The sequence below is a fragment of the Burkholderia sp. AU32262 genome (genome assembly GCF_020419985.1).
GTDB lineage: Bacteria > Pseudomonadota > Gammaproteobacteria > Burkholderiales > Burkholderiaceae > Burkholderia > Burkholderia semiarida.
Map to the genome: position 1 here is coordinate 1 of NZ_JAIZRS010000006.1, position 114,584 is coordinate 114,584.

Genomic DNA, 114,584 nt, shown 5'->3' on the forward strand with positions numbered 1-114,584 from the left:
CGTTCAGGCGCCGACCTTCGACACTGCGTAACGGTCAAAACGAGGAAAAAGACACAGCAAAACCAACCTTAAAACCGGACATTTTTAAATAGCTGGAAGGTGGACATCTGAATCCGGGTATGACACAGGTTGTAGCGGCTAGATAGAAATGTCCGCTTTTGGCTACATAGAGATGTCCGCATTCGGGCCGCGTAAGCTGACGGGCCGCCGGTTGTCCGGCGCCGGAGGCTGCGATGGCTGCAACGGAACGGATCACGATGACGATGCGCGAGCTGGATCGATTCAAGGTCATTCAGGACGTAGCCGACGGCAAGCTCAAACCATGGCGTGCAGCGGAACGGCTGGAGTTGACGACCCGCCAGGTTCGCGGGTTGGTCGCCCGGCTGCGCGAGCACGGGCCGGCAGGTTTGGTGTCGGGACACCGATCGAAGCCCGGCAACCGTCGTCTCGACCCGGGAGCCGCTGATCGTGCGCTGTCGATCATCCGCGATCGCTACGCCGATTTCGGGCCGACGCTGGCCTGCGAGAAGCTGTACGAATGCCACGGCATTCGGCTGGCCAAGGAGACGGTCAGGAAGCTGATGACGGACGCTGGGCTCTGGATTCCGCGCCGGCAACGGCCGCCCAAGGTCTACCAGCCGCGAGCGCGCCGGGCCTGCGTGGGCGAACTGATCCAGATCGACGGTAGCGATCATCGATGGTTCGAGGAACGGGCGCCGCCCCGCACGCCCCCTCCCCGACTGCCTCCGTGCAGCCGACGCATCGCAATTCCAAGCGATTCCGCAGAGGACCTTTCCTGTGCAATGTCTTAATCGACGGCCGCACGATCTCCAATAATGGCCGCTCGATCCATCGGCCGTCAGGCCGCTCCAACACAACAACAAAAACACCTATGCATTCCTGCACAATGAACCCGCATGCCGGCGCGCGCATCGCGGGGACCGTCATTGCCGCCTGCCTGACCGGCTTCGTGCCGGATGTCGCGCTTGCCCAGAGCAGCGTGACGCTGTACGGCCTGATCGACACGTCGATCACCTACTCGAGCAACCAGCGCACGCGCGGCGCCGGCTCGCCCGGCGGCGGCAGCGTCGCGATGACGAGCGGCGCGCTGAACGCGTCGCGCTGGGGGCTGCACGGCCGCGAGGATCTCGGCGGCGGGATGGCCGCGGTCTTCACGCTCGAGAACGGCTTCTCCGGCACCACCGGCAAGCTGTCGCAGAAAGGCGTCGACCTGTTCGGCCGCCAGGCGTGGATCGGCGTGGGTTCGGAGACGGCCGGCACGCTGTCCTTCGGCCGCCAGTACGACCTGATCCTCGATTTCGTGACGCCGCTCGGCGCGGCCGGCCCCGGCTGGGGCGGCAACCTCGCGGTCCACCCGTACGACAACGACGATTCGAACCGCAACCTGCGCATCAACAACGCGGTGAAGTACACGAGCCCGACGGTTCGCGGGCTCAGGTTCGGCGCAATGATCGGTTTCTCGAACACGGCCGGCCAGTTCTCCAACAACGCGGTGTGGAGCACGGGCGTGTCGTATGCGAACGGGCCGCTGAAGTTCGGCGCCGGCTACCTGAAGATCAGCCGCGACCGCAACGCACCGAACGCTGACGGCGCACTGAGCACCGTCGACGGCTCGGCGACGGTCACGGGCGGCAACCAGCAGATCTGGGCGATGGCGGGCCGTTATGCGTTCGGGCCGCACTCGGTCGGCGTCGCGTGGTCGCATTCGGCCACCGACGGCGTGACGGGCGTGCTCCAGGGCGGCAACATCGCCCCGCTGAAAGGCGAATCGCTGGTGTTCGACAATTTTTCGATCGACGGACGCTACTTCGTCACGCGGGCGTTGACCGTCGCCGCCGCGTACACGTACACGATGGGCCGCTTCGATACGCGCACGGGCCAGACGCGCCCGAAATGGAATCAGGTCGTCGCGCAGGCCGACTATGCGCTGTCCAAGCGCACGGATGCGTATCTCGAAGGCACCTATCAGCGCGTGAGCGGCGGCAATGGCAACCCCGCGTTCAACGCGACGGTCTGGACCTTGACGCCTTCCGCGAACAGCAACCAGGCCGTCGTCGCGCTGGGGCTGCGGCACAAGTTTTGACGACGCGGCGCGCGCCGCCGCGTCACGCTGCCGACCGGCTTCATCGGGCCAGCGCTTCCCGCATCACCCGAGCGCCATGACCGGCACCGACGAGGCCGCGCCCCGTGCGCGGCATTTTTCGCTGTGGCAGGCGTTGCGTACCGCGCACCGCCGACGGAAGCAAGAATGCCTCCCGGCTGTCGCGTTTGCGCAAAAAATGCGAAGAAACTGGTCGCGTTGTGACATTTTTCCTAATCTGTTTGCAGCGACGCCGCGATCCGGCGTTCCGGTCGCAACATTCTTTCATCTGGCGCACCATCGGCTTACGAACCCGCGTCACGGCAACGAAGCCGGACATTTCGCGCCATGGCGGCCGGACGGCTGCGTGCGAATGGCACGCGCCCCGCTTTCATCGCAGTCAACCGCTGGAGAAGAACGATGAGCAAAATGAACCGAATTGCGGTCCTGGCAACTTTCGTCCTGCTGGCCGGTTGCCACCACGCGGCGAAAACGCCCGAGAATGCCGGCGTGGCGCCGACGCCCTCGAGCGAAGCCGTCGCGACGGTGACGGCCGACGATCTGAACAATCCGAACAGCCCGCTCGCCAAGCGCAGCATCTACTTCGATTTCGACCAGTACTCGGTGAAGCCCGAATTCCAGTCGCTGCTGCAGGCGCATGCCGACTATCTGCGCAGCCACCCGGCGCGGCGTGTGCTGATCCAGGGCAACACCGACGAGCGCGGCACGTCGGAATACAACCTCGCGCTCGGCCAGCGCCGCTCGCAGGCCGTGGCGAGCGCGCTCGAAACGCTCGGCGTGCCGGCGACGCAACTCGAGGCGGTCAGCCTCGGCAAGGAAAAACCGGTCGCGCTCGGCCACGACGAGGAAGCGTGGGCGCAGAATCGCCGCGCCGATCTCGTCTATCGTTGATCCAGGCGCCGCCGCCGCGGCGATACGCGAAAAGCATGGAATAAACGCTTCGCCGAAACGTCTTGTCATCGCGCAGGCGCGCGGTTCCCATGAGCCGCCTTTCCCGTGGCCTGCGCGCTGCAAGGAGATTGCAATGAAATCGGCAACGCTGGCTGCGACGCTGATCGCGGCGCTGGTGCTCGTGCTGTCGGCGGGCTGTACGTCGTCGGGCAGCGGCGTGTCGCAAGGACCGGGCATGAGCCGGTACGGCGGCTCGGGAGGCAGTGGAGGTAGTGGCGGAGGCGGCTACTGACGCGCCGCCGGACTGGCTTGAACGGGGCGTCACGCGCAAACGCGGCCGGCACTCGGCCGTGTCGCGCGCGACGCCCTGTTTCGTCGTCCGATTTATCGCCGCATCGCCTTCACGTCGGCCGGCGTGACGCTCGCGGGCCGGCCGCCCCACGTCGCACGCAGGTAGTTTGCGAGCTGCGCGAGTTCGTCGTCGCTCAGCGTGCGCGCGAAACCCGGCATCGGCTGCAGGTTCTCGAAGCCGGCGAACTTCTGCTCGTCGATGCCGTCGAGCATCGCGACCAGCAGGTTGCGCGGGTCGTCCTGGCGCACCGTCGAGTTGCCGTTCATCGGCACCGCCACGTGCGGCTTGCCTTCGCCGTTGAAGCCGTGACAGCCCGCACAGACCGCGAGATACGCCGAGCGGCCGGCGGCAAGCTGCGCGGCGTCGGCCGACACCGGCTTCACCGGTTGCGGCGCGGGCGGCGTATCGCCGAGCAGGTACACCGACAGCGCGCGCAGGTCGTCCTTCGTCAGGTACTGCGTGCTCAGGTGCACGACCGGATACATCTCGCCGAATGCCGAGCCCTGCGGCGCGATGCCGACGCCGAAGAACGTCTGCAGGTCGGCGCCCGTCCAGCCGCGCGCGGCGAGGCCGCCCGGCGTGATGTCGGGCGCGGCCACGCGGCCGAGCGCGGCCCCCGCGAACGGCTTCGCCCCGTCGAGCTGGCCCGTGAACGCGCGCGGCGTGTGGCATTCCGCGCAATGGCCGAGCGCGCCCGCGAGATAGCGGCCGCGCCGCCAGTCGGCGGATTGCCCGGCCGACGCATCCGGCAGGCTGTCCTTCAGGAACAGCATGTCCCAGAAGAGCATGCCGAAGCGCAGGTTGTACGGAAACTTCAGGTCGTGCGCGCGGTTTTCCTGCGCGACCGGCTTCACCGTCCTCAGGTACGCGTACATCGCATCGGCGTCGGCGCGCGTGAGCTGCCGGTACGACGTGTACGGCATCGACGGATACAGGCGCTTGCCCGGCGCCTTGCCGTCGTGCAGCGCGGCGTAGAAGTCGTCCGCGCTCCAGTTGCCGATTCCGTGTTCCTTGTCGGGCGTGATGTTCGAGCCGTAGAACGTGCCGAACGGCGATTCGAGCGCCGCGCCGCCGGCGAATGGCGCGCCGTCCTTCGCGGTGTGGCACGCCGCGCAGTCGGCAGCCTTGACGAGATAGCGGCCGCGCGCGACCGCATCGGCGCCGGGCGCGCCGGACGCCGCGCTCGACGCCGGCGCGTCGTGGCCGCCGCAGGCGGCGAGCAGCAGCGCGCACGCCGCGGCGAGCGCGGGCAGGCCCGCGGCCCGCGCGACACGATGAGCGAAAGTGCGTTTCATGCGGAGTCCTTCACGAGTCCCGGTGTCGTCAGCACCACGTCCTTGACGGCTTCGTAGTAGCGGACGTAGCCCGTGCAGCGGCAGAGGTGCGCATCGAGCGCGTCGGTGATCGTGCGTTCCACGTCGGCCTTCGCGACCGGCTCGCGCTTCAGGCGTTCGATCAGCACGGTCGCCGCGTTGACGAAGCCGGGCGTGCAATAGCCGCACTGGAAGCTGAAGTGCTCGAGGAACTTCTGCTGGATCGGCGACAGCTCGACGACCTCGCCCGCCTCGTTGCGCTTCGCGTGGCCTTCGATCGTGCGGATCGAACGGCCGTGGAAGAAGTGCGCGCCGGTGATGCAGGTACGCATTTCCTCGCTCGTGCCGTCCGGCTGGTCGACGATCACGACGCACGCGTGGCAGATGCCCTGCCCGCAGCCGAGCCGCGAACCGGTGAGGCCCACGTACTCGTGCAGGAACTCGATCATCATCAGCCCTTCCGGCACCTGCATCGGGCCGACGGCCTTGCCGTTGATCCTGACCGACAGCGGCTTCTGCTGGAACCGAACGAGCGGACGTTCGACGGCGGCCGGTGCCGGTGCAGCCGGCGTGGCGGGAACGGACGCCGGGGCGGCCGAAGCCGCCGCCGGTACGGACGCGCCAGTCGCAGCCGCGCTGGCGCTCGCGGCCGAAGCCGCGGTTTGGGCGGTCGTCATGCGAGCACCTCCTGAATCTTTTGCGGGGTCACCGGCAAGTCGGTGAAACGATGGCCGATCGCGTGCGCGATGCCGTTCACGATCGCGCCGACGACGGGGATCATCACCACTTCGGCGACACCCTTCGGCGGGTCGGTCTCGGACAGCGGCGGCAGCACGTCGCCCGTTTGCGTCCAGACGGCGACGTCGGACGCGCGCGGCAACCGGTAACGGTTGAAGTTCCACGTGCCGTTGCCGGGGCCGTCCTCGTAGAGCGGCAGGTACTCGTGCAGCGCATGGCCGATGCCCATCGCGAGACCGCCCTGCAACTGGCCCGACACGAGTTGCGGCGAAATCTGGTTGCCGCATTCCATGATCGAGTGGTGCGTGAGCAGTTCAACCTTGCCGGTCGCTTCGTGCACGGCCAGCTCGACGAGCGTGCCGACCGCCGTGTAGTACGTGACGGCCGCGTTGTTGCGGCTCGTCGGCGGGATGAACACGCGCTTGCGGTCCAGCACGCGGTAGCCGTTCGCGGTCGGCGGCAGCGTGCCGCGCAACGCGGTCGCGCCGGCCGGGGCGGCGGTGCCCGGGATCGGGCCGTCGTCGCCCGTCTTCGGCGCGCCGACACGCAGCGACAGCCCGTCGATCGGCAGACGCTCGACCGTGCCACCCACCTCGAACTCGGCGTCGGTCCACTGCCAGCGGTTGAACACGTGCACGACGGCGCCGGTCGGCAGGCCGAGCGCATGCGCCTGCTTCGCGAGCTGCTCGAACGTCAGCGGCTCGAGGCCGTCGGCGGTCAGCTTGCCGTCGACCCAGCGCGCATCCTCGATGCGGATCGTGTACGGCGCGGCCTGGCCGCCGCCGAGGCCGCGCGTCCAGATCGACATCGCGGCCGGCCACAGCCCGTAGCGGAACACGGCGCGCGCGGCTTCGCGCGTGCTGTGCGTGAAGTAATACGCCGAGTTCGTCGCGCTCGACGGCGATGCATAGCCCGGCGACCAGCGCGGGTTCGCGCTCAGGCGATCCTGGTCGGCCTGCGACATCAGATACGGATCGCCGCTCGTCTCGATCGGCAGGTCCGGCCATTCGGTCAGCGCCACGCGGACGTCGGTCGCCGGGCGGCCGAGCCATTTCGCGACCGCGACGGCCTGTGACGTCGACATCCCCGTGCCGATCTCGGCCGCCGTATGCTGCAGCGACACCTTGCCGTGCTCGTCGAATTCGACTTTCGCGAACGACGCTTCCGCGCCCGTGCCGAAATCCTTCTGCACGCACGCGAAGCCGACGCCGTAGCGCTTGCCCGGATGCGCGGCCTCGAATTCGACCTTGCGCGCGGCACGGCGCGTCCACAGCGGATGCTGCTTCGCCCGTTCGAGCACTTCGTCGACGCGCAGCGCACCGGCGGGAATCGCGCCCTGCGTGTTCTTCATCCCCGAACGCAGCGCGTTGCGCAGCCGGAAGTCGATCGGGTCGATGTTCAGTTGCGCGGCGATCTCGTCGATCGCCATCTCGGTCGCGGCCATGCTCTGCAGCGTGCCGTAGCCGCGTGCGGAACCGGCGTCGATCGCGCGCGACGCGATCGCGACGGCCGCGAGATCGCTCTTCGGGAAGTAGTAGATCGATTGCGCGGCCGTGGCGCCGACCATCGCGACCGACGGCGAGAAGTTCGAGCGCCCGCCGCCGTTCGCCTCGAAATCGCCCTTGAACGACTGCAGCAGGCCGGTGTTGCGATCGACCGCGATCCGGTAATGCATCTTGAACGCGTGACGCTTCAACGACGTTTGGAACTGCTCATAGCGATCGTTCGCGAAACGCACCGGGCGGCCGTCCGCGTACAGCGCGCAGACGAGGCCGTAGAACGGCACGTTGAAGTGATCCTTCGAGCCGTAGCCGACCGTGTAGCACGGATGCACGAACAGCTTCTTCACCGGGAAGCGGCATTTCGCGACCATCGCGGCCGCGTTCTCCGACACCTCGAGCGGCGACTGGGTCGGCACGACGAGGTGCAGCGCTTGCGTTGCAGCGTCGTACCAGCAGTTCGCGTTGTCCGGTTCGAGTGCGGCCGTATCGACCGACTGCGTGTTGTATTCGCGGTCGAACACGAGCCACTCGGCGGGCGGATGATCGAGTTCGGCACCGATCTGCCCGGCGAGGAACATGCCCTGCTCGTCGAGCTTGCCGTGCGCCTTGCCGTCCGGCCAGACCGGCAGGTGCTTGCGCATCATGCTCGGGAAGATCGGCGCGTCCTTCAGGCTCGAATAGACGTCGTCGTCATAGGCCGTCTTGCCGCCCACGCGCACATAGCGGAAGGTGCCCCACGGATCGCGTTCGAGCGGGCCCGTGACCGCGCCGTAGCGAATCACGTCGTCGCGAAACTTCAGCGCGTTCTTCGCGAAGCGGAAGCGCGCGAAGTCGTGATAGATCAGGATCGCGACCGCATGGCCGAGATACGCAGGCGTCTTGCCGGCCGGCAACAGCATGTCGTCGCCGTAGAACGCCGGGAACGCGACGCCGTCGCGCGCGAGATCGTCGGCCGTGACGACGCGGTCCGGTTTCAGGTCGTCGCCGAGCAGCGACAGGTCGAAGCCTTCGTATGTGCGGTCGGCCTGCGTGACGCGCAGGATCAGCGCGTGCGACTGCTGTTGCGGCCAGTGCGGCATGTCGGCGGCGCGCACGTCACGGGCGAACACTTTCGAGCCCGTGACCTTCGCGATGCCGTCGATGCGAAATTGGGGGATGCCGGTGACGCTATCCCATTTGACGGGGGTGAGGCGTTTTTCTTCGAAGAGCGCCGCGAACGCGCGGCTGCCGATGGGCGCGACATACACAGCGACACCCGCCAGCACGCTGGCTTTCAGAAAACCCCGCCGTGACAGGCCGTGGTTTTTCATTTGGGGGGAACCTCCTGAGGCGGCTCGGACGGCGATCGGGTGTCGCGGCGTTCGGAGCGGCGCGCATTCTGGCATTGTTTTTGATATATCGCCTATAGTATTTCCCGCATGAAATACTTATTGAATTTCTTATAACGGGTTTCAGCCGGCCGCGGCCGGCAGTCGCGGGGGCGATTCGCATGCCGTTTGCGTGCGGCTCGATACCGTTGTGCCGGCCTCGCCAGTTTCCGCGTGGCAGCCGCACATCGTTCCGTTCGCAACGATGCCGCCTCCGCGCCGCCGAATCCGCCGGCCGCTCGCAACCGGGGTGGACGACTCGTGCACGCAGCGATGCGCCGGGGCTGCCGGCTGCCCCGCACCGCCGGTTTTTCATGGTAATGTCGTGCGCATCCGGCTAGGCCGGGCCTCCGCCACGTGCCGTGCGGGCGCCGCCAGCCATCGAGACATCGTGTCGAGGTCGACAACCATGGCAGTCAGGGCATCTCTCCTGAACTCCGTTCTCGCCACTCCCCCCTCCGGTAATCACCGCGTGACGGCCGCGCTGCGTCCGTCGATGCTCGTGACGCTGTTCGAGGACGTGCGCCCGATGGCGCTGTCCGGGCTCGCGAGCGGCTTCGTCGCGGCCGTTGCGCTGATCCGGGTGCAGCAGCTGTGGTGCCTCGCGTGGCTCGTCGTCGACGTCGGCCTGCTCATTGCGCGCCTGTCGATCGTACGGGCCTACACGGTGCGGCGCGACGCCGGCGACGATCGCACCGAATACTGGGCGAGTCGTTATGCGCCGGTGTCGCTCGTCGCGTGCTTCGTGCTCGGCCTCGGCGTGATGGGCTGCGTACAGGCCGCCGACGTCGAGCTCGGCACGCTGTCCGTGATGGTCGCGGGCGGCGTGTTCGGCGGCATCGCGTCGCGCAATTCGGCGCTGCCGCGGCTCGCGATGACGCAGGTCGTGCTCGGCGTGCTGCCGATCGGCGTCGGCGCGCTGCTGGCCCCGCGGCCGGGCGCGTGGCTGCTGGTGCCGCCGATCGCGATCTATCTCGCGGCGATGCGCACGGTCGTGCAGCGCCACTACCGCGTGCTCGTCGCGCTGATCGCCGCGCGCCAGCGCAACGCCGAACTCGTCGCGCGCTTCGACGCCGCCCTCACCTACATGCCGCACGGCCTGTGCATGATCGACGGCGACAGCCGCGTGATCGTGGTGAACCGGCGCACCGCGCAACTGTTCGGCTCGGCGCGCGAGGTCATGCTCGATACGCCGCTGCCGGCCGTCGTCGCCGCGCTCGGCGCGAACGCGGCGACCGATCCCGCCGGCGCCGGCCTCGCCGCGCAATGTGCCGCGTGGCTGAGCCGCGCCGAGCCCGTGCCGCTCGACATCGCGCTCGCCGACGGGCGCCAGCTTGAACTGACGCGCCACCGGGTACCTGACGGCAACGCGGTGATCATCGTCGAGGACGTCACCGCGCGCCGCCAGACCGAACAGCACATCCGCCACCTCGCGCGGCACGACGCGCTGACGGGGTTGCCGAATCGCCACGAACTGCATGCGGAGCTCAAGCGGATGCTCGCGCGCCGGCCGCGGCTGCCGAGCCCCGCGTTCGCCGTCATGTATCTCGACCTCGACGGCTTCAAGTCGATCAACGACCGCTTCGGCCACCAGGCCGGCGACGAAGTGCTCACGCAGGTCGCCGAGCGGCTCGGCAAGACGTTGCCGCGCGGCGAGCTCGCGGCGCGCATCGGCGGCGACGAGTTCGTCGTCGCGATCGACGACACGACGATGGACGCGTGCTCGATCCTTGCCGCGCGGATCATCCGGCAGATTTCGGCGCCGTACGTGCTGTCGATCGGCGAGACCGTCTGCATCGGCATCAGCATCGGCATCGCGCTCGACGACGGGCATGGCTCGCCCGACGAACTGATCCGGCAGGCCGACAGCGCGCTGTACGACGCGAAGTCGGCCGGCAAGGGCATCTACTGCTTCTATTCGAGCGGCAGCCGCCGCGTGGCGCCCGTCACCGCAAGCTGAGCCGATCGCGCGCCGCGCATTCCTTTTTCGTACCCGCCGCATCTTCCCGACGATTCAATGCCGAAACGCTTTGCCGGGTCGCGCGTGGCGCCGCGCGCTCGCATGTCACGTGACGTGTTCCGTAACATCGCCGTCGGGGACGCAGCACGATGACGGCAGAAGCCCGCACGATCGTGGCCGTGAGCGGCGTTTCGCGACTGGCACTCTTATTGCTCCTTGATACGGAAAGAACGTTTCAGGGAGCCCAACATGAATACCGTCGACGTCCTCGCACGAACCGAAATCATCGACGAACAGGCGGTGATCGACGGCGCATCGCTGATCCGCCGGCTCGTGTCCGACCGCCGGATGCCGGCCGCATACGAAGCCGCATGCGTCGACAATCCGCCGCTTACGCTGTACGGCGCGTTTCGCCAGGGCGTCGCCGATTACGCCGCGCGGCGCGCGAATCCGTATCGCGCCGGGAGCCGTTTCTGGGCGCTGTGGGAAGAAGGACGTCTCGAAGCTGAAACATCCGGCCGGTAAGCCGGTTGCACGCGCCGGCCCTGTCGCGACAAGGGCCCGGCGCGACATCCGGCGCATGAACCGGCCGGCTGGCGCGCCGGCATGCGTTCATCGCTGCAACATCGCGCGCGGTCGCGCGTATCGGCACCGCAACGCACGACAACGCGCCCGTCCGCCGTCACGCGCACCCGGTTGAGCCCACCCGCCGCGCGTTGCCGCTTTCCCCTATAAGATGGCAGATTCCGTTCATCGAACGATACCGCCATGACCGCCTCTTCCTCTTCCCGAAATCCCATTCACTGCGAAATCGACCTCGACGCGCAAGGCAAGCACGCGGGCTACCTGCGGCTGCCGCACTCCGTGCACCGCTCCGCGTACGGCTGGCTGCCGATCCCGATCGCGTCGATCCGCAATGGCGACGGCCCGGTCGCGCTCGTGATGGCCGGCAATCACGGCGACGAGTACGAAGGCCAGATCATCGTGTCGCAACTGATGCGCGAGATCGAGCCGGAGATGGTCAGCGGCCAGTTGATCCTGCTGCCGATGGCCAATTTCCCGGCGGCGGACGCGGGCCTGCGCGTGTCGCCGCTCGACGAGGGCAACCTGAACCGCAGCTTCCCCGGCGACCCGACCGGCACGCCGACGCAGATGATCGCCCACTACATCGAACACGCGCTGCTGTCGCGCGCGCAGTATCTGGTCGACCTGCATTCGGGCGGCAGCTCGCTGCTGTACCAGGGCGGCAACATGCTCGCGATCGATCCGCTCGACGCGGACGAAGCCGAGAAGCTCAACGGGCTGCTGGTCGCGTTCGGGTTGCAGAATGCGCTGCTGCACGCGCCGAATCCCGTGCATTCGGCGTCGGCCGCGCGTCGGCAAGGCGCGATCTCGATCGTGACCGAACTCGGCGGCGCCGGCATGGCCGATCCGTCGCTGATCCGGCTCGGCCGCCACGGGCTGCTGCATTACCTCGGCTATATCGGGCTGCTGCACGGCGCGCTCGTGCCCGACGCACCGCCCGCCGTCACGCGCTTCATGCGCGTCGACGGCGATCGTCATTTCGTCTATGCGTACGAGCGCGGGCTGTATGAGCCGCTCGTCGAACTCGGTGACCAGGTGAAGGCCGGACAGCCGGCCGCGTGGGTGCATTTCCCCGATACGCCGTTGCGGGAACCGGTGCTGCACCGGTTCAACGGCGACGGCGAAGTGGTGTGCAAGCGCGTGCCTGCGCAGGTGCGGCGCGGGGATTGCCTGTTTCAGTTGGCGGAGCTGTCGACGCCGCCGCGTGTCATCCGGTGATGAACCCGACCGACGCGTTCACGACCGTCGTACGCCGATGCCAGTACGTACACTCGGGCCGTCAGTCGGATGACACCGGCGTCTCGTTGCCCTGTGCAACGCCGCATTGATGGCAATGCGGGAAGAAGAAGAAATTCCGACCGCCGCATTCGCAGACATTGAAAAGTCTCAATCCGCAATGCACGCAAAACGTGGAGTCGTCGCCGCCGAGATTCCACTGTTTGTCGCATGACGGGCAACGCTTTTTCTGGAGCGACCGAACGGCTTTTTCGTATCCGATCGTACGCGCGCGTTCGCCCTGATCCTGCTGCAATTCGAGCCGCTTGCGTTCGGCATAGCGCTGAAAGGCCTTCATCATGTAAAGACCGGCGAATACCGTGAGCACGATGCCGACCAGGACCCGGACATAGCCGCCGAAATTCGGCAAGTACGGAACCAGCTCAATGAAAAACGCACTCAACGCAAACAGGCCGAAACCGTACACGAACGGCCAATAACGCGCCTTGCGGTAGCGGATGAACAGCCAGGTCGCGACCAGCAGGATCGGTAACGTCAGCGCGAGCCGCAGCCCGAACACCTGCATCTCGTAGCGCCGGGTCGCCTCGTCGAAGCGCCGTTCGGCTGCTGCGTCCGCTTCGGCGATTTGCGTGTCGACTTGCGTCAGTTGCGATGCCAATGCCCGTTGCTGATCACCGACCGCATCGATCTGATGCTGCCAGTTGACCACCCCTGCCTGGAGCGTATCCAGCTTGCGCGTCCTCGCCACAATGTCCGGGTCCGTCGCACCGTCTCCCGTCACCGCGCGGGTGGCCAGCCAGTTGCGGAAACTTTCCTTCTCGGCCGCGTACTCCTTCGCGGCGCGGCCGCGCGCCACTTCCATCGTGTCGACCTTCTCGGCAAGCGCGTCGCGCTGCGCCTGCAGTTGACGTCGCGCCGCGTCCAGCCGCGCTTTTACCGGCGCATCGGCGAATTGCTCGACGACCGGCGGCCCGCCGCTCGGCGCGAACGCCATGTCGCGGATCACGAGGCTGCCGAGCATGTTCAGAAAGACCGCGAAAACGATCGCAATCGCCCAGGAGGCGAGCCGCAGGAGCCGCGCCGGGCTGGTCAGGCCGTCGCCGGAAGTCATCATTGTTTTTACCCGCTTGTTGGAATGGCTTCCATTGTCGTCAATCTTGATGCAACCGTCGATCGTCTCTATTTCGATGGCGGACAGTCACCTCGACACGGGCATCGACGGTCCGCAACTGACCTGCAACTCTCCGCGTCAGCTAGAATGACGCGCTTTGCCCGTACGCCCATGTGGTTCAAGAACCTTCAGCTTCATCGTCTTCCGGCCCCTTGGGCCGTCACGCCCGACCAGATGGAAAAATGGCTGGCGCCTCACGCGTTCCAGCCCGGCAGCAGCGTCGAAATGCAGCGCGTCGGATGGGCATCGCCGCGTGACGACGGCGCGCTCGTCTATTCGATCAACCGGCAGATGCTGCTGGTGTTTCGTGCCGAAAAGAAGCTGCTCCCGGCGTCGGTCGTCAATCAGGTCACCAAGGCGCGTGCGCTCGAGGTCGAGGAGCAGCAGGGCTTCAAGGTAGGCCGCAAACAACTGCGCGAACTCAAGGAGCAGGTGACCGACGAACTGCTGCCGCGCGCGTTCAGCATTCGCCGCGATACCCGCGTGTGGATCGACACGGCGAACGGCTGGCTCGTCATCGATGCGGCGGCACAAGCGCTTGCCGACGACGTTCGCAGCCTGCTCGTCAAGTCGATCGATCAACTGCCACTCGCCAGCGTTCAGGTGGCGCGCTCCCCGGTCGCCGCGATGACGGACTGGCTGCTGTCCGGCGAGGCGCCGGGCGGATTCACCGTCGACCAGGACGCCGAGTTGCGTTCGACCGGCGAAGGCGGCGCCACGGTGCGATACGTCGGCCACGCGCTGGAAGCGAGCGACATGCGCCGGCACATCGAAGCCGGCAAACAGTGCATGCGCCTCGCGATGACCTGGGATGACCGAATCTCGTTCGTGCTGACACCGTCGCTGACGATCAAGCGTGTCACGCCGCTCGACGTGATCAAGGAGGCGGCGGATCCCACCGCGCAGAATGACGACGAGCGCTTCGACTCGGACTTCACGCTGATGACGGGTGAACTGGCGCGGATGCTGACCGGTCTCGTCGATATTCTGGGTGGCGAACAGCACGACGCGATTCAGCAGGCGGCAGCGGCCTGAACGCCGTCGTTGTCGAGAATCGTCACCCACGACGGCGGGGATTCGCGATGACGCGACCATTCGAGGGGGGGCCGTCGCCACGCTGGCGGCGGGCCGCGACCGGCTGCTCGCGACCCTGACGAGCCAGCCGCGAATCGGCATGGCCCGTCGGCCATCGAAATGACAACGCTCCCAATCCTCGGCGATCATCTACGTCGTACACACGTCGAACGGGCACCGCCCCCACCACGCCCGTTCGCCCACCCCACTCTCCCTGCAAGCCTTCTTCCACCGCTCGCGAAATCCTTATCGAAATTGCTTCGTTCGCCTTTCCCGGCCGCGCCGCTAACGTGTTCAAAACGGCGGCGGCGCGCCGAATGCCTCGCACGCAGCACGACAGCCGCCGCCATCACGACAACCGCGTCGCGATAACGGAACAGACCGGACGGGCCGCGTGCCCGCACCCCGCCGGGAACATCCGCATCGCGCGCCATTCGCGATGCCCATGGCCACGAACGACCGCATCATCGACACGACGCCGCTCGACGTCCGCGCGCAGCCGCTGATCGACGCGCTGATCGACGAATATTCGACCCGTTACGACGCGTACCGCCCCGATAGCCGCGCGTCGGCCCGCGACGAGCTCGCACGCTACCCGGCCGAACTGTTCGCGCCGCCCGAAGGCGCGTTCGTGCTCTTGCTGCGCGACGGCGAGACGATCGGCGGCGGCGCGTTCAAGCGCTACGACGCGCAAACCGCCGAACTGAAACGCATCTGGACGCGCACCGACCTGCGCCGCCAGGGCCTCGCGCGGCGCATCGTCGAAGCGCTCGAACTGCGCGCCGTGCAACAGGGCTATCGCCGCCTCTACCTGACCACCGGCTTTCGCCAGCCCGAAGCGTGGGCGCTGTACGACCGCACCGGCTATACGCGGCTGTTCGATTCGTCGATCGATCCCGAAGCGTATTTCCACCTGCGCTTCGGCAAGGATCTCGTCGATCCGTCGCGCACGTCGACGCTCACCGACTTGTGGGCGCCCGTGCCCGAAGCGGCGCTACCGCGCTGAGCGCACGGCGTCCCGCATTTCACCTCGCCCATTCCGCCTTCCACGCTTCCACGACAGGACGCTTTCATGCATCGAGCCGTATCGCTTTCCTCCCGTGCCGCGCGCACGCTGGCCGCCGCGCTGATCGGCCTGACAGCCTTCGCCGCCGCCACGGCCGCCGCCACCGCGACGTTCGACCTGAGCCCCGAGCAGCGCGGCCGGCCGCGTGGCACAGCCGATGCGGCAGTCGAGCGCGCGGTGCCCGCGTCGTTCAAGTTCGCCGAGCCCGGCACGCTGACGATCGGCATCGCGCCGAGCCTGCCGCCGATCAGCTCGTATGCGACCGACGCGCGCACGGTGGTCGGCTTCGACGCCGATATTGGCCAGCTCGTGTCCGACAGCCTCGGCCGCAAGCTGAAGATCGTCGCGCTCGCATGGGCCGACTGGCCGCTGGCGCTCGAATCGGGGAAAGTCGACGCGGTGATCTCGAACGTGACCGTCACCGAGGAGCGCAAGCAGAAGTTCGATTTCTCGACCTATCGCAAGGATCAGGTCGGCTTCTACGTGCGCAACGACAGCAAGATCCAGGCAATCCGCGAGCCGAAGGACGTCGCCGGGCTGCGCATCGTGACCGATGCCGGCACCAACCAGGAAAAGATTCTGCTCGCGTGGGATCGCGAGAACGTCGCGCACGGGCTGAAACCGGTGCAGATCCAGTACTACGACGACCAGGCGATGCGCATCGTCGCCGTGCAGTCGGGCCGCGCCGACGCGGTCTTCAGCGTGAATTCGGTGCTCGCGTATCAAAGCGCGCAGCAAGGCAAGACGCGGCTCGTCGGTGCGATCAGTGGCGGCTGGCCGCGCACGGCCGACATCGCGATCGCGACGCGCCGCGGCAGCGGCCTCGCCGATCCGCTGACCGTCGCGCTGAACGGGCTGATCAAAAGCGGCCGCTACCGGCAAGTGCTCGATCGCTGGAACCTCGCATCCGAAGCGATCGACCAGTCGCGCACGAATCCGCCCGGGCTGCCGAAGAGCTGAGCGCCGCGCGCCCGCAACCGTCCATCCACGCTCACGCAGGAACGTCGCTCACCATGTCTTATTCGCTTTCGCTGCTGGACAAGAGTCCGATTGCCGACGGCGCGACCGCCGCCGATGCGCTGCGCTTCACCACGACGCTCGCGCAACGCGCGGAACAGCTCGGCTACGCGCGCTTCTGGGTTGCCGAACATCACGGCACGCCGGGGTTCGCCAGCTCGGCGCCGGAGATCGTCGTCGCGCACCTGCTCGCGCACACGTCGCGCATCCGCATCGGCTCCGGCGGCGTGATGCTGCAGCATTACAGCCCGTTCAAGGTCGCCGAGACATTCAAGCTGCTGGCCGCGCTCGCGCCGGGCCGCGTCGATCTCGGCATCGGCAAGGCGCCCGGCGGGCTGCCGCTGACCACGCGCGCGCTGCAGTGGTTCCACGACAAGGCGCGCAAGCCCGATTTCGCGGGTCAGCTCGCGGAACTCGACGCGTTTCTCCGCTGGGGCGTGGCCGAAGATCATCCGCTCGCCGGCGCGGTGGCGATGCCGGCGCCGCCGCAGTTGCCCGAACGCATCCTGCTCGGCGGCTCGCCGGACAGCGGCGCGCTCGCCGCACGCAACGGCTGGCGCTTCTGCTACGCGGGCCATTTCAACGGCGACGACGCGAATCTCGAACGCTCGCTCGACGCATACCGCGGCGCGGGCGGCGAGAAGCCGCTCGTCGCGCTGTACGCGGTCGCCGCGCCGACGCGCGACGAGGCCGAGCAACTGATCGGGCCGCTGAAGATTTTCAAGCTGCAGTTCGCGGGCGGCCAGAGCTTCAACCTCGCCAGTGCACAAGCGGCCGCGGAATTCGCGCGGCAAAGTGGCGCGTCCGACTACCGGATCGACGAGTTGCGCCCGACGGTACTCGCCGATACGCCCGAGCGCATCCACCGCGCGCTCGACGCATTGAGCCGGCAGCTCGACGTCGATGCGTTCGTGATCGATTCGCCGGTCACCGACTACGCGGCGCGGCTCGCGTCGGTCGAATGGCTGGGCGGCGCGCTGTCCACCACCCCGTTGCAGGCGGCCCTCACGGCCGACCGCTCCCTCTCCCCCGACCAGAACGCATGACGCTCCCATCATGACGACCCGACGATCGATCCCCTTCGGCCTGATGCTGCAAGGCGCAGGCAGCCACATGAACGCATGGCGGCATCCGAGCAACCCGCCGGATGCCAGCATCAACCTCGACTTCGCGATCGGCGTCGCGCGCAAGGCGGAAGCCGCCGGCATCGCGTTCGCGTTCGTCGCGGACGGCCTCTACATCAACGAGAAGTCGATCCCGCACTTCCTGAACCGCTTCGAGCCGCTGACGGTGCTGTCGGCGCTCGCGGTCGCGACGAAGAAAATCGGGCTCGCGGGCACGATCTCGACGTCGTACAGCGAGCCGTTCACGGTCGCGCGCCAGCTCGCGTCGCTCGACGCGATCAGCGGCGGGCGCGCGGGCTGGAACGTCGTGACGACGCCGCTCGAAGGCACCGCGAAGAATTACGGCAAGGCGCATCCCGATCACGAACTGCGCTACGAGATCGCCGACGAATACCTCGAGGTCGTGCAGGGCCTGTGGGACAGTTGGGACGACGATGCTTTCGTGCGCGACCGCGCGACCGGCCGCTTCTTCGATCGCGACAAGCTGCATACGCTCGATCATCACGGGCGCTTCTTCCAGGTCGCGGGCCCGCTGAACATCCAGCGCTCGCCGCAGGGGCAGCCGGTGATCTTCCAGGCCGGCTCGTCCGATACCGGCATCGGCCTCGCGGGCAAATACGCGGATGCCGTGTTCACGCATTCGCCGTCGATCGAGGAAACGGCCGCGTTCACGCGGCGCGTGAAACAGAGCGCGATCGAGCACGGGCGGCAGGCCGACGACGTGAAGATCTTCCCCGGCGTCGGGCCGATTGTCGGCCGCACGGCCGCCGAAGCGGAGGACAAATACCAGGCGATCCGCGACCTGCTGACGATCGACGAGGCGCTCGCGTACCTCGGCCGCTATTTCGATCACCACGATTTCACGCAGTACGCGCTCGACGCGCCGTTCCCGGAACTCGGCGAGCTCGGCCGCAACAGCTTCCGCTCGACCACCGACCGGATCAAGGCCGATGCGAAGCGCAAGGGCCTGTCGCTGCGCGAGACGGCGCTCGCGGTCGCGACGCCGCGCCCGAACTTCATCGGCACGGCCGAGCACGTCGCCGACGAGCTGATCCGCTGGCACGACGCAGGCGCGGGCGACGGCTTCATCCTCGGCTTTCCGGTGCAGGCGCAGGGCGTCGACGATTTCATCGAGCTCGTGATCCCGGTGCTCGAGGCGCGCGGCCGCTACAGCCGCGACCTGCCCGGCGCCACGCTGCGCGACCACCTCGGCCTGCCGCGCAAGGCGAGCCGCTACGCGACGCCCGCCGCCGCCGCCCGGGAAACGGCCGCCGTAGCGCACGCCTGACGCGCCGCGCCGCCCGTGCGCGGCGCGCCCGCCGATCGACCGATTCGAGGATGCCAACGACATGAGCGACACGACCCACCTCGGCGGCGCGCTGCCGCCGCTCTCTTCCCCCGGCGCACGCGGGCCCGGCACGCGTTTGCGGATCGTGCCCGCGCGCCACCGGTCGCGCACGGCCGGCACCGTGCTCGCGCTCGCGCTGATCGCGATCACGCTGCATTCGATCCTCGGCAACCCGCAATGGGGCTGGCCGGTGTTCGCCGAATGGTTCCTGTCGCCGCCCGTGCTGTCGGGGCTCGCGCGCACGCTGGTGCTGACGCTGCTCGGCGCGGTGTTCGGCTTTGTACTCGGCGCGTTCGTCGCGCTGGCGCGGCTGTCGCGTTCGCGCCTGCTGTCCGCCAGCGCGTGGACCTTCGTGTGGCTGTTCCGCTCGATTCCGCTGATCGTGCTGCTGCTGATCCTGAACAACCTCGGCTACCTGTACGAGCACGTGCGGCTCGGTGTGCCGTTCACCGACATCGTGTGGTTCGACACGCCGACGACCGACCTGATCAGCCCGTTCCTCGCGGCCGTGCTCGGCCTCACGCTGAACCACGCGGCGTTTTCCGCGGAAGTGATCCGCGGCGGCATTCTCGCGGTCGATCAGGGGCAGCTCGAAGCCGCCGCCGCGCTCGGTCTGCCGCGCGGCCGCCAGACCTCGCGGATCGTGCTGCCGCAGGCGATGCGCGCGATCCTGCCGACCGCGTTCAACGACCTGATCACGCTCGCGAAAGGCACGTCGATGGTGTACGTGCTCGCGATGCCCGAGCTGTTCTACACGGTGCAGGTGATCTATCGCCGCAACCTCGAAGTGATTCCGCTGCTGATGGTCGCGACCGTCTGGTACCTGATCATCCTGACCGTGCTGTCCGCGATCCAGGTGCAGGTCGAGCGGCACTATGCACGCGGCGCGCTGCGCAATCCGCCGCCGTCGGTGGTCACGTTCGCGCTCGCGCGCCTCGGCCGGCTGTGGCGGCGTGTCGCGTCGCGCCGCGCGGTCTCGATCGCTCGTGCACACAGCAATGCCGGCACGCATGCCGATACCGCTGCGGCCGTCTCGCGCACCGGCGGCGAAGTGGCCGTGCATGGCGTGTCGAAGCAGTTCGGCATGCAGCGCGTGCTCGACAACGTGTCGTTCGTCGCGCCGCGCGGCAGCGTGACCGTGATCGTCGGGCCGTCGGGCTCCGGCAAATCGACGCTGCTGCGCACGATCAACCATCTCGAACGCGTCGACGACGGTTTCATCGACATCGACGGCGAACTGATCGGCTATCTCCGCGACGGCGACGTGCTGCACGAGCTGAAGGAGCGCGACGTGCTGAAGCGGCGCACGGCCGTCGGCATGGTGTTCCAGAACTTCAACCTGTTCCCGCACCTGACGGTGCTCGAGAACCTGATCGAAGCGCCGGTCGCCGTCGCCGGCGTGACGCGCGATGCGGCCGAGCACACCGCGCGTACGCTGCTCGCACGGGTCGGCCTCGCGGACAAGGCCGACGCGTACCCGCGCCAGTTGTCCGGCGGCCAGCAGCAACGCGTCGCGATCGCGCGGGCGCTTGCGTTGCGTCCGAAGGTGCTGCTGTTCGACGAGCCGACGTCGGCGCTCGATCCCGAACTCGTCAACGAAGTGCTCGACGTGATCAAGGAGCTCGCGCGCTCGGGCACGACGCTCGTGATCGTCACGCACGAGATCGGCTTCGCGCGCGAAGTCGCGGACAACGTGCTGTTCATGGAGCGCGGGCGCATCGTCGAGGCCGGGCCGCCCGCCGTCGTGCTCGACGCGCCGGCGCATGCGCGCACCCGCGCGTTCCTGTCGCGGGTGCTGTGATGCGCGCCGCTCCCGACTCGCGAGGTGCCGCACGATGACCGATCGACGCCAGTTCATCACGGCCGCGCTGGCCGCGGCATCGGGCCTGCCGTGGCATGCGGCGCGGGCGGCGGCCGCCACGGCCGACCTCGACCCGCGCCAGGCCGGCCGCCTGCGCGCCGGCCCCGACGACGCGGCCATCCGTGCGGCCAGCGGCTACCGCTGGGTGCGCGACGGCGCGTTCACGGTCGCGATTTCACCGCACGCGCCGCCCGTGTCGACCTATGCGACCGACGCGCGCACCGTGGTCGGCGCCGATCCCGACTATGCGCAATTGGTCGCGGACACACTCGGCCGCACGCTCGTGCTGGTGCCGATCGCGTGGGCCGACTGGCCGCTCGGGCTGACGTCCGGCAAATACGATGCGGTGATCTCGAACGTCGGCGTGACCGAGAAGCGCAAGGAGAAATACGATTTCACGACCTACCGGCTCGGGCTGCACGGCTTCTACGTGCGCACCGGCAGCCCGATCGCGAAGATCGCGGAGCCGAAGGACGTCGCGGGTTTGCGCATCATCACCGGCGCCGGCACGAGCCAGGAGCGCATCCTGCTCGAATGGAGCAAGCGCAACGTCGCGCAGGGGTTGAAGCCGGCCGAGCTGCTCTATTTCGACGACGATGCGACCGCGCGCGTCGCGCTGCTGTCGGGCCGGGCCGATGCGGAGCTGAACCCGAACGCATCGCTCGCGTACGAGGCCGCGCGCACCGGCAAGATCCGCCGCGTCGGCGTCGTCAATGCGGGCTGGCCGGCGAATGCGGACGTCGCGATCGCGACGCGTCGCGGCGGCGGGCTCGCGCCCGCGCTGACGCTCGCGACCAACGCGCTGATCGGCAACGGCCGCTACGGGCAGGCGCTCGCGCGCTGGGGTTTGCAGAGCGAGGCGATCGCGCGGGCGGAGACCAATCCGCCGGGGTTGCCGTCGTTCTGAGCGTTTCGTTCAAAACCATCGCCCCGGCATGTCGTCACGGACATACCGGGGCGATTCGATTGACTTGTCGTTCCCCTACGCGGGCACCGCGGACCGAGAGCGATCGAGTTCCGCAACGTGCGCGTGAATCGCCGGGATCAGGTCGCGCCCGTAGGCCAGCGCATCGTCGAGCGGATCGAAACCGCGAATCAGGAACGTCGAGACGCCGAGCCGGTAATACGCGCCCAGCGCTCGCGCAACCTGTTCCGGCGTGCCGACCAGCGCGGTCGAATTCCAGCGTGCGCCGGTCAGGTTCGCGACACCCATCCACAGCCGCTCGTCAAGCACGTCGCCCTGCGCGGCGGCCGCCATCAGCCGCTGCGAGCCCGCATTCTGCGGCGCGTGGCCGTCGATCGGCTGGCCGTTCGCAAGCCGCGCCGCACGCACGCGCTCGCGGATCGCCTCCGCTTTCTCCCACGCGGCCGCCTCGGTATCGGCGACGATCGGCCGGAACGACACGCTGATGCGCGGCACACGCCCGAACGGCGCGGCGGCGGCCCGCACGCGCGCGATCTGCTCGCGCACCGCGTCGAGCGGCTCGCCCCACGTCATGTAGACATCCGCATGCTCGCCCGCGACCGCGAGCGCAGCCGGCGACGAGCCGCCGAAATAGATCGGCACATGCGGTCGTTGCGCGCCCTTCACGACCGGCGACGCACCGCGCAGCCGATAGAACGGGCCGTCGTGATCGACCGGCGCATCGGCCAGCCAGATCCGTTTCAGCACGTCGAGATATTCGCCGGTGCGGCGGTAGCGCGCATCGTGCGGCACGAAATCGCCGTCGCGCTGCAGGTCCGCATCGTCGCCGCCGGACACCACGTTCAGCGCCAGCCTGCCGCCGCTGAACACGTCGAGCGTCGCTATCTGCCGCGCGGCGGCCGACGGCACGATCACGCCCGGCCGGTGCGCGAGCAGCAGGCGGATGCGTTCGGTCGCGGCGGCCGCGAACGACGCGACGATGAAGCCGTCCGCCGCGTTGCTGAAATGGCCGATCAGGATCTGGTCGAAACCGGCGGCCTCGTGCGCCCGCGCGAAGCGGCGCACGTAGTCGGGCTGGACGGCCGCGCCGCCCGGTACGTCGACCTCCGCGCCGGGTGTCGCGGTGATCATGCCGATGATGTCGACTGGCATGTCGGGATGTCCTTGGGTATGTCGATCAGGAATCGCGGGAATCGCTGCAATCGTGACGCGGGCCGCCCGGTCACTGCGCGGCTGCCGTCTTTTGCGCGGGCGCGGCGAACGCGCCCGCATACGAGCGGTCGAGCAGCTTCGACGTGTCGTACGCGGCCGGAATCACGCCGGCCTTGTACAGGAAATCGGCCGTGTTCTGCGCATCCTTCGCGGCCGTTTCGTCGACCGGGCCGACGCGTTGTTTCGCGTTGTCGAGCCAGCGATACGCGACGTCGGGTTCGAGCTTCGCGCGCTTCGCCCACAGGTCCGCGTACTCGCGCGGATGAGTGTCGACCCACTGGCGCGCCACCACCACGCGCCGCAGGAAATCGGTGATCTCGGCGCGCTTGCCCGACGCGGCCTGCTCGTTCGCGGCGACGAAGCTCAGCGCCGGCATCAGCCCTTGCGCGGTCGCTACGGGGCGCGCGCCTTGCCGCAATGCGAGCGTGCTGACGAACGGCTCCCACAGCGACACCGCGTCGACCGAACCGTTCGCGAGCGCGTTGGTCGCGTCGATCGGCATCAGGTACGCGTACTTCACCGAATCGGCGCGCAGGCCCGCGTGTTCGAGCGCGCGCAGCACGAGCTGCTGGCTCCAGGCGCCGCGCCATACCGCGATGGTCTTGCCCTGCAGGTCGGCCACGGTCCGCACCGGCGAGTGCTTCGGCACGAGGATCGCGACGCCGTCGAGGCTCTGCCGCGACACGGCGACGACCTTGACCGGCGCGCCGCGCGCGGCCAGCGTGAGCAGCGCGGAATCGCCGAGGAAGCCGAGGTCGATCGCGTTGCCGTTCAGGCTTTCGGCCACCGGCGCGGCGGCCTGGAAGTGCTTCCACTCGATCGTGTAAGGCAGGTCCTTCAGCACGCCGGATGCTTCCATCGACGCCTGGATGTTGAAGTAGTTCTGTTCACCCACGCGCAGCGTGACGGTGTCTTTGGCGATGCCTGGCTGCGCGGCGAGCGCCAGCAAGAGCGCCGTGACGATTCGGCTCGGCAACATGATCTCCCGGAAGGTTGGCGGGCGGCCTTGCGACGGCGACGCCCTATGGTCCGCCGTGCGAAACCGCCGGCGCAACGGATGGAACCGGTGAAGATACGTCGATCCACTTCATGACACAAACGCAATATTCTTCTATGTAAAGATGCAAATATTTTATGAATTACGCGTGCATGCCCGGGGCTCGCCGCACCACGGCCGCCACGTGAAATTCGAATGATTCCTCGATGGATATTTCGTGCACGAAATAAATCCCACACTATATTTCGCATACGAAACAACTGCCCGAACGAGGACGCCATGACCGCCCAACCCATCGAGTTTTCCGCCGCCGACGGCTATGTGCTGCACGGCACGCTGTGGTCGCCGCATGCGCCGCCGCGCGCGCTGGTGCTGATCCATCCGGCGACGGCCGTGCCCGAGCGGCTGTATGCAGGCTTCGCGCGCTTCCTGACGGAGCGCGGTTTCGCGGCGCTGACCTACGACTATCGCGGCATCGGCGCATCGCGGCCCGCGCGTCTGGGCGCGCTGCAGGCCCGCATGCGCGACTGGATGGAGCTCGACGTCGGCGCCGCGACCGCTTGGGCCCGGCACACGCATGAAGGGCTGCCGCTGCTGGCGGTCGGCCATAGCGTCGGCGGACATGCGATCGGGCTGTCCGGCGCGACGACGCATCTGCGCGCGGCCGTGCTGGTCGCCGCGCACGCGGGCAGCACGCGGCTGATCGCGCGGGCGGCCGAACGCCTGAAGGTGCGGCTGATCCTGCGCGTGCTCGGCCCGCTGACGTCCGCACTGCTCGGCTACGTGCCCGGCAGGCGGCTTGGGCTCGGCGAGGATCTGCCGGCCGGCGTGTTCCGCGAATGGAGCCGCTGGACGACGCTGCCGCACTACTTCTTCGACGATCCGACGCTCGGCGCGGCCGAGCGCTTCTCGAAGCAGCGCTTGCCGATCCTCGCGCTCGGCTTCGACGACGATCCGTGGGCGAATCCGGCCGCGATCGGCCTGCTGGTAAGCTATCTGACCCGCGCGAAGGTCGAACGCCGCCAGATCGATCCGCGCGCGGCGGGCAGCGGCCCGGTCGGGCACATGGGCTTCTTTCGGAGCCGGCCCGGCGCGGTGCTGTGGCCCGACGTCGCCGACTGGCTCGCGCAGGCGCTCGACACGCCGCGCACCGCGGGCCGCCCCCCCCTTTCCATTGCAGCCGGGAACCCAGCTTGAGCGAAGACCGACGACTGTTTTTCCTGTTGAACATCGGCCAGCGGCGCGTGCAGCGCTGGATCGACCGCAAGGCCGAAACCGACACGCGCGCGAGCGCCGCGCAGGCCGGCGCGCTGTTCTGCCTCGCGAAGCAGGACGGCGCGCTGATCGGCGAAGTCGGCGCCGCGCTGCAGCTCGCGCCGTCCGCGATGACGGGGCTCGCCGACCGGATGGCGAAGGCCGGCCTCATCACGCGCCATGCCGATTCGGACGACGGCCGCGCGACGCGGCTATACCTGACCGACGCAGGCCACGCGGCCCTCAAGCGTGCGCGCGTGCTGCTGCGCGAACTCAACGGCAAGCTCTGCGACGGGTTTTCCGATGACGAACTCGACGTCGTCGCCCGCTGGCTGCATGCATTGCAGGAGCGGTTTCCGGCGGAGCGCTGAACGGCGCTTCACACGCGCGCGACCGGCTCGTGCCGGCATCGATCGCAAGCGATTGCGATTCGCGTTTTCGATTCGATTTTCATGTCGCCGCAACGGCAAATCTTGCGTGCCGGACGCCCGCTTCCGGCAACGCTTTCCGGCTACGTCCTGTTACAAAAAACCGCCTGTCGCGCGACATTCGAATCGCCTACATTGCAATCCACTTCGACACATTCGTCGCATGCCCGGACTGGCTTTCCCGACGGGTCGACATCGCAGACACAGCCGACAAGCAAGGAAAACGAAGAGGAGTCTTGACCGAAGCGCTGGCGGCATCCAGCGCACGCGGATCGCGATGGCTGAAACGGCATGCTGAACGGCACGTAACGACGCGTGCGGCACGACCGGCCGCACCGGTGTCGTCTCGTCGTGCCCCGCCATCGCCTCCGCACCTCACCGAGGAGTCGTCCATGCGACGCATGATCGCGTCCCATCCGCTTGTTACCCGCCTGTCCGCCGCGATGGCGCTGGCCGCCGCCGCGGCGCACGCCGAGCCCGTCGTCGTGTCCGGGCCGAGCCCGTTCGCCGCGTGCACCATCGGCGGCCCGGGCACCAACTACGTGAATGCAGAAGTCGAACCGTGGCTCGCGGTCAATCCGGCGAACCCGAACAACATGATCGGCGTGTGGCAGCAGGACCGCTGGTCGAACGGCGGCGCCCACGGGCTCGTCGCCGGCTATACGTTCGACGCCGGCGCGACCTGGGCGCGCACGCCGCAGCCGTTCAGCGCCTGCGCGCCGGGCGGGCTCAAGTACGAACGCGCGTCCGATCCATGGGTCTCGTTCGGGCCGGACGGCACCGCGTACTCGGTGTCGATCTCGTTCAACCAGTCGAACAACGGCAACGCGGTGGGCGCGTCGGTGTCGACCGACGGCGGACAGACGTGGAGCAGCCCGGCCGTGCTGATCGCGAACGACGAGCCGACGACGCAGTTCTTCAACGACAAGGAATCGGTGACGGCCAACCCGGTGAAGGCCGGCACCGCATACGCGGTATGGGACCGTCTCGAACTGCCGAACGGCAACCCGTACGCGAACCTGCACACGCAGGCGTACCGCGGGCCCACGCTGTTCTCGAAGACGACCGACGGCGGCAAGACGTGGAGCGCCGCGAAGGTCATCGTCAACGTGCCGTCGCGCCAGCAGACGATCGGCAACCAGATCGTCGTCGATCCGAAGAGCGGCACGCTCTACGATTTCTTCGACCTGATCCAGCCGCCGTTCGGCAAGGCGGCCGGCAAGGTCGCGTTCGTCAAGTCGACCGACGACGGCGCGACGTGGACCAAGCCGCGGATCATCGCGGGGCTGCAGACGGTCGGCGTCACGGATCCGAACACCGGCGAACCCGTGCGCACCGGCGACATCATTCCGGAACCCGCGATCGACCCGGCATCGGGCCAGCTCTACGTCGTGTGGCAGGACAGCCGCTTCAATGGCGGCACGTACGACGAGATCGCGATATCGACGTCGAAGGATGGCGGCGCGACGTGGAGCGCCCCGCGACAGGTGAACACGCCGACCGGCCGCCCCGCGTTCAATCCGTCGGTGCGCGTCGACAACACGGGTGCGGTGATGGTCACGCACTACGACTTCCGCGACCTGCAGGCCGGCAACACGACGACGCTGCCGACCGGCTTCTGGCGCAAGATCTCGCACGACGGCGGCGCCACGTTCGCCGACGAGCGGCGCGTCGGCGGCCCGTTCGACATGAAGCTCGCGCCCAACGCCGAAGGGTTCTTCATCGGCGACTACCAGGGGCTCGACGTCATGCCGTCGTCGTCGTTCCATCCGTTCTTCGTGCAGACGAGCGCGGGCAATCTGACGAACCGCACCGACGTGTTCTTCGCGCCGTGATGCGCGGATGACCGTCACGCCGCCGCGACGCGATGCGTCGCACGGCGGCGTGCGTGGGCATCAATGCATGTCGGTGAGCACGATGCGCCCGTCGACCTTCCCTTCCCGCAGCTTCGCGAACACGTCGTTGATGTTGCCGAGCCGGTCGCGATGGATATGCGCGCGCACCAGGCCGTCCGCCGCGAAATCGAGCGACTCCTGCAGATCGCGGCGCGTACCGACGATCGACCCGCGCACGGTGATGCCGTTCAGCACGGTCGAAAAGATCGGCAGCGGGAAATCGCCGGGCGGCAGCCCGTTGAGCGCCACCGTACCGCCGCGCCGGACCATCCCGAGCGCCTGCGCGAACGCGCTGCGCGACACGGCCGTGACCAGCACGCCGTGCGCGCCGCCAATTTCCTTCTGGATCACTTTCGCGGGATCGTCGACCGACGCATCGATCGTCAGATGCGCACCCAGTTGCCGCGCCAGCGCGAGCTTGTCGGGTGAAATGTCGATCGCAGCGACGTGCAGGCCCATCGCACGCGCATACTGCACGGCCACGTGCCCGAGGCCGCCGATGCCGGAGATCGCGAGCCACTGGCCCGGGCGCGTATCGGTGACGCGAATGCCCTTGTAGACCGTGACGCCCGCGCACAGGATCGGCGCGATCTCGTCGAATGCCACCTGCGCGGGCAACTGGCCGACGTAATCGGGATCGGCCAGCACGTATTCGGCGTAGCTGCCGTTCACCGAATAGCCGGTGTTCTGCTGGCCATGGCACAGCGTTTCCCATCCCGTGCAGCAGTACTCGCAATGGCCGCAGGCCGTGTAGAGCCACGGCACGCCGACGCGGTCGCCCTCGCGCACGTGCGTGACGCCCGCGCCGACCGCCGCGACGATCCCCACGCCTTCGTGGCCCGGGATGAACGGCAGCGACGGCTTGACGGGCCAGTCGCCATCGGCCGCGTGCAGATCGGTATGGCAGACGCCCGACGCCTTGATGTTGACGAGAATCTGGCCGGGCCCCGGCGTCGGGACCGGCACCTCCTCGATACGCAACGGCTCGCCGAACGCGTGTACCACGGCCGCTTTCATGGTCTGGGTCATGCGTTGCTCCTGTCTGGTCGATGAGCGACCCAGTATCCGGTTTCGGAATCGGAGCGCGTTGATACGCGTCAACGCATTGGAACGGATGCAGCGGTCGACGCGGCTTCGGCACGATCGGCGTCGTTTGACGCGCAAGCGCGAGCCGCCGATTGCACGCCGCCCGCTGTTCCCGCCGCGCCTTCACCGTTCCAACGGAAAGCCGACGAGATCCCGTCATCCGGCTTGGAATTTGACATGATATAACATATCATTTCGCGTGCTCGTCCATCTGAGGCCGTTCCAGTCAGGTGGCCGCGCGTCGCCGAGCCATGTTCCAACGGGTCACTGCGCGTCACTGACGCAACAATATATCGTATCTATCCGTGACCCGCATTGCTCGTTATCCGATCCCGATTCCGACCGATTCACCGACCATGCGCGACCTCCCTCGCTTACCGCTTCGCCCGCTCTCGTCCCTGTCGCTGATGCTGTTCGCCGCCGTCGCCCACGCGCAGACCGATGCGCCCGCCGCACCCGGCACGCCAGCCGCCTCATCGTCGCCGCTCGCACCGATCTTCGTGACCGCGAACCCGCTCGGCGACGCCGAACCGCTCGCACCGACCGTCCAGCTTTCCGGCGATGCGCTGACGCGCCGCCAGGCCGATTCGCTCGGCGAAACGCTCGACGGGCTGCCCGGCGTGTCGACCACCACCTACGGGCCGATGGTCGGCCGTCCGATCATCCGCGGGATGGACGGCGACCGGATCCGGCTGCTGCAGAACGGCGTCGCGGCGTATGACGCGTCGTCGCTGTCGTACGACCACGCGGTGCCGCAGGATCCGCTGTCGATCGAGCGCGTCGAGATCGTGCGCGGCCCGGCCGCGCTGCTGTACGGCGGCAATGCGGTGGGCGGCGTGGTCAACACGATCGACAACCGGATTCCGCGCGAAGCGATCCAGGGCGTGACCGGCGCGCTCGACGCGCGCTATGGCGGCGCGAATTCCGTGCGCGCCGGCGCTGCGCAGGTCGAAGGCGGCAACGGCCGCTTCGCGTTTCACGTCGACGCGTTCGATCGCGAAACGAGCAAGCTGCGGATTCCCGGCTACGCACGCAGCAGCCAGCAACGCGCGATCGACGGCCCCGACACGCCGCAGCCGGAAGGCAACGTGCCGAACAGCGACGGCCGCGTGCACGGCGGTGCGGTCGGCGCGTCGTACACGTGGGCGGACGGTTTCGCGGGCCTGTCGTACAGCGGCTACGAATCGAACTACGGCTCCGTCGCGGAGAGCGACGTGCGGCTGCGGATGCGCCAGGAACGCCTCGCGCTCGCATCCGAGGTGCGCAACCTGAGCGGGCCGTTCACGAAACTGAAATTCGATTTCGCCTACACCGATTATCGCCACAAGGAAGTCGACAACGGCGAGACCGCGACCACCTTCCGCAATCGCGGCTACGAGGCGCGCATCGAGGCGCGCCATCGCAAGATCGGGCCGTTCGAAGGCGCGATCGGCGTGCAGTTCGGCCAGAACACGTTCTCGGCGCTGGGCGACGAAATGCTCGTGCCGTCCACGCGCACCAACAGCGTCGCGCTGTTCGGCCTCGAGGAATGGCAGGTCGTTCCGGCGCTGAAGTTGAGCTTCGGCGGCCGCTTCGAGCACGTGAAGGTCGATCCCGATCCGGCCGGCGTGGAGAAATTCGCGCTCGCGCAGCCACGCGACTTCAACGCGGGCAGCCTGTCGGCCGGCGCGCTGTTCTCGCTGACGCCCGTATGGTCGGTCGCGGCGAACGTCGCGTACACCGAACGCGCGCCGACTTTCTACGAGCTGTATTCGAACGGCCCGCACGATGCGACCGGCCAGTTCCTGATCGGCAACCCGAACGCGTCGAAGGAAAAGGCCGTATCGACCGACCTGTCGCTGCGCTATGCGAGCGGACCGAACCGCGGCAGCGTCGGCGTGTTCTACAACCGCTTCTCGAACTATCTGACCGAATACAACACCGGCCGCGTGGTGGACGACGACGGCGAACCGGTCGCGCCCGGCACCGACGGCTCGCTCAACGAGGCGATCTATCGCGGCGTGCGCGCCGAGTTCTACGGCATCGAGCTGGACGGCAAGTGGCGTGCATTCGCGCGGCGCGGCCATACCGTCGATCTCGAACTGACGGCCGACTACACGCACGCGCGCAACGTCGATACGGGTCAGCCGTTGCCGCGCATCGCGCCGCTGCGCGCGACGCTGGCAGCCGACTACGGCTACGGCCCGTTCGGCGCGCGTGCGCAAGTCACGCACGCGTGGTCGCAGCATCGCGTGCCCGACAACGACTTCTCCACCGACGGCTACACGTCGCTCGGCGTGATGCTGACGTACAAGTTCCGCGTCGGGCCTACGCACTGGCTCGCGTACCTGCGCGGCGACAACCTGACGAACCAGGAGATTCGCTACGCGACGTCGGTCGTGCGCGGCTTCGCCCCGCAAGGCGGCCGCAGCGTGATGGCCGGACTGCGCACCACGTTCTGACCTTCGTACGGCCCGCGGCGCCCGCTGCGGGCGAACACGACGCGCTTCGAGGGGAATCTCACGATCGCGCAGATGGACGAGACGACGCAGCGGAACGCGGCGCGGCAGCGCGGCGTCGTCGGCCGGTACGCGCCGCGGAGGCTTGCGCACACTGCGTTCGCCGTGCGGCGCAAGTTTCGGTCCCGCTCGGGCATCGCCCGTTACCGTATCGCTGCCATGGATACCGCGCGGCAGGCGCCCGCCCCGTCCGTCGACACGGACTTTTAAAACGCACGAATGACGAGTATCCTAAAAAAAGCACTTTTCGACCGGGCGGCGAATCGCGTGCCCTGACTCCCGTCCGATCGCCATGCGGCCCCGTCGTATCGCGCACCGCGCGCCGACGGCGGCGTCTGCCTCTCGCGCCTAGGCCGCACGAACCTTCCCCCAACAATCGTCAGGAGAGCTGGTGAGCCGACTCGTCGTCGTATCCAATCGCATCGCGGACCCTCGTAAAGCCGCGGCCGGCGGCCTCGCCGTCGCCGTGAAGGACAGCCTGCAGGAAACCGGCGGCGTCTGGTTCGGCTGGAGCGGCAGGCTACGCGGCGGCGACGATCAGCCCACGCATGGCGACGACGTGCAGGTCCAGAACGTCGGCGGCATTCAGCTCGCGACGGTCGATCTCGATCCGCAGGACTACGACGCTTACTACCTCGGCTACTCGAACAACGTGCTGTGGCCGGTGTTTCACTACCGGCTCGATCTCGCGCAGTTCGACCGACGCTTCGCCGACGGCTACCGGCGAGTGAACCAGTTGTTCGCGCGCAAGCTGCGCACACTGCTGCGGCCCGACGACGTGATCTGGGTGCACGACTATCAGCTGATTCCGCTCGCCGCCGAGCTGCGCGCGATGGGCTGCACGAATCCGATCGGCTTCTTCCTGCACATTCCGATGCCGCCGCCGCCGATCATGGCCGCGATCCCGGAACACGAATGGCTGATGCGCTCGCTGTTCGCGTACGACCTCGTCGGCTTCCAGACCGAATCGGATCTGCTCCACTTCGAGCATTACGTCGAGGCGGAAGCCGGCGCGGCGCGGTTGCCGGACGGACGGCTACGGGCATTCGGCCGCACGCTATCGGCCGGCGCGTTCCCGATCGGCATCAACGTCGACGAGTTCGAGTCGCTCGCGCGCGATCGCGACGGCCTCGACATGTTCGAACGCATGCGCGACGAATATTCGCGGCGCCAGTTGCTGGTCGGCGTCGACCGGCTCGATTACACGAAAGGGCTGCCGCAGCGCGTGCATGCATTCCGCGAGCTGCTCGAACAGTATCCGGAGAACCGCGACCGCGCGACGCTGATCCAGATCGCCGCGCCGAGCCGCGAGGATCTCGGCGCGTACGACGACCTGCGGCGCGAGATGGACAGCCTGTGCGGCGCGATCAACGGCGACTACGGCGAGCTCGAATGGATGCCGATGCGCTACATTCACCGCACCGTCGCGCGCAAGCGCCTGCCGGGCCTTTACCGCGCGAGCCGGGTCGCGCTCGTCACGCCGCTGCGCGACGGGATGAATCTCGTCGCGAAAGAGTTCCTCGCGGCTCAAGACGCGGCCGACCCGGGCGTGCTCGTGCTGTCGCGTTTCGCGGGTGCGGCCGAACAACTGAAGTCGGCGCTGCTCGTCAATCCGTACGACACGCAAGGCACCGCGCAGGCGATCCAGCGCGCGCTCACGATGCCGCTCGAAGAGCGCCGCCAGCGTCACGCGGCGCTGATGGCGATCATGCGCAAGACCGACGTGCACTGGTGGCGCACGCGCTTTCTCGAAGCGCTCACCGAAGCGGCCGAAGTCGCGGCCGCGACCGAATCCTGACGCGCCGACGCGCACTCGCCTCCCCGTCGTCGTGCAAGCGAGCACGATACCTCTCGACCGATACGTGCGCGTCGCTCATGGCGGCGGCTCCGTGGCGGGAAAGACCGGAAAGAAAACGCGCGACGGCTTCATCGATCGGTTTCGTGCGGCCGGCCGTACGCGACGAAATCGCGCTCGACCGCCGACGCCTGCTCCGTTTCGATCGCACCGCCGCGCGCGCTCGTTTCGTCGCCGGGTAATACCGACGTGGCCGACGACGGTTCGATGCGCCCGTCGATCAGCGCCTGCAGCACATCGCGTTCGAGCACCTCGCATTGCAGCAGCCGTCGCGCGATGCGTTCGAGCGCGTCGCGACGTTCGCCGAGCGTCGCCGCGACCCGCGCATGCGCATCGGCCAGCAGCGTGCGCACCTCGTCGTCGATCATCCGCGCGGTATGCTCGCTGCAGCGGCCGTCGCCCGCATGCCATGCGCCGGGCAGCCCCTGGCGCGCGTCGCCGTCGTCGAACGTCGCCAGCCCGATCTTCTCGCTCATTCCATACTGCATGACCATGTGGCGCGCCATCGCGGTCGCGCGTTCGAGATCGTTCTGCGCGCCGGTCGACACATCGCCGAACACGAGTTCTTCCGCCACGCGCCCGCCGAGCAGCGCGTCGATCCGGTCGAGCAGCTCGCTGCGGCGCAGGACGTAGCGATCCTCGGTGGGCACCTGCTGCGTGTAGCCGAGTGCGGCGACGCCGCGCGGAATGATCGACACCTTCTTCACCGGGTCGCAATGCGCGCGGCTTTCCGCGACGAGCGCATGGCCGGCTTCGTGATACGCGATGGTCAGCTTCTCCTGCTCGTTCATCACGCGGCTCTTGCGCTCGAGGCCCGTCAGCGCGCGGTCGATCGCCTCGTCGAAGTCGGCCATGCCGACTGCCGGCTTGCCGAGTTCGGCCGCATGCAGCGCGGCCTCGTTGACGACGTTCGCGAGATCGGCGCCGACGAAGCCCGGCGTGCGCGACGCGAGCTCGCCGAGATCGACGTCGGCCGCGAGCTTCACGCGCTTCACGTGCACGCCGAGGATCTGGCGGCGGCCGTTCACGTCCGGCCGGTCGATCGCGATGTGGCGATCGAAACGCCCCGGCCTCAGCAGTGCAGGATCGAGGATCTCGGGCCGGTTCGTCGCGGCCATGATGATCACGCCGGAGCCGGCCTGGAAACCGTCCATCTCGACCAGCAACTGGTTGAGCGTCTGTTCGCGTTCGTCGTTGCCCGACATCGGGCCGACGCCGCGCACCTTGCCGAGCGCATCGAGCTCGTCGACGAACACGATGCACGGCGCCTTCTGCTGCGCCTGCTCGAAGAGGTCGCGCACGCGCGCGGCGCCCACGCCGACGAACATCTCGACGAACGCCGAGCCGCTGATCGAGAAGAACGGCACGGCCGCCTCGCCCGCCACCGCGCGCGCGAGTAGCGTCTTGCCCGTACCCGGCGCGCCGACGACGAGCACGCCTTTCGGAATCTTGCCGCCGAGCCGCTGGTAGCGGTCGGGGTTGCGCAGGAACGCGACGAGCTGCTGCAGTTCGGCCTTCGCTTCGTCGATGCCGGCGATGTCGTCGAACGTGATGCCGGTTTCCTGCTGCACGTACACGCGCGCGCGGCTCTTGCCCATGCCGGTGAAGTCCTGCAGCCCGCCGCGCTTGCGCAGCATCATGTTCCATACGAACACGAGCAGCATCAGCGGCAGCAGCCACGACGCGAGCGATGTGAGCCAGCCGGTGTCGGGCGTGCCGTGATAGCGGATGCCGGCGGCGGTCAGCGTGTCGATCAGGTGCTCGTCGGTCACGCGGCTGGTCGTGAAGCGCCACGGCGCGCCGGCCTGCCGCACGACCGCGGCATCGGACGCAGGCAGGATCGTGCCGGCCTGCGGCATCTTCAGCGTGCCCGAGATCGACGCCGGGCCGACCTCGAGATCGTCGACGAGCCGCGCCGCGACGAGCCGGTGGAAATCGCTGTATGCGATCGGCGCCGACGTCGGGCGCAGCATCAGCAACTGCGCGGCGAACAGCACGAAGAAGCCCGCCGCGATCAGCAATCCCGGGTAGTCGAATTTCCTGTCCATGGCATCGGGCCGGCCCTGCCTGTTGCGCGGCGTGCGCTCACGCCGGCACGCGCGCGCATCCGGTATGCGGCCGCGGCAGCCATGCGAAAACGGCATGCATCCGCGCCATCGTCGCCTCGCTGTGTCGCGTCGTTCGTCGCATCGATCCCGCCTCGGCAACCCCATCGGCCGGCGTCGCCGGGCGGCCCTCGCCCGGGCGGCACGCCGCGACGCACCGCCCCTGGTTCAAGTCTAGTTCGCGCACGGACGTCGCGCATCGCTCGCCGTGCGAGCGTCGAATCGTCAGACGAACGGCTTTCATCCGCCCCCTTGCCGCGTTATAGTCGCGTGCATGACATTTTCGTGACAGCCGCAGTGCGCCGCCTCGCACGATGCCGGCCGTTGCATTTTTTCGCCCTGCGTCGCGTCAGTCCGCGCGATGCCGGCGCGCATCGAACGACCACACCCACCCGCCCACCCGAGGAGCCCACGACGTGAACGACACCCCCGATCGCCCCGACGACCTTCCCGCCGATCCCGACCGCCGCCGTGTGCTCGGCGGCCTCGCCGCGATCGGCGCCGGTGTCGCGCTCGCCGGCTGCGAAACCACCGCGGGCAACGCGCCGCGTTCGGCCGCCGACCTGCGCATCGACGAAGCGTTGCGCCAGCGCGTGCGCCACATCGTCGTGATCTATGCGGAAAACCGCAGCTTCGCGAACCTGTACGGCGATTTCCCCGGCGTGCGCTACCCGCTGAGCGAAGTGCGCCCCGAGCACGCGCAACAGCTCGATCGCGACGGCAAGACGCCGCTGCCGGTGCTGCCGAAGATCTGGGGCGGGCTCGTGCCGCAGGCGCAGGAGGTGGACGGCAAGCGCTACTCGATCGCCGAGCGCGACATCGACAAGCTGCCGAACGCGCCGTTCCGGATTACCGACGCGCAGGGCCAGCCGCTGCCGAACGGCGTGATCACGCGCGACCTGTGGCATCGCTTCTACCAGAACCAGATGCAGATCGCGGGCGGGCGCAACAACCAGTTCGCCGCGTGGGCCGATTCGGGCGGCCTCGTGATGGGTCATTACCGCAATTCGGCCGACACGCTGCGGCTGTGGAATCTCGCACGGCAATACACGCTGTGCGACAACTTCTTCATGGCGGCCTTCGGCGGCTCGTGGATGAACCACATGTTCCTGATCTCCGCGCAGCCGCCGCTGTATCCGGACGCGCACAAGCATCCGCATGCGGCGAAGCTGTTGTCGAAGGTCGAAGGCGACGATCCGGCCGGCACGCGCCTGAAGCTCGCCGACGATTCGCCCGCGTCCGCGCTCGACGGCCCGCCGAAGTTCGCGGTCGACGGCCCGCTGACGCCGGACGGGTACGGCGTGAACACGATGGCGCCGCCGTACCAGCCGAGCTACGTGCCGCCGCCCGATCCGGGCAACGCCGCGTATGCGGATCCGGCCGACCATCGCGTGATGCCGCCGCAGGGCTATGCGACGATCGGCGACCGCCTGTCGGAGAAGAACATCGACTGGGCGTGGTACAGCGGCGCGTGGCAGTACGCGCTCGACCATCGCGACACCGGCACGGTGCCCGACTTCCAGTACCACCACCAGCCGTTCAACTACTTCGCGAACTACGCGCCCGGCACCGAAGCCCGCCGCAAGCATTTGCGCGACGCGGGGCTCGGCGACGAACCGTCGACCAACCACTTCATCGCCGACATCGACGCGGGGCGCCTGCCGGCCGTCACGTTCTACAAGCCGCAGGGCAACCTGAACATGCACGCGGGCTATGCGGACATCGAATCGGGCGACCGACACATCGCGACCGTGATCGACCATATCCGGCGCGGGCCGCAATGGGAACACACCGTGATCGTGATGACGCACGACGAGAACGGCGGCTGGTGGGATCACGTCGCGCCGCCGGTCGGCGATCGCTGGGGCCCCGGCTCGCGGATCCCGGCGCTCGTGATCTCGCCGTTCGCGAAAAAGGGCTTCGTCGATCACACGCTGTACGACACGAACTCGATCCTGCGCTTCATCAGCCGCGTGCACGGCCTCGCGCCGCTCGACGGCGTGGTCCGGCGCGACAACGCGTTCGCCGCGCGTGGCGCGACGCCGCCGGGCGATCTGACGAACGCGCTCGATCTCGGCTGACAACCGGTCGATCGCGTGAAACGACGACGCCCCGGGCCAAGCGACGGTGGCCCGGGGCGTTCATACCGCTTCCAGAGCGGTGACGTCGATGCTGCTCGTCAGCCGCCGATACGCTGCTCGATCCTCTTCATCGTGTCGGTCATCTCGGCGGGCAAGCGCAGCTTCAGCATGTCGAACAGCGCCGCGTGCAGCTTCAGTTCCTCGCGCCATTCGTCCGCGTTCATCGACGTCACCGCATCGAATTGCTCGCGCGTGAAATCGAGGCCGTCCCAGTGCAGGTCCTCATACGCAGGCGACACGCCGAACGCATGCTCGCCGCCACCGCCCGTGCCTTCGAGACGATCGAGCATCCACTTCAGCACGCGCATGTTCTCGCCGAAGCCCGGCCACACGAACTTGCCGTTCGCATCCTTGCGGAACCAGTTCACGCAATAGATCTTCGGCAGCGTCGCGCCGGCGGCTTCGAGCTGCCGGCCGAGTTTGAGCCAGTGCGCGAAATAATCGCTGACGTTGTAGCCGCAGAACGGCAGCATCGCGAACGGATCGCGGCGCACGACGCCCTGCTCGCCAACGGCTGCCGCGGTCGTCTCGGAGCCCATCGTCGCGGCCATGTACACGCCTTCGACCCAGTCGCGCGCTTCCGTGACGAGCGGCACCGTCGTCGAGCGGCGGCCGCCGAAGATGAACGCGTCGATCGGCACGCCGGCCGGGTTTTCCCAGTCGTCGTCGATCGACGGGCACTGGGCGGCCGGCGCGGTGAAGCGCGAATTCGGATGCGCGGCCTTGCGGCCGGTTTCCTTGCCAATCTCGGGCGTCCACGGATTGCCCTGCCAGTCGGTCAGCTTCGCGGGCGGCGTGTCGGTCAGCCCTTCCCACCACACGTCGCCGTCTTCCGTCAGCGCGACGTTCGTGAAGATCACGTTTTCCTTCAGCGTGGCGATTGCGTTCGGGTTGGTCTTCACGCCGGTACCCGGCGCCACGCCGAAGAAACCGGCTTCCGGGTTGATCGCATACAGGCGGCCGTCGCGGCCCGGCTTCAGCCACGCGATGTCGTCGCCGATCGTCGTGACCTTCCAGCCGTCGAAGCCCTGCGGCGGGATCAGCATCGCGAAGTTGGTCTTGCCGCACGCGGACGGGAACGCGGCCGCGACGTGATACTTCTTGCCGGCCGGCGACGTCACGCCGAGGATCAGCATGTGTTCCGCGAGCCAGCCCTGATCGCGGCCCATCGTCGACGCGATGCGCAGTGCGAAGCACTTCTTGCCGAGCAGCGCATTGCCGCCGTAGCCCGAGCCGAAGCTCCAGATCTCGCGCGTTTCGGGAAAGTGCACGATGTACTTCACCGGATTGCACGGCCACGGCACGTCCTGCTGGCCGGCTTCGAGCGGATGGCCGACGCTGTGCACGCATGGCACGAAATCGCCGTCCTCGCCGAGCACGTCGTACACGTCGCGCCCCATGCGCGTCATGATCCGCATGTTCACCGCGACGTACGGGCTGTCGGACAACTCGACGCCGACGTGCGCGATCGGCGAGCCGAGCGGGCCCATCGAGAACGGCACGACGTACAGCGTGCGGCCGCGCATCGCGCCGCGGAACAGACCGTTGAGCGTCTCGCGCATTTCGGCCGGATCGATCCAGTTGTTGGTCGGGCCGACGTCGTCGCGCGAAGCCGCGCAGATGAACGTGCGATCCTCCACGCGCGCGACGTCAGACGGATCGGATTGCGCGAGATACGAGTTCGGGCGTTTCGCCGGGTTCAGGCGCGTGAGCGTGCCCTGGTCGACCATCGCCTGGCACAGCGCGTCGTATTCTTCCTGCGAACCGTCACACCACACGACGCGCTCGGGCTCCGTGAGCGCCGCGATGCGCGATACCCAGTCGATCAGCTCGCGATGCTTGACGAAGGCCGGCGGAGCGATCAGCGGGCCATGTGTTGCTTCGGCCAAAGTGTTTTGCGACATGGGGATGTCTCCAGATTATTGGGCGGGGGATGGGGGATGCGGGGTGAACCCGCGAGATGGGAATGCGTGCGGAGCGCAGGGAGCGGCAGCGCGCAGCAGAACGGGACGCGCGAGCGGAGCGCGCGTCGATGCCGCGATGCGGGCGAGAGAAGGTGATGTCTCGTATATAAGCGTGCGAACGCGAGTTTCGCCATGCAAGCAACCTGCCATACAACTCCATGTCGGCCAGCATACCATCGCCGTTATTGGGCGGGCGTTGCGTTGCAGCAAGAAACCCGCTGCGCCGGCTCGCCGGCATGCGCGTTGCAGGCAGGTTCTTTTTACGGCGTCGTCGCACACCCTTTGGGGACGAAACGCGTGTGATGACCGCCCTGCAAGGGTTTCGCACGAGCGGCAATTTCAACCTGCCGCTTGGGCAAACGAACAACGCGAACACACGCCGTGCGAATCAGCGTTTTCGCTACTCAGGCAAACCCTGAATCAGTTGCGTACACAAACATCCTGTTCGAATCGCGATAGACGCCCCCGCTCGAAACGAGGTGCCGGGCAATCACGCGCTCCACGCGTCGAATGAAAAAAAGCCAACCCGTCACGGATTGGCTTTCTGCCGCGGATATGACGATTACGCGAACTGGTTCATCGTGTTGTCCTTGCCCGCTGCCTTCAGCGCCGCTTCGCCGCTGAAGTATTCCTTGTGATCGTCGCCGATGTCCGAACCGGACATGTTCTGGTGCTTCACGCACGCGATGCCCTGACGGATTTCCTTGCGCTGCACGCCGGCCACGTAGCCGAGCATGCCCTGGTCGCCGAAGTATTCCTTGGCCAGGTTGTCGGTCGACAGCGCGGCCGTGTGGTACGTCGGCAGCGTGATCAGATGGTGGAAGATGCCTGCTTCACGCGATGCATCGGCCTGGAACGTACGGATCTTCTCGTCGGCGAGCTTGGCCAGTTCGGTGTCGTCGTATTCGACGCTCATCAGTTGCGCACGGTCGTAAGCCGACACGTCCTTGCCTTCGGCCTTCATCGCGTCGTAGGCCTGCTGACGGAAATTCAGCGTCCAGTTGAACGACGGGCTGTTGTTGTACACCAGCTTCGCGTTCGGGATCACCTTGCGGATCTCGCTGACCATGCCGCCGATCTGCGCGATATGCGGCTTTTCGGTTTCGATCCACAGCAGGTCGGCGCCGTTCTGCAGCGACGTGATGCAGTCGAGCACGCAACGCGCTTCGCCCGTGCCGGCGCGGAACTGGAACAGGTTGCTCGGCAGGCGCTTCGGACGCAGCAGCTTGCCGTCGCGCTTGATGACGACGTCACCGTTGCCCAGCTGATCGGCCGACAGCTCCTCGCAGTCGAGGAACGAGTTGTATTGATCGCCCAGGTCGCCCGGCTGGTTCGTCACGGCGATCTGCTTGGTCAGGCCGGCGCCCAGCGAATCGGTACGCGCGACGATGATGCCGTCGTCCACGCCCAGCTCCAGGAACGCGTAGCGAATCGCGCGGATCTTCGCGAGGAAGTCCTCGTGCAGCACCGTGACCTTGCCGTCCTGATGGCCGCACTGCTTCTCGTCCGACACCTGGTTCTCGATCTGGATGCAGCACGCACCCGCTTCGATGAACTGCTTGGCCAGCAGGTAGGTCGCCTCCGCGTTGCCGAAGCCCGCGTCGATGTCGGCGATGATCGGCACGACGTGCGTGACGTGGTTGTCGATCTTTTCCTGGATCGCGGCCTTGGCAGCCGGGTCCTTCGCCGCATCCAGCTCGCGGAACAGGCCGCCCAGCTCACGGGCGTCGGCCTGGCGCAGGAACGTGTACAGCTCGCGGATCAGCGCGCTGACCGAGGTCTTTTCGTGCATCGACTGGTCCGGCAGCGGGCCGAACTCCGAGCGCAGCGCGGCGACCATCCAGCCCGACAGATACAGGTAGCGGCGTTCGGTGCTGTTGAAGTGCTTCTTGATCGAGATCATCTTCTGCTGGCCGATGAAGCCGTGCCAGCAACCCAGCGACTGCGTGTACTTGGACGGATCGGCGTCGTACGCGGCCATGTCGGCGCGCATGATCTTCGCGGTGTACTTCGCGATGTCCAGGCCGGTCTTGAACTTGTTCTGGGCACGCATGCGGGCCGCATACTCGGGGCTGATGGCGTTCCACGCGCTGCCGTGGTTTTCCTTCAAGCCAGCCACTGCCTTGATGTCGTCTTGATATTGGGACATGTCTATCTCCTGGGAACGAAGCGCATTTGAGTAAAGAGTTCAGCGTGCCCGCCGCGTGTGACGAAGCGAACTGCATGGACTCAATAGTAATCCCGCCCGGCAACATTTCGGTCAAGTCTTATATAAGACATAAGATATAAATTTTTGTTGTTTTTCAATGAGATAGCCACGCGTTTTTGCGATGCAAAACACGGTTTCAAGCGGCGGTAAAACGCCGCGGCGGGAAGCCGATGCGAATTCCGCGATATGAAATCTCCTTTCGGCTGCTGGAGAACGGGCCGCGCGGGCAAGGCCGGACAGCGACGACTGCTCTCCCCTTTGTCATGGCTGCGACAAAACGTCTATACTTGGACAATTCTTTGATTCACGCGCGTCTGCGCCTCTGCCTGCCTCCCGGAGCGCCATGAACGACTCTCCCGTTTTCGACACGCTTTGCGACCTGCTGACTACCGCCGGCGCGCGTTTCCGCGTGCTCGAGCATCCGGCGGAAGGCAAATCCGACGCGATCGCCGCGCTGCGCGGCACGCGCCCCGAACAGGGCGCGAAGGCGATGCTCTGCACGTTCAAGGACGGCGGCGACGCCACCGCGCTCGCGGTGATTCCCGGCCACCTGAAGATCGACTTCCGCAAGGTCGCCGATGCGGTCGGCCGGCGCAAGGCGACGCTCGCCTCGCCCGACCTCGCGGCCGCCGTCACGCGCTGCGTGATGGGCGCCGTGCCGCCGTTCGTATTCGATGCGAACGTGACGCTCGTCGTCGATCCGGCGCTGGTCGAGCGCAACGCCGAGATCGCGTTCAACGCGGGCCGCCTCGACCGCTCGGTCGTGCTCGACACGGCCGACTACGTCCGGATCGCGCGCCCGCTGCTGGCCAACATCACGCGCCCCGAGACGACGGACGCGCCCGCCCCGCAGGAGCACGCATGAGCACGAACCGCAAACCGCTGCTGTCGGAGCAGGCATCGCTGATCGAGCAGGTGCAGCGCATCGCCGAAGGGCTCGGCGAGATGTTCGCGCCGTTCACCGAGGTCGTCGTGCACGACCTGCGCACGCCCGAGCACGCGATCCTCGCGATTCACAACAACCTGTCCGGGCGCGCGGTCGGCGACCCGGCGACCGAACTCGGCCTCGCGCGCATCGCCGACGACGATTTCCCGCAGGTGCTCGCGAACTATCCGAACCGCTTCGCCGACGGCCGCACTGCGAAAAGCACGTCGATCGGCATCAAGGATTCGACCGGGCGCTACGTGGCCGCGCTGTGCCTGAATGCCGACGTCACGCTGTTCCGCGGCTTCCAGGGCATGCTGAGCCAGTTCTGCCGCACGGACGGCGAAGCCGTCGTCGAAACGCTCGACCCGGCCGGCGCGGACGCGATCCGGCAGCGCATCGACGCCTTCGCGACACGCCTCGCGACGACGCCGCGCGAGCTGAAGACCGACCAGCGCCGCGAGCTGATGCACACGCTGAAGGCGGACGGCTTCCTCGAGGTGCGCCGCGCGATGGAAATCGTGTCGCAGCATCTCGGCGTGTCGCGCGCCACCGTCTACAACGATGCGAAGTGACGCGGCGCGCCCCGCATTCCAATTGACTGACTTTTTCGACCCCGAGCGACCATGAATTCTCCGACTCTCCCCACGTACGACGACGTCGCCGCCGCCGCGGCCCGGCTCGAAGGCCATGCGCACCGCACGCCGGTGATGACGTCGCGGACGATCGACGACGCGCTCGGCGCGCAGGTGTTCTTCAAGTGCGAGAACCTGCAGCGCATGGGCGCGTTCAAGTTCCGCGGCGCGTTCAACGCGCTGTCGCGCTTCGACGCGGAACAGCGCCGCCACGGCGTCGTCGCGTTCTCGTCGGGCAACCATGCGCAGGCGATCGCGCTGTCGGCGCGCATCCTCGGCATTCCCGCGACGATCGTGATGCCGCAGGACGCGCCGGCCGCGAAGATGGCCGCGACGCGCGGCTACGGCGGCAACGTCGTGACCTACGACCGCTACACCGAGGATCGCGAGCAGATCGGGCGCGAGCTCGCGGAAAAGCACGGGCTCACGCTGGTTCCGCCCTACGATCACCCGGACGTGATCGCCGGCCAGGGTACCGCGGCCAAGGAACTGTTCGACGAAGTCGGCCCGCTCGACGCGGTGTTCACGCCGCTCGGCGGCGGCGGGCTGCTGTCGGGCACCTCGCTCGCCACGCGCGCGCTGTCGGCGCAAGCGAAGCTGTACGGCGTCGAGCCCGAAGCCGGCAACGACGCGCAGCAATCGTTCCGGTCCGGCACGATCGTGCACATCGACACGCCGCGCACGATCGCCGACGGCGCGCAGACGCAGCACGTCGGCAACCTCACGTTCCCGATCCTGCGCCGCGACGTCGACGACATCCTGACCGCGACGGATGCGGAACTGGTCGACTGCATGCGCTTCTTCGCCACGCGCATGAAGCTCGTCGTCGAGCCGACCGGCTGCCTGGCGTTCGCCGCGGTGCGACGGATGAAGGACGCGCTGCAGGGCAAGCGCGTCGGCGTGGTGATCAGCGGCGGCAACGTCGATCTCGAGAACTTCTGCGCGCTGGTGTCGGCACCGGCCTGAGCGTCACGGCGCGCATGAAGATCCTGTCATGCGCGCACCGCCCCGCCTCCACGTCGCGCCAGGTTTCGCGCCGCGGACTGATTACGTCGTCGTCCCGAAGTCGGTCTGAAGGCGTCTTCATGAATACGCGCGCGATCGCCGCCGCCCGGGCGCGACGGCATGCGTTGGAACCCGACCATTTCTTCAGACCTGAAACGCCGCCCGGGCACCTCGAACGCAAGCATCCGGAAAGCCGACACCGGGTAATGACGTTTTTTCGCATCCGCGCGCCCGGACGATTGACGTGCCCGACCGCGCGCCATTACCCTTGCGCGCTGATGGTTCCCAGGGATGGGATCAAAAGGGAACGCAGGCGAGGCGACGTCTCGAATCTGCGGCTGCCCCCGCAACTGTGAGCGGCGAATCCGTGCCACCGCATGCCACTGGGAAACCGGGAAGGCCCGCACGGATGGCGACCCGCGAGCCAGGAGACCTGCCATCGACCCGAGGTCCAGCAGCCGCACCGGGCGGGGTGTCCCGATGTGCAAGCACCGCCGTTGGCGGCCGCCCGTTGCATGGACGACCCGACCTCAGGATCCGTCAGATGTCCATCGTTCCCGAATCCGCTTCCCGGCCGGAAGCGTCGCCCCGACGCGCCGTCGGCATGCATCCCCTGCCGGCCCCCGGCTCACGATCGCCGTACACGTCACACGCTTTGTCCCGCTGTCTCATGAACCTTCGTCACCTGCTTGCCACGTCCGCCGCCACCGCGCTGCTTTCCCCGCTCGCCCATGCGGCCGGCGACGCGGCGCCTGCGCAGCCCGCGGCACCGGCGTCAGCCGCGGACCTGCCCGCGATCAGCGTGACCGACACGCGGCACCTGCCCGAATCGTTCGACCGGCGCTATGCGTCGACGCAGGTGCTCACGCGCGAGGATCTCGACCGGCTGTCGCCGGCCGACCCGAGCATCACGCAGGCGCTCGCGACGCTGCCGGGCGTGACCGTCTCGCAAAACGGCGGGCCCGGCTCGTCCGCGTCGGTCAGCATCCGCGGCTCGTCGGCGAGCCAGGTCGCGGTGTTCATCGACGGCATCCGGATCGGCTCGCCGACCACCGGCATCGCGCCGTGGGCCGACCTGCCGACCGAAGCGTTCGAGCGCGTCGAGGTAATCTCCGGCCCGGCCGCCGCATCGTTCGGCAACAACGCGATGGGCGGCGTCGTGCAGCTCTTCACGCGCCGCGCCGCCGACCAGCCGAACCAGACCACCGTGTCGTTCGGCGGCGGTTCGAACAAGACGTTCGACACGCAGTTCCGCACGTCGGGCACGGTGCCGTCGACCGGGCCGCTGGCCGCGCTCGGCGGGCTCACCTATTCGCTCGGGCTGCACGACTACAACACGGCCGGCATCGATGCGACGCGGCCTTTCTTCTACGGCCACGAAGATGGCCGCAATCCGTATCACGCGCAGGATCTCGACGCGCGGCTCGGCTATGCGCGCGACAACTGGTCGATCTCGACGTTCGCGCTGTACCACCGCTCCGATCTGTCCTACGACAACAGCGGCTACGCGAATCGCGAGCGCGATCACCAGTTGACGACCGGCGTCGCATTCCATCTCGACATCACGCCCGATACGCAATTCGACCAGTCGTTCGGCTATGCGAACGATCGCCAGTTCATCTACGCGGACAACCCGGCCCTCGCGACGGACCAGATCAATTCGCAGCGCATCAGCACGTCGACGTCGCTGACCCATCAGGCGCACGGTTTCCACCTGTTCGGGCTGCCGCTGTCGGGCGAATCGAAGCTCGCGTACGACTTCACGCGCGAACAGGCGTTCCTGCCGGTCGACATTCCCGGCGGCGTGCCGACGCGCAACGATTCCGCGTTCTCGCTGCACCAGTCGGCGACGCTCGGCAACGTGACGATGTTCGTCGCCGGCCGTCACGAGATCATCGCCGGGCAAGCGGTGAACACCGGCAACGCCGCGCTGTCGTGGGCGATCACGCCGGTCTACACGGCGCGCGTGTCGTACGGCAACGCGTTCCGCCTGCCGACGTTCAACGACCTGTACTACCCCGGCTACGGCAATCCGAGCCTCAGCCCGGAACGCAGCACGTCGGTCGAGGCCGCGCTCGACGCGAACACGGCGTACGGCATGTTCACCGCGGCGATCTACGACACGCGCGTCAACAACCTGATCGCGTACAACCCGGCGACGTTCTCGCCGATGAACATCGGCCGTTCGCACATTCGGGGCATCGACCTGTCGTACAAGGGAACGATCGGCCGCTCGACGCCGGTGAGCGTCGCGGTCGGCATCCTGAATCCGCAGGACGAGACCAACCAGACCTGGCTCAGCCGCCGGCCGCGCCAGACGGTCAGCCTGAACGTCGACCACACGTGGGACGAACTGAAGCTGCACGCGCTGAGCACAGGCGCGTCGCTGCTGTACGGCGGCTCGACGTTCGACGACCCGGCCAACCGGCAGTATCTGGCGTCGTACCTGACGGTGAGCCTGCGCGCGTCGTACCGGATCAATTCGCACCTGACGGTGTCGGCGTCGCTGTCGAACCTGTTCGACCGGCAATATATGACCGCGTACGGCTACAACACACTCGGGCGCACCGCGTTCGGCAAGGTCAGCTATACGTTCTGACGGCCCCACGCACTGGAGCGACGCACCACACCGGCACGCGCGGAAAATTGACAGCGCGGCAAAAGCTAATAGAATTAGTTCTTTGACTAACCTGCATAGCATTCGTCATGGCGCGTGCCGGCATTACCGTGGACAAGCTCGTCGAAGCCGGCGCGCAGCTCGCCGATGAAACCGGCTTCGAGCAACTCACCGGCGCAGCGCTCGCGCGGCATTTCGACGTCAAGCTGGCGAGCCTGTATTCCCATGTCGCGAGCTTCGACGATCTCAAGAGCCGGATCGCGCTGTTCGCGCTGCAGGAGCTGGCCGAGCGCGCCGCCGACGCGCTGGCCGGCCGCACCGGCAAGGACGCGCTGGTCGCGCTCGCCAACGTCTATCGCGACTACGCACGTGCGCATCCGGGCCGCTTCGCGGCCGCGCGCCATCCGGTGAGCGGCGGGCGCGCCACCGCAAGCGCGGGCGGGCAACTCGTCAGGATGACGGCGGCGGTGCTGCGCAGCTACGGCTTGCCCGATAGCGAACAGGCGCATGCGATCCGCCTGCTCGGCGGTTTCTTCATGGGCTACGTGACGCTCGAAAGCGCCGGCGGCTTCTCGCACAGCGCGCCGGATTCGGACGTGTCGTGGGCACGCAGCCTCGATGCGCTCGACGTGATGCTGCGCCACTGGCCTTCGGCCGCCTGACGTACCGAACGGAATCCAAGCAATGAAAGACAAACCCGACGGCGTCGTGCTGCCGAGCCGTGTCGTGCCCTTCCCGACCTCGATCAGCGACGAAGCACGCGCCGCGCTGCAACGCGTGACCGGCGACGACGGGGTGCCGCTGAATGCGTTGCACGTGATGCCGGCGCCGGACGACATCGACGCATGGATGCGCGTGAAGGCCGGTGCCGACGCGCATTACACGGCCGCGGTCGAGCAACTCGCCGGCTATTTGCGCTCGAGCGTCGAGACGATCCGCGTCGGCGATGCGGACGTGCATGTCGCGACACCCGACGCCGCGGCTTCCGGCGCCTGCGCCTACATCGATCTGCATGGCGGCGCGCTGGTCGTCGGCGGCGGCGCCGCGTGCCGCGCCGGCGCGCAGATGCAGGCCGACCGGCTCGGCATCCGCTGCTACGGCGTCGACTACCGGATGCCGCCGGAACACCCGTATCCGGCCGCGCTCGACGATTGCATCGCCGCCTATGCTTACGTGCTGGCGCGTCACGCACCGGAAAACGTCGTCATCGGCGGCCGCTCCGCCGGCGGCAATCTCGCCGCCGCGATGGTGCTGCGTGCCCGCGACGAAGGCTTGCCGCTGCCTGCCGCGCTCGTGCTGCTGTCGCCGGAAGCCGACCTGACCGAATCCGGCGACAGCTTCGAGACCAACCGGCTCGTCGATGTCGTGCTGCCGGCGCCGCTGATGGCGAACAACCTGCTCTACGCGAACGGCGCCGATCTCGCGCATCCGTACCTGTCGCCGCTCTTCGGCGATTTCGCCGCCGGCTTCCCGCCGACCTTCATCCAGAGCGGCACGCGCGACCTGTTCCTGTCGAACGCGGTGCGCCTGCATCGCGCGTTGCGGCGCGCGCATGTGCCGACGGAGCTGCACGTGTTCGAGGGCATGCCGCACGGCGGGTTCATGGGCGCGCCGGAGGACATCGAGCTGAGCCAGGAAATCGCGCGCTTCGTGCACGCGCACTTGAATCCGCACGGATCGAATTGAGCCGGCGATCGACGGGCAAGCACACAAGGACGACATCGGCATCGGCGGGATCGCCGGCTCCCCGGATCGAATGCGGCAAATCTGGCGGGTGACGCGAGCCGGTCACCCCGCGCCGCGCCGTGCACCTAGATCAGCCCGCGCACGCCCGCGGCGAGCTGGATCGCGCCGAATACCGCGACGACGGCCGCCGACGCGCGCGACAGCCCGTGCATGAACGCGAACGACAGCTTCGTGCGCAGCGCGGCGGTCGCGCTGCTCAGGCACAGCCACCACGTGGCCGAGCCGACGAACACGCCGGCGACCATCCACGCCACCGTCGCCCACATCGCGCCTGCCCGTGCACCCGGCAGCGGGCCGAGCGCCGCGAAGATCCCGACGAACGACACGATCGTCATCGGGTTCGACAGCGTGAGGCCGAACGTCGTCAGGAAATCGCGCAGGACGGTCGTCCGCGGCAAGTCGCGTGGCCCGGCCGGTGCGGCCGGCGCCTGGCGCGCGATGGTCCACGCGAGCCACACGAGAAACGCGCCGCCGCCGATTTTCAGGCCGACGGTCAGCATCGGAAATGCGGTGACGATGCCCGCGACGCCCAGCGCGCCGAGCAGGCCGTAAATCGCGTCGGCGCACGCGGCGCCGATGCCCGTCGCGAATCCCGCCTGGAAACCGCGGCTCAGGCTGCGCTGAATGCACAGCATGCCGATCGGGCCGACCGGCACCGCGATCGACAGCCCCATCACGACGGATTTGATGAACAGCATCGCCTGCTCCTTGCGACATCCGGTGGATCGAACAGGCATCGTAGGGAAAGTCCCGCCGTCGCTGAATGGGGTTTTTAAGGAAAAATGGCGGCTCTACCTTAAAAACGCCCGCCGCGATGGACGATCTGGACTGGAAGATACTGGCGCTGTTGCAGGACAACGGGCGCATCAGCTATACGGAGCTCGCGCGCCAGGTTCACCTGTCGGTGCCGGCGGTGACGGAGCGCGTGAAGCGTCTTGAAGCAGCCGGCGTGGTCGAAGGCTACACGGCCCGGATCAATCCGTCCGCGGCCGGCTATCCGGTGAACGCGCTGATCGGCATTACGGTGCCGCAACCGGCGAAAGCGAAGTTCCTCAAGCTGCTGGAGACGATTCCCGAAGTCGTCGAATGCCATCACGTGACGGGCGCGGATTCGTATGTGATGCGGTTCGTCGCCGTCAGCATGGCCCATCTCGAACAGTTGATCGAACGCATCAACCTGTACGGCGAAACGCGCACGTCGATCGTGATGTCGACGCCGCTGCCGGCGCGCGGGCTGGCACGGCCCGCGGCAAGGGCCGATATCGTCAGGAAATGAACGGGCGCGGACCGCCCCGCCGCCCGCGGCGGCTCCGGGACCGTTGACCACGGTCGCCGGTGTGGCACCGACGATACGGGCGACCATGCCGGAAATCGGCGCTGCGCTGGCCCTCGGTTACGTAGCACGTGCAGAGAAAAACCGACGGCGTCGCTCCGTGCACGCGCCGCACCTCACACGATCAACGTCACACCGGCCCACGCGATCAGCACGACACCCAGCACACGGCCGATACGATCGCCGCCGGGCAGGACCTTTTCCACGAACACGAACAGCGACAACGCGACGATCCACACGACGTTCATCACGCCGCCGACGAACAGCAGCGCCATCAGCAGCCAGCAGCAGCCCACGCAAACCGCACCATGCCGCGCGCCCAGCAGGAAACTGCCGGCAACGCCCGGGCGCCAGTGCGCGACCAGGAACGCAGCGGGCGCGCGGCATTGCCGCAGACACGCGCGTTTCAGCGGGGAGAATTGATAGAGCCCGGCCAGCGCCAGCACGATGGCGGAAAGGAGCGAGCTCTTCGACCACAGCATCATCGCGGAGATCACGCCGGCCGGCTGCAGCAGCGCCTGAAGCAGCGCTGCGCCGATCGAGAACGCCAGCCACGTCGTCAGATAGCCGGCCAGCAGCGCCACGGACGTGAACGCCGATCCCGCCGCCCCGTCGCCTTGCTGCCGCAGCACGCGCCGGTACAGCATCACGAGCGGCGCGGCGCCGGGTGTCATCATCGCGATCATCATCACCCACCACATCGCGATCACGGTCGGCAGCGACGGATCCATGCTGCCCATGCCGTCCGCCAGCCGATGCGGAAACAGCGCGACGGCCGTCATCTCCCGCGCCGACATGCCGGTTCCCGCACCCGTCCACAGATAGAACCAGCACAGGCCGACGAGCGCGGCCATGCCGAGCAGCGTGACGACTCGCTCGCGCGCGAGCCAGGTATCGACCGGCGTCATGCCGCGGCGCGATGCCGAACCAGCCCGTGGTTGTTCAGATGCAGCCGCGCGAATTGCGCATAGGTTCCGTCGAGATTCAGCGCGATGTTGCCCTGCGAGCGCCCCGTGCCCGAACCGATCTCGGCCAGCTCGTATTCGAAACCGTGCGGCAGGTCGATCCGCACGCGGTGCTCGTCACCGGTCACCGGATTGCGGATGGGTTCGCCGGCCGCGTCGAACACACCGTCCACGTGGATCCGGCCGCGCCGCGCATCGACATCGACGTCGAAATCGATCTTCGTGAAGATCGGCTCGAACGCGTGCTCGAGCGTCGACGCATACACGGAAAACATCGTCGCGAATGGATCGGTATCCTGACCGGTCATGATCTTCAACACGGCGTCGCGCTGCGCCGGACTGGCGCGCTCGTCGACGACCGGCTGGCACTTGCCGTGGCCTTCGTGAACGGCGCCCGGCCACTGGAACACCACCGCGATCCTGACGCCGTCGAGCACCACGTCGCCGTAATGTCCGCTGTCGATCGAAATCGCCCCCATCGCTTCGCAGTTGCCGTTGGTCGGCAGCGCATTGAACTGGCAAGGGCAACCGTATGAGCAATTGCAACTGATCATTTCGGTACCCTGAATCTCCCACGGCGTCATGGCTCCACCTCGCGCTCTGAAACAAACGAACGCTTCGAATCTAGTGCACGCAATGGGGGAAAGCAACGCGGTCATGGCGGCGTGAAAACCCTGCGTTCCGGCCTCACGTAAGACGTTTCGGGAGGCGCTCGCCGGGCTGTGCCGAGAGCCGTCGCGTCACCCCGTTCTCACACGAACAGCGACGCGACGATCGCACACCACACCGCACCCGCGCCGCACAGAAACACGCGTCGCGCGACGAACATTCGCGACTCGTCGTCGGACGTTTTCATCGGCGATGTTGCGAGAAACGGCACGCTGGCGAGGCACGCGAAACCCGCCAGCGCGGGCACGATCACGACGAAGTCGCCGAATCGCCAGGGCAGCGCCTCGTGCAATCCCCAGTAGCCGAGAAACAGCATGCCCATCGAGAACATCGTCGCCGCGGCCGAGCTGAGCGCGACCACCGATCCTGTCGGAAATTGCACGTGAACCTCCCCTCGCGCAGTGCGCGATGCGACGCCTGTCGCCGAAGATCGCCACGATGTCGCCCGACGGCCGCGGAATCAGGCGTTCGTTTCGGGCCCGAATGCGTCGAGCGCGCCGGCTTCGCTCGCGAGCCCATGCGCGTTGTCACGAATTGACAGATTCGATCCGGTCGAGCGGGATGTCGAGCCTGCTTGATCGAGCAGCACGTGCATGACGTCGCTAACCCGGCTTCTTCGCGCCCTGCGCAACGGAAATCCACCCGACCACCGCCGCGGCGACCCAGCAACAGGTGATCATCAGGTCCAGATCCATCCAGCCCTCGAAATTCGTGCTGTTTTCGAAACTGCAGCGCTGATGGCCCCTGACCCACATGCAGCCGCTGATCAACTGCTGGACGTGCATGTAGACGCTGTACACGGCAACGGCCGAAGCGATGACGGCGACCCGCAGGCTTATGCTCTTTTTCATTGACGCTGAAGGCGTGGGATGATCTCGCGACGATCTTAAGCCAATGGCGAGGCGCGACGCAATCGATCCGGTATCGGCGCCGGTGGTGTACGCGGTGTCATGCATGCAATCGGCCGCGTACGGCGAAATCGTCGCCACGGAGTCGTTGCGCGCGATCGAGCCGGTCACGCTCGGAAACATCGACGCATTCGCTGAAGCACGATTGCGCGTCCGACGGCAATCGCGCATCGGTGTTCATCAAAACCGATGGGCTCGGCGATTATCTTGCCTGAGTACGCGGACAACCATGCCGATGAAAACGCTCGTCGTGGTATGCGACCGGATGAGGGTAGACGCAGGCCGTTGACGCACCCGCGATCCTGAACGCGAGTGGCGACCGGAGCGTATGCGCAGGTGCGGGCATGGCGCTTGCATCGCGTGGTGCCCTCGCCTGCTGACATGACGCTGGCAGCGGGCCGCGCTCAAGGTTGAACGATCGCCTGCCGAGGAACGCCGCCATGACCGATACCGCCGCACTCGCCGACCACGCCCCCAAACGCCGCGGCGTGACGCTGCTCACGCTATGCATCGCCGTGCTCGTCGCCCAGGTCGATACGGCCGTCGTCAATCTCGCGACGCGCGCGATCGGCGCCTATTTCCATGCCGGTGTCGGCGCATTGCAGTGGGTCGTCGACAGCTACAACCTCACGTACGCGGTGCTGCTGCTGACGGGTGGCCTGCTCGCCGACCTGTACGGGCGCCGCCGCATCTTCATGGCCGGCACGACGATCTTCACGATCGCGTCGCTGCTGTGCGCGCTGGCGCCGTCGGTGTCGGTGCTGATCGCCGCACGCGCGCTGGCCGGCGTCGGCGCCGCGTTGTTGCTGCCGGCATCGCTTGCGATCGTGCGCGTCGTGTGGCGCGACCCGGTCGAACGCGGTCGAGCGCTCGGCATCTGGGCCGCATGCAATGGCGTCGCGATGGCGATCGGCCCGACGCTCGGTGGCGTGTTGATCCGGCACTTCGGCTGGCGCAGCATCTTTTTCGTCGTCGTGCCGCTGAGCATCGCCGCGATGCTGCTCGCGATCCCGGCCGTGCCCGAGTCGTCCGATCCGCACGGCCGGCATTTCGACGGCGCCGCGCAAGTCGCGGGCGCCCTCGCGCTCGGCGCGCTCGCGTATGCGGCGATCGTGTTCCGCGAAGCGCCGGCCGCCTGTGCGATCGCCGGCTGCATCGCGGTTGCGTCGTTCGTCGCGTTCGTGGCGATCGAGCGCCGCCACGGCGAAGCCGCCCTGGTGCCGCTCGATATTTTCCTGATCAGTGCGTTTCGCGGCGCGATCGCCGCGACCACCGGCATGACGTTCGGGATGTACGGCGTGCTGTTTCTGCTGCCGCTGACGTGGCAGAGCGTCGGCCGCCTCGATTCGACCGGCGCGGGCCTTGCGCTGTTGCCGATGGCGCTCGTGTTCGTCGTCGTATCGCCGTGGTCGGGGCCGCTTTCCGAGCGCATCGGCGCGCGCGACGACGGCCGGCGGTGTCGCGGTGATCGCAAGCGGGCTCACCGCGATCGGCGCGTCGGCGGACGCGTCGAGCCTGTTCGGCGCAGAAATCGGCCTCGCGTTGACGGGGCTGGGGATGGGAATCGCGACGGGCCCGTTGATGACCGTTGCGGTCGGCGCCGTCGACGCGGCGCGCTCGGGCACCGCCAGCGCGCTCGTCAACGTCGCGCGGATGACTGGCGCGACGCTCGGGATCGCGGTGCTCGGCACGGCGTTCGCCGCCATGCACGGCGGCGCGACCGGCCTGCGGGTGGCGATGTTCGCCGGCGCGGCGGTTCAATTGACGGGCGCGGCGGTGGCGGCAGTTGCCGTACAGCGGTCGGCATGACGCGTGACATGCGCGCTCGGCACACGCGGCGCCGGTAAAGGCGGGGGAAACAGAAGAAGCCGCGGCGCGACAGCGCCGCCGACTACCGACGAACGGCACGCCGCGTGCCGTTCATCCGGTTCGTCCGGCCACGAGACCGGACGGGGAACGATAGGTGCGCGCTGCGCACCTATCGTGGCCGCTTAGCGGCGCGGCTGGCCGCTTCGCGGCGGACGCGGGGAATTCGCGTCCTTGTGCCGGAAGTTGATGCGGCCCTTGGTAAGGTCGTACACCGACAGTTCCAGCGTCACGCGATCGCCCGCGAGAATGCGGATGTGGTTCTTGCGCATGCGGCCCGACGCGTACGCGCCGACCACGACACCGTTTTCCAGCGTGACACGGTATTTGCTGTCCGGCAGCACTTCGTCGACGATTCCGTCCAGTTCCAGCAGTTCTTCTTTTGCCAAACCAATTCCTCCAGACAAGGTGATTGACCGCGGCCGCGGCGACTGCCCGGCGCCGGCTCCCGCAAACGGGACGGCGGCCGGCAAGCGGCCGGGATCGGTTCGTTCAGACGGGCCTCGGGCCAGTCTTGCGATCGGTGCCCGGCGCGTTGCGACGTTCGGGCGGTCGGTGGCTGCGGCGCCAGCGGCGCCGCGCAAGTCGGGACCGCGCCAGCTACGGCATGGCGGCGGTCTGCTCGGGTTGATGCGTTCAAGCGGTGATGCGCTCGCGAAACGGCATGCATTTCACGAGGGCGTTGCGTCGCATGCGGTCAGGCATGCGATGAGGGAGGCGTCACGACCGATGCATCGTGATTGTCGCGATGCATCGGTCGTGCGCATCGGAACGCACAGGCCGCCGTCGAGCGGCGCCCCGGCGATACGCTATCCGGCAGCGGCCGCCGATGGGCGACCGATGCCGATGCGGCTTACTGCGGCGTGATGTTCGACGCTTGCAGACCCTTCGGGCCGCGCTTCACTTCGAAGCTGACCTTCTGGCCTTCGGCCAGGGTCTTGAAGCCCGTGCCGCGAATTTCCGAGAAATGGGCGAACAGATCGTCGCCGCCGTTGTCCGGGGAAATGAAACCAAAGCCCTTGGTTTCGTTGAACCACTTGACGGTACCGGTATCCACAAATACTTCCTTAATACAAATGACGAATGATGAAGATGCGCCCGCGACGGGCACAGAAAGAATCAAAGAGGGAGAGACCAACGACTGCCGCACGGTGTGCGGCCAATGATGAGCAATCGAACTTCTTGACGACTTCGGTCTCGGACACTACGCGGTCGCGGCCGTTTCGTCAAGTTCTTTTGGTGCAGCGCACAAGCGCGGACCCTCGGGCGCTGCGCAGGATGCCGGCCGGCCAAGGGCGCTACATCGTCTGTTGGGACGGGAGGACCGCCCCTGCGACGCTAGTCGAATGGATTCAGCAGCCGGACGCCGGTGCGAGCGAAATCGTCGACGTTGCGCGTGACGACCGTCAGATCGTTGATCAGCGCGGTGGCCGCGATCAGCTTGTCGAGCTCATGCGTCGGATCCGGCACGCGCAAATGCCCCCACATCTGGCTGGTCTCGACATCGACCGGCAGGATGTTCGGCGCATAGCCGGACAGGATCATCGCCACCCAGGCCTCGAGCGCCGACGCCTGACTGTGATCGCCGCGATGACGGATCAGGTCGACACCGCGCCGCAGCTCGGCCACCGTCACGACCGACAGGTAAAGCGGGCTCGCGTCGGCTTCGGCCTGCCTGAAGAACGCCCGCACGCCCCGGTTGGTTCGCTTGCCCTTCCTGATTTCGCTGATGACGTTCGTATCAATCAAGTAGGCCGGGCGATCAGACGTTTTTTCTTTGGTTTTCAATGGTCTTAGGGTCCGGTTTCGGCCAGAAATCGAGTGCAGAAGTGTGCCTCATGCGGCCAGTCGAATCAACGACTTACAGTAGGGTTCCGAACAGGCTCACCGGTCCCCGTCGCCGTGCCGGCTCGCCCCGCACAGGTTCGCCAAGCAAAACATCCGACTTGCCATTCTGTACCCAGTTGGGTACAATTTTGGCATGGTTACTTTGCAGCGGTCAGACGAATTTAACGAGTGGCTTGCCAACCTACGCGATCAGCGCGGCAAGGCCCGAATCGCCGCCCGCCTGGTTAGCGCGCAGCTCGGCAATTTTGGCGAGTACCGCATGCTCGACGAAGGGGTCTGCGAACTGAAGATCGATTTCGGGCCGGGCTACCGCGTGTATTACGTCCGTCGCGGCGAAGTGGTCTACCTCCTTCTGTGCGGCGGCGACAAGTCGACGCAGAAGAAGGACATCAAGCGCGCGGTGCAGATGGCGCGCGAACTGACGGAGTAAACCATGACCAACTACACCGAGTTCGATGCGGCCGACTACCTCGACAACGATGAGGCGGTCGCGGAATTCCTCGCCGTCGCGGCCGAGGACCCAAATCCTGATGTGTTCCTCGCTGCCGTCGCGGCTGTCGCGCGCGCGCGCGGCATGACGAAAGTTGCAGCGGCCGCCGGCGTCGGCCGTGTCGCACTTCACAAAGCGCTGACGCCCGGCGCACACCCGCGCTACGAAACCATGCAGAAGATAATCCGGTCGCTTGGCCTTCGCATGAGCTTCACCGTCGCACACTAACAAAGAGAGAGAAGATGAGCCGATTTGAAGTTCCGAAAGAAGAATACGACCGCGTGAGTTACCACCTTGCGCAGTTGGCCAGCGAGTTCGACCGCCCAAACAAGGCCGACCAGAAAGTACGCGACAAGGCAATCTCACTCGGTGAAAAATACTTCACCGATCCGCGGAACACGACGCCGGCTGACATTTCGCAAGCCAAGGAATTTCTCAGGGGGCACAACCGCAATCCGGACGCACCGATTCCCCCGATCAAGCTGATTCAACCTGTGCCTATGCCCACTGACGACTGGATCAGCGTCGGCGATCAGCTGCCGACGATCTCGGAGAATGTCAACGAAGCGCCGGTCAAAGTTCAGCTTCTCGTGGATGACGAAGTGGTGGAATTGAATGCTTTGTTCATCAACGAGCAGTCCGGCTACAACATGTTCGACAAGCCGTGCTTCGTGATGCTCGGTCGTCGCATGGATCGACTCAATCTGGATAGCGGCGCGCCGCTCATTGCCGAATTTATCGAGCCGACCCACTGGCGCCCGCGCGAGGCGTAACGCCGGTTACGTGCTCTCGTCGGCCGCCTCAATCGGCCGACGCCGATTCAGTGCCCGCGTCGCGAGCAGTTCTAGATACTGCTGCCCGAGAACCCCAAAGACGGCCCCAATACCTGTCACCGCCAGTGGCGGCAGGTCAGGGAACAACGTCAGCGCCGCGCCGGCGGCGACGCTCAGGCCGGATCCGACGATCGTACGCCCGATGATAATGCGGACCCCGGGCCGCTCCGGTTCGGCCATCATCTTCCCAAACGCGATCACGCCGCCGATCGCCGCCAAGCCGCTGACTTCCTTCCACACCTTCCAGATTTCGCTTTCGGTCGTCATACGCCCGCCGTGTACGTCGTCTTCACGCCGACCTTCCGCGCCGTGAGTGCCTGACGCCGCGGCGTCGCGCCTTCGGCCGGCACGCTGATATGCACCCACCGGTCGTATTCGTTGATGATCTGATCGAACGGTAGTCCGACGCAGCGATCGCACGCGCGATATCGCGCGGTGCCCCGAACCCCGAGCACTGAAAGTCGGCCGCGCGGCCTGTCAGGTGGTCGCTGTTCGGCACGCCGCCGACCGCACGATTCACGACCTGGTTGCGATAACCAGACGTGATCCGAATCGGCTTCGAGCCGAGCATCACGCGCACCTGTTCGAGCACCGGCGCGAGCCTGCACAGATTGTCCACGGCCGCCGCCGTCGGCGTGTTGTCGATCTTCCGGTCGCGTGCCGTATCGCTGCGCGTGAGTTCTTCGAGCGTGAATTGTGGGGTGAGCTGCATCGGTCCTCCTGATCGTCACGCGCCCGATCGCGCGATAGCGGCGTCGATCAGCGCGCGCAGCGCGACCAGGCCCACGCGCGCGGCCGCCGTGTCGCCGCCATTGGAAAAATCGACGATCGGCACGATCGCCGTAACGTCGCTGACGGCCGCGCCCGTGTCGCTGTCGACGACATGCTCGATCGTGCGCAGCGACACCGCGTCGACCGCGCCGGCAGCGTCGAGCTGCACGATGTAGTGCGACGGCTTCGTTACCTTCTGAAATGCCATGCCTCTCTCTAATTCACATGCGCTTCGAGCGCAAAACTCACCTGACCGCCGGGGCTCGACGGGTTGATGCAGCGGTATTCGAACTGCACGTTCGTGTCGTCGACCTGCCGCACACGCCAGTACGAGAACTGCGCTGGTGCGACCGATAGGCCGGTCATCGTCAGCCGCACGTCGTGGCGCCGGCACGGCCACAGCAGCCCATGCGCGACCGTCACCTGTTGCGCGACATCGGTATCGACCGGCAGCGCCTCAATCTCGGCGACGAAGTGCATGCCCTTCGGCCCGGTCGGCAAGCCGTTCGCCTGAATGTCGAACACGTCGCGGTCTGGAATCGGCGCGTTGCCGGCGACGTACACGGTGCCGGCGTCCGTCTGGTAGATGCGCAGCTCGACGCGGTTCGCCCCCTGATAGACGTCCGTCGGCCGCGTGTAGCTGAAGCCCGTCAGGCAGAGCACCAGCAGCCCACGCACGCGGTTCTGCGATCCGGTGATCGTCAGGCCAACGCGGCATTCACGCGCGATCAGGTCGTTGATCGAGTTGCCGACGCCGGAAATCACCACGCCGTCGAAACGGTTCAGCGTGCCGATCACCTGCGACGTGCCGACCTGGTTGTAGTTGCCCGAGATACGCAGCACAGTGCTGCCCCCGCGAAACGCCGTCGTTTCGCATGATCCCGTAGTGAGTCCCGATCTTGATATCGTTGCCCGACAGGATCAGCGAGTCGCCACCCTGCCCGCCGAAATACTGCTTCACGATGCCGATCAGGGTGCTGCTGCCGCGGATCTCGCACTGGCTGCCGTCAACTACAAGCAAGCTGCAGGACATGTTGCTGCCGATGTACATGTTCCGGCGCGCGCGGTCGCTGTCTTGCGTCCATTTCATGTCGTTCGAGTAGCAGTGGATCGGCCCGTACAAGGATCGTGTCGTCGGCGTGCATACCGGCGCGAAGCAGTCGACCGGCCGCAACTACAACCTGCGCGCGAAGGCGTGGCGCGGCGCCCGCGACTACCTGGCCGACGGCCCGGTGAGCATGCCGCCCGATCCCGAACTGAAGGCGCAGCTCGCGTCGGTGAAATACAAGTTCCGCGACGGCGCGCTGCTGATCCAGTCGAAGAAGGAATACAAGGCCGAGTTCGGCAAGTCGCCGGACCGCGCTGACGCCTTCATTCTGACGTTCCTCGCACCGACCGAAGAAGCCCGCAAGCCGCAGAGCGCGCCCGTCGCGCGCGTGCCGGCGCCCTCGAACCTCGCATGGATGGCCTGATGGCGACGAACGAAACCCTCGACCGTGATGACGTCGCCGACGTGCGCGATGAAGTCGTCGAGCGCGCGCAGCGCCGCTGGAAACGGTGGGACGAACGCGAGAGCGAGAACCGCGCGCGCAGCACGGCCGACCTGAAGTTCTGCGGCGCATGCTCGCGCTCGTCGTAGCCATCGGGCTGCAGCTCGGCCGGCAGCATGGCGATGAACTGGCGCACCTTCCACAGCAGCGACTTCGGGTCGCCCGCCTTGTCCACGTAGTCCTCTTTCCGGCTGCCGAAGCCAACGACGGTGCCGGCGTGAAACAGCCACATCCAGACCGCAACGCCGACGCACAACCACGACGCGCCGACGCCTTACGCTGGACACTTTCCTGACGATTCTGGGAGAGGCGCCGAAGGTGTCGTCGTGGCTGGAAAACGCGATGCTGCTCGCGCTGGTATCCGGTCAGGATCGGTCGACCTGCGGGCGGTGGGAGCGGTCGTGGACGCGAAACGGTTTCTCGCGCGTGACGAGGCAGAAAACCGGCGTCGTCGTCGAGATTCCCGTCTCGCTTCGGCTGGATGCGATCGGCCTATCGCTCGACGACGTGATCGCCCGCTGCAAGCGGACCGGCGTCATCAGCAAATACCTGATCCACTACACCGGCCGGAAGAATGGCACCACGCCCGGCGCGCAAGTAAGTCTGGCGACAATTTCCGCAGCGTTCGCGCGGGCACGGAAACGAGCCGGCATCGCTGACGAGAACGCGCCCTCGTTCCACGAAATCCGCAGCCTGTCGAAGCGCCTGTACGACAAGCAAGGCGGCGTCGACACGAAGGTTCTGCTCGGCCACATGTCCGACACGTCGGCTGCGCTGTACGCCAACGCGCGCGGCGTCGAACCGCTCCGCGTGCGCGTGAGTTCCTAACGAATTCTGAACAAGTTCTGAACACGCCCTTATGCGACAAGGGTTTCCGGGCGATCGAATGTTTCAATCAAAAACACGCCCGACCTCGCCTGAATCCTGAACACGTTGGAAATCCGCGTCTTCGCCAACCTCCGGCATGCTCATCAACACTTGCGCGAATGTCCGCCGCTTCGGCCGGCCGAGCGCTTCGGCCAGAATGGCTCGATGTTCGGCCTCGGCGCTCCTGCCGTTGGCCGCTGCCTGCTCACGCAGGCTTTGAACGATAGTGTCATCCACGTTACGCACCAGAAGATTTGCCATGAGTACCTCCATCCAGGTTTGCTATCAATGATAGCGTCACGAGGGTAAATTGCAAGCATTGCTATCACCCTTGTGACCGGATGGACACGGGAGCCGGCGCGAACCGGCGGCAACGGACGGCGAGCATCCGCCCCCCTTTCGCCGCTGGTCCGACGCATCGACCTGCTGTCGCTCAAGGTAAGCCCGAGCGGGACGATATGGAAGCCGGCCGAACGGCCAATCTGGCACCCATCGATCACGACGCACGTCGGCCGGCGAGGAACTCAATTTGCGGCGCGGCCTAGTCGGTGACATGCGCCAAGACCGCGGGCGTCGCGTCGATTCGCGCTGAAACATCGTGTTGCATAACCGGCCGCGGGCATCGCTATCGTTTGATACCATCAGACCACAAGACCGGCGATCGAACGCCGTGCGAAGCGCGCAGAAGACCTTGCATCGACGCGGACCCTCCGTGCCTGAAATCCCGATCCAAGACACGAGACGCTCTTCAGTGGACCTTGTTACGCCAACGCTGGAAACCCTCTTCTCCCCGACACCCGACAAACTCTACTTCCCGGCCTGCCTTGCGGCCGTGGCGATCATCGCGTGGCTCGTCGCCCGACACGTGCCGTTCTACCGATCGGCCGTCGACAAGTCGCTGTCGATGCGCTATCGCAATCTCGACGGTTTCCGCGGCATCCTGGCCACCTCCGTGGTCTTTCATCACTTCGCGTGCAACCAGGCGTTGCTGTCGACCGGCGTCTGGGGCGCCGGCACCGAACTCCTGCGCAATCTCGGGACGATCCCCGTCGCGATGTTCTTCATGGTCACCGGGCTGCTGTTCTGGGAACGTGCATGCCGAGGCACGCTCGACGTGCGGACTTTCTTCGTCGGACGCGTGCGGCGCCTCGCGCCGCTCTATCTGTTTTACGCGGCCGTCATCGGCGCATGCACGCTTTACTGGTTTCCCCGCAACGCCGTCGGCGCACCGACGCAGTTGCTGGCCGACCTGCTCAAGACCGTTTCGCTCGGCTGGTTCGGCGCGTTCCCGATCAACGGAGCGGAGCGCACGCCCTATCTGAGCGGCGTCTGGTGGACCCTCGCCTACGAATGGCGGTTCTACGTCGCCGTTCCGTTTCTCGCGTGGTTCGTCGCCACCCGTGCGTGGCGCAAGCTGCTCGCGCTCGCGATCGTCACGGCCTGTGCCGCGCTGTACGGGCCGCCGGGCGGCATGGCGCTACTGTTCGCGTTCGGCGCCGTGGCCTACGAGGTGTCGCGACATCCCGCGATCCGCGCGCGGCTCGCCACGAAACCGGCGGCAACCGTCGCGCTGCTGATCCTCGCGACGTCTCCGTCCCCGGCCGAACGCTATTCGATCGAAGGCGCGCTGCCGCTGCTTCCGGTGTTTCTCTGCATCGCCAGCGGAAACACGTTCTACGGCGTGCTCAAGACCCGGCCGCTCGCGCTGCTCGGCACCACCAGTTTCAGCATCTACATGATCCACATGGTGATCGTGTACATGATCATCCATGCGTTCAACAAGTTCGTTTTCCCGATCAATTCGGCCGGCGACTCGGGCATCTGGGCGCTCGCACTCGCATGCGCGCTGATTGCCGTCCTGTGTGCGCTGCTGACTTACCGCTACGTCGAGCATCCGTTCATCGCCACGCGCAACGACGCACGCCCGGCCCGCGGCGCGCCCGAGCGAACGCGCGTCCGCCGCGTCGAGCACCGTCCGTCCGACGAGGAACATGTCGTCGATGCAGTAGGCGAAACCGCTTCCCGATGACGAGCGGAATCGGTACCATCGGGCGATCGACGTCCGGCCGCCGCCGTGCGACCATGCAGCGGCGCCGCTCACGCCGGACTTCCGTACCACCGATTTCGCCATGTCCCGGGAACCCACACATTCCGCGCTGCTCTGGATCGTCGCCGCTGCCTTCTTCATGCAGTCGCTCGATACGACGATCGTCAACACGGCGCTGCCTTCGATCGCCCAAAGCCTGCATGCGTCGCCGCTCGCGATGCAGCCCGTCGTGGTCGTCTACACGCTGACGATGGCGATGCTCACACCGGCATCCGGCTGGCTCGCCGACCGTTTCGGCACGCGCCGCGTGTTCTCGGTCGCGATCCTCGTGTTCGTGCTCGCGTCGATCGGCTGCGCGGCGTCGCACACGCTCGGCCAACTCGTCGTCGCGCGCGCCGTGCAGGGCATCGGCGGCTCGATGCTGCTGCCGATCGGGCGGCTCGCCGTGCTGCGCCGCGTGCCGGGCGAACAGTACGTCGCGGCCATCGCGTTCGTGTCGATCGCCGGGCAGCTCGGCCCGATCGTCGGGCCGACGCTCGGCGGCTGGCTCACACAGGCGATTTCGTGGCACTGGGTGTTCATCGTCAACGTGCCGGTCGGTGTGGTCGGCTTCATCGCCGTGCAGCGCTACCTGCCGCACGACCAGGCGACGCAGCCGCCGCCGTTCGACTTCATCGGCTGTGCGTTGCTGTCGGCCGCGATGATCGCGCTGTCGCTGGCGATCGACCCGCCGATGTCCGCGCATCGCGCCGCGTGGGCGGCCGCGCTCGCCGGGCTCGGGCTGGCGAGCGCGCTCGCGTACCTGCCTCACGCGCGACGACGCACGCAGCCGCTGTTCCGCCTCGGGCTGTTCCGCGAGCCGAACTTCGGGTCGGGGCTGCTCGGCAACCTGCTGTGCCGGATCGGCACGAGTTCGGTACCGTTCATGCTGCCGCTGCTGATGCAAGTGCAGCTCGGCTATACGCCGCTGCAGTCGGGGCTGATGATGCTGCCGGCCGCGATCGCGGGCGTCATCGCGAAGCGGTGGATCGCGCCGCTCGTGAAGCGCTTCGGCTATGCAGCGTTTCTGGTCGTGAATACGGGGATCGTCGGCTGCGCGATCGCGGGGTTCGCGCTGGTGTCGGCGCGGCCCGCGCCGGTGCTGGAAGGTGCGCTGCTGATCGTGTTCGGCGCCGCGAATTCGATGCAGTTCGCGGCGATGAACGGCGTGACGCTCAAGGGGCTGTCGCATGCCGACGCCGGCAGCGGCAACAGCCTGTTCACGATGATGCAGATGCTCGCGATGGGTTTGGGCGTGTCGATCGGCGGCGGGCTCGTCAACCTGTTCGCCACTTATCGGGGCTCGACGGCGCACGGGTTCATGCTGTCGTTTGCCTGCATGGGTGCGGTGACGCTGCTGTCGTCCGTCGTGTTCCGGCGGATCGATACGGCCGCGCCGGCGGCCGGTACCGCGGCGCGCCCTTCCGCGTGATCGCGGCCGTCAGTTCACCTGGCGGCGCTCGACGACGCGCTTGAGCACCCAGCGGATCGACGAAGCGTCGGCCGGCGGCCGCGCGACGCGGTATTCGTCGACTTCGAGCGTGTACAGGTAGCCGGGCTGGTACGCAAACCCCTCGATTCCCGCGTACCACAGGCTCCATGGTTCGCCCGGGCTGCCGCGCACCTGCAGGCACTCCATCGGCGCGACGCCCGTGCAGCGCGCGGACTGCGGCGCGACATAGACGGTTTTGGTCACGGGCTTGCCGTCGGCCGCGCGAGCTGCATTCGGCGCGGTGGCCGCCGCGTCGGTCTGGCATCCGGCGACGAGCATGCTGCCGGCAATGGCGGCCGCGCCAAGCAGCGTTCGGGTCTTGTGAATCATCTGGCATGCCTCTGGAAGCATTGGAGGGCCAATTAGACGAGCCACGCGGCGAGAAGGTTCACCAACACCTTGCAGAACGCGTTCGGCCATTCCGGTTTGTCGGATGTCGCGTGCGAGCCGATACGTTACCGTCTCCCGGGCCCGCGGCGTGCATCGTCCCCGGCCACGCGATCGCAATCGACGGCCGCTTCACCGGATAGTGATCGTGTACCATCGACGCTTCCCGATACGCTTTGGCGCGCTGCCTTCGTTCGCCCGGCCACGCCCGCGCGGCTCGCGCGGCGCGTTTCCTTCGCATGACCTCATCCGCTTCGTCCGACACCGCGCTGCGCCCGCTGCCGATCGATACGCTCGCCGTGCCGGCCGCACTCGACGGACGCACGGGCACCAACCGCTCGGGCAGCACGCATCCGCAGATCGCCGCGACCAACGACCTCGACGCCGTGCGCGCGTGGCTCGCCCGCTTCGTCGATACGCCGACCACCTTCCAGAACTACCGCAAGGAAGCCGAGCGCCTGCTGTTGTGGGCCGTGATCGCGTGCGGCAAGCCGCTGTCGTCGCTCACGCACGAGGATCTCGTCGTCTACCGGCAATTCCTGCTCGCGCCTGCGCCGGCCGACCTGTGGTGCGCGAACGGCGGCCGCAAGCATCCGCGCGACGATCCGCGCTGGCGGCCGTTTTACGGGCCGCTGTCGGCGGCCAGCCAGCGACAGGCGCTGGTGATCCTGAACGTGATGTTCTCGTGGCTCGTGCAGGCCGGCTATCTGGCCGGCAACCCGCTCGCGTTGTCGCGACAGCGGCAGCGCCGGCCCGCGCCGCGGGTCACGCGTCATCTCGGGCAGCCGCTGTGGCAATCAGTGAAGGACGCGATCGCCGCGATGCCGCGCGACGATGCCCGCGCATGCGTCCATGCGGATCGCGCGCGGTGGCTCTTCACGCTGCTGTATCTCGGCGGCCTGCGCATCACCGAAGCGGCCGATACGACGATGGGGCAGTTCTTCTGCCGGCGCGACGCGAACGGGCACGAGCGCTGGTGGCTCGACGTGACGGGCAAAGGCGGCCGGCAGCGGCTCGTGCCGGCCACCGACGAGATGATGGCCGAGCTGGCGCGCTACCGGCGCGCGCATGGCCTGCCCGCGCTGCCGCTTGCCGGCGAACCGACGCCGCTCGTGCTGCCGGTCGGCCAGGCGCGCAAGCTGCTCACGCGCGCGGCGCTGCACCGGATCGTGAAGCAGGTGTTCCGGTACGCGGCCGATCGGCTGCGCGCGAACGGCGAAGCCGGCGAACAGGCGGCGCGCGTGCTCGAACAGGCGTCCGCGCACTGGCTACGCCACAGTGCAGGCTCGCACATGGCCGACGGCCGCGTCGACCTGCGGCTCGTGCGCGACAACCTCGGGCATGTGTCGCTCACGACGACGAGCCAGTATCTTCACGCGGACGACGACTGGCGGCATCGCGAGACGGAAGAGAAGCACCGGATCGGGTGGGACTGAACACCTGGCCGGCGCACCGCGACTCGGTGAACGAGGTCGAGCCCGCCCCAAACGCGTCGTGGTTGCACTTCGCACGATTGCTTGCCGCGCGCATGTCGAGCTCGCCGCGCGACGCGTCGACACGCGTGCCGTGTCAGTACACGGCGACCCAGTGCCCCGGCACCCACGCCCAGTGATTGCCGGCCCACCGGTAATGCCCCTTCGCCCACCGATAGCCGGGCGCGGGCGGCGGCGGCGCCACCTCGACGACGGGCGCGGGCTGGGGTGGCCGCACGGGCTCGACCACGCAGGCGGACATCAGCGCGGCACTTGCGCCCACCAGCATGGCCAGCGAAACGGATCGGATCTTCATTGTCGATTTCTCCCTGTTGTGTAATGGGTTGATCGGGCCGCGCGCGGCATGCACCGCGTCACGCGCCCCCGCGAATCAGGCCGCTCATCGGCCGTGTCGCGCCGCTTTCCGCGAACAACGCGGACGCGGTGCGGCCCGGATCGAGCCGCAGGCTGTCGGCGGCCGCGCCCGCGATCAGCGCGTCGAGCGACGCGGTCGGCTTCAGGTCGCGCCCTTCGTACAGGTCGCCGGGCCGCAGCCCCGGCCAGTCGGCGATCACACGTCCGCCTGCGACCGCGCCGCCCGCGAGCATCGCCACCGACGCCTGCCCGTGATCGGTGCCGCCCGTGCCGTTCGCCGCGGCCGTGCGGCCGAACTCGGTCGCGACCAGCACCGTGGTCTGCTGCCATGCCGGCCCGAGGCCGTCGCGCAGTGCGGCGAGCATCGTATCGAGCGCCTTCAACTGATTCGCGAGCCGCGCGTTCTGCGCGCTGTGCGTATCCCAACCGCCCGTCTCGATCATCGCGATCCGCGGCCCGTCGTCGCGCGCGAGAAACGTCGCGGCGAGCTTGCCGACGCCGGCCGGGTCCTGCCGCGCATGCGCATCGCCGGCGAGGCCGCGCGCTTCCATCGCCGACTGCCACAACGGGCCGAGCTGTGCGTCGGCTTCGTAGAGCGCCGACACGCGCGTGAGCAGATCATCCGGCGCGGCCGGCAAACCGGACGGCGCATACGACGCGGCCTGCACCGTGCCGCGCAGCGCAAGCGGCACGGTCGGCGCGAACGCGATTGCGCTGTCGCGCGTCGCCGGCAGCAGCGCGGCGAGCCGGTTCAGCCAGCCGTCCTTCACCTGGTACGGCGCACGGCCGCCCGTTTCGAGCACGTTCTGGCCGTCGAAATGCGAGCGGTCGCGATACGGCGACGCGATCGCATGGACGAACAGCGCGTGGCCGTCGCGGTATAACTGCGCGGTCTGCGCGAGCGACGGATGCAGCGCGAACGTGCCGTCGAGCCGCGTTGCCGCCGTGTCGATCGCAAGCGGGCCGCGCAGCGACGCATACGCGGGCTCCGCATACGGGACGACGATGTTCAGGCCGTCGGCCGCGCCGCGCTGGATCACGAACACGAAGCGCCGGTCGGTTTCGACATTCGCGAATACGATTCGCGGCGCGACGAGGATCGCGCCCGCGCCGGCGGCGGCGACGCTGAGGAATTGTCGGCGGGACAGTGCCATGGTCATCTCCGTTGGAAATCGGGCGACACGAGCAGCAGCGCGAGCGACGTCGTCGCGCTTTCGGCGCGCGCGAGCGCGGTCGCGGTCGGCGCGCTCATCGAACCGGCGAGCAGCGTGTCGCCGAGCGTGCGCGGGTCGAGCCGGTCGCCCGTACGCGCGGCGAGACGCTGCGCGCTCTCGACGCGGCGCACGAGCGCGTCGGGCGCGGCCCAGCTCGCGGCGACGTCGTCGTAGCCGGCCGGCGAGCCCGGCCGCCACACCGGCTGGCCGAGCTGCGCGAGCAGCGGCTCGGCCTTGAGATCACCCGTGTCGCGCCAGCCGAGCCCGCGCAGCGACGATACGGCCCACTCCCACGGCGTCTTGAACTTGCGGTTGACCGGCGCCCACGCATCGGGCGCATCGACGAGCGCGCGATAGACGGTCGGCAGATCGCCGCCGCTCGCGGCGAATGCGCGCGCGAGCCGGTCGGTCAGCGCGGGCGGCGGGTTGTCGGCGACGAAATGACGAGCAAGCTGGAACGCGATGTGCCGGCCCGTCGCCTCCGAACGCGCGAGGTCATGCAGGATCGCGCGCGCCTGCGCTTCGCCCGGTTGATCGTAGGTGCGGCCCATCACCGTGCGCGTGCCCGGTTCGTGCAGATTCGGGCGAAACACGAATGCGCCGGGCGCCGCATCGCCCGGCTGCGGCCCGCGCCCGCCGGCGATGCTCCAGCCGGTCAACGCACGGGCGAATTCCGTCACGTCGGTTTGCGTGTAACCGGTACGCACGCCAAGCGTGTGCAGTTCCATGATTTCGCGCGCGAGGTTCTCGTTGAGCCCGCGCTTCGCCGACGGATTGCGTGCCTGCGCACGCAGCGCGGCCGGGCTGTCGGGGCCGACCGAGCGCGCCTGATCGAGGAACACCTGCATCGCGGGATGCTGCTCGACGGCGACGAGCATGTCCTCGAACCGGCCGAGCACGTGCGGACGGATCGCGTCGCGTTCGAATGCGCCCGCATACGCGGCCACCTGCCCCTTGTCGACCGATACCGCGAAATGGTTCGCCCAGAAATGCACGAGACGCTCGACGAACGGCGCGGACGTGGTCAGCGCGCTGTTCATGCGCGCGGCGACGGCGCTTCGATACGCGTCGTAGCTGTCGCGGCGGATCGATTGCGCGGTCGCGCGCTTCGCGGCCGCGTCGTCGCCCGTCATCGCGTTGCGGATGTTCGCGAAGCGCGTGGCAAGCGTGACCGCGTCCGGCTCGCCGGCCCATGCGGCGGGCCGCGCGTCGTAGCGGTCGAATTGCGCGACGAGTGCCGCCTTCGGCTCGGCGGGCGGTGCTTCGTCGGCCCGTGCGCCGAGACCGAAACGGTTCAGCGCGATCGCGGCCGGCGTGGCGTCGTTCGGATGGTCCATGACGGGCTCTCTTGCGGTGCGTACTCACGTTCAACGCAAGCGCACCGGGAAATCCGTCGCGGGGCGGGAAAATATTTTTCGTGATCGGGAAACGGCGGGCGGAAATCTCGCCGCACGGCGGCGCACATCGTCGACGGACAACGCCCGGGCGATGCGCCGGAACCGGCACACGCATGACGCGCGAGCAATACGCGGAGTCGCGTGCCGCCCGCGCGCGGCTTACTCGCTCGCCGATGCGTCCGGCTTCTTCCGCAGCTTCGGCGGCAGACGCCAGTTGCCGCTGTGCTGCAACCCGTCGACGAACTTCACGCGCTCGTCGGGCGTCAGCGTTACCGCGAAATCGACGACGCTGCGCTCGACCTGCGCACGCATCGCGGTGTCGGCCGCGCGCGTGCGCTCGAGCGCCGCATCGATCGCCGCGCGATCGAGTTGCGGCGCGGCGAGCAGGTCCAGCACGGTAATCCGGCCGTCGCGCCCTTCGCGCGCGAAATCGCGGCCGCTCTTGCGCGCCGCCTTCAGCGCGGCGGCGAACTCGCGCTGCCGCGCATCGGGCAATTCGTCCGCCGCGAAACGCAACGCCGTGCGCTGCGCGGGCGTGCCGCCCGCATGCAGGTCGCGATGCGTCGAGAACCATTGATATGCGCCGCCGCCGATCGCGCCGAGCATGAACACGTTCAGCACGACCGAGCCGACGAGGGTGAGTTTCCAGCCGCGTTCGGTCATTCGTCGCTCCCGTCCACGCTCGGGCTGCCGAACGTCGTCGTCAGATAGCCCGGCTCGTGCGGCGCCGGCGGCGCGCTGCCGAGCATCAGCATCGACACGGCCACCGCGCCCGCGAGCGCACCGGCCAGGCCGACGCCCGCGAACGCCGCGCCCGACCACCATACGGCGCCGCGCCGGCGTGCGCGCCGCGGCGCGGGCGCCGTCGCGACGATGCGCTCGACGAGCGACGGCGCCGGCGGCTCGACCGTATCGCACGCGAGCCACGCATCGAGGTCGGCCGCATCGTCGAGCGCCAGCAGCGCGTCGCGCGGGTTCGCGTGCGCCCACGCCTCGGCGGCCGCGCGCTCGGCGGCCGGCCAGCGCCGCGCGTCCGAGCCGTACGCGGCGACGATGGTGCGAAATCGTTCGGGTGTCATCGCTTGTCCTCGCTAGGTGGGTCGCCGGCCAGTTGCGCGCGCAGATTGCGCCGCGCACGGGCGAGCAGGCTTTCCAGCGCATCGACGGTGATGCCCATCAGGTTGGCCGCTTCCACGTTCGACATTTCCTGATAGTACTGGAGCACCAGCGCTTCCCGCTGCCTCGGCGGCAATGCAGCCAGGGCCTGGCGCACGCGCGCGTCGCGCGAACGCAGTTCCGCATGCGCAGCCGGCTCCGGTTGCGTGTCGGGCACGTCGGGCAGCGTATCGACGGGCTCCTCGCGCCGGCCGCGCAACCGGTCGTAGCACAGGTTCAGCACGACGCGATGCAGCCACGTGTCGAAGCGGGCTTCGCCTTCGCGCCAGCGCGGCGCCTGATTCCAGATTCGCAAGAACGTCTCCTGCGCGACGTCCTCGGCTTCGTTCCGGTCGCCGAGCATGCGCGTCGCCAATGCGAGCAGCCGCGGCAGCTTGCGCGCGACGAGCACGCGCACCGCCGATGAATCGCGCGCGCCGACGCGCGCGACGAGTTCCGCGTCCGGATCGCGGTCGCCGCGATCGCTCAACGCCGCCGGCTCCGTCGAGCGGCGCGCGAGCGCTGCACTGTCACGGCAGAGGGAACCGCCGCCCGGCTGAAGCTCATCGTGGTGCTCTCCTTGCATGCGTCGGGCCGGCGCCGGACGGCGCCATGCCGACCGTTCGTCAACGCCGCGCGCGTCGCGCCCGGCATGGCACACGGTGTCGGCCATATCCGTTTCATCGACGTCCGGTTCGCGCCGCATGTCGATCCCGTCAGCCGGCCGCGCGAGCGTCGGCCGGCGCGCTCAATATACGACGACCGGCGCGGGCCGGTAATACACCGGACGGGCCGGCACCACGACGCAGCCGGCCAGCACGATGGCTGCGGCCGCCACGATCACGATGGTTCGAAAAGGCATCGCTTCGGCTCACGATATTGCGTGGAAAATCCGCTGCGCCGGCATCGCATGCCGGGCGGCGGCCTGCGCGTCAGGCCCAGTGACCCGGCACCCAGCGCCAGGCCGGGCCGCGCGCGGCCCAGTGTCCGGGCACCCAGTGGTAACCGACCCGCACGACCTGCCAGTGGCCCGGAATCCATACGTAGCGGCCTTGCCGCCAGTGCCAGTGGCCCTGATCCCATACGTAACCCGCACGGGGCGCTGGCATCACCTCGACGCGCGGCGGTGGCGGCGCGTAAGGCGCGACGATGACGGCCTGCGCGAATGCCGCCGACGCCGCAAGCGCGGCCACGCATCCGGCAGCCAATCGCAACGGAACGGAAAGTTTCATGAAAGACTCCGAAATAACGGGCATCGACCAGAAGCGGTCGTTCATGCGTTAAACGGAGCAGGCAGGAGAAATCCGTCGCGGTGTCGGCAAATAATTTCGGAGACAGCGAACGGGCGCGGGAGCAGATCGGAGGCCGCGACACGCACCCTTGCACATCGACCGCCGCAGACGCCGGGTCGCGGTACTGTCACACCGCGGCAAAACTGCCCTTCGACAATGCATGCGACCGGGATCCCGCTCGTTTCCGGCCCAGGCCCCGGCCGTGCTCGCGCATGGCCGCACGGTTCCCCACCTCGCGCCCCATCAACGAAAACACCGACCATGTCGAACCAGGACACTCTCCCTGACCAGCCGAACGAGCCGGCCGCCTCCGTGTCGCGTCGCGGCTTCCTGAAACTCGCCGGCGTCTCCGGCCTCGCCACCGCCGCCGGCGGGCTCGCGGCTGCCCGCGCCGGCGCGTCGAACCCGGACGGCACGCCCGAACAGGTTCACCTGACGTGGGGCAACGACCCGACGTCCGAAGTCGTGATCTCGTGGGCGTCGCTCGCGCCGGCCGTGAACCCGCGCGCGCGCATCGTCGCCGACGGCGAGCCGGCGCGCACCGTGCACGGCGTCCAGCGCCTGTACACCGACGGCCTGAACGGCGAAACGGTGTTCACGTACCACGCGCGCGTGCACGGGCTGAAGCCGGATACGCGCCACCGCTACGAGATCACGGCCGACAACGACAGCCATGCCGCGCAGCCGTTCTCCGCGAATTTCTCGACCGCGCCGCGCGGCCGCGCACCGTTTCGTTTCACGAGCTACGGCGACCTCGCGACGCCGAACGGCGCGTGGGTGCTGTCGTCGCCGCAGAGCCGCTTCGCGGTGCAGGCGGTCGAGCAGTTCCAGCCGCTGTTTCACCTGCTGAACGGCGACCTCTGCTACGCGAACCTGAACCCCGCGCACCAGCCCGACGTCTGGCGCGATTTCGGCAACAACAACCAGACGTCGGCCGCGAATCGCCCGTGGATGCCGTGCCCCGGCAACCACGAGATCGAATTCAACAACGGTCCGCAGGGGATCGACTCGTACCTCGCCCGCTACACGCTGCCGGAGAACGGCACGCACTTCCCGGGCCGCTGGTACAGCTTCCGCGTGAGCTCGGTGCTGTTCGTGTCGCTCGACGCCGACGACGTCGTGTACCAGGATGCCGCCGCGTTCGTCGGCGGCCCGGCGCCGCTCGTGCCGGCCGCGAGCACCGGCCGCCCGCCGATCGAGCCCGGTACGTCGTTCTATGTGCGCGGCTACAGCAACGGCGAGCAGACACGCTGGCTCGAACGCACGCTGCGGCACGCCGCGCATGACGACGACATCGACTGGATCGTCGTGCAGATGCACCAGGACGCGCTCAGTTCGTCGAAGACGGGCAACGGGTCCGACAAGGGCATTCGCGAAGCGTGGCTGCCGCTGTTCGACCGCTACGGCGTCGATCTCGTGCTGTGCGGCCACGATCACGACTACGAGCGCAGCTATCCGGTGCGCGGCTGCAATCACCGCGCGGGCGTCGATGCGAAGACCGGCGAAGTGGTCGAAACGCTGCAGCCGCGCCCGGTCGGCTCGAACGATCCCGGCCGCACGACGTTCGACACGAGCCACGGCACGATCCACCTGATCCTCGGCGGCGGCGGCACCAGCGCGCCGCTCGACGTGTACGGCGAAAACCCGTCGACCGGCTTCGCGCAGGCGAAGGTGTTCACGAAGCCGAACCGGCCGGTGCCGGGCACCGCGCCGAACACGTTCGTGCGCCAGCCGGCCGATGCGCTCGAGGATGCGATCTGGTCCGCGCGCCGCGATACGGGCACCAGCTACGGGATCGCGGTGTTCGACCACGATCCGGGCAAGCCGGGCGGCCACACGACGATCACGATGCGCTACTACCACGCGCCGGGCGCCGACCAGCAGCCAACCGCGCAATACGAACTGTTCGAGACGATCGAGCTGAGCAAGAAGCGGCACGAGCGGTGATCGCCGCGTCGGGCGCCCGCTGCGGCGGACGTCCGACGCGTTGCCGTCGAGAACGGAATACCCCGGCGCGAGTTAGACTGCCCGCCTCGCACACCGCCCCATGCAGATGAGTTTCGAATACCGCATTCACACGCCGCCTTCGGCCGCCGCATTCGATGCCATCGCCATGTGCCGCGACAAGCGCATGGCGACGTCGACGTCGATCCACACGAACGGCGGCTTGAAGTTCGCGATGCGGCCGGCGGCTGGCCGCTGATCGATCTGTCGATCGACGAAGCCGGTTTCCTCCTTGTCACCACGCTCGGCCCGATGCGAACGCGATGCTCGACTCGATCGACCCGCGTTGTCGGAAATTGGCGCACCGTGGCGCATCGACGACGCGTGATCGGTTCGCGCGACCGAATCCGTCATACATGCCCGTGCGGCTGCAACGCCGCAACGGCCGCGCCCCCGTAAAATGCGCGTTTCCGGCGGAACCTTCGCTTGGTACCGCTGCTCGCGACAACAGCACGCGCGAGCCGACCCGAATCATCCGAAATCGAATGGGCATGTTGAAACACGCAGCAAGCATGAAAGGCAAGAACCAGGCAACGCTCCTCGGGCTCGGCGCGGTGCTGTTATGGGCGTCGGTGGTCGCGCTCGTTCGCGGGGTCAGCGAAAGCCTCGGCGCGACCGGCGGCGCGGCGATGATCTATACGGTGGCGTCCGTGCTGCTGCTGTTCTCGATCGGCTTCCCCGACCTGAGCCGATTCCCGAAAAACTATCTGCTCTGGGGCGGGCTGCTGTTCGTGTCGTACGAGGTATGCCTGTCGCTGTCGATCGGCTATGCGCGCAACGGTCAGCAAGCGATCGAAGTCGCGATGGTCAACTATCTGTGGCCGAGCCTCACGCTGGTCGCCGCCATCGTGTTCAACAAGCAGCGCGCGAACCTGCTGGTCGTGCCGGGCGTCCTGCTGTCGATGCTCGGCATCTGCCGGGTGCTCGGCGGCGACCAGGGGCTCGATCCGGCCGGCATGCTGCGCAACGTCGCGGACAATCCGCTCAGCTACGGGCTGGCGTTCTTCGGCGCGCTGATCTGGGCCGGCTATTGCACGGTGACCGCGCGCCTCGCCGACGGCAGGAACGGCGTCACGCCATTCTTCATGCTGGTCGCCGCGGTGCTCTGGATCAAGTTCGCGATCGAAGGCGGCGGCGCCATGACGTTCAGCTGGCACGCGGTCGTGTATCTCGTGCTGGCCGCGTCGGCGCTCGGCTTCGGCTATGCGGCCTGGAACACCGGCATCATGCACGGCAACGTGACGATCATCGTCGGCGCATCGTACTTCACGCCGGTGCTCGCCGCTGCCCTCGCCGCGATGCTGCTCGATGCGCCGCTGTCCGCCGAATTCTGGCAAGGCGCGTCGATGGTGTGCGGCGGGTCGATCCTGTGCTGGCTCGCGACACGCGGCCGGCGTCGTGACAAGGCCAAGCCCGTGCGGACGAGCAAGCAGGCCGAGGGCAATTGCCACGGGTGACGATGGCCGGGGCATTGACGGCAGGCCGGATCGCGACCGGCCGTGCTCGGAGCCGCGTCCACCGCGCTAGCTTCGCGATTCGAGCGCGATCCGCATCGCCAGCCCGGCCAGCACCGTCCCCATCAGCCAGCGCTGAACCGCCGCCCAGAGCGGCCGCCCCGCGAGAAAGCCCGCGATCGAACCGGCCGCGCACGCGATCAGCGCGTTGACGCTGACGCTCACCGCGATCTGCACGCAGCCGAGCGCGAGCGATTGCGCGAGCACGCTGCCGTGCCCCGGCACGATGAACTGCGGCAGCAACGACAGGTACATCACCGCGATCTTCGGGTTCGCGAGGTTCGTGATGAAGCCCATCGCGAACAACCTGATGCGGCTGTCGTGCGGCAACTCCCTGACCTGAAACGCGGAGCGCCCGCCCGGCTTCAGCGCCTGCCACGCGAGGTAGGCGAGATACAGCGCGCCGGCAACGCGCAGCGCATCGTACGCATACGGCACGGTCATCACCAGCGCGGTGATGCCCACTGCCGCGCAGACCATGTAGAACACGAATCCCAGCGCGACGCCGCCGAGCGACACCAGCCCGGCGCGGCGGCCTTGGCAGATCGAGCGCGAAACCAGATAGATCATGTTCGGTCCGGGCGTCAGCACCATGCCGAGCGACACGAGTCCGAACGCAAACAGGGTGGGCAAGGCAGGCACGGCACGCTCCTTCAGGGCGACGATCACGAGGTGCGAACAATGTATTGCATCGCGGCCGTCGTCGGCATGAATAAACTGCAAGCGGCCCATGAGCGCCGTTCATCTTGCGGCCGGCCGCTACCTGCCCTTTTTCGCGCGCGTGCGAATCGTCTTTTCCGCTTTCGCACGTTGCGCGTCGACGAGCCGCACGAACGCGTCGGCGACCGCGTTGCCGGCGGTATTCCACGCCAGCCGCACGGACCGATGCAGCCGCGGCGACAGGGCCAGCACGCGGCCGCCGAACGGTGTGTACGTGAGCGTGATGCGCGGCACGATCGACACGCCCATGCCGGCTTCAGCCATCGACAGGATGGTGCGCATCTCGACCACGTTGAACGCCGCCCGAAGCGGCGCGCCGCCGCGCGCGAAGTAATCCGCGATCACCGGCCCGCACCCGGCCTTCGAGAAGATGAACGGCGCCGCGGCCAACTGCCTGGCCGACACGCTCTTGCGGCCGGCGAACATGTCGGCGGCCGCCACCGCGACGAAATCCTCGTCGAGCAGCGGCAGGTTGTGCGCGAACGTCTTCGTGCCGGCCACCACGCCGACGTCGGCCGTCCCGTCGTCGATCCACCCTTCGACTTCGCTGTCCGTGCCTTCGAGCAGCACCGCCGATACGCCCGGGTGCATCGCCTTCAACGCCTCGAGCGCGGGAACGACGAACGCCAGCGAGACGCTCGGCAGCGACGCGACCACCAGCTTTCCTTCGAGCTTGCCGCGCGCCAGGCTGAACTGCTGACGCAGCATCTGCGCTTCCCGCACCACGCTCTGCACATACGGCCACAGGCGTTCGCCGGCCGCCGTCAGGACGACCGGCTGCCGGTCGCGCCAGAGCAGCTTGATCTGCGTGATGTCCTCCAGCTCCGTCAGCGCGTGGCTGATCGCGGATTGGCTGCGGCTGAGCCGGTCTGCCGCGGCCGTCAGCGAGCCGAGCTCCACCACCGCAGCCAGGGCCTGCAACTGGGCAAGCGTCATCGGGTTTCCTTGTTCGAGGGCATGTATTCTGTGCATGGTATGCCGCGTTCTCTTGAATTATATTGAACCGGCCCTGCGGTCAGGCAGCGGACAGCCACGCGTCGCCACGCCGCACCATTCGATGATGCACTTCAATCCGACTGAACGACTGCCACGCCCGGCGCCGCCGGCGTCCGGCACCACGTCCTGCTTCATTCCCGAAGACGCGCTAGACTAGCCGGATGGAACAATGCCGTTATTGCCTGAGAATCCGCGATGAATGGGATTGCCACGGCGACGAATGCCGCCGGGCAATCGCCAAGGCGCTGCGCCGGCAGCGCGCGGGCCTGCCGATGGTCCCCGATCGCATCCGCAACGAGTTGCCGTCCGGCGCGCCGACCCAGCAAGTGATCGCGGTCCTGTCGCGCCAGCGGCTGCGCGCGCGTCGCGGCAACGAGGAGCGCCGCGAGCGCAAGGAAATCGACGACGACGGGGTCTGAGCCGGCACCCTGGCGCGAGCCGTGCCGCCGCGCGACGGTCGCCGGCCCTTCGACGCCCGGGCGCCCGCGCCCGCGCGACATCCCGCCCTTTCACTCTCCCGCCACTCCGTTCAATCCCCGTAATACAGCGTGGGGACAGAAGGGGTTCGGTCGCGGCATTGTTACCGCGAAAGCAACGATCTTTCACTCAAATTCACGTTTACCCTAGGTGACCCCGCGCCTACGATGTATTCAACCGCTGACGACATGGCGTCGAACGCGGAAAGCCAATAAACACCGGAGGTCATCATGAAATCGCTCGTTTCCGCAGTCGCAGCCGCCGTCGCCCTGTCCGCCTCGTTCGGCGCATTCGCACAAAGCACCGTGACCCGTGCCCAGGTGCGCAATGAACTGGTCCAGCTCGAAAACGCCGGCTACAAGCCGAGCCAGTCGAGCCCGTACTACCCGGCCGACGTCCAGGCCGCGGAAGCCCGCGTGCGCGGCGTCGACAACAGCGGCTTCGGTTCGCAACCGGCCGCGACCGGCGAGAGCGGCGCACCGGCCGTGCGGGTGCAAAGCCGGCACGACTCGGTCTACTTCGGCCATTAAGCGCGCCGCCGCGCGCCCTGCGCGCGCAGCCCGCACGGCGAAGAGCCCGTCCCGCGACGGGCTCTTCGCGTTTCGGCCCGCCGTCAGCGGCCGCCCGACGCGACGCGGCCGGTCTCGTCCGGCGCGCTGCCCCGAATCAGATCCTGGTAGCGCACGCATGCGCGCTGCGCGGACGCCTTGGCCGCGTACATCGCCGCGTCGGCCTTGACGAGCAGTTCCTCGGCCGACGCGCCGTCCGCGGGGAACTCGCTGACACCGATGCTCGCCCCGACGGCCACGCGCCGTTCGTCGAACTCCAGTTCCTCGGCCATCACGATCTGGATGCGCGTCGCGACATCGCCGATCACCGCCGGCGAATGCACGTCCGAGAGCAGCACGATGAATTCGTCGCCGCCCAGCCGGGCCACCATGTCGCCGCTGCGCAGCACGTGGGTCAACCGCTTCGCAACGGTGACCAGCGTGCGATCGCCGGCCGAGTGTCCGAGCTGGTCGTTGATCTGCTTGAACCCGTCCAGGTCGACGAACATGACGGCCAGCCCTTCGCGTACCGCGGCCGCGTGCCGGATCGCGGCGTCCAGATGCTCCATGAACAGCATACGGTTCGGCAGCGCGGTCAGCGGATCGTGGCCGGCGAGATGCGTGAGCTCCTGCTGCTTCGCGCGCAGCATCGCGACCTGCGTGCGGATCTCGACGCGCATGCTTTCGAAACAGCGCGCGAGCACGCCGATCTCGTCGGCACGCTCGACCGGCAGCCGCTCGGCGGCCGGATCGTCGAACACATGCGTCGCCGCGCGCGCAAGCGTCTGCAACGGCCGCGTGATCGCACGCGCGAACAGGATCGCAAGGATCACCGCGAGCATGCTCGATACGAGCACCATCCTGACGATCCGTTCGCCCAGCATGCCGGCCGGCGCGAGCACGTCGCCCAGCGGGCGGGCCATCCCGAGCACGACGAAGCGGTTGCCGTCGTCGTGCCCGAACGGCGTACGCACGAACGCGAACATCTGGCCCGGCGCCTCGTCGGGCTGCGCGAGGCCGTTGAGCGTCACGTTCGTGCGCGCACTGTCGAACAGCGCGCGCGTGGCCGCGAAGCGATCCTGCATCAGCACGCGCCGGCCGCGATCGAAGCCGAACGTCTGTGACGAATCGGGATGCACGAGAAAGTCGCCCCACTCGTTCGCGAGATAGACCCCGTAGTCTCGCGGCAAGTCGCGTTCGAGCCGGTCGAACACGCGCGACAGCTCGACGTCGACGACGAGCGCGCCGACCGTCTGGCCCGACGCGTCGACCACCGGCGTCCCCACGCGCAGGATCGGCAGCCCTTGCGCCGCATGCGCGCCCGTCTCGTGATTGATCGCGATCGGCGACAGGTAGATATGACCGGGCGCCATCGCGAGCGTATCGAATACGTAGGAAAACTGTCCTTTCTCCTGGAATACGCTTTCGGGCAGCACGACGATGCCGCGCGCATCACGATCGAGGCGAATGCGTTCGATCCCGAAATGCCCGCTCGCGATCAGGCGGATCTGCAGGTATTCCGGATGATTCCTCATGAAGCTGTAATACACCTGCTCGAGCCGCATGCGGCTCGCGTTGTCCGGGTGGTCGGTGCCCGCGACGAACGCGGACGACGGCAACTGCGCGAGCACGAGCGCATCGTCGGCCACGTCGGCGAGCGCGGTCGTGAAGCGCTGGCCGAGCAATTGCGTCGACATCAGCAGGCTGTGCTGCGCTTCCTGCACGAGCATCGCGCGGTTGGCGCGATACGCGTAGTAGCCGGTCGTGCCGGACGCGATCACGCCGATGCATGCGAACAGCACCGACAGCTTCGACGTGAGCCCGAGCCGGATCATTTTCCGAACTGCTCCGGCCGGTCGCCCGACACGATGCGGCTCCACAGCGATTCGCGGCGCGCGATGTCCTCCACGGGCTGAATCCAGACGAGATGCTGGCGCCCGGTCTCCACGCCGCGAGGCGGCTCGAGCGTGTTCGCGAGACCCTGGCGCTCGGTGAGCAGCGTGCCGATCGCCGGTTCGAGCATGTAGTTGATCCACGCGAACGCGAGCTGGGGACGTTGCGCGCCGCGCGTGACGGCCCAGCAGTCGAGCCATGCCAGCGCGCCTTCGTCCGGGATCACGTAGCCGACGTCCGCGCCGGCGCGACGCAACTGCTCGACCTGCTGCGTGCCGTAGTTGCCGAACATCAGCGCTGCGCGATGCTGGACAAAGAGCGCGGTCGCCTCCTCGGGCAGCGTGTAGTACGTCAGCAGGTTGCGGCGCAGGTCGATCAGCTTGCGGGCGACGGCAAGCGTCTGCGCAGGCGACAGGCGGAACGGGTCGGGATAGCCGAGCGCCAGCGCCGTAAACGAGAAATTGTGCTGCGCGCTGTTGAAGTCGAGCACCTTGCCGCGATAGCGCGGATTCCACAACTCGCGCATCGAGCGCGGCGCGGCCGGCACCTGCTTGCGGTCGTAGATCAGCCCCATCGACGAATACGTGAACGGAATCGCGTAGGACGCGCCGTCCTGCACGAGGCCGCCGATCGTCGCGAGCTGCTGGAAATTCGGCAACTGCCGCCGCCGGTTCGGGACGCGCGGCAGGTCGATCGGTGCGAGCAGGTGTTCGTGCGCATAGCGCTGGATCTCGGCCGTATTCGCGGCCAGCACGTCGTACGGGGGCGGCGATGCGCTGTGCATGCGCGCCCACAGCGCTTCGTCGGAATCGACCAGCGTCACCTCGACGCGCACATGAAACTGCGCCTCGAATGCGCTGACGATATCGCTGTCGGCATAACCGGGCCACGCCAGCACGCGCAGCACGTTGTCGTTGGCGGTTTCGGGAGAGGCGGCGAAGGTGGGCGGCACGGGCGCCAGCAAGCCCAGCGTCAATATGACGAGCAGCGCGCGCACGGCGCCGCGTGCGCGCCTGGGTGCGCCAATTCCGCTGATCAATGGGACCCCGTGTGAATCGCCCGGCTGCATTCGACTGTCCTTTTTCGAGTCGATGCGATATCCCGCAACGAGACCATAAAACGCACGGTCGCGCAATTGGAACAAGCCGCACACGGCGCGCGTTCGCGGGCCGCGGACGGCAAATGCGACGCGATTACACAGGCCCGTGTCGGGTCGCGAAGACGAACGTCAGCGCCAGGCCTGCGTGAATTCCGCGATCACGCGCGACAGGTGCGCGCGCATCGCGTCGCGCGCACCGTTCGCGTCGCGCGCCATGATCGTCGCGAAGATGCGCTGGTGATCGTCCTGCGACGCCTCGCGCAGCGCGGTCGAGTGAAAGTGCTCCTCGATCTTGTCCCACAGCGGATCGCTGCGCGCACAATCCCACATCGCCGTGACCATGTGCAGCAGCACCGTGTTGCCGGTCGATTCCGCGATTCGCAGATGGAACTGGCGATCGGCGGCGTCATAGGCGGCCTTGTCGTTCATCTGCTCGCGCATCGTCGTCAGCGAGAAAAACAGGCGGTCGAGATCGGCATCCTTGCGTTCGGTCGCCGCGAGCGCCGCGACTTCCGCCTCGATCAGCCCGCGCGCGCAGCGTCTCGATCGGCCCCGGGCCGCGCGGTACTTCGAACGTCACAGGCCGCGCGGCATCGGCCGCCGACACATAGATGCCCGAGCCGATCCGCACCTCGACGATTCCCTGCACCTCGAGCGCGATGATCGCCTCGCGCACCTGCGTGCGGCTCACGCCGAACTGGTCGGCCAGGCTGCGCTCCGACGGCAGCCGCGCGCCGGCTTCGAACGCGCCGGCGGCCACCATCGCGTGAATCTGCCGCGCGAGGCCGATATAGGAGCGGTCCGCGGCATCGGTGTCGCGGCTGGCGGGCAGGCTGGAAAGATCGGTCATCGGAAGGCTCGCAACAGGCTGGCCGGCGCCGCTGCGGCGCCGGATCGTCAAAATGGTACACCAATTTGTACGACACACCCGGTTCGACCGTTGGCGGGCCTTGTCTGGCGCTTCCGGAAACGTCACACGGGCCAGCGTTCGCCCGAACAACTGGTAAACCACTATCCCGCACAACTGGCATACCAATCATAATCCGCATACCGACGACGGGCCGGCACGCCGCCGCCCCGGCCGTCCGACGCATGAACCGCCAGCCAGGAGCCGCTCCAGTGAAGATGTCTTTCCGTTGGTACGGCGAGTCCGATCCGGTCTCGCTGCAATACATCCGCCAGATCCCCGGCGTCACGCATATCGTGTCCGCGATCTACGACGAACCGGTGGGCGAGGTCTGGCCCGCGCACAAGATCGAAGCGCTGAAGGCGACGATCGAACGCGCCGGCCTGCAGTTCGACGTCGTCGAGTCGGTGCCCGTGCACGAGGACATCAAGCTCGGCAAGCCGGGCCGCGACCGCCTGATCGACCACTACCGGCAGACGATCCGCCATCTCGGCGCGGCCGGCATCCGCGTCGTCTGCTACAACTTCATGCCCGTGTTCGACTGGACGCGCACCGAGCTGTCGAAGACGCTCGACGACGGTTCGACCTGCCTCGCATTCAGCACCGACGCGGTCGACCGGATCGATCCGAACGACGGCATCGCGTTGCCCGGCTGGGATTCGAGCTACCGGCCCGAACAGTTGCAGGCGCTGCTCGCCGACTACCGCGACGTCGACGAGCACACGCTGTGGGCCAGCCTCGAATACTTCCTGAAGGCGATCATTCCGGTCGCCGAGGAAGCCGGCGTGAAGATGGCGATCCACCCCGACGATCCGCCGCGACCGATCTTCGGGCTACCGCGCATCGTGAAGAACCGCGACGATCTCGCGCGGATCGTGCGCCTCGTCGATTCCCCCGCGAACGGCTTGACGCTGTGCTCGGGCTCGCTCGGCGCGGGCCCCGAGAACGACGTCGAAGCGCTCGTGCGCGAGTTCGGCGCGATGGGCCGCATCCATTTCGCGCACATCCGCAACGTGAAGGTCGATGCGAACGGCGATTTCGAGGAAACCGCGCATCTGTCGAGCTGCGGCTCGCTCGACATCGCCGCGATCGTGAAGGCGTACCACGACACCGGCTTCACCGGCTACGTGCGCCCCGACCATGGCCGCATGATCTGGGGCGAAACGGGCAAGCCCGGCTACGGCCTCTACGACCGAGCGCTCGGCGCGGTCTACCTGAACGGCCTGTGGGAAGCGCTGACGAAGTTCGACCGCGCACCGCAAGCGTCGCGGTAATCCGCCTTTCGAGGCGGCCGGCGCAGCGGATCGCCGGTCGCCCGCCACGACATTCCGCACGGAGACACCTGCATGCCACGCATCCGATGGGCCATGATCCTGATGTGCTTCCTGGCCAACGTCATCAACTTCATCGATCGCGCGAACCTCGCGATCGCCGCACCCAGCATCCGTGCCGATCTCGGCCTCGACGCGGTCGGCATGGGGCTCGTGCTGAGCGCGTTCTTCTGGACCTATGCGTTCCTGCAATTGCCGGCCGGCTGGTTCATCGACAAGGTCGGCGTGCGCGTTAGCCTCGCGCTGGCCGTCGGCTGGTGGTCGGTGTTCACCGTCGCGACGGGCGCCGCGCGCGGCCTCGCGCAACTGGTCGGCGTACGGCTGATGCTCGGCGTCGGCGAAGCGGCCGCGATCCCTTCGTTCGCGAAGGTCGCGTTCAACTGGTTCCCGCGCAGCGAGCGCGGGCTGGCCAGCAGCATCTTCGACAGCGGCTCGCGCGTCGGCTCGGCGTTGTCGCTGCCGCTCGTCGCGTGGCTGATCTCGCTGGTCGGCTGGCGCGGGTCGTTCGTGATCACGGGCGGCATCGGCATCGTATGGGCGCTGGCGTGGTGGTTCGTCTATCGCGATCCGGAACGCTATCGCGCGATCGCGCCGGACGCCGTCGACGCGCTGCTCGCGCAACGCGGCGCGCCGACGGTTGCGGCCGCAACCGACGGCCCGAAGGTGTCGTGGCTCGACCTGTTCCGCTACCGCACCGTGTGGGGAATGATGATCGGCCTGTTCTGCCTGAACTTCGCGATCTACTTCTTCATCACGTGGTTCCCGAGCTACCTGCTGCAGTCGCGCGGCTTCTCGCTCGCGTCGCTCGGCACGTGGGGCATGCTGCCCGCGCTGCTCGCGATTCCCGGCGGCTGGCTCGGCGGCTACGTGTCGGACAGCCTGTTCCGCCGCGGCTGGAGCGCCACCGCCGCGCGCAAGACCTGCCTCGTGTTCGGCATGCTGCTGTCGTCGTCGATCGCGCTGTCCGCGTTCGTCGAAAACGACTGGGCCTGCCTCGGCCTGTTCGCACTCGCGTATGCCAGCCTGTCGTTCGCCGGCGCCAACGTGTGGACGCTCGTCGGCGAAGTCGCGCCGACGCCCGCGCACGTCGCCTCGCTCGGCGGCATCCAGAACTTCGCGGGCAATCTCGCGGGCATCTTCATCACGACCTTCACCGGCGTGATGCTGTCGATCACGAAAGGCTCGTTCGTGGTGCCGCTCGCGGTGGCCGGCGCGCTGTGCGTGGTCGGTGCACTGTCGTACCTGTTCGTGGTCGGCAAGGTCGAGCCGTTGCCGCCGCTGCGGCGCGGCGGCAGCGGGCGCAACGCCGAGCCGAACGCGGCCTGACGCCGCGGGACGGCGCGGCCGGAACAGCCGCGCTTTCCTTTTCGGGCCGCGCATCGGACAATGGGCCGCGCCCGCCGGCGCGGCGCCGCTGCGGCCCGTGCACGGCGGCGACGCGCTCCGCCCACGCCGATGAAACGCTACGAAACCCTCGCCCATACGATCGCCGACGACATCCGCAACGGCAACCTCGCCGTCGGCACGCGCCTGCCGTCGCTGCGGCAGATCATCGCGCAGCATGGCGTGAGCCAGTCGACGGTGTTTCGCGCGTATTACCTGCTCGAACAGTGGGGGTTGATCCGCGCGCGCGAACGCTCCGGCTACTACGTCGCGCCGGGCGCGCAACCGGCCGCGAGCCCGGCGGCGAAGCGCCGTACGCGCCGCGTCGGCGCCACGCGCAAGGTCGACATCAGCAACCTCGTGTTCTCCGTGCTCGATGCGGCCACGCAGCCGGGCATCGTGCCGCTCGGGTCCGCGTTCCCGGCGCCGCAACTGTTTCCGCTGCCGCGTCTGGCGAAGTCGCTCGCGCAAGCTGCGCGGCTCGTGAGCCCGTGGAGCACCGTCGTCGACCTGCCGCCCGGCAGCGAAGCGCTGCGCCAACAGATCGCGCGGCGCTATCTCGCCACCGGCATCTCGCAGCCGATCGACGAAATCGTCGTCACGAACGGCGCACTCGAAGCACTGAACCTGTGCCTGATGGCCGTCACGCGGCCCGGCGACGTCGTCGCCGTCGAAGCGCCCGGCTTCTATGCGGCGCTGCAGGCGATCGAGCGGCTCGACCTGCGCGCGGTCGAGATTCCCGTCGATCCGCGCACGGGCCTCGATCTCGATGCGCTCGCGAACGCGCTCGACCGGCACGACATCCGCGCGTGCTGGTTCATGACCAATTTCCAGAATCCGACCGGCGTCACGCTGTCCACCGAAAAAAAGCGCGCGCTCGTCGACTTGCTCGCGGCGCGCGAGGTGCCGCTGATCGAGGACGACGTGTACGGCGAGCTGCATTTCGGCCCGGACTACCCGCTGCCCGCGCGCGCGTTCGACCGTCATGGCCTCGTGATGCACTGCAGTTCGTTCTCGAAGACGCTCGCGCCCGGCTACCGGATCGGCTGGGCCGCCGCCGGCCGGTTCGCGGAGAAGGTGCAGCGGCTCAAGCTGATGACGACGCTGTCGGCCAGCATTCCGGCACAGGCCGGCATCGCGAACTATCTCGAGCACGGCGGCTACGACCGGCACCTGCGCAAGCTGCGCGGCGCGCTGCACGCGCAGCTCGACCGGATGGACGACGCGCTGCGGCGCTGGCTGCCGGCCGGCGTCGAATGGGTACGGCCCGACGGCGGGTATTTTCTGTGGCTCGCGTTTCCCGACGCGATCGACGCGATGGAACTGCATCGCCAGGCGATCGCTCGCGGCATCAGCTTCGCGCCGGGGCCGCTCTTTTCGGCCGCGCACGGCTTCGAGCGCTGCGTGCGCGTGAACTTCGGCCACCCGTGGAGCCGCGACATCGAACGCGCGATCCGCGTGCTCGGCGAACTGGTCGCGCAGCCGCCGGTGCGCAAGGCAGGCTGATCGCACACGATGCGCGGGGCGCGTCACGGCCATGCAGCCAGGCCGCACGCGGGTTACATTGCAGGTCCTGCCGCCCTTTCCCGATTGCCCATGAGCCCACTGCCTTACGTCGATCACGACGCGCTGCTGAAACTGACGGCCGAAGCCGCGCATGTCACGCAGCCGTGCGCATGCACGAGGACCTCGCTCGCCGGCTGGACGACCCTGCCGCTGTCGCTGCCGGACACGCAACTGACCGAAGTGGCCACGCTCGTCGCGCCGGGCGAGGCCGAGCCGACCTATGCGGAATATCATCCGGCCGGCACGCGCTACGCATCGGACGACGCACCGATCGCGCCGCGCCATTTCCCGTACAACCGCTGCACCGTCAGCCGCTGCCGCGCGTGCGGCCGCCTGTTCCTGCGCTACCAGGAAGGCGGCGGCTACTTCATCGACCAGCGCATCCGCGCGCTCGATCCGGCGCTCGTCGTCGACGCTTGACCTCGGAACGCGATGAACCGCAAGCAAACCGGCCGGCGCCCGACGTCACGCGGGCGCCCGCCGGCGTTCAGCGCGCCGCCGTCGCCTTGCCGAACCCGCCGAGGATCTTCTTTTCGAGCGCGATGTAATCGCGGCCGAAGTGGTGATCGCCCTGCGTCTTGATCACGTCGGCGCCCGTGTTCGCGAGCGCCGGGCACATCGTGTCCGTCTCTTCCGCGCCATAGAAGCACTGCACGAGCGCCGGCGGCACCTTCGCGATCTCCGGCGCGACCTTCAGCGCGTTGTCGCTGGCGGGCATGCCGAGCCAGCCCGTCACGCGGATCTGGAAATCGGCGGACGGCGCGAAGCCGAGCAGCGACATCACCACGACCTTGTCGCGCAGGTCGGCCGGCAGCCGGTTGTACGCGAACGGCATCACGTCGGCGCCGAACGAGTAGCCGACCAGCGCCACGCGGCTCGCATGCCAGCGCGCCATGTAGGTGCGCATCACGCGGGCCAGATCGCGGCTCACCTGCGCGGGCGGCTTCTCGCTCCAGAAATAGCACAGGCTGTCGATGCCGACCACCGACACGCCGTCGCGCTGCAGCGCCTCGGCGATCGTCTTGTCGAGATCGCGCCAGCCGCCGTCGCCCGAGATCACGATCGCGAGCCGGTCGCTGCCGCCCTTGGCCGGCAGCTCGACGAGCGGCAGGTCCGACACGTCGAGCTCGTCGCTGCTGGTGGTGTCGTGCAGGTGCGACGTGACGAGCGACACGAGCTTCGCGGTGTCGCCCGCCGCCACCGTTTCGACGAAGCCCGGCATCGCGCGGCGCACGATCGTCGGATCGGGCGGACACGGCTTGAAGCGCGGATCGAGCTTCGCGGCCGGACCGACCGCGACGACACCGGCGATCGTGTTCTCCGGCGCCATCGACAGGATCTGCTTCGCGATCGCGCCGCCCTGGCCCACGCCCGCGACGATCGGCGTGAAATAGCGCGACGACTGCGCGAGACGTTCGAGCTGATGGCTGACCGCCTCGGCGTCGCCGTCGAGGTGGTGGCAGGCCTCCTGCTTCGCGGCGAGATTCGCCGCGTAACGCCCGGAATCGACGCCGACCGTCATCGCACCGGCTTTCGCGAGCGCGTCGGCCGCCTGCTGATCGGCGGCATGCCAGCCGGCCTCACGCGAGAACAGCACGACGAAACCACGCAGCGGCCCGCTTGGCTTCGTCACGGTCACGGGCCCATAGCGGCCGCCGGACACGGTTTCGGCTTTCACTGCGGCCGGCTGCGCCGCGCACGCGGCGCCGGCCAGCATCATTCCCGCGCAGGCGGCTGCCGCCCGCGCGATTCCCTTCGTCAACATCATGAACGCCGACCTCCAGCCAGCAATGACAGATCCGCGAGCGTGACGAACACGCCGACCGAACCCGAGGCCGCGAGATAACGCGGCTCCCAGTGCGGTTCGAACTTGCTCTTGAAAGCGCGCAAGCCGCGGAAGTTGTAGAAGCGGCCGCCGAAGCGCCAGACCATCAGGCCGAGCCGGTGGAACGGCGACGGCATCTTCGCCGCGCCCATCCCCGAGAACGGCGCGATACCCAGGCTCAGCTTGCGGAACCCCGCTTCCTTCAGATGCAGCGCGAGCTGCGTAAACAGATACTCCATCGCGTACGGCGAAGCGTCCGGCAGATGGCGCATCACGCCGACCGTCGCCTCGGTGTTGAGGTCGGTCGTCATGAACGTGACGAACGCGATCGGCTTGTCGGCCTGCCGCACCAGCATCACCGATTGCGTCGCGAGATAGCCGTCGTGGAACGCGGCCACCGAGAAACTCTTCTCGCGCGCATCGCGGCTGTCGAGCCAGCCGTCGGAGATGTCGCGCAGCGCGGGCAGCGCGGCCGGCACGTCGTCCGGCGCGATCACCTCGACCGTCAGCGCATCCTTGTCGCCCCGGCGCAGCGCGTAGCGCAGGTGCGAACGGTTCGATCCCTTCAGGTCGAACTGGTCGAGCGCGATATGCGCTTCCTCGCCCAGCTTCATCAGCGTGAGCCCCGCGTCGAGATACAGCGGCAGCGCGTTCGCGCGCACCTGGTAGAACGCCGCGCGGCCGCTGTGCGCATGCGCGAGCGCGATGAACTTGCTGATCAGCGCCGGCCACTCTTCGCGCGGCCCGACCGGGTCGTGCAGCGCGGCCCACGTGCGGCCGTTCTTCGCGTACATCAGGAACGCGCGGCGCGACTCCGAGAACAGGAACGACTTGTCGCCCATCAGCGCGAGGCCCGCGTCGCTGCATTCCTGCGCGCGGATGATCTGCTCCGCGTCGACCAGATCCTGCGCCGCGGGCTTCACGAAACGCCCGGGCGCCGGGCGCAGCAGTTGCCACAGCGCGAACAAGGCAACGAACACGCCGGCGGCGAGCGTCGCGCGCAGCGCCCGCGGCGCGCGCGCATCGAACGAGAAATGCGACCACAGCTCGCGCGTGTAAGGCACGTCGCGGAACGCGAAGAACAGCACCCACACGGCCAGCATCAGCACCAGCGCCACCGACACGAACCAGCTCACGGTGAAGCGCTCGGCGAGCAACGACGAATGACGGTTGAACCGGCGGCGGCTGACGAGCAGCAGCACGAGCAGCGTGCCGAGCACGCCGGCCTCGACGAACGCGAGGCCCTTGGCCAGCGACAGCGCGAGGCTCGCGAGCGTCAATGCGAAGGTCATCCACCACGCGCCGTCGAGCCGGCGCAGCAGCCCGCGCGCGACGAACAGCAGCGCGACGCCGAGCACGCTGCAGATCACCTGCGAGCCTTCGAGCACCCACAGCGGCACGATGTGACGCAGAATCGCGATCCGGTGCCAGAACGCGGGCGTCGCACTCGAGATCACCAGCATCCCGCCGACCGCGAACGTCACGAGGCTGAGGAACACCGGCGCGAGCTGCGACACGCGCGCGGCCTGCCGCGTGACGAGCCGGCGCCGCAGCGCACGGCCTTCGAAGCCGGCCAGCAGGCCGGCCGAGAGCACGAGCGGCACGCCGAAATAGATCGCGCGATACGCGATCAGCGCGGCGACCATTTCGTGCGCGGGCACTTCGCGGCCGAGCGTGAAGACCATCGCCGCTTCGAACACGCCGATCCCGCCCGGCGTATGGCCGATCATCCCGAGCAGCAACGCGGCGGCATAGACGGTAATGAAGGTCGGGAAGCCGACGGGCGCCGCCGGCAGCAACACCCACAGCGTCAGGCCCGCGGCGGCGACGTCGAGCACCGCGTAGACGACTTGCGCGACGAGATCGCGCCGCGCCGGCACGTCGAACGACAACCATTTGAAGCGCGTGGCGACCGGGCGCGCGGCGTTGCCGCACAGCCCGACCAGCGCGGCGAGCACGACGAGCAACGCGGCCCCCGTCCACGTGAGCACGCCGGGCGCGACGTGCAGCATCGCGGCGAGCGCCTCCGGCACGCAGACCATGCCGACCGCCGTCATCAGCACCATCGCGAGCGCGAGCGTGCCGCTCGTGAACACCGTCATCCGGCCGATCTGGGCGGGCGTGACGCCCGATACGCCGTACACGCGGGCGCGCACCGCGCCGCCCGTCAGCGCGCCGAAGCCGGTCGCGTTGCCGAGCGCGGAGCCGGCGATCGCGCCGATCCATAGCGCGACGCGCGGCACCCTGGCCGCGACGTAGCGCAGGCCGACCGCATCGCGGGCGACGAGCGCGAGATAGCTGAGGGCCGTCGCGGCGAGCGACGCGCTCCATTCGACGACGGACATGTGACGCAACTGGCGCATCACCGACCGGTAGTCGACGGATTCCGACAGGTGCTGGAAAACCACGATCAGCAGCAGGCCGATACCGAGCGCGAGCAGCGGCGACAGCACGCGCTCGTGGCGGATCAGCGCCCGGGCACGGGCGATCACCGCCGCGGCAGGGCCGGGCGAACCAGGGTGGCGGGAAGACATAACGTGTTCAGTGGTGGTGCATAGCGTGTCGCGGCGCGGGTGGGCCGGGCGGCGACGAAAATCTCGTTGTTCTGCGTGGGCGGCCGGCCAGGACGAGGGCGGGCGGCGCCGAAACCAGAACTTACGAGTATACGGAACTTATATTACAAAATCTTTCATGTTCGCTTTGTGCGAATTTGTGATGTCTTGCGCATCAAAACCGCATAGAAATATGGCGTTCCACGAACGCAGGTGCGCATCATACCGGGAACCGGGGCGGTTTTTTCATCGGATGAACGCGTTGTGATCCATTTGGGAGAAATCTGCCGCGCCAAGCGCGGACGGTGAGGACGAAAACGCGACGGCGCGGCGCGTTTCGAAATGGGAACGAGTCGATCCGGTGCGCCCGTGCGGCGCACCGTCGGTGCGGAAATACACCCCTGTACGCTACTTCGCCCGCTCATGCTCGCCCAACCCGATCGCCTTGTAATCGTAAGTCGGGTAGAACTCCGTCCGGTACGCGCCCCAGGCCGTGTCCTCGAGCACGCGATTGACCTCGCGCAGCCGCGACGCCGGCAGCCGCAGCACGACGATCTGACCGATTCCCATCGTCACGGTCCAGCTCACGACTTCGACGCCCGGCGGCGGAAACGCCTTGTAGAACCCCTGCTTCGCGAGTTGCGCATTCAACTCGGCGAGCGGGCGGGATTGGTCGTGTTTCAGGAACACCGTCAGCAGGATCGCATTGTCGGGCGTCGCGACAGCCGTGCCGGCCGGCACCGTCGACGTCTGGCCGATGGCCGGTGTGCCGGAAATCGCGACGGCCGCCACCGCCGCGGCAATCACGAGCGTTCGAATCGGAAAATGCGGAAATATGGTCATCGCGCGACTCCATGGCTTCGTGGTGGAGCCGCCATCATGCGCCGCCGGATCCATTGCTGCAGCGAACGGCCGCTGCGCTTACGCCGCGCCCGCGCCGTCACGCTCGCGCAGCACGTCGATGAACGCGCGCAGCTTGGCCGGCACGTGCTTGCGGTTCACGTAATACAGCCACATCGGCGGCAGCGTCCGGCACGCACCGGGCAGCACCTCGACGAGCGTGCCGTCGCGCAGGTCCTGCTCGATCCGCTCGCGCACGAACGCGAACGCGATGCCGACCCCGGCGCGCGCCGCGTCGATCACCGCATCGTCGTCGTTCGTCACGAACACGCCGTCCGGATCGAGATCGACGTCGCGTCGCCCGTCGCGCAGCAGCCATTTGTGCAGGCGTCCGCTTTCCGAAAACCGGAAACGGATGCACGCATGCCGCGCGAGCGCGGCGATCGACTCGGGCGTGCCGTGCCGGGCAAGATAGGCCGGCGACGCGACCAGCGCACACGTCAGCGCAGGCGCGATCCGCACGCCGATCATGCCCGGCTGCAGCCGGTCGGCCAGGCGGATTCCCGCATCGAAGCCGTCCTTCGCGATGTCGACGAGTTCGTTCTCGTAGCGAATTTCGAGCCGGACTTTCGGATAGCGCTCGCGGAACGTCGCGAGCACCGGCGCGATCACGAGCAAGCGCGCGAGCGGCAGCGCGGTCACGCGCAGCAGCCCGTTCGGCTCGCTGCGTGCATCCTTCAGTTCGTCGCGTGCCTGCATGACCTGCCGGTACGCGGGTTCGGTCTGCCGCCAGTAGCGCTGGCCGGCTTCCGTGAGACTCACGCCGCGCGTACTGCGGTTGAACAGCTTCACGTTCAACTCGCCCTCGAGCTGCCCGATCGCGAGGCTGACCGCGGCCGGCGTCAGGCCCAGCGCGGCGGCGGCGCGCGTGAAGTTGCCGGCCGTCGCGACGGTCATGAACACGTGCAGCCCGGCCATCGGATCGCGTCTGCTCATCGCCTGCCCGATCATTAAAAAAACTTGAAACTACTTCCAGTGGAATGCGGATTCTCCCATATACCGCGACTGCCTACACTGGCCCTGTCGTCCTATCGGAGCCCCTCGCATGAACCCGCTCACCGCCGCGCTGCCGCTCGCCGTCGCCCGCCGCACGATCGACGCGGCGCTCGCGCATGCCGCATCGCTACAGATGGCCGGCGTCGCGATCGCCATCGTCGATGCCGGCGCGAACCTGCTCGCGTTCGTGCGCACCGACGGCTGTTTTCTCGGCGCGATCGATCTCGCGCAGCGCAAGGCGCTGACGGCCGTGCGCTTTCGCGCGTCGACCGGCGCGCTCGGCGCGATGTCGGGCGACGGCCCGCTGCGCGGCATCGAGCACAGTCACGGCGGGCTCGTCACGTTCGGCGGCGGCGAACCGCTCGTCGACGGCGACGGGCGCTGCGTCGGCGCGATCGGCGTCTCGGGCGGCAGCGTCGACGAAGACACCGCGATCGCACAGCACTGCCGCGACCTTTTTCAGGCAACCCTTCACACCACAAGGTAAGCAGATGGCACAGAAACGCATCCTCATCACCGGCGCGGGGACCGGCTTCGGCCGCGAAGTCGCGCTGCGGCTCGCCGCGCGCGGCCATCACGTGACAGCGGGTGTGCGCACCGCGGCCGAGATCGACACGCTCGACGCCGCAGCAGCCCGGCGCGGCACCTCGCTGCAGGCGATCAAGCTCGATGTCACGTCCGCCTACGACCGCGCCCGCGCGGCCGATCTCGAAATCGACGTGCTCGTGAACAACGCGGGGGTGGGCGAAGCCGGCGCGCTAGTCGACCTGCCGGTCGAGATCGTTCGCGAGTTGTTCGACGTCAACGTGTTCGGGTCGCTCGAACTCACGCAGCAGATCGCACGCGGGATGCTCGCGCGCAAACACGGCAAGATCGTGTTCGTGTCGTCGATCGCCGGGCTGATCACGGGGCCGTTCACCGGCGCGTATTGCGCGTCGAAGCATGCGATCGAATCGGTGGCCGAGGCGATGCATGCAGAGCTCGCGCCGCACGGAATCCAGGTCGCGGTCGTGAACCCCGGCCCGTACCGCACCGGCTTCAACGACCGGATGATGGAAACGATACGGCGCTGGCACGATCCGGCCGCGCATACCGTGACGCCCGCGCGGCTGACGTTCCCGCTCGAACAGCACGACCCGGAGGAAATGATCGCGAAGATGGTCGACGTGATCGACGGCGACGGCGGCGCGTTCCGCAACCTGCTGCCGGCGGCGTCGGAAGCGTTCGTGCGCGCCGAGCAGGCGCGTGCGTGGGAGCGGCGGCAATAACCTGCCGCCGACGCGGCGGGCGGGCGTTGGCCGCTTCGCTCACGCGATTCAGTACACGTCGCGCATGTAGCGCCGCGCCTTCGAAAGCCGCGCGACGTAATCGTTCGCGGCTTCGTCCGACATGCCGCCATGCTCGGCGACGATCGCCTTCAGCGCCGTATCGACGTCCTTGGCCATCCGCGCGGCGTCGCCGCATACGTAGAAGTGCGCGCCCTCCTCCAGCCATGCGAACAGCTCGGCGCCCTGCTCGCGCATCCGGTCCTGCACGTAGACCTTGTCGGCCTGATCGCGCGAAAACGCGAGATCGAGCCGCGTCAGGAAGCCGCTTTCGTGCATCTCGCTCAGCTCGTCGCCGTAGTAGAAATCGGTCCGCGCATGCTGCTCGCCGAAGAACAGCCAGTTGCGCCCGCGCGCGCCGCGCGCCCGCCGCTCGTGCAGGAAGCCGCGGAACGGCGCGACGCCGGTGCCCGGGCCGACCATCACGATCGGCACGTCGCCGTTCACCGGCGGCCGGAAATGCGCGGACTTCTGCACGAACACGGGCACGCGGCCGTCGTCCGCGCGATCGGCGAGGAACGTCGACGCGACGCCTTTGCGCGCGCGGCGGCCGTTGTGATAGCGCACGGCCGACACGGTCAGGTGAATCTCGCCCGCGTGCGCGCTCGGGCTCGACGCGATCGAATAGAGGCGCGGCTGCATGCGCTTGAGCATGCCGACCAGCTCCGCGCCCGACAGTTCGACCGGGTATTCGTGCAGTACGTCCGCAAGCTGTTGCCCCCACAACCATTGCTTCAGGTCGCTCTTGCGGTCGTCACCGAGCAGCGACTTCAGCGCGCCGTTCGCGCTGCGCGACGCGATGAAGGCCAGCGTGTCCGGATGCGGGCGCGTGATGTCGAAGTGGCGCGCGAGCGCATCGCCGAGCCGGATGTCGCCGACGCCCGGCACCGACACCGGCGCATCGGCCTTCAGCGCGGTGACGGACAGCAGTTCGTCGACCAGTTCGGGGCAGTTGGTCGGCCATACGCCGAGCGCGTCGCCGGTTTCGTATTCGAGATTCGCGCCCTGGGTCGACAGCGACACGTAGCGCGTGTCCTTCGCGGCGCCCGGACGGTTCAGCCGCAGGTTCGCGACGAGCTTCGACGGCGCCGGATGCGCCTTCGTCGGCACCAGCCCCGACGGACTCATCCCGCCGGACGGCACCGCGTGCAGCGCGGCATCGGCCTCCTTGATGCGAGCGACGACGCGTTCGAGCCACTGATCGGCATCGTGCTGGAATTCGACGTCGCAATCGACCCGCGCGCACAGGCGCGCCGCGCCGAGTTCCGCGAGGCGCGCGTCGAGCCGGCGGCCGTGGCCGCAGAACTGGTCGTAGTTGCGGTCGCCGAACGCGAGCACCGCGAAATGCACGCCGTCGAGGCGAGCGGCGCCGCCGGCCTGCAACGCGTCCCAGAATTCGCTGCCGTTGTCGGGCGCATCGCCGTCGCCGAACGTGCTCGTCATCAGCAGCACGTATTGCGCACCGGCGAGCGACGCGACCGGATAGTCGGACATGCACGCCGTGCGGATCTCGAAGCCGGCGTTCATCAGCTTCGTCGCGTAATCCTCGGTCAGCGATTCGATGTTGCCGGTCTGCGACGCCCACAACAACGTGACCTTCGGGCGCGGGCGCACGATGCGCACGCCGCCGGCCGCGGCGGCGTCGGCCGGCAGCGCGGGCGCCGCCGCGCTCTGCGCGCCGGCAGGCAGCGCGCGGCTGAACAGGCCGGCGAGCATCCCGTCGAGCCAGAACCGCACGGGCGGCGTCAACGGCGCGCCGGCCGGCAGCACGGGCACGCCGCCGTCGCGACGGCCGACGCTCGCCTTCAGCCCGCCGACGAGGCCGGCCACGTACAGCCGCTCGGCGTCGGTCAGCGGCGGCGGCGCGAGATCGGCGACGCCGAGCGCGGCCGCGAAAGTGTCGATGTCTGCCATGTCGAATTCCTGTGAAGCCGTGATCGGCGAGATCGCAGGCGCGGGCGGTGCATCGTCCGCGCCTGCGTCGACGCGCGCCGTGTCGTCGTCGGCCGACGCGAACGCGTCCGTGTCGACGCGCGTGAGCGCGACCGCGCAGTATTTCAGTTCGGGTTGCTGCGATTCCGGGTCGATCGCGTCGTTCGTCACCGCGTTGATGCACAGGTCGTCGCCGTACACGTCGTTCCAGTGCATCGGCGCGAAGCAGTTGCCGCGCCGCACGCGCTCGGTCACGACGGCCGGCAACACCGCGCGGCCGCGCGCCGAACGGATCTCGACGCTGTCCTTCGCGGCGATGCCGAGCGCGCGCGCATCGTCCGGGTGCAGTTCGACGAATGGACGCGGGTTGAGCTTGTTCAGCATCGCGACCTTGCCCGTCTTCGTCATCGTGTGCCACTGATGCTGCAATCGCCCGGTGTTCAGCACGATCGGGAACGTGCCGTCGGGCAGTTCGGCCGGATCGACGTGCGGTCGCGCGAAAAAGCGCGCCTTGCCCGACGGCATCGGGAACGCGAGACGCGGCGCGGCGCGGCCGTCGGCCGCCGCGCGCGGCGTCTGGCTCACGCCGTCGTTCAGGTAACGGATCGGGTGGCGCTCGCGCGCGGTGCCCGGCGCGACCGGCCATTGCACGGGCCCGTCGCGCAGCGCCGCGTGGCTCGCGCCGCGCAGGTCGTAGCCGGTCGCCGGATTCGAGAAACGCACGATCTCGTCGAACACGTCGGCCGCCGACGCATAGTCGAACGCGTCGCCAAAGCCCATCGCGCGCGCGACTTCCGCGACGATGCGCCAGTCCGGCAGCGCATCGCCGGGCGGCGCGACCGCCGCGCGCATCAGCGTCATGTTGCGCTCGGAGTTGATCATCACGCCGTCACCCTCGGCCCACAGCGCGCCGGGCAGCAGGATGTCCGCATAGCGGTTGGTCTCGGTATCGAGGAACGCGTCCTGCGCGATCACGAGCTCCGCCGCCTGCAGCCCGGCGATCACGTTGCGCCGGTTCGGCACGGTCGCGACCGGGTTCGTGCAGACGATCCAGCATGCCTTGATGTCGCCGCCCGCCATCCGCTCGAACAGGTCGACCGTACCGTTGCCGGTGTCCTTGCGCAGCGTGCCGGCCGGCACGCGCCACAGATTCTCGACGAAGCGGCGGTCGTCGTCGGACGCCACCGAGCGCTGGCCCGGCAGCCCCGGGCCCATGTAGCCCATCTCGCGCCCGCCCATCGCGTTCGGCTGGCCGGTCAGCGAGAACGGCCCGCTGCCCGGGCGGCAGATCTTGCCGGTCGCGAGGTGCAGGTTGCAGATCGCGTTGGTGTTCCACACGCCGTGCGTGCTCTGGTTGAGCCCCATCGTCCAGCAGCTCATCCATTCCTGCGCGTCGCCGATCCATTGCGCGGCCGTGCGGATGTTGGCCTCGGCAAGCCCCGTGATCGCGGCGACGCGCTCGGGCGTGTAGTCGGCGAGGAACGCGGGCATCGCGTCCCAGCCTTCGGTGTATGCGTCGATGAACGCGGCGTCGGTGCGCCCGTTCGCATGCAGCAGGTGCAGGAGCCCGTTGATCAGCGCGAGATCGGTGCCGGGCCGGATCTGCAGGAACAGGTCGGCCTTGTCGGCCGTGCCGGTGCGGCGCGGATCGACGACGACGAGCTTCGCGCCGGCCTTCACGCGATCCATCATCCGCAGGAACAGGATCGGGTGACAGTCGGCCATGTTCGCGCCGATCACGAAGAACAGGTTCGCGCGATCGAAATCGTCGTACGACCCGGGCGGGCCGTCCGCACCGAGCGACTGCTTGTAGCCGGTGCTCGCGCTCGCCATGCACAGGCGCGAGTTCGACTCGATGTTGTTGGTGCCGACGAAGCCCTTCGCGAGCTTGTTGACGAGATACTGCGCCTCGATCGACATCTGCCCCGACACGTAGAACGACAGCGCATCGGGCCCATGCGCGTCGAGCACCGCGCGCAACCGCCGCGCGGTCTCGGCGATCGCATCGCGCGCCGGCAGCGGCACGAGGTCGTCCTCGCGCGCGCGGCGCACGAACGCACGGTCAAGCCGGCCCGAGCGGCGCAGCGCGACGTGCGCCGACGAACCCTTCGTGCACAGCCGCCCGAAGTTGGTCGGATGGTCGGCGTCGCCGGATACCTTGACGACTTCGCCGTCCTCGACGTGCAGCACCATCCCGCAGCCGACGCCGCAGTACGGGCACACGCTCTTGACGGGGGTGGCGGTCATGCGTGCTCCGGCGGGCTCAGGCCGCGACCCACACGAAACCGTCCTCGACCCGCGACGGATACGCGCTCACCGACTGCTCGGGCGCTTCCAGGCATTCGCCGGTACGCAGGTCGAAGTGCTGCTTGTACAGCGGCGACGCGACCACGACGCGTTCGCCGAGGCTGCCGATCAGCCCGCGCGACATCACGGCGGCCTGCGACACGGGATCGACGTTGTCGATCGCGAACACGCCGCCGTCGGGATGCGCGACGTGAAACACCGCGACCTGCTCGCCGTTGACGAGCGCGCACACGCCGGTGTTCGGCACGATGTCGTCGAGCGGACACACGCGGGTCCAGGACAGCGGAAGACGGTCGTTCATGATGGGCTCCTTGCTCGGTTACGGATGTCGGTCGGGGTCAGACGGTCGCCGGCTCGGCGACGACCGGAATCGCCACGGGCTTGCCGCCCGCGCGCTCGGCGGGCGTCGCGGGCCGGATCTGGCCGCGCGTCTCGACGAATTCGATGGTCGTGTCCGGCGCGTCGCTGTTCACGAAGTGGCGGAAGCGCTTGCGCGTGTCCGGATCGGTGACGGCCCGCTTCCATTCGCACTCGTAGGTGTCGACCACGTGCTGCATGTCGGCCTCGAGCTCGGCCGCGATCGCGAGCTTGTCGTGCACGACGACGTCGATCAGGTAGTCGAGGCCGCCTTCGAGGTTGTCGCGCCACACGCTGGTGCGCTGCAGACGGTCGGCCGTGCGCACGTAGAACATCAGGAAGCGGTCGATGTAGCGGATCAGCGTCGCGCGATCGAGGTCGGACGCGAGCAGTTCCGCGTGGCGCGGCTTCATCCCGCCGTTGCCGCACACGTACAGGTTCCAGCCCTTCTCGGTCGCGATGATGCCGACGTCCTTGCCCTGCGCTTCCGCGCACTCGCGCGTGCAGCCGGACACGCCGAACTTGATCTTGTGCGGCGCGCGCAGCCCCTTGTAGCGATTCTCCAGGTCGATCGCGAGGCCGACCGAATCGTCGACGCCGTAGCGGCACCACGTCGACCCGACGCACGACTTCACGGTGCGCAGCGCCTTGCCGTACGCGTGCCCCGATTCGAAGCCGGCCGCGATCAGTTCCTCCCAGATCGACGGCAACTGCTCGACGCGCGCACCGAACAGGTCGACGCGCTGGCCGCCCGTGATCTTCGTGTACAGGCCGTATTTTTTCGCGACCTGGCCGACCGCGATCAGCCCTTCCGGCGTGACCTCGCCGCCCGGCATGCGCGGCACGACCGAGTACGTACCGTCGCGCTGGATGTTCGCGAGGTAGTAGTCGTTCGAATCCTGCAGGCCCGCGTGCTCCTTCTTCAGCACGAACTCGTTGAAGCACGACGCGAGGATGCCCGCGACGGCCGGCTTGCACACGTCGCAGCCGAGCCCGCGGCCGTGCCTGGCGAGCAGTGCGTCGAACGTCGTGATGCGCTCGACGCGGATCAGGTGGAACAGCTCCTGCCGCGAATACGGGAAGTGCTCGCACAGATGGTTGTTGACCGCGAGGCCCTGCTTCTTCATCTCGGCCTTCATGATCTGCGTGACGAGCGGCACGCAGCCGCCGCACGACGTGCCGGCGCCCGTGCAGGTCTTCAGCGCGCCGAGGCTCGTCGCGCCGTCGGCCACGGCCGCGCAGATCTGCGACTTCGACACGTTGTTGCACGAGCAGATCTGCGCGCCTTCCGGCAGCGCGTCGACGCCGAGTGCCGGCTTCGCCGCGCCGTCCGACGACGGCAGGATCAGGAATTCCGGCGACTCGGGCAGCTCGATGCGGTTCAGCATCATCTGCAGCAGCGTGCCGTACTCGGCCGCGTCGCCGACCATCACCGCGCCGTGCAGGAACTTGCCGCAGTCGGACACCACGAGCTTCTTGTAGACCTGGCGGCGCTCGTCCGCGTACTGGTAGGTGCGGCTGCCGGCCGTCGTGCCGTGCGCGTCGCCGATGCTCGCGACGTCGACGCCCATCAGCTTCAGCTTCGTGCTCATGTCGGCGCCGGCGAACGCCGCGTCCGCCGCTTCGGCGGCGTCGCCCGCGAGCTGTTTCGCGACCACGCGCGCCATGTCGTAGCCGGGCGCGACGAGGCCGTACACCGTGCCGTTCCACGCCGCGCATTCGCCGATCGCGTAGATGTCGGCGTCGCTCGTGCGGCACGCGTCGTCGATCGCGACGCCGCCGCGCGGGCCGATCTCGAGCCCGCACGCGCGGGCCAGTTCGTCGCGCGGCCGGATGCCGGCCGAGAACACGATCATGTCGGTGTCGAGATGCGAGCCGTCGGCGAACACCATCCGGTGCGCGCCTTCGTCGCCGTCGACGATCTCGAGCGTGTTCTTGCCGGTATGCACGGTCACGCCGAGCGCCTCGATCTTCGCACGCAGCATCCGGCCGCCGCCGTCGTCGACCTGCACGGCCATCAGCCGCGGCGCGAATTCGACGACGTGCGTGTCGAGCCCCATGTCGCGCAGCGCCTTCGCGCATTCGAGGCCGAGCAGCCCGCCGCCGATCACGACGCCGCGCCGGGCCTGCGCGCCGCACGCCTGCATCGCTTCGAGATCCTCGATCGTCCGGTACACGAAGCAGCCCGTGCGATCGCGGCCCGGCACTGGCGGCACGAACGGACGCGAGCCGGTGGCGAGCACCAGCTTGTCGTACGCGAGCGTTTCGCCCGACGCGAGCGTGACGGTATGCGCGGCGCGGTCGATCGACGCGACTGGCGCGTTCAGGCGCAGGTCGAACCGCGGATGGCGCTCGAAGAAGCCGGGTTCGACGAGCGACAGGTCGTCCGCCGACTTGCCCGCGAAGAATTCGGACAGGTGCACGCGATCGTAGGCCGGACGCGGCTCCTCGCCGAGCACGGTGACGTGCGGCGCGCCCGCCGTGCCGGCTTGCGCCGCGACGCATTCGAGGAGCTTGTGGCCGACCATGCCGTGGCCGATGACGATGAGTTTCATGATGACGGTTCCTTCGGTCGATCAGTTCGCGGCGTTGGCGGCGGCGGCTAGCGCGCGATCGCGCAGCTCGGCTTCGCGCGCCTTGTGTTCTTCGCTGAAGCGCACGGCCATCGCGCAGAGCGCGGTCGCGGTGACGGCGAGGCCGAGCAGGCTCAGCGTGTGCTGCACGTCGCCGACGCCCTTCAGCAGGAAAGCCGCGGCCACCGCGCCGACGTTGCCGCCCGCGCCGACGATCCCCGCGACGCCGCCGAGCGCCTTGCGGTCGATGAACGGCACCAGCGCGTAGGTCGCGCCGCAGGCCATGTGCGTGAAGAGGCCGAAGGTCAGCATCGCGACGAGTGCGATGCCGACGCTTTGCGCATGCGAGAACCAGATCAGCCCGAGCCCTTCGCCGACGATCAGCGCGCACAGCAGCGCCGCCCGCACGTCGAGGCTGCGGCGCGCCGCGATCTTGTCGGACAGCCAGCCGCCGAGCGCGCGGGCGAACAGCGCGAGCAGCCCGAACATGCCGGCCGCGAGGCCCGCGTCCTTCAGCGACAGGCTGAAGTGATCGACGTAGTACAGCGCGGCGATGTTGTGGATGAACACCTCGACGCCGAAGCACGCGCCGTACGTGACGAACAGCATCCACACGCGATAGTTGCCGCACGCGGCGAAGAAGCTCGCCCAGCCGCCCTTCTTGCCGCTGTCGACCGTCACGCCTTCCTTGCGCAGCGCGACGAAATCGCCTTGCGGGCAGTCCTGCGTGAAGCGCCAGTACGCCCAGGCCATCACGAGCATCGCCACGCCCGGCACGATCAGCGCGACGCGCCACGACGAATCCTCGCCGAAGCCGAGCATCAGGCCGGCGGCGACCAGCAGCGGCATCAGCGCCTGCGTCGCGCCCGCGCCGGCATTGCCCCAGCCGGCCGTCGTCGCGTTCGCTGTGCCGACCACGTTCGGCGCGAACATCACCGACGTGTGGTACTGCGTGATCACGAAGCCCGCGCCGATCGCACCGATGCCGAGCCGGCAGATCAGGAACCACAGGTAATCGTGCGTGAACGACACGGCGAACACGGGAATCGCACCGAGCAGCAGCAGCCCGGCATACACGCGGCGCGGGCCGAAGCGGTCGCACAGCGGGCCGACCAGCAGCCGCACGGCGATCGTCGCGGCCACCGCGGCGATGTTGATGTTGGCGACTTGCGCCGCCGTCAGATGAAATTCGCGTGCGATCAGCGGCATCAGCGGCGCGCACGCGAACCACGCGAAGAAGCATACGAAGAACGCCATCCACGTCAGGTGGAACGCGCGCATCGGCGCGGTGCGGAGGCTGAAGAGATCGATACGGGTAGCTTTGTCGGTCATGTCATCCGCCAAACGAAAAACGGCGTCCTGCGCACCGGTCTCGTCGAGACCCGATGCGTAGGACGCCGTTGCCCATGAAGCCCGTTGCCGGGCGCGTCGGTATTCGGTGCTGCAAGCGAATCGCCGTTGATCCGCCCGAACCAGCTTACGCAAGCGACGTGCCATGTCGGCGTCAATCGCGCCGCGAGCCCCGCCGCACAAGGCGCACCGGGCATCGGGCGCGTCACCGCGGCGCGCGGCGCGCTCTCCGTCGCGATGCACCGAGGCACAGATGTGGTGCGCTGCAGCACTGTCGCCGTGCGGGACGCGGTGCGCGCTGACGGGGCACGATGCACGCCGATGCGGCATGGCGGCTGCTCGCGCGCAGCGGGCACATGCATGCTCGCGGCCATCGCACGGTGCGCCGCGTCGCGCAAAGGCCGCATCGTCGCGCCGGCTGGCCCGGATATTGCTGAACCTTCGTCACACCGGCAACGGCGCCGGTGGGCAGTCCCCGCAAACCCGGCCCGCCGTTCACGGCGGGCCCGTCAGGACAACGGCGTCCCCTCCGTGCACGGCACGGCCGGATGCCGGTGCGTTTCGACCGCCCGCCGCCGCCGAGCAACAACGCGACATCAGACCGCCGCAGCGATGCGATGCGGCACAGGAACACGACATGACGACAGGCAAAGTCACGCTGCTGGGCGCCGGGCCCGGCGATCCCGATCTCCTCACGCTGAAGGCGGTCAAGGCGCTGGCCGCCGCCGACGTGCTGCTGCTCGACGATCTCGTCGCGCCCGGCATCGTCGAACTCGCGCCGCACGCGCGCGTGATCCGCGTGGGCAAGCGCGGCGGCTGCCGCTCCACGCCGCAGGCGTTCATCGAGAAACTGATGCGCCGCTACGCGCTGCGCGGCGCGCACGTGGTGCGCGTGAAAGGCGGCGACGCGCTGTTGTTCGGGCGCGCCGGCGAAGAGCTCGCGACACTGCGCGCGGCCGCGATTCCGGTCGAGATCGTCAACGGCATCTCGTCGGGCTTCGCCGCCGCCGCGAGCCTCGGCATCTCGCTCACGCACCGCGAGCACTGCCAGGGCGTCACGTTCGTCACCGCGCACCGCCAGGACCACGGCGAACCCGACTGGGCACGGCTCGCGGCGACCGGCACCACGCTCGCGATCTACATGGGGATGAGCCGCGTCGACCGGATCGCGGCAGGCCTGCTCGCCGCGCTCCCCGCGTCGACGCCGGCGGCGGCCGTGCAATGGGCCGGCACGCCCGACGAACGCCGCTGGACCGGCACGCTCGGCACGCTCGCGCGCGGCGTCGAAGCCGCGCGGCTCGGCAGCCCGGCCGTGATCCTCGTCGGCGGCGCGATCGGCGAAGCGGCCGCGCAGGGCGCGGACGCCGAAGCGACGACCGACGCGGCGCTGGCACGGGCCGCCTGACATGCGCGGCCCCGCGCGGCTTCGGCCGCTCCCCGTTCCGTTCACCACCGGCCGCGCGCGCGGCCGGCATGCATCGTTCGCCCCTCGCGCCGACGCGTCACTGCTCCTGTTGCCCGCCTCATGAGTTCGTCCGCCCCGCCCGCCCGCCTGCGCGTGCTGCTCGTCACCGATACCGACAAGCCGATCGGCGAACTCGGCGACGCGCTCGCGCGCCTCGGCTACGAGATGCTGAACGACGTCGCGACGCCCGCGCGCCTGCCGGCGGCCGTCGAGGAGCAACGTCCCGACGTCGTGATCATCGATACCGATTCGCCGTCGCGCGATACGCTCGAGCAACTCGCGGTCATGCATGCGACCGCCCCGCGCCCCGTGCTGATGTTCAGTCACGACGCCGACCAGGAACTGATCCGCGCGGCGGTCGGCGCGGGCGTCAGCGCGTATCTCGTCGAAGGGTTGTCGGCCGAGCGTCTCGCGCCGATTCTGGAAGTCGCGCTCGCGCGCTTCTCGCACGACGATGCGCTGCGCCGCCGGCTGGCCGACGTCGAGCGCGAACTCGAGGAGCGCAAGCTGATCGACCGCGCGAAACGCGTGCTGATGGACCAGCGCAAGCTGTCCGAACACGATGCGTATGCGGCGCTGCGCAAGCGCGCGATGGATCAGGGCCTGCGCATCGTCGACGTCGCGCGACAACTGCTCGACGCGTCACCCCAGTCATGAGTGCCATGAATACCTCACCTCCCGCCGCGCCGGAACGCGCGCATCTTCGCCTCGGGTTCGTCGCGCTCAGCGACGCGGCCCCGCTGATCGTCGCGCAGCGCCTGAACCTCGGCGCGCGCCATGGCCTCACGCTCGAATTGAGTCGCCAGCCGTCGTGGGCGGCCGTGCGCGACAAGCTGCTCAGCGGCGAGCTCGACGCCGCGCATGCGCTGTACGGGCTCGTCTGCGGGCTGCAGCTCGGCATCGGCGGCCCGCAGGCCGACATGGCCGCGCTGATGGTGCTGAACCGCAACGGCCAGGCGATCACGCTGTCGCGCGGCCTCGCCGACGCTTACCGCGAAACCGCCAGCGTGCGCATCGCGTTCGCGACGCTCGGCCGCAAGCCGCTGCTCGCCCAGACTTTCCCGACCGGCACGCATGCGATGTGGCTGAACGCGTGGCTCGCGTCGCACGGCATCGATCCGCTGCGCGACGTGCGCAGCGTCGTGATTCCCCCGCCCGAGATGGTCGCGGCGCTCGCGGGCGGCGAGCTCGACGGCTTCTGCGCGGGCGAGCCGTGGCACGCGGTGGCCGAAGCATGCGGCGCGGGCCGCACCGTCGCCGTCACGAGCGAGATCTGGCCCGATCATCCGGAGAAGGTGCTCGCGACCCGGCGCGACTTCGTCGCGCTGTATCCGGCCACCGCGCGCGCACTGGTCCGCACGCTCGTCGATGCATGCGCGTGGCTCGACAGCGCCGCGCACCGCCGCGAGGCGGCCGACTGGCTCGCGTCGCCCGACGCGCTCGGCGTGCCGGCCCGGCTGATCGCGCCGCGCCTGCTCGGCGACTACGGCGCGGGGCCGTTCGCCACGCCGCCGCTGCCGATCCGCTTCCACGACGGCGGCACGGTGAACCGGCCCGATCCGCGCGAAGGCGTGTGGTTCTTGTCGCAATACCGGCGCTGGGGCATGCTCGACGGTTCGCACGACGACGCGCGTATCGCCGCGGCGATCGCGCAGACCGCGTTGTATGATGCTGCGGTCGCCGAAGGCGCGGCAGGCCCGTCGCGGGCGTGAGGTCCGAAGCCGGACGCACGAGGCGGGCCGCGCGCCCGCCCGGGCCGTTCCACGCCGGGCCGACCGTCCGGCCGCTGCCTGCCCGTGCCGCGCGGCCGACACCGCGTTACTACTCCGTCCCCGCTCCGAATCGATGCCGAAACCCACGCGCACGCCGCTCGACGTGCTGCTCACCGAAATCCGCGCGTGCCGTGCATGCGAGGCCGACCTGCCGCTCGGCCCGCGCCCGGTCGTGCGCGCCCATCGCGACGCACGCATCCTGATCGTCGGGCAGGCGCCGGGCGCGCGCGTCCATGCGAGCGGCATCCCGTGGGACGACGCGAGCGGCAAGCGGCTGCGCGACTGGCTCGGCGTCGACACCGACACCTTCTACGACGAGACACGCTTCGCGATCGTGCCGATGGGCTTCTGCTACCCGGGCCGCGGCGCGAGCGGCGACAACCCGCCGCGCCCCGAATGCGCGCGACTGTGGATCGACCGGCTGCTGGCCGAACTGCCGTCGATCCGGCTCACGCTGCTGATCGGCCAGTACGCGCAGCGGCATTTCCTGCGCGACACGCGCAAGGCGACGCTGACCGACACCGTGCAGGCCTGGCGCGACTACGGCCCCGCTCTCCTGCCGCTGCCGCATCCGTCGCCGCGCAACCAGGCATGGTTCAAGCACCATCCGTGGTTCGACGCCGAGGTCGTGCCCGAACTGCGGCGCCGGGTCGCGCCGCTCGCTGCGGGCTGACCGCGCGAGCGCCCGTGCCCGTCGCGCCCGGTTCGCTGTACCATCGCGGCTCAACCGCGTCACGAACAGCAGAATCCTTCATGCCCTCCACCGCCCCGCCGCGCCTGTACGGGATGCCCGAACGCAGCGACCGGCTCGATTTCTACATCCGCGACCAGGCGTCGCGCCAGGCGATCACCGAGCCGCACCGGCACGCGTATTTCCAGATCCAGTTCAACCTCGGCGGCGACACCGAGCAGCGCATCGGCGGCGTCACGCGGCCGTTTCCGCGCGGCGCGCTCGCGTTCGTGCTGCCGCACCGCGAGCACCTGATTCCGCATCCGGAAGGCGCGCACTTCATCGTGATCAATTTCAGCCAGGCGTTCCTGCGCGCCGATCTCGACGTCGATCCGCTCGATCTCGAGGACGTGCCCGCGCACCGCTTCCCCGAGCTGACGCCGTTCCGCTTCCAGGAGCACCTCGATTTCATCCTGACCGGCGACACGTACGACGAAGCGCGCCGCCTCGCGCTGTGCATGCTCGATGCCGATCGCGTGCGCACGTTCGGCTCGACCACGTTGCTGCGCGGCTACCTGCTGCAACTGATCGGGCTCGTCTGCACGCAGTACGCGGGCGCGCTCGACAAGCTCGCGCAGCGCGGCGCCCAGCGCGCCGGCCGGCGCGACGCGCTGGCTCGCGTGCTGCGCCACGTGCGGGCGAACCTGACCCGCGAGGACCTCACGCTCGCGGCGACCGCCGAAGCCGCGTTTCTCTCCCCGAACTACCTCGCGCACCTGGTCCGCAAGGAAACCGGCAGCACCTTCACCGATCTCGTGACCGAGCGCCGGATCGCGCTCGCGCAATCGCTGCTGGCCCACACCAGCCGGCGCATCGCGGACATCGCGCGCTCGGTCGGCTTCCGCGACGAAGGGTATTTCGCGCGGCGTTTCCGCGCGCGGGTCGGCGTGTCGCCGAAGGCGTACCGCGACGCGAACGCCGCGCCGCCCGGCGGCGACGACACGCCGTCGGCCGCCGACGCGTAGTTTTGTCCCGGTAAAACGCAGTTGCGTCGCATCCGCACGCACGCGCGTCGGGTATCGTTGCACGCATGCCGGCCGGTGTGCCGGCCCTCCGTCTTCCTACCGAACGAGGCCTTCCGATGTCCGCCTATGTCATCGACGCCGCCGAGCGTCCTTCCGTCGAAGTCGAACAGTCGTCCGCGCGCTTTCCGGTGCGCCGCGTATTCTGCGTCGGCCGCAACTATGCCGACCATGCCCGCGAAATGGGCGCCGACCCCGACCGCGAACCGCCGTTCTTCTTCACGAAGCCGGCCGACGCGATCGTCCCGGCCAGCGGCACGGTCGCCTATCCGCCGCTGACGAACGATCTCCATCACGAAATCGAGCTGGTCGTCGCGATCGGCAAGGACGGCCGATCGATCGACCCGGCCGACGCGCTGTCGCACGTGTGGGGCTACGGCGTCGGCGTCGACCTCACGCGCCGCGACCTGCAGGCCGACGCGAAGAAGCTGAGCCGGCCGTGGGACTGGGCGAAGGGTTTCGACGCGTCGGGCCCCGTGACCGCGCTGCGCGCGGCGGCGGCTACCGGCCACCCGGCGACCGGCCGCATCTGGCTCGCGGTCAACGGCGACACGCGCCAGCAAGGTGACCTCGCCGACATGATCTGGCCCGTGCCCGACGTCATCGCGTACGTGTCGCGCTCGGTCGAGCTGAAGGCCGGCGACCTGATCTTCACCGGCACGCCGGCCGGCGTCGGCGCGCTGCAGCCGGGCGATCGCGTGACGGGCGGCGTCGACGGCGTCGCGACGTTCGAATTCGTGGTCGGCGCGAAGCCGTAATGCCGTCTGCGGGCCGGCCGGGGCCGCCCCGCGAGATCCCGATGCCGGTCAGTCGTAGCGGCGCAGGAAGGCGTCGGCGACGGCCGGCGGATTCAGCGCTTTCGCCGACGCGTTTTCCAGCGCCTCGGCCGCGTCGTCGTCGCTGATCGACACGAACAGCGTGATGGCCGCCCTGGCGTCGCCCGTGCCGAACACGCCGTCGCGATCGAGCAGCCGCAATGCCGCAATCATGTCGGCGTGCAGTTGCCGGGAAAATTCCGTGAAGCGCGACTGGACGAACTGCGGGCTCAGCACTTCGTCGGCCAGCCTGCCGCAGATCGCGTTGAACGGCGACGCCTCGGCCGCCGCGTACGCCCACTCGGACACGCCCCACACGAACCGCGGATCGTCGTCCGCGACCGCCTGTTGCGCGCAAATCCGGCGCAGCCCTTCGACCGAATTGGCGGCCGGCACCACCGTCATCGCGCCGCTGTCGGTGTACAACGCAAACGCATAGAAATGCTCGTCCGGGTGCAACGCGCGGAGCGCCCTGAAGGTCGCCCTCGCGGCATCGGCAATGTCCCGCTGGAAATCAGAAAAGTCGCTCATCGCATCCTCGTCCAGTCGCCCTTCTCGCTCGCCGGGACACGCGGCGCGCCGATCATGCGTCATCTCCCGGCATGCGGCGGATTGTCCGCCATTCGGCCGCGCGCCGGTACCGGGGCGCACCCGCGCTCACCGCGCGGCGTCGCGTCCGTCGAATGCCCGCACGCACACGGCGGCCGCCAGCGCGATCGCCGCCGACAGCAGCATCATCGCGAGCGGCAGGTAGCCCGCGTTGGCGGGGGTCAGCAGCGCGCCCGTCAGCGACGGCAGGAACAGGCTCAGCGGCAGGACCGACAGCGCGCACAGCATGATCAGCGTGGCGTGCCGCGGCGACGCCGCGGCGGAAGCGGTCGACGGGTTCGATGGCAAGCGGATGCCCTCCCGCACACGGGCCGCACGGCCGTGCGCAACGCAAAAAAAAGCCCCCGAACGAGTCGGGGGCGCATGGGTACCGGCGCGATCCCGCTACCGGGCCCTGCGCCTGTGGGCTACTACGATCAAGCAAGCCGTTTTCATGCCGAATGGCTCCTGAATGTCATGAATGTCATGAATGCGTGGCGGCGAGCCGCCAGCGATATCGGCTGATGTTAGGCGGACCACGCCAGCCGCGTCAACGCCCTAACGCGTGCGCACCGAGACGAACTTCCGCGCGTTGTTGCGCTGGATCAGCACGGCGATCACGCTGCCGCCGTTCGCTTCGAGCGACGGCACGTCGTCCGGCGTCTCGAGCAGCGTGTCGTTGAGCGCCAGCACGACGTCGCCCGGCTGGATGCCCGCGCGCGCGGCCGGGCCGTGCACCGCGTCCACCATCATTCCGACCGCGAGCCCCGTCGAACGGCGCTCGTCATCGCTCAACGCGTGCATCGTCAGCCCGAGGCGGTCGCCGTGGTCGCCTGCTTCGCCCGCGGCTGGCCCCAACCGTGCAGCGGCCTTCGGCGCGGCCGTGCCGATTGTCGCGGCCGGGCCGCCGCCCGCATCGTCGGCGCCGACGATCGTCAGCTTCACCGGCGCACGGTTGCGGATCACGCGCAGCGGCGCCTTCGCGCCGGGCGGCAGCGCGGCGGCCAGGTCGTCCAGTTCCGCCGAGCGGCCGATGGCCTTGTCGCCCATCTTCACGATCACGTCGCCGGGCTTCAGCCCGGCCGCGGCGGCCGGCGAGCCGGGCGCGACGCCGTTGACGAGCGCGCCGGCCGGACGCGGCAGCCCGAACGCCGCGGCCAGACCGACGCCAACGTCCTGCACGTCGACGCCGAACGCATTGGCCGACGGCGGCGCGCCCGGAGCGGGCGCCTGAGCCGGCTGCGCCTGCATCTGCGCCTGCATCTGCGCCTGCTGTTGCGCGCGCAACTGGGCGCGCACCTTGGCCGCGAATGCGATCGGGATGGCGAACGTCGTGCTCGCGTAGCGGTCGGCGCCCGTATAGACCTGCACCGCGATGCCGATCACGTCGCCCGCGCGATTGAACACGGGGCCGCCCGAGTTGTCCGGATTCGGCGCGATGTCGGTCTCGAAGAACGGAAACGCGCTGCCGTCCGGCAACCGGCGCGACGTCGCGCTGACGATGCCGGCCGTGACCGTGTTGCCCGATCCGTCCGGCGCGCCGATCGTCATCACCGGCTCGCCCGCGCGGACTTTCGACGAATCGCCGACGCGCACGAACGGCAGCTTCGTCGCGTCGACGTGCAGCACGGCGACATCGCTTTGCGGATCGACGGCCAGCACCGTCGCCTTGAATTCGCGGCGGTCGGTGAGGCGCACCGTCACGTCGGTCGCCTCGTCGACCACATGGGCGGACGTCAGGATCAGGCCATCGGCGCTGACGATGAAACCCGAGCCGCTGCCGGACACCGCGCGCGGCGCCGGATCGGGCGCCTGTGCCTGCGGCCCCTGCGCGGCCGGCGGCGCGCCATGCCGGAAGAACGCGGCGAGCGGATCGTCGGGATCGAGGGCGGCAAAGGCCGGGCCGCCGGTTTGCGGATCGGGGGTGGCGGCTATGACGGTCACGACCGCCGGGCCGTAGCGCTCGACGATCGCCGGGAAGTCGACCGGCATCGCATAAGGTGCGGCGGGCGGCCGCGCCTTCATCGCCGGCGGTGCGGCGTGCGGCGCGAGCGTGCCGGCAACGGCGGCGGGCGGCGGCAGGATTCCGGCGAACACGCCCCCGATCAACGCGGTGCGAAGCACGGCGCGAGCAAGCGTCTGGCAAACCACGGCGCACCTCCCCCGGCAGCCGCGACGCCGCCCTGCGCGAGACGCGCAGGCGTCCGACAAGCACCGGTACACCCAACCATTTATAGCCCAAGCGCCGGTTGGGACATACGAATCGAAACCCGTATGCCGGAAGGTGTCGCGGTGGTGGAACCGCGACAGCGTTCGTTTCGAACAAACTGCGCGGTTCGTCAATCCGAATATTCACCACGCATCGCTCACTGTGCGCGTCGCCGCCACCTCATCGTCGCGGTCTGCGGCCACCCATTTGCCGGTCGCGCATTGCCGACAGACCGCATGCGGCGCGCAAACAACAAACGGTTCGTCATCGGCCTCCTTCCGTCGACGAACCGGCATCGACTCGAGTCAGTGACACGACAACACCACGACCCCGCCAACGCCTTGCGTGTTCGGCACCGCCGCCGTGTAGCCGACGGCAACGAGCGGCTGAGCCGCGTCATGTCCGACGACGATCGATTGAATCGTCGCGGGCCCGGCGGTCTTCAACACGCCGTTCAACGGCACCTGCGTGTACGTCAACCCGTATTGCGCGCTCCCGAGCTTGATCGACAAGTCCAGCGTGGTGAGCATGCGCGTGACCGGATCGAGCGTGGCCGAAGCCGACACGAGCGTCCCGTGCGTGCCGCCCTCGTTGCTCGCCACCGTGTCGGCGATCACCTGCGTACACGAAAGCGGGCCGCCCGTCGCGGGCAACGACAGCGGCGTGCCGACCGCGTAGTGCACGCCCTGCGTATCGGCATAGGTATTGCCGTCGGTGTCCATCGCGCGATTCCACCGGCCGATCGCCACATCGGTGCCGATGCCCTGGATCTCGGTCACGGCCCCATGGTCGAGCCCGAGGCAGTCGGTCGCCGCCGCCGACGACGCCAGCGTCGTAAACGCGCCGCTTCCCTGCTGAACCAGGCTCGTTGCCGGCACATCGGCCGCCGTCATGTTGCGATTCCTCGCCCACTCGCTCGGCAAATTCGGCACCACGAGCACCGCCAGCTGGCCGTTGTTCGCCGCGACCGGTGACGCAGCGCCCGAATAGCTGAAGCTGCCGTTCGGCCGGCAGGCCGTGGGGACGGACGGCTGGGCAGGCGCACCCGGCGCCGGCGTGGCGGGCGACGGGACCGTCGGCGTTCCCGCCGTGTCGTTGTTCGACGCGTTGCTGCCCGTTTTGGCCGCGCCACCGTCATCGCCGCCACATGCCGTCAGCATCAACACAGTACTCGCCAGCCCCACCAGACAGACTTGCTTGCCCCGCATGCTTCACCTCGTTTTCTCGTTGTACAAACCCGTCACCGCGGGCGTTCAGTTCGCGCCGTCGTCGTTTGCCATACTGGCCGGCGCCATTCGCAGCGCATCGACCGACTTGACCAGCCCCCATGCGCCGACACCGCCCAACGCAAGCGCGCCGAACCACCAGGAAGCCGGCCAGATCTCGAGCAGGCTCTCCTTGGCAAGGACGAACGGCGATTTCAGCGCGACGATCACCACGGCCGTGTTGTAGCAGGCATGAATCAACATGCCCGGCAACAGCGATCGGGTAGCCGCATAGAGTTTTCCGATCAGCAAGCCGAGTCCGAATGCGAGCACGAACTGATAGACGTTCATATGCGCAAGACCGAACACCGCGGCCGAATGGGCGATAGCCGTTCCCTCCGGATACTGTCGCAGGAAGCTGCGCAGCATCACGCCGCGAAACAGCATCTCTTCGAGTAGCGGCGCAATCACGCAGGTCAATACGATCAGGCCGAGCCCGCCGTTGACATACACTTCCCGGGCTTCATCGCGGCTGCCGCTCCACGAGAAAAACTGCCCGATGCCGACTTCCAGCACGCTCATCGCCACCACCAATGCCGGCGTAATCAGCACGACGGGCACGAGAAATCGCCCGATCGTCGTTCGCCAGGAATCGACGCCATCGTGCAGCAAGCGACGGTAGGTGAATTTGCCGTGATGAAGCAGCACCGTAAATACGAGCCCATTGGCGAGCACGCGCCCGATACTGGCGATCGCCATCGGTTGCAGGCCGGCGCCGCGACCGGCCGACCAGATGATCGAGTTCGTCACACACTCGACCATGTTCAGCACGACGACGATAAAAAACGCTTCCAGCAGATTCGGGAAGCAATAGCGGCTTGAATCCGATTTCATGTCGTTCTATACGGTTTCGCAGGCGGCATATGCGGTGGTCGCGCACTCGGATGCCTGCGGCCGATCTCGTCGCGATCGGCATTGTTATTTATTGGAGCAGTCGGCCGACGCGACTCATCGCGGCCTTCGTTCTCCGATATCCAGTGACGGCACAAAAGTAACCGTTTGTTACGGAGCGAAATCGTCGCTCATCGCAGGAGCCGTGACAAGCGACATTGACCATTTTTTACGATGGAAAAGACAAAACTTTCGATTCAGGCTGCGCGATCGGAAATCGACAATATCGAGATATCGGCCGGATTTTTAAAATATTGAATGATTTGCGGCCCGCCATGGCCTTTAAAGCGCCGGTATTGAATCCACCCGTCACGCATGATTCGCGCCCACCCGCTCCGCGATCGCCGACACCACCCGCAACATCGGCTCGAACGCATCCGCGGACGTATTGCCGAAACCGAGCACGAGCCCGTTGCCGGCCCGCCCCGCATCGATCGCGAAACCCGACAGCGGAAACGGCCCGATGCCGTGCGCGCGCGCCGCTTCGACGATCGCGCGATCGCGATAACGCGCCGGCAGCCGCAGCGCGAGATGCAGCCCGCAGGGGCCGCCCTCGACCTGGTGCGGCACGCTCAGGCTGCTGTCGAGCGCGGCGAGCAGCTCACGCCGCCGGTCGCGATACAGCCGGCGCATCCGGCCGAGATGCCGGCCGTACTCGCCCGTCTCGATGAAATCGGCGAGCGCGAGCTGCACATGGCGCGTCCCGCCGCGCAGCATCTCCGGCAACGCCGGCCGCACGGCGGCCAGCAGCGTGTCGGGCAGCACGAGAAACCCGATCCGCAGCGCCGGAAACATCGTCTTGCTGAACGAGCCGAGATAGACCACCGGCGAATCGGCCGCGAGCCCCTGCATCGCGCCGATCGGCTCGCCGGTGTGACGGAATTCGCTGTCGTAGTCATCCTCGATGATCCATGCACGATGGCGGCGTGCCGCATCGATCAGCGCGAGCCGGCGCGAGATCGACAGCACCGCGCCGGTCGGGAACTGGTTCGACGGCGTCGTGTAGACGAGGCGCGGCGGCCGCTCGCGCCAGTCGTCCGGTTCCGCGCGCAGCCCTTCCGCGTCGACGGGAATCGGCACGACGTCGAGGTCGGCCGCCTGCATCGCGGAGCGCGCGCCGCGATAGCCGGGCTCCTCGACCCACACCGTATCGCCCGGATTCGTCAGCAACTGCGCGCACAGTGCGATCGCGCCCTGTGCGCCTTCGGTGATCACGATCTGCTCGGGATCGCAGCGCACGCCGCGCGTGACGGCCAGGTGGCGCGCGATCGATTCGCGCAACGCGGGCTCGCCGAGCGGATCGCCGTACGCGAGCAGATCGCGGCCGGCGCGGCGCAATGCGCGATCGATCGCATGCCGCCACGCGTCCACCGGGAAATGCGACAGCGCGGGCACGCCCGGCCGGAAGCCCTCCGATTCGCCGGTGCCGACGAGGCTCGAGCGAATCCGGCCGAGCCGCTGCGCGACGGCTGGCGGCGCGGCACGCCGGCGCGGCGGCGCCGGCCGCGACAGCCCGACGACCCGCGTGCCGCGACGGTCCGACTGCAGGAAACCTTCGGCGACGAGCTGCTCGTATACCGCGGCCGTCGTATTGCGCGACACGCCGAGCGTGTCGGCCAGCGCGCGCGTGCCGGGCAGCCGCGTGCCGGCCGGCATCGCGCCGCCGAGAATCGCGTCGCGCAAGCGGCGCAGCAGCTGGCGCTGCAGCGACGGGGCGCCGGGCGTACGCGCCAGCGGCGCATCGAGCGGCAGCAACGGCGTGTCGCCGGGAAGAAAGGCAGTCGTCATCGGAACATCGCGGCGTGAAGAGGTCGGAACGGGACGGATGGTGAGCGGCCTACGGCTGGCGGCCACCGACCGTGGCACCATAAATTTGCCGCACGCTGGCGCTTCTCATGGTACCTCGCCGGGACTACGATCGTCTGCATGCCGGCATGTCGCCGGCCGCCAACCGAAGCGAGATCGACCTTGCCCACGCTCACCAACGCTTTCCAGCAGCCCATCGGCCAACCCGTTCCCGACTGGTCCGCGCGCCCGCGCCCCGAGCGCATCGCGCTCGAAGGCCGCTACTGCCGGCT

The 114,584-nt window shown here is 68.2% G+C and carries 104 protein-coding genes, 4 pseudogenes and 1 riboswitch (1 of these 109 running past the window's edge); of the genes and pseudogenes, 56 read left to right on the forward strand and 52 right to left on the reverse strand.

The window, feature by feature from the left end; all coding sequences use genetic code 11:
• Positions 1-233 precede the first annotated feature (233 nt).
• The 4 genes and pseudogenes from LGN10_RS08600 to LGN10_RS08615 form a co-directional block, all read left to right on the forward strand.
• Positions 234-728 (forward strand): annotated as a pseudogene (locus LGN10_RS08600) (helix-turn-helix domain-containing protein); the annotation flags it as partial.
• Between the two features lie 179 nt (positions 729-907).
• Positions 908-2,104: a porin gene (locus tag LGN10_RS08605; RefSeq protein ID WP_413227140.1), complete on the forward strand. Its 1,197-nt coding sequence runs from the start codon at positions 908-910 to the stop codon at positions 2,102-2,104.
• A 417-nt stretch (positions 2,105-2,521) separates the two neighbouring features.
• Positions 2,522-3,013, forward strand: a complete 492-nt coding sequence (gene pal, locus LGN10_RS08610; protein WP_226222793.1) for a peptidoglycan-associated lipoprotein Pal — start codon at positions 2,522-2,524, stop codon at positions 3,011-3,013.
• Between the two features lie 133 nt (positions 3,014-3,146).
• Entirely contained in the window at positions 3,147-3,305 is a 159-nt protein-coding gene (locus LGN10_RS08615) for a hypothetical protein (protein ID WP_167351655.1), read from the forward strand.
• 92 nt (positions 3,306-3,397) lie between these two features.
• Here LGN10_RS08615 and LGN10_RS08620 read toward each other — a convergent pair whose 3' ends face one another.
• From LGN10_RS08620 to LGN10_RS08630, 3 genes are read right to left on the reverse strand one after another with little or no spacing between them, the layout of a single operon-like run.
• Positions 3,398-4,660, reverse strand: a complete 1,263-nt coding sequence (locus LGN10_RS08620) for a cytochrome c (protein WP_226222795.1) — start codon at positions 4,658-4,660, stop codon at positions 3,398-3,400.
• Positions 4,657-5,355, reverse strand: a complete 699-nt coding sequence (locus LGN10_RS08625; protein ID WP_226222797.1) for a (2Fe-2S)-binding protein — start codon at positions 5,353-5,355, stop codon at positions 4,657-4,659. Before LGN10_RS08625 ends, LGN10_RS08620 begins: the two co-directional genes overlap by 4 nt.
• Entirely contained in the window at positions 5,352-8,228 is a 2,877-nt protein-coding gene (locus LGN10_RS08630) for a xanthine dehydrogenase family protein molybdopterin-binding subunit (RefSeq protein WP_226222799.1), read from the reverse strand. The genes LGN10_RS08625 and LGN10_RS08630 overlap by 4 nt, the downstream gene beginning before the upstream one ends.
• 466 nt (positions 8,229-8,694) lie before the next feature.
• Between LGN10_RS08630 and LGN10_RS08635 the strand changes: the two genes are divergently transcribed.
• The 3 genes from LGN10_RS08635 (at position 8,695) to LGN10_RS08645 (ending at position 12,048) form a co-directional block, all read left to right on the forward strand.
• Positions 8,695-10,245, forward strand: coding sequence for a sensor domain-containing diguanylate cyclase (locus tag LGN10_RS08635; RefSeq protein WP_226222817.1), 1,551 nt, complete (start codon positions 8,695-8,697; stop codon positions 10,243-10,245).
• 249 nt (positions 10,246-10,494) lie between these two features.
• Positions 10,495-10,770 carry a hypothetical protein gene (locus tag LGN10_RS08640; protein WP_060310933.1) on the forward strand — a complete coding sequence of 92 codons (276 nt, stop codon included), beginning with the start codon at positions 10,495-10,497 and terminating at the stop codon, positions 10,768-10,770.
• Positions 10,771-11,013: 243 nt separating this feature from the next.
• Positions 11,014-12,048, forward strand: a complete 1,035-nt coding sequence (locus tag LGN10_RS08645) for a succinylglutamate desuccinylase/aspartoacylase family protein (RefSeq protein WP_060968898.1) — start codon at positions 11,014-11,016, stop codon at positions 12,046-12,048.
• Positions 12,049-12,109: 61 nt separating this feature from the next.
• Here LGN10_RS08645 and LGN10_RS08650 read toward each other — a convergent pair whose 3' ends face one another.
• Positions 12,110-13,177 carry a hypothetical protein gene (locus LGN10_RS08650; RefSeq protein WP_413227143.1) on the reverse strand — a complete coding sequence of 356 codons (1,068 nt, stop codon included), beginning with the start codon at positions 13,175-13,177 and terminating at the stop codon, positions 12,110-12,112.
• Between the two features lie 171 nt (positions 13,178-13,348).
• Between LGN10_RS08650 and LGN10_RS08655 the strand changes: the two genes are divergently transcribed.
• From LGN10_RS08655 to LGN10_RS08685, 7 genes are all read left to right on the forward strand, one after another.
• A complete protein-coding gene (locus LGN10_RS08655) occupies positions 13,349-14,272 on the forward strand; it encodes a recombination-associated protein RdgC (protein WP_226223163.1) in 924 nt (307 codons plus the stop codon).
• Between the two features lie 484 nt (positions 14,273-14,756).
• Entirely contained in the window at positions 14,757-15,317 is a 561-nt protein-coding gene (locus tag LGN10_RS08660) for a GNAT family N-acetyltransferase (protein WP_059574368.1), read from the forward strand.
• 66 nt (positions 15,318-15,383) lie between these two features.
• Positions 15,384-16,337 carry an ABC transporter substrate-binding protein gene (locus LGN10_RS08665; RefSeq protein WP_124659279.1) on the forward strand — a complete coding sequence of 318 codons (954 nt, stop codon included), beginning with the start codon at positions 15,384-15,386 and terminating at the stop codon, positions 16,335-16,337.
• A 53-nt stretch (positions 16,338-16,390) separates the two neighbouring features.
• Entirely contained in the window at positions 16,391-17,440 is a 1,050-nt protein-coding gene (locus tag LGN10_RS08670; protein WP_226222821.1) for an LLM class flavin-dependent oxidoreductase, read from the forward strand.
• A 10-nt stretch (positions 17,441-17,450) separates the two neighbouring features.
• Positions 17,451-18,806, forward strand: coding sequence for an LLM class flavin-dependent oxidoreductase (locus LGN10_RS08675; RefSeq protein ID WP_226222823.1), 1,356 nt, complete (start codon positions 17,451-17,453; stop codon positions 18,804-18,806).
• Positions 18,807-18,867: 61 nt separating this feature from the next.
• Positions 18,868-20,667, forward strand: coding sequence for an amino acid ABC transporter permease/ATP-binding protein (locus tag LGN10_RS08680; protein WP_226222825.1), 1,800 nt, complete (start codon positions 18,868-18,870; stop codon positions 20,665-20,667).
• A gap of 34 nt (positions 20,668-20,701) precedes the next feature.
• A complete protein-coding gene (locus LGN10_RS08685) occupies positions 20,702-21,634 on the forward strand; it encodes an ABC transporter substrate-binding protein (RefSeq protein ID WP_226222827.1) in 933 nt (310 codons plus the stop codon).
• 75 nt (positions 21,635-21,709) lie between these two features.
• On the opposite strand, the gene LGN10_RS08690 is transcribed toward LGN10_RS08685, so the two are convergent.
• Together LGN10_RS08690 and LGN10_RS08695 are read right to left on the reverse strand one after the other, a co-directional pair.
• On the reverse strand, positions 21,710-22,804 hold the full coding sequence (locus LGN10_RS08690) for an LLM class flavin-dependent oxidoreductase (RefSeq protein WP_226222829.1): 1,095 nt from the start codon (positions 22,802-22,804) through the stop codon (positions 21,710-21,712).
• Between the two features lie 70 nt (positions 22,805-22,874).
• Positions 22,875-23,843, reverse strand: coding sequence for an ABC transporter substrate-binding protein (locus tag LGN10_RS08695; RefSeq protein ID WP_059574362.1), 969 nt, complete (start codon positions 23,841-23,843; stop codon positions 22,875-22,877).
• Positions 23,844-24,140: 297 nt separating this feature from the next.
• On the opposite strand from LGN10_RS08695, the gene LGN10_RS08700 reads away from it, so the two are divergent.
• The 3 genes from LGN10_RS08700 to LGN10_RS08710 all read left to right on the forward strand — a co-directional run bounded on the left by LGN10_RS08700 (position 24,141) and on the right by LGN10_RS08710 (position 27,378).
• The gene (locus LGN10_RS08700) at positions 24,141-25,058 is read left to right on the forward strand and encodes a serine aminopeptidase domain-containing protein (RefSeq protein WP_226222838.1); all 918 of its coding nucleotides are present in this window, start codon (positions 24,141-24,143) and stop codon (positions 25,056-25,058) included.
• Positions 25,055-25,486 carry a MarR family winged helix-turn-helix transcriptional regulator gene (locus tag LGN10_RS08705; protein WP_059574360.1) on the forward strand — a complete coding sequence of 144 codons (432 nt, stop codon included), beginning with the start codon at positions 25,055-25,057 and terminating at the stop codon, positions 25,484-25,486. The genes LGN10_RS08700 and LGN10_RS08705 overlap by 4 nt, the downstream gene beginning before the upstream one ends.
• Positions 25,487-25,935: 449 nt before the next feature.
• A complete protein-coding gene (locus LGN10_RS08710; protein WP_226222840.1) occupies positions 25,936-27,378 on the forward strand; it encodes a sialidase family protein in 1,443 nt (480 codons plus the stop codon).
• A gap of 60 nt (positions 27,379-27,438) precedes the next feature.
• On the opposite strand, the gene adhP is transcribed toward LGN10_RS08710, so the two are convergent.
• Positions 27,439-28,467: an alcohol dehydrogenase AdhP gene (gene adhP, locus LGN10_RS08715; RefSeq protein ID WP_060310922.1), complete on the reverse strand. Its 1,029-nt coding sequence runs from the start codon at positions 28,465-28,467 to the stop codon at positions 27,439-27,441.
• 413 nt (positions 28,468-28,880) lie between these two features.
• Here adhP and LGN10_RS08720 point away from each other — a divergent pair, with 413 nt between their 5' ends.
• From LGN10_RS08720 to otsA, 3 genes are all read left to right on the forward strand, one after another.
• A complete protein-coding gene (locus LGN10_RS08720) occupies positions 28,881-30,965 on the forward strand; it encodes a TonB-dependent receptor (RefSeq protein ID WP_226222842.1) in 2,085 nt (694 codons plus the stop codon).
• A gap of 72 nt (positions 30,966-31,037) precedes the next feature.
• Complete coding sequence (locus LGN10_RS08725; RefSeq protein WP_059574356.1) at positions 31,038-31,232, forward strand: hypothetical protein; 195 nt, start codon at positions 31,038-31,040, stop codon at positions 31,230-31,232.
• A gap of 181 nt (positions 31,233-31,413) precedes the next feature.
• Positions 31,414-32,820, forward strand: coding sequence for an alpha,alpha-trehalose-phosphate synthase (UDP-forming) (gene otsA / locus LGN10_RS08730; protein ID WP_059574355.1), 1,407 nt, complete (start codon positions 31,414-31,416; stop codon positions 32,818-32,820).
• A gap of 128 nt (positions 32,821-32,948) precedes the next feature.
• Here the strand turns inward: otsA and ftsH are convergent, their stop codons facing one another.
• Positions 32,949-34,925, reverse strand: a complete 1,977-nt coding sequence (gene ftsH / locus LGN10_RS08735; protein WP_226222844.1) for an ATP-dependent zinc metalloprotease FtsH — start codon at positions 34,923-34,925, stop codon at positions 32,949-32,951.
• A gap of 473 nt (positions 34,926-35,398) precedes the next feature.
• On the opposite strand from ftsH, the gene LGN10_RS08740 reads away from it, so the two are divergent.
• A complete protein-coding gene (locus tag LGN10_RS08740; RefSeq protein ID WP_226222846.1) occupies positions 35,399-37,063 on the forward strand; it encodes an acid phosphatase in 1,665 nt (554 codons plus the stop codon).
• 98 nt (positions 37,064-37,161) lie between these two features.
• Here LGN10_RS08740 and LGN10_RS08745 read toward each other — a convergent pair whose 3' ends face one another.
• On the reverse strand, positions 37,162-39,027 hold the full coding sequence (locus LGN10_RS08745; RefSeq protein ID WP_059639509.1) for a phosphoenolpyruvate carboxykinase (GTP): 1,866 nt from the start codon (positions 39,025-39,027) through the stop codon (positions 37,162-37,164).
• Between the two features lie 622 nt (positions 39,028-39,649).
• Positions 39,650-41,236, reverse strand: coding sequence for an isocitrate lyase (locus LGN10_RS08750; RefSeq protein ID WP_226222849.1), 1,587 nt, complete (start codon positions 41,234-41,236; stop codon positions 39,650-39,652).
• Between the two features lie 403 nt (positions 41,237-41,639).
• Between LGN10_RS08750 and LGN10_RS08755 the strand changes: the two genes are divergently transcribed.
• The 6 genes from LGN10_RS08755 (at position 41,640) to LGN10_RS08780 (ending at position 48,164) form a co-directional block, all read left to right on the forward strand.
• Positions 41,640-42,161 (forward strand): YbaK/prolyl-tRNA synthetase associated domain-containing protein, encoded by a 522-nt coding sequence (locus LGN10_RS08755; protein ID WP_226222851.1) that lies wholly within the window; start codon positions 41,640-41,642, stop codon positions 42,159-42,161.
• Positions 42,158-42,796, forward strand: coding sequence for a transcriptional regulator (locus LGN10_RS08760; protein WP_059574349.1), 639 nt, complete (start codon positions 42,158-42,160; stop codon positions 42,794-42,796). Before LGN10_RS08755 ends, LGN10_RS08760 begins: the two co-directional genes overlap by 4 nt.
• 51 nt (positions 42,797-42,847) lie before the next feature.
• Positions 42,848-43,822: a threo-3-hydroxy-L-aspartate ammonia-lyase gene (locus LGN10_RS08765; RefSeq protein WP_226222853.1), complete on the forward strand. Its 975-nt coding sequence runs from the start codon at positions 42,848-42,850 to the stop codon at positions 43,820-43,822.
• Between the two features lie 301 nt (positions 43,823-44,123).
• Positions 44,124-44,317, forward strand: a riboswitch (cobalamin riboswitch).
• A 214-nt stretch (positions 44,318-44,531) separates the two neighbouring features.
• Complete coding sequence (locus LGN10_RS08770) at positions 44,532-46,460, forward strand: TonB-dependent receptor domain-containing protein (protein WP_226222855.1); 1,929 nt, start codon at positions 44,532-44,534, stop codon at positions 46,458-46,460.
• 128 nt (positions 46,461-46,588) lie between these two features.
• On the forward strand, positions 46,589-47,140 hold the full coding sequence (locus LGN10_RS08775; protein ID WP_226222857.1) for a TetR/AcrR family transcriptional regulator: 552 nt from the start codon (positions 46,589-46,591) through the stop codon (positions 47,138-47,140).
• 22 nt (positions 47,141-47,162) lie between these two features.
• Positions 47,163-48,164, forward strand: a complete 1,002-nt coding sequence (locus LGN10_RS08780) for an alpha/beta hydrolase (RefSeq protein WP_226222859.1) — start codon at positions 47,163-47,165, stop codon at positions 48,162-48,164.
• A 125-nt stretch (positions 48,165-48,289) separates the two neighbouring features.
• Here LGN10_RS08780 and LGN10_RS08785 read toward each other — a convergent pair whose 3' ends face one another.
• Positions 48,290-48,922: a LysE family translocator gene (locus tag LGN10_RS08785; RefSeq protein WP_226222861.1), complete on the reverse strand. Its 633-nt coding sequence runs from the start codon at positions 48,920-48,922 to the stop codon at positions 48,290-48,292.
• A gap of 116 nt (positions 48,923-49,038) precedes the next feature.
• On the opposite strand from LGN10_RS08785, the gene LGN10_RS08790 reads away from it, so the two are divergent.
• Complete coding sequence (locus LGN10_RS08790) at positions 49,039-49,500, forward strand: Lrp/AsnC family transcriptional regulator (protein ID WP_226222863.1); 462 nt, start codon at positions 49,039-49,041, stop codon at positions 49,498-49,500.
• Positions 49,501-49,673: 173 nt separating this feature from the next.
• Here LGN10_RS08790 and LGN10_RS08795 read toward each other — a convergent pair whose 3' ends face one another.
• The 5 genes from LGN10_RS08795 to LGN10_RS33790 form a co-directional block, all read right to left on the reverse strand.
• Positions 49,674-50,465, reverse strand: a complete 792-nt coding sequence (locus LGN10_RS08795) for a DUF2182 domain-containing protein (protein WP_226222865.1) — start codon at positions 50,463-50,465, stop codon at positions 49,674-49,676.
• Positions 50,462-51,106 carry a DUF1326 domain-containing protein gene (locus LGN10_RS08800; protein ID WP_059585079.1) on the reverse strand — a complete coding sequence of 215 codons (645 nt, stop codon included), beginning with the start codon at positions 51,104-51,106 and terminating at the stop codon, positions 50,462-50,464. The genes LGN10_RS08795 and LGN10_RS08800 overlap by 4 nt, the downstream gene beginning before the upstream one ends.
• Before the next feature lie 167 nt (positions 51,107-51,273).
• Positions 51,274-51,573, reverse strand: coding sequence for a hypothetical protein (locus tag LGN10_RS08805; protein WP_059585078.1), 300 nt, complete (start codon positions 51,571-51,573; stop codon positions 51,274-51,276).
• A gap of 78 nt (positions 51,574-51,651) precedes the next feature.
• Complete coding sequence (locus LGN10_RS33495; RefSeq protein ID WP_257220614.1) at positions 51,652-51,786, reverse strand: hypothetical protein; 135 nt, start codon at positions 51,784-51,786, stop codon at positions 51,652-51,654.
• A 7-nt stretch (positions 51,787-51,793) separates the two neighbouring features.
• Complete coding sequence (locus LGN10_RS33790; RefSeq protein ID WP_413227141.1) at positions 51,794-52,222, reverse strand: hypothetical protein; 429 nt, start codon at positions 52,220-52,222, stop codon at positions 51,794-51,796.
• 317 nt (positions 52,223-52,539) lie between these two features.
• Between LGN10_RS33790 and LGN10_RS08820 the strand changes: the two are divergent.
• Positions 52,540-53,908 (forward strand): annotated as a pseudogene (locus tag LGN10_RS08820) (MFS transporter).
• Positions 53,909-54,090: 182 nt separating this feature from the next.
• Here LGN10_RS08820 and infA read toward each other — a convergent pair.
• From infA to LGN10_RS08835, 3 genes are all read right to left on the reverse strand, one after another.
• A complete protein-coding gene (gene infA / locus LGN10_RS08825; protein ID WP_006483034.1) occupies positions 54,091-54,354 on the reverse strand; it encodes a translation initiation factor IF-1 in 264 nt (87 codons plus the stop codon).
• 464 nt (positions 54,355-54,818) lie between these two features.
• Positions 54,819-55,022, reverse strand: coding sequence for a cold-shock protein (locus LGN10_RS08830; protein WP_006483056.1), 204 nt, complete (start codon positions 55,020-55,022; stop codon positions 54,819-54,821).
• Positions 55,023-55,303: 281 nt separating this feature from the next.
• Complete coding sequence (locus LGN10_RS08835) at positions 55,304-55,714, reverse strand: type II toxin-antitoxin system VapC family toxin (protein WP_059585074.1); 411 nt, start codon at positions 55,712-55,714, stop codon at positions 55,304-55,306.
• A 232-nt stretch (positions 55,715-55,946) separates the two neighbouring features.
• On the opposite strand from LGN10_RS08835, the gene LGN10_RS08840 reads away from it, so the two are divergent.
• The 3 genes from LGN10_RS08840 to LGN10_RS08850 are packed head-to-tail and all read left to right on the forward strand — an operon-like array spanning position 55,947 to position 57,076.
• Positions 55,947-56,243 carry a type II toxin-antitoxin system RelE/ParE family toxin gene (locus LGN10_RS08840; protein ID WP_060310903.1) on the forward strand — a complete coding sequence of 99 codons (297 nt, stop codon included), beginning with the start codon at positions 55,947-55,949 and terminating at the stop codon, positions 56,241-56,243.
• A 3-nt stretch (positions 56,244-56,246) separates the two neighbouring features.
• Positions 56,247-56,531 carry an addiction module antidote protein gene (locus LGN10_RS08845; RefSeq protein WP_060310902.1) on the forward strand — a complete coding sequence of 95 codons (285 nt, stop codon included), beginning with the start codon at positions 56,247-56,249 and terminating at the stop codon, positions 56,529-56,531.
• A gap of 14 nt (positions 56,532-56,545) precedes the next feature.
• The gene (locus LGN10_RS08850) at positions 56,546-57,076 is read left to right on the forward strand and encodes a hypothetical protein (RefSeq protein ID WP_226222876.1); all 531 of its coding nucleotides are present in this window, start codon (positions 56,546-56,548) and stop codon (positions 57,074-57,076) included.
• A gap of 6 nt (positions 57,077-57,082) precedes the next feature.
• Here LGN10_RS08850 and LGN10_RS08855 read toward each other — a convergent pair whose 3' ends face one another.
• The 4 genes from LGN10_RS08855 to LGN10_RS08870 are packed head-to-tail and all read right to left on the reverse strand — an operon-like array spanning position 57,083 to position 58,750.
• The gene (locus LGN10_RS08855; protein WP_226222878.1) at positions 57,083-57,403 is read right to left on the reverse strand and encodes a phage holin family protein; all 321 of its coding nucleotides are present in this window, start codon (positions 57,401-57,403) and stop codon (positions 57,083-57,085) included.
• A 22-nt stretch (positions 57,404-57,425) separates the two neighbouring features.
• Positions 57,426-57,848 carry a D-Ala-D-Ala carboxypeptidase family metallohydrolase gene (locus LGN10_RS08860; protein ID WP_226222880.1) on the reverse strand — a complete coding sequence of 141 codons (423 nt, stop codon included), beginning with the start codon at positions 57,846-57,848 and terminating at the stop codon, positions 57,426-57,428.
• A gap of 15 nt (positions 57,849-57,863) precedes the next feature.
• On the reverse strand, positions 57,864-58,115 hold the full coding sequence (locus LGN10_RS08865) for a hypothetical protein (RefSeq protein ID WP_099317494.1): 252 nt from the start codon (positions 58,113-58,115) through the stop codon (positions 57,864-57,866).
• An 8-nt stretch (positions 58,116-58,123) separates the two neighbouring features.
• Positions 58,124-58,750, reverse strand: coding sequence for a hypothetical protein (locus LGN10_RS08870; protein ID WP_226222890.1), 627 nt, complete (start codon positions 58,748-58,750; stop codon positions 58,124-58,126).
• Positions 58,751-59,046: 296 nt separating this feature from the next.
• Between LGN10_RS08870 and LGN10_RS08875 the strand changes: the two genes are divergently transcribed.
• The 4 genes from LGN10_RS08875 to LGN10_RS08890 are packed head-to-tail and all read left to right on the forward strand — an operon-like array spanning position 59,047 to position 60,285.
• The gene (locus tag LGN10_RS08875; RefSeq protein WP_099317496.1) at positions 59,047-59,379 is read left to right on the forward strand and encodes a hypothetical protein; all 333 of its coding nucleotides are present in this window, start codon (positions 59,047-59,049) and stop codon (positions 59,377-59,379) included.
• Positions 59,379-59,546: a hypothetical protein gene (locus LGN10_RS08880; RefSeq protein ID WP_155644490.1), complete on the forward strand. Its 168-nt coding sequence runs from the start codon at positions 59,379-59,381 to the stop codon at positions 59,544-59,546. The genes LGN10_RS08875 and LGN10_RS08880 overlap by 1 nt, the downstream gene beginning before the upstream one ends.
• The gene (locus tag LGN10_RS08885; protein ID WP_124862030.1) at positions 59,528-59,752 is read left to right on the forward strand and encodes a hypothetical protein; all 225 of its coding nucleotides are present in this window, start codon (positions 59,528-59,530) and stop codon (positions 59,750-59,752) included. Before LGN10_RS08880 ends, LGN10_RS08885 begins: the two co-directional genes overlap by 19 nt.
• Before the next feature lie 23 nt (positions 59,753-59,775).
• Positions 59,776-60,285 carry a tyrosine-type recombinase/integrase gene (locus LGN10_RS08890; protein ID WP_257220616.1) on the forward strand — a complete coding sequence of 170 codons (510 nt, stop codon included), beginning with the start codon at positions 59,776-59,778 and terminating at the stop codon, positions 60,283-60,285.
• A gap of 63 nt (positions 60,286-60,348) precedes the next feature.
• On the opposite strand, the gene LGN10_RS08895 is transcribed toward LGN10_RS08890, so the two are convergent.
• Positions 60,349-60,585, reverse strand: coding sequence for a FitA-like ribbon-helix-helix domain-containing protein (locus LGN10_RS08895; protein WP_059585143.1), 237 nt, complete (start codon positions 60,583-60,585; stop codon positions 60,349-60,351).
• A gap of 490 nt (positions 60,586-61,075) precedes the next feature.
• On the opposite strand from LGN10_RS08895, the gene LGN10_RS08900 reads away from it, so the two are divergent.
• Together LGN10_RS08900 and LGN10_RS08905 are read left to right on the forward strand one after the other, a co-directional pair.
• Positions 61,076-62,353, forward strand: a complete 1,278-nt coding sequence (locus LGN10_RS08900; RefSeq protein WP_226222892.1) for an acyltransferase family protein — start codon at positions 61,076-61,078, stop codon at positions 62,351-62,353.
• Positions 62,354-62,453: 100 nt separating this feature from the next.
• The gene (locus tag LGN10_RS08905) at positions 62,454-63,842 is read left to right on the forward strand and encodes a DHA2 family efflux MFS transporter permease subunit (protein ID WP_226222894.1); all 1,389 of its coding nucleotides are present in this window, start codon (positions 62,454-62,456) and stop codon (positions 63,840-63,842) included.
• 9 nt (positions 63,843-63,851) lie between these two features.
• Here the strand turns inward: LGN10_RS08905 and LGN10_RS08910 are convergent, their stop codons facing one another.
• Complete coding sequence (locus LGN10_RS08910; RefSeq protein ID WP_226222896.1) at positions 63,852-64,232, reverse strand: DUF4377 domain-containing protein; 381 nt, start codon at positions 64,230-64,232, stop codon at positions 63,852-63,854.
• A gap of 296 nt (positions 64,233-64,528) precedes the next feature.
• Between LGN10_RS08910 and LGN10_RS08915 the strand changes: the two genes are divergently transcribed.
• Positions 64,529-65,725 carry a tyrosine-type recombinase/integrase gene (locus LGN10_RS08915; protein WP_226222898.1) on the forward strand — a complete coding sequence of 399 codons (1,197 nt, stop codon included), beginning with the start codon at positions 64,529-64,531 and terminating at the stop codon, positions 65,723-65,725.
• 133 nt (positions 65,726-65,858) lie between these two features.
• Here LGN10_RS08915 and LGN10_RS08920 read toward each other — a convergent pair whose 3' ends face one another.
• The 7 genes from LGN10_RS08920 to LGN10_RS08950 form a co-directional block, all read right to left on the reverse strand.
• A complete protein-coding gene (locus LGN10_RS08920) occupies positions 65,859-66,077 on the reverse strand; it encodes a YXWGXW repeat-containing protein (protein ID WP_124657799.1) in 219 nt (72 codons plus the stop codon).
• Positions 66,078-66,135: 58 nt separating this feature from the next.
• The gene (locus tag LGN10_RS08925) at positions 66,136-67,290 is read right to left on the reverse strand and encodes a DUF1501 domain-containing protein (RefSeq protein WP_124862039.1); all 1,155 of its coding nucleotides are present in this window, start codon (positions 67,288-67,290) and stop codon (positions 66,136-66,138) included.
• Positions 67,291-67,292: 2 nt separating this feature from the next.
• Complete coding sequence (locus LGN10_RS08930; protein ID WP_226222907.1) at positions 67,293-68,687, reverse strand: DUF1800 domain-containing protein; 1,395 nt, start codon at positions 68,685-68,687, stop codon at positions 67,293-67,295.
• Between the two features lie 219 nt (positions 68,688-68,906).
• Positions 68,907-69,410: a periplasmic heavy metal sensor gene (locus LGN10_RS08935; protein ID WP_226222909.1), complete on the reverse strand. Its 504-nt coding sequence runs from the start codon at positions 69,408-69,410 to the stop codon at positions 68,907-68,909.
• Positions 69,407-69,826, reverse strand: a complete 420-nt coding sequence (locus LGN10_RS08940; protein WP_060310888.1) for a hypothetical protein — start codon at positions 69,824-69,826, stop codon at positions 69,407-69,409. The genes LGN10_RS08935 and LGN10_RS08940 overlap by 4 nt, the downstream gene beginning before the upstream one ends.
• Complete coding sequence (locus LGN10_RS08945; protein WP_081059141.1) at positions 69,823-70,608, reverse strand: RNA polymerase sigma factor; 786 nt, start codon at positions 70,606-70,608, stop codon at positions 69,823-69,825. Before LGN10_RS08945 ends, LGN10_RS08940 begins: the two co-directional genes overlap by 4 nt.
• A 226-nt stretch (positions 70,609-70,834) precedes the next feature.
• The gene (locus tag LGN10_RS08950; protein WP_059639951.1) at positions 70,835-71,134 is read right to left on the reverse strand and encodes a YXWGXW repeat-containing protein; all 300 of its coding nucleotides are present in this window, start codon (positions 71,132-71,134) and stop codon (positions 70,835-70,837) included.
• Positions 71,135-71,455: 321 nt separating this feature from the next.
• On the opposite strand from LGN10_RS08950, the gene LGN10_RS08955 reads away from it, so the two are divergent.
• Positions 71,456-73,141, forward strand: coding sequence for a purple acid phosphatase family protein (locus LGN10_RS08955; RefSeq protein WP_226222911.1), 1,686 nt, complete (start codon positions 71,456-71,458; stop codon positions 73,139-73,141).
• Between the two features lie 126 nt (positions 73,142-73,267).
• On the opposite strand, the gene LGN10_RS08960 is transcribed toward LGN10_RS08955, so the two are convergent.
• Complete coding sequence (locus tag LGN10_RS08960) at positions 73,268-73,552, reverse strand: hypothetical protein (RefSeq protein ID WP_226222912.1); 285 nt, start codon at positions 73,550-73,552, stop codon at positions 73,268-73,270.
• Between the two features lie 158 nt (positions 73,553-73,710).
• On the opposite strand from LGN10_RS08960, the gene yddG reads away from it, so the two are divergent.
• Positions 73,711-74,655, forward strand: a complete 945-nt coding sequence (gene yddG / locus LGN10_RS08965) for an aromatic amino acid DMT transporter YddG (protein ID WP_226222914.1) — start codon at positions 73,711-73,713, stop codon at positions 74,653-74,655.
• 66 nt (positions 74,656-74,721) lie between these two features.
• On the opposite strand, the gene LGN10_RS08970 is transcribed toward yddG, so the two are convergent.
• On the reverse strand, positions 74,722-75,354 hold the full coding sequence (locus LGN10_RS08970; RefSeq protein WP_226222921.1) for a LysE family translocator: 633 nt from the start codon (positions 75,352-75,354) through the stop codon (positions 74,722-74,724).
• A 117-nt stretch (positions 75,355-75,471) separates the two neighbouring features.
• Positions 75,472-76,368 (reverse strand): LysR family transcriptional regulator, encoded by an 897-nt coding sequence (locus tag LGN10_RS08975; RefSeq protein ID WP_226222923.1) that lies wholly within the window; start codon positions 76,366-76,368, stop codon positions 75,472-75,474.
• Positions 76,369-76,589: 221 nt separating this feature from the next.
• Here LGN10_RS08975 and LGN10_RS08980 point away from each other — a divergent pair, with 221 nt between their 5' ends.
• On the forward strand, positions 76,590-76,847 hold the full coding sequence (locus LGN10_RS08980) for a hypothetical protein (protein WP_059585062.1): 258 nt from the start codon (positions 76,590-76,592) through the stop codon (positions 76,845-76,847).
• A 288-nt stretch (positions 76,848-77,135) separates the two neighbouring features.
• Positions 77,136-77,435 (forward strand): DUF4148 domain-containing protein, encoded by a 300-nt coding sequence (locus LGN10_RS08985; RefSeq protein WP_059585061.1) that lies wholly within the window; start codon positions 77,136-77,138, stop codon positions 77,433-77,435.
• An 83-nt stretch (positions 77,436-77,518) separates the two neighbouring features.
• Here the strand turns inward: LGN10_RS08985 and LGN10_RS08990 are convergent, their stop codons facing one another.
• The 3 genes and pseudogenes from LGN10_RS08990 to LGN10_RS09000 all read right to left on the reverse strand — a co-directional run bounded on the left by LGN10_RS08990 (position 77,519) and on the right by LGN10_RS09000 (position 81,295).
• Entirely contained in the window at positions 77,519-79,288 is a 1,770-nt protein-coding gene (locus tag LGN10_RS08990; protein ID WP_059585060.1) for a GGDEF domain-containing protein, read from the reverse strand.
• Positions 79,285-80,415, reverse strand: a complete 1,131-nt coding sequence (locus LGN10_RS08995) for an ABC transporter substrate-binding protein (protein WP_059585059.1) — start codon at positions 80,413-80,415, stop codon at positions 79,285-79,287. The genes LGN10_RS08990 and LGN10_RS08995 overlap by 4 nt, the downstream gene beginning before the upstream one ends.
• 159 nt (positions 80,416-80,574) lie before the next feature.
• A pseudogene (locus tag LGN10_RS09000) lies at positions 80,575-81,295 on the reverse strand (FadR/GntR family transcriptional regulator).
• Positions 81,296-81,564: 269 nt separating this feature from the next.
• On the opposite strand from LGN10_RS09000, the gene uxuA reads away from it, so the two are divergent.
• The 4 genes from uxuA to LGN10_RS09020 all read left to right on the forward strand — a co-directional run bounded on the left by uxuA (position 81,565) and on the right by LGN10_RS09020 (position 86,052).
• Positions 81,565-82,626, forward strand: a complete 1,062-nt coding sequence (uxuA, locus tag LGN10_RS09005) for a mannonate dehydratase (RefSeq protein WP_226222925.1) — start codon at positions 81,565-81,567, stop codon at positions 82,624-82,626.
• Positions 82,627-82,698: 72 nt separating this feature from the next.
• On the forward strand, positions 82,699-84,009 hold the full coding sequence (locus tag LGN10_RS09010; protein ID WP_060009368.1) for an MFS transporter: 1,311 nt from the start codon (positions 82,699-82,701) through the stop codon (positions 84,007-84,009).
• A 129-nt stretch (positions 84,010-84,138) separates the two neighbouring features.
• A complete protein-coding gene (locus tag LGN10_RS09015; RefSeq protein ID WP_226222927.1) occupies positions 84,139-85,572 on the forward strand; it encodes a PLP-dependent aminotransferase family protein in 1,434 nt (477 codons plus the stop codon).
• Positions 85,573-85,662: 90 nt separating this feature from the next.
• Entirely contained in the window at positions 85,663-86,052 is a 390-nt protein-coding gene (locus tag LGN10_RS09020; RefSeq protein WP_226222928.1) for a hypothetical protein, read from the forward strand.
• Positions 86,053-86,119: 67 nt separating this feature from the next.
• Here LGN10_RS09020 and LGN10_RS09025 read toward each other — a convergent pair whose 3' ends face one another.
• From LGN10_RS09025 to LGN10_RS09040, 4 genes are all read right to left on the reverse strand, one after another.
• A complete protein-coding gene (locus LGN10_RS09025) occupies positions 86,120-87,400 on the reverse strand; it encodes a virulence factor family protein (RefSeq protein ID WP_226222931.1) in 1,281 nt (426 codons plus the stop codon).
• Positions 87,397-89,991, reverse strand: coding sequence for a bifunctional lysylphosphatidylglycerol flippase/synthetase MprF (gene mprF / locus LGN10_RS09030; protein WP_124657811.1), 2,595 nt, complete (start codon positions 89,989-89,991; stop codon positions 87,397-87,399). Before mprF ends, LGN10_RS09025 begins: the two co-directional genes overlap by 4 nt.
• A gap of 426 nt (positions 89,992-90,417) precedes the next feature.
• Entirely contained in the window at positions 90,418-90,852 is a 435-nt protein-coding gene (locus LGN10_RS09035) for a hypothetical protein (protein WP_124657812.1), read from the reverse strand.
• A 78-nt stretch (positions 90,853-90,930) separates the two neighbouring features.
• Positions 90,931-91,845 carry a LysR family transcriptional regulator gene (locus LGN10_RS09040; RefSeq protein WP_226222933.1) on the reverse strand — a complete coding sequence of 305 codons (915 nt, stop codon included), beginning with the start codon at positions 91,843-91,845 and terminating at the stop codon, positions 90,931-90,933.
• A 109-nt stretch (positions 91,846-91,954) separates the two neighbouring features.
• Here LGN10_RS09040 and LGN10_RS09045 point away from each other — a divergent pair, with 109 nt between their 5' ends.
• Complete coding sequence (locus LGN10_RS09045) at positions 91,955-92,392, forward strand: GlcG/HbpS family heme-binding protein (RefSeq protein WP_059585052.1); 438 nt, start codon at positions 91,955-91,957, stop codon at positions 92,390-92,392.
• 4 nt (positions 92,393-92,396) lie between these two features.
• Positions 92,397-93,173 (forward strand): SDR family oxidoreductase, encoded by a 777-nt coding sequence (locus LGN10_RS09050; protein WP_226222935.1) that lies wholly within the window; start codon positions 92,397-92,399, stop codon positions 93,171-93,173.
• 48 nt (positions 93,174-93,221) lie between these two features.
• On the opposite strand, the gene LGN10_RS09055 is transcribed toward LGN10_RS09050, so the two are convergent.
• From LGN10_RS09055 to LGN10_RS09070, 4 genes are read right to left on the reverse strand one after another with little or no spacing between them, the layout of a single operon-like run.
• Positions 93,222-97,409, reverse strand: a complete 4,188-nt coding sequence (locus LGN10_RS09055) for a bifunctional nitrate reductase/sulfite reductase flavoprotein subunit alpha (RefSeq protein ID WP_226222936.1) — start codon at positions 97,407-97,409, stop codon at positions 93,222-93,224.
• A gap of 16 nt (positions 97,410-97,425) precedes the next feature.
• On the reverse strand, positions 97,426-97,770 hold the full coding sequence (nirD, locus tag LGN10_RS09060) for a nitrite reductase small subunit NirD (RefSeq protein ID WP_059585049.1): 345 nt from the start codon (positions 97,768-97,770) through the stop codon (positions 97,426-97,428).
• Positions 97,771-97,807: 37 nt separating this feature from the next.
• Positions 97,808-100,381, reverse strand: a complete 2,574-nt coding sequence (gene nirB / locus LGN10_RS09065) for a nitrite reductase large subunit NirB (RefSeq protein ID WP_226222938.1) — start codon at positions 100,379-100,381, stop codon at positions 97,808-97,810.
• A 21-nt stretch (positions 100,382-100,402) separates the two neighbouring features.
• Positions 100,403-101,731 (reverse strand): MFS transporter, encoded by a 1,329-nt coding sequence (locus tag LGN10_RS09070; RefSeq protein ID WP_059639542.1) that lies wholly within the window; start codon positions 101,729-101,731, stop codon positions 100,403-100,405.
• A 655-nt stretch (positions 101,732-102,386) separates the two neighbouring features.
• Between LGN10_RS09070 and cobA the strand changes: the two genes are divergently transcribed.
• The 6 genes from cobA to LGN10_RS09100 all read left to right on the forward strand — a co-directional run bounded on the left by cobA (position 102,387) and on the right by LGN10_RS09100 (position 107,496).
• Positions 102,387-103,154, forward strand: a complete 768-nt coding sequence (gene cobA, locus LGN10_RS09075; protein WP_059639543.1) for a uroporphyrinogen-III C-methyltransferase — start codon at positions 102,387-102,389, stop codon at positions 103,152-103,154.
• Positions 103,155-103,274: 120 nt separating this feature from the next.
• Positions 103,275-103,871, forward strand: coding sequence for an ANTAR domain-containing response regulator (locus tag LGN10_RS09080; protein WP_059639544.1), 597 nt, complete (start codon positions 103,275-103,277; stop codon positions 103,869-103,871).
• A gap of 5 nt (positions 103,872-103,876) precedes the next feature.
• On the forward strand, positions 103,877-104,926 hold the full coding sequence (locus LGN10_RS09085; protein WP_226222940.1) for a CmpA/NrtA family ABC transporter substrate-binding protein: 1,050 nt from the start codon (positions 103,877-103,879) through the stop codon (positions 104,924-104,926).
• A 133-nt stretch (positions 104,927-105,059) separates the two neighbouring features.
• Positions 105,060-105,659: a uracil-DNA glycosylase family protein gene (locus LGN10_RS09090; protein WP_059639546.1), complete on the forward strand. Its 600-nt coding sequence runs from the start codon at positions 105,060-105,062 to the stop codon at positions 105,657-105,659.
• 80 nt (positions 105,660-105,739) lie between these two features.
• Positions 105,740-106,681, forward strand: a complete 942-nt coding sequence (locus LGN10_RS09095; protein WP_226222942.1) for a helix-turn-helix transcriptional regulator — start codon at positions 105,740-105,742, stop codon at positions 106,679-106,681.
• Between the two features lie 116 nt (positions 106,682-106,797).
• A complete protein-coding gene (locus LGN10_RS09100; RefSeq protein ID WP_099317518.1) occupies positions 106,798-107,496 on the forward strand; it encodes a fumarylacetoacetate hydrolase family protein in 699 nt (232 codons plus the stop codon).
• Positions 107,497-107,544: 48 nt separating this feature from the next.
• On the opposite strand, the gene LGN10_RS09105 is transcribed toward LGN10_RS09100, so the two are convergent.
• From LGN10_RS09105 to LGN10_RS09130, 6 genes are all read right to left on the reverse strand, one after another.
• Positions 107,545-108,084: a DUF4303 domain-containing protein gene (locus tag LGN10_RS09105; protein ID WP_124657821.1), complete on the reverse strand. Its 540-nt coding sequence runs from the start codon at positions 108,082-108,084 to the stop codon at positions 107,545-107,547.
• Between the two features lie 126 nt (positions 108,085-108,210).
• Positions 108,211-108,450 (reverse strand): hypothetical protein, encoded by a 240-nt coding sequence (locus LGN10_RS33795; RefSeq protein WP_089465788.1) that lies wholly within the window; start codon positions 108,448-108,450, stop codon positions 108,211-108,213.
• 249 nt (positions 108,451-108,699) lie between these two features.
• Complete coding sequence (locus LGN10_RS09115; RefSeq protein WP_226222944.1) at positions 108,700-110,292, reverse strand: trypsin-like peptidase domain-containing protein; 1,593 nt, start codon at positions 110,290-110,292, stop codon at positions 108,700-108,702.
• Between the two features lie 363 nt (positions 110,293-110,655).
• On the reverse strand, positions 110,656-111,558 hold the full coding sequence (locus LGN10_RS09120) for a hypothetical protein (protein ID WP_226222945.1): 903 nt from the start codon (positions 111,556-111,558) through the stop codon (positions 110,656-110,658).
• 45 nt (positions 111,559-111,603) lie between these two features.
• Positions 111,604-112,449: a CPBP family intramembrane glutamic endopeptidase gene (locus LGN10_RS09125; protein ID WP_226222947.1), complete on the reverse strand. Its 846-nt coding sequence runs from the start codon at positions 112,447-112,449 to the stop codon at positions 111,604-111,606.
• 366 nt (positions 112,450-112,815) lie between these two features.
• Positions 112,816-114,294, reverse strand: coding sequence for a PLP-dependent aminotransferase family protein (locus LGN10_RS09130; RefSeq protein WP_226222949.1), 1,479 nt, complete (start codon positions 114,292-114,294; stop codon positions 112,816-112,818).
• Between the two features lie 180 nt (positions 114,295-114,474).
• Between LGN10_RS09130 and LGN10_RS09135 the strand changes: the two are divergent.
• Positions 114,475-114,584: pseudogene (locus tag LGN10_RS09135) on the forward strand (GNAT family N-acetyltransferase); it runs 1,091 nt beyond the window's last position.

Coding starts and splice junctions, on each gene's coding strand:
- LGN10_RS08905 (WP_226222894.1), top strand. CDS start 62,454: ATGTCCCGGGAACCCACACATTCCGCGCTGCTCTGGATCGTCGCCGCT.
- LGN10_RS09120 (WP_226222945.1), bottom strand. CDS start 111,558: ATGCGGGGCAAGCAAGTCTGTCTGGTGGGGCTGGCGAGTACTGTGTTG.
- LGN10_RS08710 (WP_226222840.1), top strand. CDS start 25,936: ATGCGACGCATGATCGCGTCCCATCCGCTTGTTACCCGCCTGTCCGCC.
- LGN10_RS08690 (WP_226222829.1), bottom strand. CDS start 22,804: ATGCCAGTCGACATCATCGGCATGATCACCGCGACACCCGGCGCGGAG.
- LGN10_RS08695 (WP_059574362.1), bottom strand. CDS start 23,843: ATGTTGCCGAGCCGAATCGTCACGGCGCTCTTGCTGGCGCTCGCCGCG.
- adhP (WP_060310922.1), bottom strand. CDS start 28,467: ATGACCCAGACCATGAAAGCGGCCGTGGTACACGCGTTCGGCGAGCCG.
- LGN10_RS09070 (WP_059639542.1), bottom strand. CDS start 101,731: ATGACCGACAAAGCTACCCGTATCGATCTCTTCAGCCTCCGCACCGCG.
- LGN10_RS09015 (WP_226222927.1), top strand. CDS start 84,139: ATGAAACGCTACGAAACCCTCGCCCATACGATCGCCGACGACATCCGC.
- LGN10_RS08845 (WP_060310902.1), top strand. CDS start 56,247: ATGACCAACTACACCGAGTTCGATGCGGCCGACTACCTCGACAACGAT.
- LGN10_RS08685 (WP_226222827.1), top strand. CDS start 20,702: ATGACCGATCGACGCCAGTTCATCACGGCCGCGCTGGCCGCGGCATCG.
- LGN10_RS08770 (WP_226222855.1), top strand. CDS start 44,532: ATGAACCTTCGTCACCTGCTTGCCACGTCCGCCGCCACCGCGCTGCTT.
- LGN10_RS08645 (WP_060968898.1), top strand. CDS start 11,014: ATGACCGCCTCTTCCTCTTCCCGAAATCCCATTCACTGCGAAATCGAC.
- LGN10_RS08655 (WP_226223163.1), top strand. CDS start 13,349: ATGTGGTTCAAGAACCTTCAGCTTCATCGTCTTCCGGCCCCTTGGGCC.
- LGN10_RS08910 (WP_226222896.1), bottom strand. CDS start 64,232: ATGATTCACAAGACCCGAACGCTGCTTGGCGCGGCCGCCATTGCCGGC.
- LGN10_RS08930 (WP_226222907.1), bottom strand. CDS start 68,687: ATGGACCATCCGAACGACGCCACGCCGGCCGCGATCGCGCTGAACCGT.
- LGN10_RS08605 (WP_413227140.1), top strand. CDS start 908: ATGAACCCGCATGCCGGCGCGCGCATCGCGGGGACCGTCATTGCCGCC.
- LGN10_RS09105 (WP_124657821.1), bottom strand. CDS start 108,084: ATGAGCGACTTTTCTGATTTCCAGCGGGACATTGCCGATGCCGCGAGG.
- LGN10_RS08855 (WP_226222878.1), bottom strand. CDS start 57,403: ATGACGACCGAAAGCGAAATCTGGAAGGTGTGGAAGGAAGTCAGCGGC.
- LGN10_RS08720 (WP_226222842.1), top strand. CDS start 28,881: ATGCGCGACCTCCCTCGCTTACCGCTTCGCCCGCTCTCGTCCCTGTCG.
- mprF (WP_124657811.1), bottom strand. CDS start 89,991: ATGTCTTCCCGCCACCCTGGTTCGCCCGGCCCTGCCGCGGCGGTGATC.
- LGN10_RS08725 (WP_059574356.1), top strand. CDS start 31,038: ATGGACGAGACGACGCAGCGGAACGCGGCGCGGCAGCGCGGCGTCGTC.
- LGN10_RS08625 (WP_226222797.1), bottom strand. CDS start 5,355: ATGACGACCGCCCAAACCGCGGCTTCGGCCGCGAGCGCCAGCGCGGCT.
- LGN10_RS08915 (WP_226222898.1), top strand. CDS start 64,529: ATGACCTCATCCGCTTCGTCCGACACCGCGCTGCGCCCGCTGCCGATC.
- LGN10_RS08790 (WP_226222863.1), top strand. CDS start 49,039: ATGGACGATCTGGACTGGAAGATACTGGCGCTGTTGCAGGACAACGGG.
- LGN10_RS08795 (WP_226222865.1), bottom strand. CDS start 50,465: ATGACGCCGGTCGATACCTGGCTCGCGCGCGAGCGAGTCGTCACGCTG.
- LGN10_RS08785 (WP_226222861.1), bottom strand. CDS start 48,922: ATGCTGTTCATCAAATCCGTCGTGATGGGGCTGTCGATCGCGGTGCCG.
- LGN10_RS08665 (WP_124659279.1), top strand. CDS start 15,384: ATGCATCGAGCCGTATCGCTTTCCTCCCGTGCCGCGCGCACGCTGGCC.
- LGN10_RS08800 (WP_059585079.1), bottom strand. CDS start 51,106: ATGACGCCGTGGGAGATTCAGGGTACCGAAATGATCAGTTGCAATTGC.
- LGN10_RS08945 (WP_081059141.1), bottom strand. CDS start 70,608: ATGCGGCGCGAACCGGACGTCGATGAAACGGATATGGCCGACACCGTG.
- LGN10_RS08765 (WP_226222853.1), top strand. CDS start 42,848: ATGAATTCTCCGACTCTCCCCACGTACGACGACGTCGCCGCCGCCGCG.
- LGN10_RS08925 (WP_124862039.1), bottom strand. CDS start 67,290: ATGGCACTGTCCCGCCGACAATTCCTCAGCGTCGCCGCCGCCGGCGCG.
- LGN10_RS08895 (WP_059585143.1), bottom strand. CDS start 60,585: ATGGCAAATCTTCTGGTGCGTAACGTGGATGACACTATCGTTCAAAGC.
- LGN10_RS09055 (WP_226222936.1), bottom strand. CDS start 97,409: ATGACCGCCACCCCCGTCAAGAGCGTGTGCCCGTACTGCGGCGTCGGC.
- LGN10_RS08745 (WP_059639509.1), bottom strand. CDS start 39,027: ATGTCGCAAAACACTTTGGCCGAAGCAACACATGGCCCGCTGATCGCT.
- ftsH (WP_226222844.1), bottom strand. CDS start 34,925: ATGGACAGGAAATTCGACTACCCGGGATTGCTGATCGCGGCGGGCTTC.
- nirD (WP_059585049.1), bottom strand. CDS start 97,770: ATGAACGACCGTCTTCCGCTGTCCTGGACCCGCGTGTGTCCGCTCGAC.
- LGN10_RS09010 (WP_060009368.1), top strand. CDS start 82,699: ATGCCACGCATCCGATGGGCCATGATCCTGATGTGCTTCCTGGCCAAC.
- LGN10_RS08850 (WP_226222876.1), top strand. CDS start 56,546: ATGAGCCGATTTGAAGTTCCGAAAGAAGAATACGACCGCGTGAGTTAC.
- LGN10_RS08920 (WP_124657799.1), bottom strand. CDS start 66,077: ATGAAGATCCGATCCGTTTCGCTGGCCATGCTGGTGGGCGCAAGTGCC.
- LGN10_RS09080 (WP_059639544.1), top strand. CDS start 103,275: ATGAGTTCGTCCGCCCCGCCCGCCCGCCTGCGCGTGCTGCTCGTCACC.
- LGN10_RS33495 (WP_257220614.1), bottom strand. CDS start 51,786: ATGCACGTGCTGCTCGATCAAGCAGGCTCGACATCCCGCTCGACCGGA.
- LGN10_RS08985 (WP_059585061.1), top strand. CDS start 77,136: ATGAAATCGCTCGTTTCCGCAGTCGCAGCCGCCGTCGCCCTGTCCGCC.
- LGN10_RS08660 (WP_059574368.1), top strand. CDS start 14,757: ATGGCCACGAACGACCGCATCATCGACACGACGCCGCTCGACGTCCGC.
- LGN10_RS08865 (WP_099317494.1), bottom strand. CDS start 58,115: ATGGCATTTCAGAAGGTAACGAAGCCGTCGCACTACATCGTGCAGCTC.
- LGN10_RS09025 (WP_226222931.1), bottom strand. CDS start 87,400: ATGATGTTGACGAAGGGAATCGCGCGGGCGGCAGCCGCCTGCGCGGGA.
- LGN10_RS09090 (WP_059639546.1), top strand. CDS start 105,060: ATGCCGAAACCCACGCGCACGCCGCTCGACGTGCTGCTCACCGAAATC.
- LGN10_RS08630 (WP_226222799.1), bottom strand. CDS start 8,228: ATGAAAAACCACGGCCTGTCACGGCGGGGTTTTCTGAAAGCCAGCGTG.
- LGN10_RS09035 (WP_124657812.1), bottom strand. CDS start 90,852: ATGACCATATTTCCGCATTTTCCGATTCGAACGCTCGTGATTGCCGCG.
- LGN10_RS09085 (WP_226222940.1), top strand. CDS start 103,877: ATGAATACCTCACCTCCCGCCGCGCCGGAACGCGCGCATCTTCGCCTC.
- LGN10_RS08885 (WP_124862030.1), top strand. CDS start 59,528: ATGCTCGCGCTCGTCGTAGCCATCGGGCTGCAGCTCGGCCGGCAGCAT.
- pal (WP_226222793.1), top strand. CDS start 2,522: ATGAGCAAAATGAACCGAATTGCGGTCCTGGCAACTTTCGTCCTGCTG.
- LGN10_RS09020 (WP_226222928.1), top strand. CDS start 85,663: ATGAGCCCACTGCCTTACGTCGATCACGACGCGCTGCTGAAACTGACG.
- LGN10_RS08980 (WP_059585062.1), top strand. CDS start 76,590: ATGGAACAATGCCGTTATTGCCTGAGAATCCGCGATGAATGGGATTGC.
- LGN10_RS08960 (WP_226222912.1), bottom strand. CDS start 73,552: ATGACGGATTCGGTCGCGCGAACCGATCACGCGTCGTCGATGCGCCAC.
- LGN10_RS09125 (WP_226222947.1), bottom strand. CDS start 112,449: ATGAAATCGGATTCAAGCCGCTATTGCTTCCCGAATCTGCTGGAAGCG.
- LGN10_RS09100 (WP_099317518.1), top strand. CDS start 106,798: ATGTCCGCCTATGTCATCGACGCCGCCGAGCGTCCTTCCGTCGAAGTC.
- LGN10_RS08760 (WP_059574349.1), top strand. CDS start 42,158: ATGAGCACGAACCGCAAACCGCTGCTGTCGGAGCAGGCATCGCTGATC.
- LGN10_RS08640 (WP_060310933.1), top strand. CDS start 10,495: ATGAATACCGTCGACGTCCTCGCACGAACCGAAATCATCGACGAACAG.
- LGN10_RS09130 (WP_226222949.1), bottom strand. CDS start 114,294: ATGACGACTGCCTTTCTTCCCGGCGACACGCCGTTGCTGCCGCTCGAT.
- LGN10_RS08670 (WP_226222821.1), top strand. CDS start 16,391: ATGTCTTATTCGCTTTCGCTGCTGGACAAGAGTCCGATTGCCGACGGC.
- LGN10_RS09040 (WP_226222933.1), bottom strand. CDS start 91,845: ATGAGCAGACGCGATCCGATGGCCGGGCTGCACGTGTTCATGACCGTC.
- LGN10_RS09045 (WP_059585052.1), top strand. CDS start 91,955: ATGAACCCGCTCACCGCCGCGCTGCCGCTCGCCGTCGCCCGCCGCACG.
- LGN10_RS08940 (WP_060310888.1), bottom strand. CDS start 69,826: ATGACACCCGAACGATTTCGCACCATCGTCGCCGCGTACGGCTCGGAC.
- LGN10_RS33790 (WP_413227141.1), bottom strand. CDS start 52,222: ATGTTTCCGAGCGTGACCGGCTCGATCGCGCGCAACGACTCCGTGGCG.
- LGN10_RS08675 (WP_226222823.1), top strand. CDS start 17,451: ATGACGACCCGACGATCGATCCCCTTCGGCCTGATGCTGCAAGGCGCA.
- LGN10_RS08955 (WP_226222911.1), top strand. CDS start 71,456: ATGTCGAACCAGGACACTCTCCCTGACCAGCCGAACGAGCCGGCCGCC.
- LGN10_RS08935 (WP_226222909.1), bottom strand. CDS start 69,410: ATGACCGAACGCGGCTGGAAACTCACCCTCGTCGGCTCGGTCGTGCTG.
- LGN10_RS08635 (WP_226222817.1), top strand. CDS start 8,695: ATGGCAGTCAGGGCATCTCTCCTGAACTCCGTTCTCGCCACTCCCCCC.
- LGN10_RS08700 (WP_226222838.1), top strand. CDS start 24,141: ATGACCGCCCAACCCATCGAGTTTTCCGCCGCCGACGGCTATGTGCTG.
- LGN10_RS08755 (WP_226222851.1), top strand. CDS start 41,640: ATGAACGACTCTCCCGTTTTCGACACGCTTTGCGACCTGCTGACTACC.
- LGN10_RS08975 (WP_226222923.1), bottom strand. CDS start 76,368: ATGACGCTTGCCCAGTTGCAGGCCCTGGCTGCGGTGGTGGAGCTCGGC.
- LGN10_RS08990 (WP_059585060.1), bottom strand. CDS start 79,288: ATGATCCGGCTCGGGCTCACGTCGAAGCTGTCGGTGCTGTTCGCATGC.
- LGN10_RS08615 (WP_167351655.1), top strand. CDS start 3,147: ATGAAATCGGCAACGCTGGCTGCGACGCTGATCGCGGCGCTGGTGCTC.
- LGN10_RS08750 (WP_226222849.1), bottom strand. CDS start 41,236: ATGTCCCAATATCAAGACGACATCAAGGCAGTGGCTGGCTTGAAGGAA.
- yddG (WP_226222914.1), top strand. CDS start 73,711: ATGAAAGGCAAGAACCAGGCAACGCTCCTCGGGCTCGGCGCGGTGCTG.
- LGN10_RS08995 (WP_059585059.1), bottom strand. CDS start 80,415: ATGCAGCCGGGCGATTCACACGGGGTCCCATTGATCAGCGGAATTGGC.
- LGN10_RS09095 (WP_226222942.1), top strand. CDS start 105,740: ATGCCCTCCACCGCCCCGCCGCGCCTGTACGGGATGCCCGAACGCAGC.
- LGN10_RS08780 (WP_226222859.1), top strand. CDS start 47,163: ATGAAAGACAAACCCGACGGCGTCGTGCTGCCGAGCCGTGTCGTGCCC.
- LGN10_RS08620 (WP_226222795.1), bottom strand. CDS start 4,660: ATGAAACGCACTTTCGCTCATCGTGTCGCGCGGGCCGCGGGCCTGCCC.
- LGN10_RS08680 (WP_226222825.1), top strand. CDS start 18,868: ATGAGCGACACGACCCACCTCGGCGGCGCGCTGCCGCCGCTCTCTTCC.
- cobA (WP_059639543.1), top strand. CDS start 102,387: ATGACGACAGGCAAAGTCACGCTGCTGGGCGCCGGGCCCGGCGATCCC.
- LGN10_RS08880 (WP_155644490.1), top strand. CDS start 59,379: ATGGCGACGAACGAAACCCTCGACCGTGATGACGTCGCCGACGTGCGC.
- LGN10_RS08860 (WP_226222880.1), bottom strand. CDS start 57,848: ATGCAGCTCACCCCACAATTCACGCTCGAAGAACTCACGCGCAGCGAT.
- LGN10_RS08950 (WP_059639951.1), bottom strand. CDS start 71,134: ATGAAACTTTCCGTTCCGTTGCGATTGGCTGCCGGATGCGTGGCCGCG.
- LGN10_RS08840 (WP_060310903.1), top strand. CDS start 55,947: ATGGTTACTTTGCAGCGGTCAGACGAATTTAACGAGTGGCTTGCCAAC.
- LGN10_RS09050 (WP_226222935.1), top strand. CDS start 92,397: ATGGCACAGAAACGCATCCTCATCACCGGCGCGGGGACCGGCTTCGGC.
- nirB (WP_226222938.1), bottom strand. CDS start 100,381: ATGAAACTCATCGTCATCGGCCACGGCATGGTCGGCCACAAGCTCCTC.
- LGN10_RS08650 (WP_413227143.1), bottom strand. CDS start 13,177: ATGACTTCCGGCGACGGCCTGACCAGCCCGGCGCGGCTCCTGCGGCTC.